General features: G+C 65.3%; 95 protein-coding genes and 1 other RNA gene (1 of these 96 only partly in view). 59 read left to right on the top strand and 37 right to left on the bottom strand.

What is annotated here, in order from left to right; genetic code table 11:
* Positions 1-1,438: 1,438 nt before the first annotated feature.
* The 4 genes from F8S13_15715 to rfbC all read right to left on the bottom strand — a co-directional run bounded on the left by F8S13_15715 (position 1,439) and on the right by rfbC (position 6,258).
* On the bottom strand, positions 1,439-3,145 hold the full coding sequence (locus tag F8S13_15715) for an alpha-L-arabinofuranosidase (GenBank protein ID KAB8142428.1): 1,707 nt from the start codon (positions 3,143-3,145) through the stop codon (positions 1,439-1,441).
* A gap of 168 nt (positions 3,146-3,313) precedes the next feature.
* Positions 3,314-4,318: an NAD-dependent epimerase/dehydratase family protein gene (locus F8S13_15710; protein KAB8142427.1), complete on the bottom strand. Its 1,005-nt coding sequence runs from the start codon at positions 4,316-4,318 to the stop codon at positions 3,314-3,316.
* Positions 4,315-5,436 (bottom strand): DegT/DnrJ/EryC1/StrS family aminotransferase, encoded by a 1,122-nt coding sequence (locus F8S13_15705; GenBank protein KAB8142426.1) that lies wholly within the window; start codon positions 5,434-5,436, stop codon positions 4,315-4,317. Before F8S13_15705 ends, F8S13_15710 begins: the two co-directional genes overlap by 4 nt.
* Positions 5,437-5,727: 291 nt before the next feature.
* Complete coding sequence (gene rfbC, locus F8S13_15700; GenBank protein ID KAB8142425.1) at positions 5,728-6,258, bottom strand: dTDP-4-dehydrorhamnose 3,5-epimerase; 531 nt, start codon at positions 6,256-6,258, stop codon at positions 5,728-5,730.
* A gap of 216 nt (positions 6,259-6,474) precedes the next feature.
* Between rfbC and F8S13_15695 the strand changes: the two genes are divergently transcribed.
* The 13 genes from F8S13_15695 to F8S13_15635 all read left to right on the top strand — a co-directional run bounded on the left by F8S13_15695 (position 6,475) and on the right by F8S13_15635 (position 20,872).
* Complete coding sequence (locus F8S13_15695) at positions 6,475-7,482, top strand: glycosyltransferase (GenBank protein ID KAB8142424.1); 1,008 nt, start codon at positions 6,475-6,477, stop codon at positions 7,480-7,482.
* Between the two features lie 198 nt (positions 7,483-7,680).
* Positions 7,681-8,991, top strand: coding sequence for a hypothetical protein (locus tag F8S13_15690; protein KAB8142423.1), 1,311 nt, complete (start codon positions 7,681-7,683; stop codon positions 8,989-8,991).
* 288 nt (positions 8,992-9,279) lie between these two features.
* Positions 9,280-10,377, top strand: coding sequence for a glycosyltransferase family 4 protein (locus F8S13_15685; protein ID KAB8142422.1), 1,098 nt, complete (start codon positions 9,280-9,282; stop codon positions 10,375-10,377).
* Positions 10,378-10,391: 14 nt separating this feature from the next.
* Complete coding sequence (locus F8S13_15680; GenBank protein ID KAB8142421.1) at positions 10,392-11,525, top strand: glycosyltransferase family 4 protein; 1,134 nt, start codon at positions 10,392-10,394, stop codon at positions 11,523-11,525.
* Positions 11,522-12,709 carry a glycosyltransferase gene (locus F8S13_15675; protein ID KAB8142420.1) on the top strand — a complete coding sequence of 396 codons (1,188 nt, stop codon included), beginning with the start codon at positions 11,522-11,524 and terminating at the stop codon, positions 12,707-12,709. The genes F8S13_15680 and F8S13_15675 overlap by 4 nt, the downstream gene beginning before the upstream one ends.
* Before the next feature lie 293 nt (positions 12,710-13,002).
* Complete coding sequence (locus tag F8S13_15670) at positions 13,003-13,695, top strand: exopolysaccharide biosynthesis polyprenyl glycosylphosphotransferase (protein ID KAB8142438.1); 693 nt, start codon at positions 13,003-13,005, stop codon at positions 13,693-13,695.
* A 51-nt stretch (positions 13,696-13,746) separates the two neighbouring features.
* Positions 13,747-15,261, top strand: coding sequence for a WecB/TagA/CpsF family glycosyltransferase (locus tag F8S13_15665; protein KAB8142419.1), 1,515 nt, complete (start codon positions 13,747-13,749; stop codon positions 15,259-15,261).
* A gap of 41 nt (positions 15,262-15,302) precedes the next feature.
* Positions 15,303-16,985, top strand: a complete 1,683-nt coding sequence (locus F8S13_15660) for a nucleotidyl transferase (protein ID KAB8142418.1) — start codon at positions 15,303-15,305, stop codon at positions 16,983-16,985.
* Between the two features lie 37 nt (positions 16,986-17,022).
* Entirely contained in the window at positions 17,023-17,361 is a 339-nt protein-coding gene (locus F8S13_15655; protein KAB8142417.1) for an STAS domain-containing protein, read from the top strand.
* A 22-nt stretch (positions 17,362-17,383) separates the two neighbouring features.
* Complete coding sequence (locus F8S13_15650; GenBank protein ID KAB8142416.1) at positions 17,384-18,901, top strand: PP2C family protein-serine/threonine phosphatase; 1,518 nt, start codon at positions 17,384-17,386, stop codon at positions 18,899-18,901.
* Positions 18,902-18,904: 3 nt separating this feature from the next.
* Positions 18,905-19,333 (top strand): ATP-binding protein, encoded by a 429-nt coding sequence (locus tag F8S13_15645; protein KAB8142415.1) that lies wholly within the window; start codon positions 18,905-18,907, stop codon positions 19,331-19,333.
* A 21-nt stretch (positions 19,334-19,354) separates the two neighbouring features.
* Positions 19,355-19,744, top strand: coding sequence for a response regulator (locus F8S13_15640; protein KAB8142414.1), 390 nt, complete (start codon positions 19,355-19,357; stop codon positions 19,742-19,744).
* Positions 19,745-19,981: 237 nt separating this feature from the next.
* Positions 19,982-20,872 carry a methyltransferase domain-containing protein gene (locus tag F8S13_15635; GenBank protein ID KAB8142413.1) on the top strand — a complete coding sequence of 297 codons (891 nt, stop codon included), beginning with the start codon at positions 19,982-19,984 and terminating at the stop codon, positions 20,870-20,872.
* Positions 20,873-20,947: 75 nt separating this feature from the next.
* On the opposite strand, the gene F8S13_15630 is transcribed toward F8S13_15635, so the two are convergent.
* The 3 genes from F8S13_15630 to secG all read right to left on the bottom strand — a co-directional run bounded on the left by F8S13_15630 (position 20,948) and on the right by secG (position 24,930).
* Positions 20,948-22,426 (bottom strand): hypothetical protein, encoded by a 1,479-nt coding sequence (locus F8S13_15630; GenBank protein KAB8142412.1) that lies wholly within the window; start codon positions 22,424-22,426, stop codon positions 20,948-20,950.
* Between the two features lie 548 nt (positions 22,427-22,974).
* Positions 22,975-24,666 (bottom strand): peptide ABC transporter substrate-binding protein, encoded by a 1,692-nt coding sequence (locus F8S13_15625; GenBank protein ID KAB8142411.1) that lies wholly within the window; start codon positions 24,664-24,666, stop codon positions 22,975-22,977.
* Positions 24,667-24,672: 6 nt separating this feature from the next.
* Positions 24,673-24,930, bottom strand: a complete 258-nt coding sequence (gene secG / locus F8S13_15620) for a preprotein translocase subunit SecG (protein KAB8142410.1) — start codon at positions 24,928-24,930, stop codon at positions 24,673-24,675.
* A 110-nt stretch (positions 24,931-25,040) separates the two neighbouring features.
* Between secG and ffs the strand changes: the two genes are divergently transcribed.
* Positions 25,041-25,127: signal recognition particle sRNA small type (gene ffs / locus F8S13_15615), an RNA gene on the top strand.
* Positions 25,128-25,174: 47 nt separating this feature from the next.
* On the opposite strand, the gene F8S13_15610 is transcribed toward ffs, so the two are convergent.
* Both F8S13_15610 and F8S13_15605 read right to left on the bottom strand, forming a co-directional pair.
* Positions 25,175-25,969 (bottom strand): carbon-nitrogen family hydrolase, encoded by a 795-nt coding sequence (locus tag F8S13_15610; GenBank protein KAB8142409.1) that lies wholly within the window; start codon positions 25,967-25,969, stop codon positions 25,175-25,177.
* A complete protein-coding gene (locus F8S13_15605) occupies positions 25,969-26,433 on the bottom strand; it encodes an NUDIX domain-containing protein (GenBank protein ID KAB8142408.1) in 465 nt (154 codons plus the stop codon). Before F8S13_15605 ends, F8S13_15610 begins: the two co-directional genes overlap by 1 nt.
* A 326-nt stretch (positions 26,434-26,759) precedes the next feature.
* Here F8S13_15605 and F8S13_15600 point away from each other — a divergent pair, with 326 nt between their 5' ends.
* The 4 genes from F8S13_15600 to F8S13_15585 all read left to right on the top strand — a co-directional run bounded on the left by F8S13_15600 (position 26,760) and on the right by F8S13_15585 (position 29,032).
* Entirely contained in the window at positions 26,760-27,143 is a 384-nt protein-coding gene (locus F8S13_15600) for an STAS domain-containing protein (protein ID KAB8142407.1), read from the top strand.
* Positions 27,130-27,531, top strand: coding sequence for an anti-sigma regulatory factor (locus F8S13_15595; protein KAB8142406.1), 402 nt, complete (start codon positions 27,130-27,132; stop codon positions 27,529-27,531). The genes F8S13_15600 and F8S13_15595 overlap by 14 nt, the downstream gene beginning before the upstream one ends.
* Before the next feature lie 260 nt (positions 27,532-27,791).
* Positions 27,792-28,478 (top strand): sigma-70 family RNA polymerase sigma factor, encoded by a 687-nt coding sequence (locus tag F8S13_15590; protein KAB8142405.1) that lies wholly within the window; start codon positions 27,792-27,794, stop codon positions 28,476-28,478.
* Positions 28,479-28,480: 2 nt separating this feature from the next.
* Positions 28,481-29,032, top strand: a complete 552-nt coding sequence (locus F8S13_15585; GenBank protein KAB8142404.1) for a DUF3379 domain-containing protein — start codon at positions 28,481-28,483, stop codon at positions 29,030-29,032.
* Positions 29,033-29,087: 55 nt separating this feature from the next.
* Here the strand turns inward: F8S13_15585 and F8S13_15580 are convergent, their stop codons facing one another.
* The 6 genes from F8S13_15580 to F8S13_15555 form a co-directional block, all read right to left on the bottom strand.
* Positions 29,088-30,974, bottom strand: coding sequence for a protein kinase (locus F8S13_15580; GenBank protein ID KAB8142403.1), 1,887 nt, complete (start codon positions 30,972-30,974; stop codon positions 29,088-29,090).
* Between the two features lie 90 nt (positions 30,975-31,064).
* The gene (locus tag F8S13_15575) at positions 31,065-32,354 is read right to left on the bottom strand and encodes a phosphopyruvate hydratase (GenBank protein ID KAB8142402.1); all 1,290 of its coding nucleotides are present in this window, start codon (positions 32,352-32,354) and stop codon (positions 31,065-31,067) included.
* Positions 32,355-32,432: 78 nt separating this feature from the next.
* On the bottom strand, positions 32,433-33,503 hold the full coding sequence (locus F8S13_15570; protein KAB8142401.1) for a phosphotransacetylase family protein: 1,071 nt from the start codon (positions 33,501-33,503) through the stop codon (positions 32,433-32,435).
* A 185-nt stretch (positions 33,504-33,688) separates the two neighbouring features.
* Positions 33,689-35,782, bottom strand: coding sequence for an acetate--CoA ligase (locus F8S13_15565; protein ID KAB8142400.1), 2,094 nt, complete (start codon positions 35,780-35,782; stop codon positions 33,689-33,691).
* Between the two features lie 314 nt (positions 35,783-36,096).
* Positions 36,097-36,375 carry a hypothetical protein gene (locus tag F8S13_15560; protein KAB8142399.1) on the bottom strand — a complete coding sequence of 93 codons (279 nt, stop codon included), beginning with the start codon at positions 36,373-36,375 and terminating at the stop codon, positions 36,097-36,099.
* A gap of 73 nt (positions 36,376-36,448) precedes the next feature.
* Positions 36,449-37,420 (bottom strand): AAA family ATPase, encoded by a 972-nt coding sequence (locus F8S13_15555; GenBank protein ID KAB8142398.1) that lies wholly within the window; start codon positions 37,418-37,420, stop codon positions 36,449-36,451.
* Between the two features lie 456 nt (positions 37,421-37,876).
* On the opposite strand from F8S13_15555, the gene greA reads away from it, so the two are divergent.
* The 4 genes from greA to F8S13_15535 all read left to right on the top strand — a co-directional run bounded on the left by greA (position 37,877) and on the right by F8S13_15535 (position 40,749).
* Complete coding sequence (gene greA / locus F8S13_15550) at positions 37,877-38,350, top strand: transcription elongation factor GreA (protein KAB8142397.1); 474 nt, start codon at positions 37,877-37,879, stop codon at positions 38,348-38,350.
* Positions 38,351-38,519: 169 nt separating this feature from the next.
* Positions 38,520-39,989 (top strand): lysine--tRNA ligase, encoded by a 1,470-nt coding sequence (gene lysS / locus F8S13_15545; protein ID KAB8142396.1) that lies wholly within the window; start codon positions 38,520-38,522, stop codon positions 39,987-39,989.
* A 102-nt stretch (positions 39,990-40,091) separates the two neighbouring features.
* Complete coding sequence (locus F8S13_15540) at positions 40,092-40,307, top strand: hypothetical protein (protein KAB8142395.1); 216 nt, start codon at positions 40,092-40,094, stop codon at positions 40,305-40,307.
* A 25-nt stretch (positions 40,308-40,332) separates the two neighbouring features.
* Complete coding sequence (locus F8S13_15535; GenBank protein KAB8142394.1) at positions 40,333-40,749, top strand: death-on-curing protein; 417 nt, start codon at positions 40,333-40,335, stop codon at positions 40,747-40,749.
* Here the strand turns inward: F8S13_15535 and F8S13_15530 are convergent.
* Positions 40,746-41,933: a glycosyltransferase gene (locus tag F8S13_15530; GenBank protein ID KAB8142393.1), complete on the bottom strand. Its 1,188-nt coding sequence runs from the start codon at positions 41,931-41,933 to the stop codon at positions 40,746-40,748. The genes F8S13_15535 and F8S13_15530 overlap by 4 nt on opposite strands.
* 342 nt (positions 41,934-42,275) lie before the next feature.
* Between F8S13_15530 and F8S13_15525 the strand changes: the two genes are divergently transcribed.
* The 13 genes from F8S13_15525 to F8S13_15465 all read left to right on the top strand — a co-directional run bounded on the left by F8S13_15525 (position 42,276) and on the right by F8S13_15465 (position 56,431).
* Positions 42,276-42,755 carry a chemotaxis protein CheW gene (locus tag F8S13_15525; protein ID KAB8142392.1) on the top strand — a complete coding sequence of 160 codons (480 nt, stop codon included), beginning with the start codon at positions 42,276-42,278 and terminating at the stop codon, positions 42,753-42,755.
* Entirely contained in the window at positions 42,756-43,157 is a 402-nt protein-coding gene (locus F8S13_15520) for a hypothetical protein (GenBank protein KAB8142391.1), read from the top strand.
* A gap of 113 nt (positions 43,158-43,270) precedes the next feature.
* Entirely contained in the window at positions 43,271-44,785 is a 1,515-nt protein-coding gene (locus F8S13_15515; GenBank protein KAB8142437.1) for a methyl-accepting chemotaxis protein, read from the top strand.
* Between the two features lie 48 nt (positions 44,786-44,833).
* Complete coding sequence (locus F8S13_15510; GenBank protein ID KAB8142390.1) at positions 44,834-47,119, top strand: hybrid sensor histidine kinase/response regulator; 2,286 nt, start codon at positions 44,834-44,836, stop codon at positions 47,117-47,119.
* Positions 47,120-47,212: 93 nt separating this feature from the next.
* Entirely contained in the window at positions 47,213-47,575 is a 363-nt protein-coding gene (locus F8S13_15505; GenBank protein KAB8142389.1) for a response regulator, read from the top strand.
* Positions 47,575-48,726 (top strand): chemotaxis-specific protein-glutamate methyltransferase CheB, encoded by a 1,152-nt coding sequence (cheB, locus tag F8S13_15500; GenBank protein ID KAB8142388.1) that lies wholly within the window; start codon positions 47,575-47,577, stop codon positions 48,724-48,726. The genes F8S13_15505 and cheB overlap by 1 nt, the downstream gene beginning before the upstream one ends.
* A gap of 100 nt (positions 48,727-48,826) precedes the next feature.
* Positions 48,827-50,356 carry a tetratricopeptide repeat protein gene (locus tag F8S13_15495; GenBank protein ID KAB8142387.1) on the top strand — a complete coding sequence of 510 codons (1,530 nt, stop codon included), beginning with the start codon at positions 48,827-48,829 and terminating at the stop codon, positions 50,354-50,356.
* 64 nt (positions 50,357-50,420) lie between these two features.
* A complete protein-coding gene (locus F8S13_15490) occupies positions 50,421-51,476 on the top strand; it encodes a serine/threonine-protein phosphatase (GenBank protein KAB8142386.1) in 1,056 nt (351 codons plus the stop codon).
* 71 nt (positions 51,477-51,547) lie between these two features.
* Positions 51,548-53,110, top strand: coding sequence for a tetratricopeptide repeat protein (locus tag F8S13_15485; protein ID KAB8142385.1), 1,563 nt, complete (start codon positions 51,548-51,550; stop codon positions 53,108-53,110).
* 94 nt (positions 53,111-53,204) lie between these two features.
* Positions 53,205-53,654 carry an ATP-binding protein gene (locus tag F8S13_15480; protein ID KAB8142436.1) on the top strand — a complete coding sequence of 150 codons (450 nt, stop codon included), beginning with the start codon at positions 53,205-53,207 and terminating at the stop codon, positions 53,652-53,654.
* The gene (locus tag F8S13_15475) at positions 53,635-53,964 is read left to right on the top strand and encodes an STAS domain-containing protein (GenBank protein KAB8142384.1); all 330 of its coding nucleotides are present in this window, start codon (positions 53,635-53,637) and stop codon (positions 53,962-53,964) included. The genes F8S13_15480 and F8S13_15475 overlap by 20 nt, the downstream gene beginning before the upstream one ends.
* Positions 53,965-54,345: 381 nt before the next feature.
* Complete coding sequence (locus F8S13_15470) at positions 54,346-54,786, top strand: response regulator (protein ID KAB8142383.1); 441 nt, start codon at positions 54,346-54,348, stop codon at positions 54,784-54,786.
* Positions 54,787-54,898: 112 nt separating this feature from the next.
* Positions 54,899-56,431 carry a response regulator gene (locus F8S13_15465; GenBank protein KAB8142382.1) on the top strand — a complete coding sequence of 511 codons (1,533 nt, stop codon included), beginning with the start codon at positions 54,899-54,901 and terminating at the stop codon, positions 56,429-56,431.
* Between the two features lie 66 nt (positions 56,432-56,497).
* Here the strand turns inward: F8S13_15465 and F8S13_15460 are convergent, their stop codons facing one another.
* A complete protein-coding gene (locus F8S13_15460; protein KAB8142381.1) occupies positions 56,498-57,706 on the bottom strand; it encodes a YtxH domain-containing protein in 1,209 nt (402 codons plus the stop codon).
* Between the two features lie 435 nt (positions 57,707-58,141).
* Between F8S13_15460 and F8S13_15455 the strand changes: the two genes are divergently transcribed.
* Positions 58,142-59,944 carry a peptide ABC transporter substrate-binding protein gene (locus F8S13_15455; protein ID KAB8142380.1) on the top strand — a complete coding sequence of 601 codons (1,803 nt, stop codon included), beginning with the start codon at positions 58,142-58,144 and terminating at the stop codon, positions 59,942-59,944.
* 64 nt (positions 59,945-60,008) lie between these two features.
* Here the strand turns inward: F8S13_15455 and F8S13_15450 are convergent, their stop codons facing one another.
* The gene (locus F8S13_15450; protein KAB8142379.1) at positions 60,009-61,235 is read right to left on the bottom strand and encodes a molybdopterin molybdotransferase MoeA; all 1,227 of its coding nucleotides are present in this window, start codon (positions 61,233-61,235) and stop codon (positions 60,009-60,011) included.
* Between the two features lie 163 nt (positions 61,236-61,398).
* Between F8S13_15450 and F8S13_15445 the strand changes: the two genes are divergently transcribed.
* Positions 61,399-62,376 (top strand): PrsW family intramembrane metalloprotease, encoded by a 978-nt coding sequence (locus tag F8S13_15445; GenBank protein KAB8142378.1) that lies wholly within the window; start codon positions 61,399-61,401, stop codon positions 62,374-62,376.
* Positions 62,377-62,443: 67 nt separating this feature from the next.
* Here F8S13_15445 and F8S13_15440 read toward each other — a convergent pair whose 3' ends face one another.
* From F8S13_15440 to F8S13_15415, 6 genes are all read right to left on the bottom strand, one after another.
* Complete coding sequence (locus tag F8S13_15440; GenBank protein ID KAB8142377.1) at positions 62,444-63,958, bottom strand: hypothetical protein; 1,515 nt, start codon at positions 63,956-63,958, stop codon at positions 62,444-62,446.
* A gap of 116 nt (positions 63,959-64,074) precedes the next feature.
* The gene (locus F8S13_15435; protein ID KAB8142376.1) at positions 64,075-64,530 is read right to left on the bottom strand and encodes a hypothetical protein; all 456 of its coding nucleotides are present in this window, start codon (positions 64,528-64,530) and stop codon (positions 64,075-64,077) included.
* Positions 64,531-64,547: 17 nt separating this feature from the next.
* Positions 64,548-65,333 (bottom strand): formylglycine-generating enzyme family protein, encoded by a 786-nt coding sequence (locus tag F8S13_15430; GenBank protein ID KAB8142375.1) that lies wholly within the window; start codon positions 65,331-65,333, stop codon positions 64,548-64,550.
* Between the two features lie 38 nt (positions 65,334-65,371).
* Positions 65,372-68,446, bottom strand: coding sequence for an SMC family ATPase (locus F8S13_15425; GenBank protein KAB8142374.1), 3,075 nt, complete (start codon positions 68,444-68,446; stop codon positions 65,372-65,374).
* Positions 68,447-68,912: 466 nt separating this feature from the next.
* Positions 68,913-70,388: a CHAD domain-containing protein gene (locus F8S13_15420; protein KAB8142373.1), complete on the bottom strand. Its 1,476-nt coding sequence runs from the start codon at positions 70,386-70,388 to the stop codon at positions 68,913-68,915.
* Positions 70,389-70,420: 32 nt separating this feature from the next.
* Positions 70,421-71,041 (bottom strand): CYTH domain-containing protein, encoded by a 621-nt coding sequence (locus F8S13_15415; protein ID KAB8142372.1) that lies wholly within the window; start codon positions 71,039-71,041, stop codon positions 70,421-70,423.
* Between the two features lie 185 nt (positions 71,042-71,226).
* On the opposite strand from F8S13_15415, the gene tig reads away from it, so the two are divergent.
* From tig to F8S13_15385, 6 genes are all read left to right on the top strand, one after another.
* A complete protein-coding gene (gene tig, locus F8S13_15410; GenBank protein KAB8142371.1) occupies positions 71,227-72,561 on the top strand; it encodes a trigger factor in 1,335 nt (444 codons plus the stop codon).
* Positions 72,562-72,627: 66 nt separating this feature from the next.
* Positions 72,628-73,281, top strand: a complete 654-nt coding sequence (locus F8S13_15405; protein ID KAB8142370.1) for an ATP-dependent Clp protease proteolytic subunit — start codon at positions 72,628-72,630, stop codon at positions 73,279-73,281.
* A 75-nt stretch (positions 73,282-73,356) separates the two neighbouring features.
* Positions 73,357-74,682: an ATP-dependent Clp protease ATP-binding subunit ClpX gene (gene clpX, locus F8S13_15400; GenBank protein ID KAB8142369.1), complete on the top strand. Its 1,326-nt coding sequence runs from the start codon at positions 73,357-73,359 to the stop codon at positions 74,680-74,682.
* A gap of 63 nt (positions 74,683-74,745) precedes the next feature.
* Complete coding sequence (locus F8S13_15395; protein ID KAB8142368.1) at positions 74,746-75,483, top strand: response regulator transcription factor; 738 nt, start codon at positions 74,746-74,748, stop codon at positions 75,481-75,483.
* An 87-nt stretch (positions 75,484-75,570) separates the two neighbouring features.
* A complete protein-coding gene (locus F8S13_15390) occupies positions 75,571-76,200 on the top strand; it encodes a uracil phosphoribosyltransferase (GenBank protein ID KAB8142367.1) in 630 nt (209 codons plus the stop codon).
* Between the two features lie 70 nt (positions 76,201-76,270).
* Entirely contained in the window at positions 76,271-77,419 is a 1,149-nt protein-coding gene (locus tag F8S13_15385) for an undecaprenyl/decaprenyl-phosphate alpha-N-acetylglucosaminyl 1-phosphate transferase (GenBank protein ID KAB8142366.1), read from the top strand.
* A 77-nt stretch (positions 77,420-77,496) separates the two neighbouring features.
* On the opposite strand, the gene F8S13_15380 is transcribed toward F8S13_15385, so the two are convergent.
* Both F8S13_15380 and F8S13_15375 read right to left on the bottom strand, forming a co-directional pair.
* Positions 77,497-78,573 (bottom strand): diguanylate cyclase, encoded by a 1,077-nt coding sequence (locus F8S13_15380; GenBank protein ID KAB8142365.1) that lies wholly within the window; start codon positions 78,571-78,573, stop codon positions 77,497-77,499.
* An 85-nt stretch (positions 78,574-78,658) separates the two neighbouring features.
* The gene (locus F8S13_15375; protein KAB8142364.1) at positions 78,659-79,399 is read right to left on the bottom strand and encodes an FHA domain-containing protein; all 741 of its coding nucleotides are present in this window, start codon (positions 79,397-79,399) and stop codon (positions 78,659-78,661) included.
* 454 nt (positions 79,400-79,853) lie between these two features.
* On the opposite strand from F8S13_15375, the gene F8S13_15370 reads away from it, so the two are divergent.
* A complete protein-coding gene (locus F8S13_15370; GenBank protein ID KAB8142363.1) occupies positions 79,854-80,594 on the top strand; it encodes a gamma-glutamyl-gamma-aminobutyrate hydrolase family protein in 741 nt (246 codons plus the stop codon).
* Positions 80,595-80,618: 24 nt separating this feature from the next.
* Entirely contained in the window at positions 80,619-81,365 is a 747-nt protein-coding gene (locus tag F8S13_15365; GenBank protein ID KAB8142362.1) for a gamma-glutamyl-gamma-aminobutyrate hydrolase family protein, read from the top strand.
* Positions 81,366-81,412: 47 nt separating this feature from the next.
* Here the strand turns inward: F8S13_15365 and F8S13_15360 are convergent, their stop codons facing one another.
* The 3 genes from F8S13_15360 to F8S13_15350 all read right to left on the bottom strand — a co-directional run bounded on the left by F8S13_15360 (position 81,413) and on the right by F8S13_15350 (position 85,983).
* Positions 81,413-82,336 carry a thioredoxin family protein gene (locus F8S13_15360; protein ID KAB8142361.1) on the bottom strand — a complete coding sequence of 308 codons (924 nt, stop codon included), beginning with the start codon at positions 82,334-82,336 and terminating at the stop codon, positions 81,413-81,415.
* A gap of 109 nt (positions 82,337-82,445) precedes the next feature.
* Positions 82,446-84,926, bottom strand: a complete 2,481-nt coding sequence (gyrA, locus tag F8S13_15355; protein KAB8142360.1) for a DNA gyrase subunit A — start codon at positions 84,924-84,926, stop codon at positions 82,446-82,448.
* A gap of 337 nt (positions 84,927-85,263) precedes the next feature.
* Complete coding sequence (locus tag F8S13_15350; GenBank protein KAB8142359.1) at positions 85,264-85,983, bottom strand: metallophosphoesterase; 720 nt, start codon at positions 85,981-85,983, stop codon at positions 85,264-85,266.
* A gap of 126 nt (positions 85,984-86,109) precedes the next feature.
* On the opposite strand from F8S13_15350, the gene F8S13_15345 reads away from it, so the two are divergent.
* Together F8S13_15345 and F8S13_15340 are read left to right on the top strand one after the other, a co-directional pair.
* Entirely contained in the window at positions 86,110-86,817 is a 708-nt protein-coding gene (locus F8S13_15345; GenBank protein KAB8142358.1) for a Crp/Fnr family transcriptional regulator, read from the top strand.
* Between the two features lie 19 nt (positions 86,818-86,836).
* Entirely contained in the window at positions 86,837-87,511 is a 675-nt protein-coding gene (locus tag F8S13_15340; GenBank protein KAB8142357.1) for a DUF3307 domain-containing protein, read from the top strand.
* Positions 87,512-87,579: 68 nt separating this feature from the next.
* On the opposite strand, the gene trxB is transcribed toward F8S13_15340, so the two are convergent.
* Positions 87,580-88,563 (bottom strand): thioredoxin-disulfide reductase, encoded by a 984-nt coding sequence (gene trxB / locus F8S13_15335; GenBank protein KAB8142356.1) that lies wholly within the window; start codon positions 88,561-88,563, stop codon positions 87,580-87,582.
* 203 nt (positions 88,564-88,766) lie between these two features.
* Here trxB and F8S13_15330 point away from each other — a divergent pair, with 203 nt between their 5' ends.
* The 8 genes from F8S13_15330 to F8S13_15295 all read left to right on the top strand — a co-directional run bounded on the left by F8S13_15330 (position 88,767) and on the right by F8S13_15295 (position 98,184).
* A complete protein-coding gene (locus F8S13_15330; protein KAB8142355.1) occupies positions 88,767-90,743 on the top strand; it encodes a hypothetical protein in 1,977 nt (658 codons plus the stop codon).
* Between the two features lie 201 nt (positions 90,744-90,944).
* Entirely contained in the window at positions 90,945-91,919 is a 975-nt protein-coding gene (locus F8S13_15325) for an ROK family protein (GenBank protein KAB8142354.1), read from the top strand.
* Between the two features lie 351 nt (positions 91,920-92,270).
* Positions 92,271-94,151, top strand: coding sequence for a hypothetical protein (locus tag F8S13_15320; GenBank protein KAB8142353.1), 1,881 nt, complete (start codon positions 92,271-92,273; stop codon positions 94,149-94,151).
* 100 nt (positions 94,152-94,251) lie between these two features.
* On the top strand, positions 94,252-95,163 hold the full coding sequence (locus tag F8S13_15315; GenBank protein KAB8142352.1) for a HEAT repeat domain-containing protein: 912 nt from the start codon (positions 94,252-94,254) through the stop codon (positions 95,161-95,163).
* 103 nt (positions 95,164-95,266) lie between these two features.
* A complete protein-coding gene (locus F8S13_15310) occupies positions 95,267-96,058 on the top strand; it encodes a PIG-L family deacetylase (protein ID KAB8142351.1) in 792 nt (263 codons plus the stop codon).
* Positions 96,059-96,090: 32 nt separating this feature from the next.
* Positions 96,091-97,167 carry an aminoacyltransferase gene (locus F8S13_15305; protein KAB8142350.1) on the top strand — a complete coding sequence of 359 codons (1,077 nt, stop codon included), beginning with the start codon at positions 96,091-96,093 and terminating at the stop codon, positions 97,165-97,167.
* 13 nt (positions 97,168-97,180) lie between these two features.
* Complete coding sequence (locus F8S13_15300) at positions 97,181-97,447, top strand: DUF2203 domain-containing protein (protein KAB8142349.1); 267 nt, start codon at positions 97,181-97,183, stop codon at positions 97,445-97,447.
* 5 nt (positions 97,448-97,452) lie between these two features.
* Entirely contained in the window at positions 97,453-98,184 is a 732-nt protein-coding gene (locus tag F8S13_15295) for an HAD family hydrolase (protein KAB8142348.1), read from the top strand.
* Here F8S13_15295 and F8S13_15290 read toward each other — a convergent pair whose 3' ends face one another.
* Positions 98,185-98,865 carry a response regulator transcription factor gene (locus F8S13_15290; GenBank protein ID KAB8142347.1) on the bottom strand — a complete coding sequence of 227 codons (681 nt, stop codon included), beginning with the start codon at positions 98,863-98,865 and terminating at the stop codon, positions 98,185-98,187.
* Between the two features lie 191 nt (positions 98,866-99,056).
* Between F8S13_15290 and F8S13_15285 the strand changes: the two genes are divergently transcribed.
* Both F8S13_15285 and F8S13_15280 read left to right on the top strand, forming a co-directional pair.
* Positions 99,057-100,592 (top strand): UDP-N-acetylmuramoyl-L-alanyl-D-glutamate--2,6-diaminopimelate ligase, encoded by a 1,536-nt coding sequence (locus F8S13_15285; protein ID KAB8142346.1) that lies wholly within the window; start codon positions 99,057-99,059, stop codon positions 100,590-100,592.
* An 81-nt stretch (positions 100,593-100,673) separates the two neighbouring features.
* Positions 100,674-101,864 (top strand): aspartate aminotransferase family protein, encoded by a 1,191-nt coding sequence (locus F8S13_15280; protein KAB8142345.1) that lies wholly within the window; start codon positions 100,674-100,676, stop codon positions 101,862-101,864.
* Between the two features lie 65 nt (positions 101,865-101,929).
* Here F8S13_15280 and F8S13_15275 read toward each other — a convergent pair whose 3' ends face one another.
* From F8S13_15275 to F8S13_15255, 5 genes are all read right to left on the bottom strand, one after another.
* Positions 101,930-102,643, bottom strand: a complete 714-nt coding sequence (locus F8S13_15275; protein KAB8142344.1) for a rhomboid family intramembrane serine protease — start codon at positions 102,641-102,643, stop codon at positions 101,930-101,932.
* A 115-nt stretch (positions 102,644-102,758) separates the two neighbouring features.
* Complete coding sequence (locus tag F8S13_15270) at positions 102,759-104,027, bottom strand: 2-oxo acid dehydrogenase subunit E2 (GenBank protein KAB8142435.1); 1,269 nt, start codon at positions 104,025-104,027, stop codon at positions 102,759-102,761.
* An 89-nt stretch (positions 104,028-104,116) separates the two neighbouring features.
* On the bottom strand, positions 104,117-105,112 hold the full coding sequence (locus F8S13_15265) for a pyruvate dehydrogenase complex E1 component subunit beta (GenBank protein KAB8142343.1): 996 nt from the start codon (positions 105,110-105,112) through the stop codon (positions 104,117-104,119).
* 3 nt (positions 105,113-105,115) lie between these two features.
* Complete coding sequence (gene pdhA / locus F8S13_15260) at positions 105,116-106,246, bottom strand: pyruvate dehydrogenase (acetyl-transferring) E1 component subunit alpha (GenBank protein ID KAB8142342.1); 1,131 nt, start codon at positions 106,244-106,246, stop codon at positions 105,116-105,118.
* 299 nt (positions 106,247-106,545) lie between these two features.
* Positions 106,546-107,355 (bottom strand): hypothetical protein, encoded by an 810-nt coding sequence (locus tag F8S13_15255; GenBank protein KAB8142341.1) that lies wholly within the window; start codon positions 107,353-107,355, stop codon positions 106,546-106,548.
* 273 nt (positions 107,356-107,628) lie between these two features.
* On the opposite strand from F8S13_15255, the gene F8S13_15250 reads away from it, so the two are divergent.
* Positions 107,629-108,948, top strand: coding sequence for a zinc carboxypeptidase (locus F8S13_15250; GenBank protein KAB8142340.1), 1,320 nt, complete (start codon positions 107,629-107,631; stop codon positions 108,946-108,948).
* A gap of 62 nt (positions 108,949-109,010) precedes the next feature.
* Positions 109,011-110,186 (top strand): M20 family metallopeptidase, encoded by a 1,176-nt coding sequence (locus F8S13_15245; protein KAB8142339.1) that lies wholly within the window; start codon positions 109,011-109,013, stop codon positions 110,184-110,186.
* Between the two features lie 63 nt (positions 110,187-110,249).
* On the opposite strand, the gene F8S13_15240 is transcribed toward F8S13_15245, so the two are convergent.
* Positions 110,250-110,761: the end of a PAS domain-containing protein gene (locus tag F8S13_15240; GenBank protein ID KAB8142338.1), read on the bottom strand. The gene runs 1,330 nt beyond the window's last position; 512 of the gene's 1,842 nt are visible here — the last part of the coding sequence; the start codon falls outside the window, past its right edge; its stop codon occupies positions 110,250-110,252.

The following is a 110,761-nucleotide window of genomic DNA, read 5'->3' as shown; positions in this document are numbered from 1 at the left end:
CCTGACCTTCTGCCACTTCCCCCTGACCTTCTGCCACTTCCCCCTGACCTTCTGCCACTTCCCCCTGGCCTTCTGCCACTTCCCCCTGGCCTTCTATCAATCTACGCGACATTCTCTTCATCTACGCGTCGTTTTATGACACATGATGCCTATGGTTCAGCATGAAATGATGTCTCCACACAATGTCGCTTTTTCGGACGGGCACGAGACCTGCCCCCCACATGGTGTCACGTTTATAGCACTGGGCCTGTTCTTCATACATGATGGTGGTTCTGCTTAGTTGGTGGGTGGATGCCCTGCGCGGGCGGCGCACAGGGGCCAGCCCCCTCACATGGTGTCACTTTGTATGGTTTTCTGAGGCGTTGTTGACGAAACGGCGCGTTGCCGTTAATTCGGCCAGGGTATGCCTTCGTGGAATAGTGAGTCTTCGTGGATGGTGGTGCATGCCCTGTGCGGGCGGCACCAAGGGCTCCGCGCCCTTGGAACCCCGCCAGGGGCATCGCCCCTTGGAACCCCAATTTGAAGCGTTCCGATGCCGAATGCTGGCCGCTGATGTTCGTGCATATGGCCAGCAAAACATCAGCAGCACCTTCGCCGCATGGGCGGAGTGGGCGGGTAGGCTATGATCATGGTTTGGTGCATGATGCATGATCGGCTGGGATTGGCACGCATAATGATGCGTTTCGCCGCTTCCGAATGAGTCATCTAGAAAAGTGACACCATGTGAGGGCTCCCCCCCTCACATGATGTCACTTTTGCAACGTTCCCAGGTCTGTTTGGCAACCATGTGGGATCGATGGCTGTGAATCATCACATTGCCGTCATCGCCCCTCGACCCGATGCCCGCAATGATCCACAAGGGGTGTAGGGGCGGGTCTGGTGCCCGCCCCATCGCGATACGCCGCGTTCATCGTACCCTCATCCGATGCATGCGGCGTGTCCCGATGCGCTCCGCGCCGTGGTTCATCGCATACATCGCACGGTATTCGATGAACGCGATGCCCACGGCGTGGGCGGGCACCAGACCCTCCCCCCACATGGTGTCACGTGTAGAGCGCTGGGCCTGTTCTTCATACATGATGGTGGTTCTGCTTAGTTGGTGGGTGGATGCCCTGCGCGCTCGGCGCACAGGGGCCAGCCCCTGTGAACCCCGCCAGAGGGCGTGGCCCCCTTGGTACCCCCAATGTTCGGCGTTCCGATGCCATCCCTTGGCAGCTGATGTTCGTGCATATGGCCAGTGTGCACGAGCAGCACCTTCGCCGCATGGGCCGGGTGGGTAGGAGGCATGGTGGCCATTGTCGACATCGCCCCCTACCCGATAATCCCAATAAAACACCAGAGACGATGGGTGGATTGTATGGCCACCCCATCGTCTCTGGTGTTCACCTCGCGCCTTCGCGTCTTCGTGGTATTCGTCGCTTGCGCTCCCTTGGCCGGGCTAGCTGGCGGGGGCCAGCCGCACCAGCGTGACGGAGAAGGGCGGAAAGGTCATGTCGAGCGAGCCGCTGGCCTGGCCCAGCGCCGCCGAGGGCGCGTCGGAGAGGTCGTCGGCGGGGTCGGCCACGCCGTTGAAGCTGGCCTCGGTGGCGCTTAGCGAACTGGCCTGCACCACATCGGCGCTGGCGGTGCGGGGCGATGGGTCGCCCTCCAGCTGCACGGGCGCGGCCAGCGCCTGGGCGGTGGGGTTCACCACCAGCACGGCGATAGTGCCATCTTCGGCGCGCGAGGCGTAGGCGTGCAGCCCGCCCTGGCCCTGGCCCTCGCCCGCGCTCACCGGCAGCAGCTCCTGGCCCATGCGGCTCCACAGCGGGAAGGCGTAGTAGGCGGGCTGGCGGGCCAGCGTGTCGGCGTGCAGCAGGCCGTAGTCGGTGCCGCTGTCGGCCTGGCCGTTCATCAGATCCCAGTGGTTGGCGATCGCCACACCGCTCTCGGCCAGCTGACCGATGGTGTCGACGGTGTAGAACAGGTTGACCGCGCGGCGCATCAGCTGGCCGCTGTCGCCATCCTGGAACGCCACGATGTTGTACTCGGTCACGGCCATCGGCGTGTCGCCCAGCTGCTCGCCCAGCGACTGCGCCAGCAGCGGCCAGGTGGAGAGCGGCTGGCGCGCCACGTCGGATGTGTCGGTGGGCGGCTGGTTGTAGCCGTAGTGGTGTACGATGTAGAAGTCGAGCTTGCTGCCCGCCGCCTTGATCACCTCGCTGCCCCAGTTCGACCAGTTGTCGAGCGACTCGTTGCCGACCGCGCCGACCTTGATGGTGGGGTCGATCGCCAGCATGGCGGCGCGCACCTCCAGGTAGCCCTCGTGGCGGCTCTTGCCGCTGCCGATGCCCTGCACATACTCGCTGCCGTCGCAGGTCCACACGTCCTCCCAGCCCGCGCTGGTGCAGTCCTTGCCCTGCTTGCCGCCGTACAGCTCGTTGCCGAACTCCCACAGCTTGATCTCGGCTGGATCGGGGTTGCCGCCCTCGCTGCGCAGCGTGGCCCAGTCGCCCACCGTCTTCCAGTCGCGGCCCCGCACATCCACACCGATCTTGCGCTTGTCGCCCACCTTGCCGTTCGCAAAGGCCACCAGGGCCGCCGCCTCCTGCGCGGTGCTGTTGGCCGAGACCGTCCACATGCCCTGTGCGCCGGTGGCCTTCAGGAAGGCCAACATGTCGCTGGGCCGCGCGGCGAAATCCCAGGCGCACTCGGGCTGCTGCTGCTCGCAGGCCAGCCAGTCGTAGTGGTTGCTCCAGCTGCCGCCGGGCAGGCGGATGACGCTCACGCCGCTGGCCTTGGTGCGGGCCTGCAGCCTAGGGTCGGCCAGGCGCTTGGGGCCGAGCCAGGCGGGCAGGTTGGTGCCCAGCAGGCGCGGGTCGATCGGCGTGGCCTTGCCGGTGGTGTCCACCACGATCGGCTCCGCCGGGACCGCCGCCACAGTGGGCTGGGGCTGCGCGGTAGGCCCATCCTGGGCGGCGGCGGTGGGCGAATCCTGGGCGGCGGTGGGCTGGGCGTCGAACAGGTGCGACGAGTCGCGCAGGAAGGGCGTGGCCGTGGGGCCGCTGGGCGCGACGGTGGGCGCGGGCGCGGCGGCGGGCGTGCCGCAGGCGCTCAGGGCCGCCAGGGCCAGCGCATATGAGAAAAGCTGGGGGTGTAGCCGCATTGCTGTGCTCCTTAACCGCTATGGTGTGAGGGGGTCGCGTGCTCAGCCAGATCAAAACGGTGAGCGCGTAGTAGGTCACAATGTATCGGGTGTATACCCAATAAGACAGCAAAAGGCGCGGCATAGTTTCACCCATGCCGCGCCCGCCATCCGCTCAAGCAGCAGCGCCTACCAGTAGTGCTCGCGGTGCTGGCGGTAGAAGGCCAGCGTCAGCGCCAGGCCCTCGCGCAGGGGCACGCGGGGCCGCCAGCCCAGCCGCCCCTGGATGAGGCGGTAGTCGCCGTAGTAGTCGCCGATGTCGATCGGCTTGCGGTCGGCGGGGTAGGGGATGATCGCGTAGCGCCCGCCGCCGTTGATCTCCACCGCCAGGGCGGCCAGATCGCGCAGGTTGATCGTCTCGTCGCTGCCCAAGTTGAAGATCTGGCCGTGGGCGCTGGGGTTGGCCGCCGACAGCAGCAGGGCGTCCACGCAGTCGTCGATGTAGGTGAAGTCGCGGATCTGCATGCCGTCGCCCCACACCTCGATCGGCTCGCCATCGATCAGGCGCTTGATCCAGATGCCCAGGAACGTCTGCCGCGCATCCTTCACCCGCATGCGTGGGCCATAGGTGTTGGTCAGCCGCAGGGCGCAGGCGCTGATGCCGTACACATTGTTGTAGAGGATGTGGTACCACTCGCCGGCCATCTTGTTGATGCCATTGACATCGGTCGGGTGCACCAGGTGGCGCTCATCCACCGGCAGGTAGTCGGGCTTGCCGTAGATCTGGCGGGTGCTGGCGTAGACCAGCTTGGCCGCCGGGTTGAAGCGGCGGCAGGCCTCCAGGATGGAGAGCTGAGCGCGGCAGTTGATGTCCAGGTCGGTGTAGGGGTCGCGCATCGAGTCCATATGGCTGGTCTGGCCCGCCAGGTTGAACACAAAATCCTTGCCCTGCACCAGATGGTTGATCGAGTACTGGTCGCGCACGTCGGCGATGTTCACCGTCACCCGCCCATCCAGCCCAGCGATGTTGAACTCGTTGCCGCCGTACTCGGGGATGAGCGAGTCCACCAGGGTGACGTGCGCGCCCAGGTCGACCAGGCGGTGGGCCAGGTTGCTGCCGATAAAGCCCAGCCCGCCGGTGATCAGCACCCGCGCGCCGGAGAAGCGCTCGCGGATCTCGTCTGCGATGCTCATGCGCCCACCCCCTGGCGCACGGCGGCGGCCACCTCCTCGGCCTCCTCGCGGGTCAGCTCGGGGAACATGGGGATGCTAAGAATCTGGCTAGCCAGCTGCTCGGTGTGTGGCAGCGCGCCGGGGGCGTAGCCCAGCTCGGCGTAGGCGGGCTGCAGGTGGGTGGGGAAGGGGTAGTGGATGTCGCAGCCCACGCCCGCGCCCAGCAGGTGCTGGCGCAGCGCGTCGCGGCCCGCTGTCTCCACCACATACAGGTGGTACACATGGCCCGCGTCATCGGCGGGCAGGCCCAGCGGCGCGCCAGCCAGCAGCTCGCGGTACCACGCGGCCCGCTCCTTGCGGGCGTGGTTGTCCTCCTCCAGGTGGCGCAGCTTCACGCGCAGGATGGCGGCCTGCAGCTCATCCAGCCGCGAGTTGCGCCCGCCCAGTTCGCCGGTGAGGTACTTGCTCGACCAGCCGTACATACGCAGGCGGCGCAGGCGCTCGGCCAGGGCCGCGTCGTCGGTCAGCACCGCGCCGCCGTCGCCCAGCGCGCCCAGGTTCTTCGAGGGGTAGAAGCTGAAGCAGGAGAGCACGCCCCACGCGCCCGCGCGGCGCACGTGGCCCGCCGCATCGTAGGCCCACGCCCCGTGGGCCTGGGCGGCGTCCTCCACCACGGCCAGCCCGTGCTGCTGCGCGAAGGCGCAGATCGCGGGCATGTCGGCCAGCCGCCCGTAGAGATGCACCGGCATCACCGCCTTGGTGCGCGGCGTGAGCGCCCCAGCCAGCGCGGCGGGGTCCATAGTGTGGGTCGCGGGGTCCACATCCACCAGCATCGGCGTGGCCCCCACCTGCAGGATGGCCGAGGCCTGGTACATGCAGGCGTTGGCCACCGTGATCACCTCGTCGCCGGGGCCGATGCCGAGGGCCGCCAGCGCCAGGTAGAGCGCCTCGGCACCGCTGGCCACGCCCACGCCGTGGCGCACGCCGCAGTAGGCCGCAAACTCGTGCTCGAAGGCATCCACCTCGTGGCCCAGCACGTACCAGCCGCTGTCGATCACGCGGGCCACCGCCGCATCTATCTCGCGGCGCATCCGGGCCTGCTGCCGCCGCAGATCGCCAATAGGGATATGTATATTCATATGCGGGCCTTTCTTCCTACCGCCGCCGGGCACCCCGACGCCGCAGCGGGCAGCAAGGTGCGGCGGTGCGACAGCCCTCTGTCGCACGCGCGATGGCAGCAGCTTGGTATCGTCATCATCGCACAGATACTACCATTTTTTCAGGCCGCACGAATCGCCAGAAAAGATGAAGTTTACACAAATGCTGCCCGTTTGAGCTTCCGCAGATCGCCAAGCTCAGGTATCATGAGCGTGGGCGGCGGGCAAAAGAAGGCATGGCGGCCATGCCTTCTCTCGCGCGGGCGGCGCGCCCTACTCGGCAAACGCGGGCCAGGCCAGGTCGCGGTCGTTCATCATCTCGATCGGCAGCGGCCACGTGATGCCGAAGGCCGCATCGTCGTAGCGCACCCCGCCCTCGGCGCTGGGCGCGTAGACCTGCGACACTAGGTACATCACATCGCTGTTGTCCTCCAGCGTCTGGAAGCCGTGGGCGAAGCCCTCGGGCACATACAGCGCGCGGTGGTTGTCGGCGGTCAGCTCCACGCCGACCCAGCGCTTGAAGGTGGGCGACTCGGGCCGCAGGTCGATGATCACATCGTAGATCGCCCCGCGCACGCAGCGCACCGTCTTCACCTGGGCGTAGGGGTCGCGCTGGAAGTGCATGCCGCGCAGCGTGCCGCGCAGGCGGTTGTACGAGAAGTTGATGTCGACCACATTCGGGTTCAGGCCCTGCTGCTCAAACTCGGCATGCGAGAACGCGTGGGCGAAGAAGCCGCGCTTATCCTCAAACTTCTTGAGGTCGATCACATAGGCATCTTTTAGCTCGGTTGGGGTAAACAGCATACGCCGATCTCACCTTTCTGATCGGCTGTGCAGGCCGCACAGCCTCGTATAGAACGATTAAGAGAACCACCAGCGTCTAAGTATACCCAAGTTCTCGCCCGTGGCTGCAGGTGTCAGTTTCGTTATCTGCGCTCGGCTCGCTGTTCAAAGAATGCTTATTTCCGCCCTGTATGGTAGCGGCGGCAGCATAGAACCAACTATGGGAGTATCCCACCGATGATCGAACTGAGCGTTGTCATCCCTACCCATAACCGCCTTGGGCAGCTCAAACGTGTGCTCGACGCCTTCGCGCGCCAGACATACCCGCTCGACGCTGTCGAGTTCATCGTGGTCTCCGACGCGTCTACCGACGGCACCAGTGCCTTTCTACAGGGCTACCAGGGGCCGCTCAGGCTGTGCCCGCTGCTCCAGGAGCACGGCGGCCCGGCCAAGGCCCGCAACAACGGCATCGCCCACGCCAGCGGCGCGCTCATCCTGTTCGTGGATGACGATGTGGTGCCCACGCCCACGCTGGTGGCCGAGCACATGCGCCTGCACCAGGCGTCCGGCGGCCCGCTGGTGGTGCTCGGCCCCATGCTCACCCCCGACGATTTCGCCATGGAGCCGTGGGTACGCTGGGAGCAGGCCATGCTCATGAAGCAGTACCGCGCCATGCAGGAGGGCAAGTGGAAGCCCACCGCCCGCCAGTTCTACACCGGCAACACCTCGCTGCGCCGCGAGCTGGTGGTGCGCGCGGGCGGCTTCGACGAGAGCTTCCGCCGCGCCGAGGATGTGGAGCTGGCCTACCGCCTGAACGAGCTGGGCGTGGAGTATGTGTTCAACCCCAGCGCGGTGGGGCTGCACTACGCCATCCGCAGCTTCCGCTCGTGGATGGAGATCCCCTACGCCTACGGTCGCAACGACGCGATCTTCGCCACCACCCGCGGCCAGACCTGGATCGTGCCGAAGGCCCGCGAGGAGTTCGGCGAGCGCAACCCGCTGCTGCGCCTGCTGGTGCGGCGCTGCCTCAACCGCCCGGCGGCCAGCGGCGCGGCCATCGCCCTGCTGCAGGCCGCCGCCAGCGCGGGCAACGCCCTGCGGCTGGGGCCGGTGGGGCGCTTCGCCTACAGCGGTATCTTCAGCCTGCGCTACTACCAGGGCCTGATCGACGGCCTGGGCAGCGAGGCCGCGCTCTTCGCGCCAGCGCCGCCCGCCGCCGACACCTCGCCCCTCACAACGAAGTGAATCTCACCCGCCGATGGTCTGTTCGCCCAGCGACCGCACGCGCCAACGCCGCGAAGGCCGATGTCGCGAAACAGGATGCGTCACTCCCAGCCTCAGCCTACTTGCCATGACCATCCATCATAGGTAGCTGCTCATCACCGGACATCACACCGCACACACAAGGAAGATGTACAACTATTTATGACCACCAAGCATTCCATGGCCACACGATCGAGCGCCCGGGGTCGCCATCTGAGCTGGGGGATCCTCGCATGGGTGCTGGCCGCAGCCATCGGCGCTGCCGCCGCCGCCGAGCTGCGCGGCGGCCACCTGGCCCGCGCCCAGAGCCAGCAGCGCAGCCTGTTCATGCCGTTTATCGCCTCACTCGGCCCGCTCTCGGGGCTGCCGACGCCCGGCTTCACCGAGGGCTTCAGCATCGCCACCAGCGCGCCCCGGCGGTGGAAGCCCGACGACTGGGACATCACCGTGCACCGCCGTGAGCCGACCGACCAGTACGAGCACGCCATCCAGGCCAGCCACGGCCCCGACTGCGGCGCGCCGCCCGCAACCCACAGCATCCAGAGCTTCAGCGACGCGGCCTACCTGTGCAAGAATCACCTGATGACTTCGATCTACGCATCCGACTACGGCATGGTCTATCTCACCCCAAATCGCATGGTCGATTTCTCCAAGGGCGAGGCGGTCATCCGCTTCGAGATGTCGACCGAGCGCACCTCGCTGCGCGACTGGGTGGATGTGTGGATCACGCCCTACGACGAGAACCTGCAGCTGGCGCTGGAGGACTGGCTGCCCGATGGCAACGGCGAGCCGCGCAACGCGATCGAGATCCGCATGGACTCGGCGCAGGACAATGGGGTCACCAAGACCACATTTATCGGCAAGCGCATCGAGAACTTCAACAGCACCACCTTCGGCACCAACGGCTGGACCGGCTACGAGCAGTTCCTCACGCCCGACGCCAAGCGCCGCGACCTGTTCGAGCTGCGGATCACCCGCAGCCACATCAAGTTTGGCATGCCCGACTATAACTTCTGGTGGATCGACGAGGCTATCGACCCGCTGGCCTGGGACAAGGGCGTGGTGCAGTTCGGCCACCACTCGTACAACCCGCTGAAGGGCTGCGAGAGTACCTGCACGCCCAACTCGTGGCACTGGGACAACTTCACGATCGCGCCGGTGGTGCCGTTCACCATGATCCACGCCGACCGCAGCATCGTCTCGCCCGCCAACGCGGCCACCCCGGTGCGATTTGCCAAGCCCGCGCCCGCCGACGCCCGCCTGCGCTTCACCGGCCTGAGCGACATCCAGGTGAGCTTCGATGGCGGCGCAACCTGGGCCGATGCCCAAAAGCAGCAGCAGGAAAAGTACCTGGCCGATCACTTCCAGTCGTACTGGACCCCCATCCCCGCCGGAGCATCCAGCGTGCTGTTCCGCAGCAAAGACCCGAGCCAGACCAGCTGGAAGACCTGGATGGTGCGCGACCCCTCGATCTGGGCGCGCTCGTCGTAGCCCAGCAGCCCCGGCCTGCTGCCCCCAGCGGGCGGCGGGCCGGGGATTACGATCCAGCATCCGAGATAGCCAGCCAGAACTGACCGAGGCGCTTGCGCGACGCGCTATAATTGGCATGATGCAGCATATTCTTGGCTGCCCATTCCCAAGCGCACCCAGTACCCGAAAAATGACGTTTATCTCATCTCGCTTCACAGCAGATTCAACAGGCTGACATATGCGGCTGGTATACATCGGGGGCGCAGCGCAACTTGGCATGTGCGCAATCAGATGAATAGAATAGGCGCTATGACCAGTTACACCATCGGATTCATCATCGAGCAGGCGTTAGGCCATATCACGCACACCAAGAATCTCCAGGCCCATGTGCCTAGCGATCCCGAGATCCGCGCCCTCTGGGGCCTCATCCCCTTCGAGGTCTCGGGGCTGGGCGCGCGCATCCCGGTGTACAAGAGCAACTGGACGGTGCGGGCCGGCGTGCGCGCGCGCCAGCAGATCAGCGCCATGGCCCACCAGGCCCCGCTCGACGCGCTGTTCTTCCACACCCAGGTGCCCGCCGTGCTCTCGGCCTACTGGGTGCGCCGCATCCCCAGCGTCCTATCGCTCGATGCCACACCCATCCAGTACGATCAGCTGGGCGAATCCTACGGCCACCAGCGCGGCAGTAGCGCGGTGGAGCAGTGGAAGTGGCGGCTCAACCGCGACTGCTTCCGCGCCGCCCGCCACCTGGTGACATGGAGCGCGTGGGCCAAGCAGGGGCTGGTGGATGACTACGAGGTGCCCGCCGAGAAGATCACGGTCATCCCGCCGGGTGTCACCACCGCCGCGTGGCAGCGGCCCGAGCCGCGCGCGCCGCACCCCGGCCCGGTCAAGATCTTATTTGTGGGCGGCGACCTGCGGCGCAAGGGCGGCATGCTGCTGGTCGAGTCGTTCCGGGCGCTGCGTCACCTGGGCGTCGAGCTGCACCTGGTGACCAAGGACGACCTGCCCGCCGAGGAAGGCCTGTTCATCTACCACGGTATGCAGCCTAACAGCCCCGAGCTGCAGCGGCTCTACCACCAGAGCGACATCTTCTGCCTGCCCACCAGCGGCGACTGCCTGCCCATGGTGCTGTCCGAGGCGGGCGCCGCCGGGCTGCCCAGCATCTCCACCACCGTCGCAGGCATCCCCGAAATCATCGCCCAGAACGAGACGGGGCTGCTGATCAGCCCAGGCGACCAGCAGGGGCTCACCGACGCGCTGGCCACCCTGGTGAAGGACGAGGCCATGCGGCTGCGGCTGGGCCAGCAGGCCGTGGCCCGTGTGGCCCACAACTACGACGCCGAGCACAACGCCCACCGCCTGCTCGACCTTTTAAAACGCGAGGCCGCAGCGGCCAAGAGATAACGGAGTATCGCAGGATGGCGAAAGTTCTACTCACCATCTCCGGCAACATCGCCCCCGATACCGCCGAGCGCATCGCCAGGGGCGAGCGCCCGCGCGCCGACTACTATATGCTCGGCCAGGCTATGGACGCCGACCTGATCGACTATGCCGAGGCGCGGCGACGCCACCCGCGCATCGGGCCGCTGCTCGAGCGCGTGGGCGGGCCAGATCTGTTGCTGGCCTGGGCCTGCTTCGCGGCCCGCGCGCGCTACCAGGCGATCTTCACCGACGGCGAGCAGGTGGGCATTCCGCTGGCGCTGCTGCTCAAGCTGGCCGCGCCCTTCGGCAAGCGCCCCAGGCACCTGATGATCGTGCACATTCTGTCGGTCAAGAAGAAGATGCTGTTCTTCGACCTGTTTGGCATCCAGAGCCACATCGACCGCTTCCTGGTCTACGCCACGCGCCAGAAGGAGTTTATCGAGCAGCGCTGGAAGGTCGCGCCCGAGCGCGTGGTCTTCACGCCGTTTATGGTGGACAGCCAGTTCTTCGCGCTGGGCCAGGTCGAGCCGCACCCCACCGTGCCGCCCACGATCTGCGCCGTGGGGCTGGAGGCCCGCGACTACCGCACCCTGCTGCAGGCCGTGGATGGCCTGCCCGCCCGCGTGGTGATCGCCGCCGCCAGCCCCTGGTCCAAGCGCAGCGATGAGACCGAGGGTGCCGCCATCCCCCAGAACGTGAGCGTGCAGCGCTTCTCGCAGTACGATCTGCGACAGCTCTACGCCGACAGCCAGTTTCTGGTGATGCCCCTGCACGATGTCGAGTTCCAGGCCGGCGTCACCGCCATCCTGGAGGCCATGGCGATGAGCCGCGCCGTGGTGTGTACCCGAACACCCGGCCAGACTGACGTTGTTATTGATGAGCAGACGGGCATCTACGTGCCACCATCCGATCCGGCGGCGCTGCGTAGCGCGATCGAGCGGCTGCTGGCCAGCCCTGGGCAGGCCATGGCCATGGGCGCGGCTGGCCGCGATCGGATCGAGCAAGCCATGAATCTCGACAGCTACGCATCCCGCCTAGCCCAGATCGTCGACCAGACGCTCGACCCTGTGGGAGCGGTACCATCGCGCGACGCCACGCCCGCCAGCGCTGGCAGTGAGAGAGAGCCATGACCACCCTACTGCTGATCCTGCTGCTGATCGCCGAGGCCGCCTGCGCCCTGATCGTCGACTACCTGCTGATGCTGACCATCGCCGCGTGCTTCGCCGCGCGCACCACCGCGCTGGCCCGCGTGCAGGGGCAGCGCCGCTTCCTCATCCTGGTGCCCGCCCACAACGAGGAGCAGCTGCTGCCCAGTACCCTGGAGAACCTGCGCGCGCTCGACTACCCCAAGGATCGCTACGCCGTGCACGTGGTGGCCGACAACTGCAGCGACGCCACCGCCCAGGTGGCCCGCGACGGCGGCGCAGTGGTGCACGAGCGCTTCGACGACACCCTGGTGGGCAAGGGCTACGCGCTCCAGTGGCTGCTCCAGCGGCTCTGGGATGCGGGCGAGCCGCACGACGCCATCGTGATCATGGATGCCGACTCCATCCTGTCGGCCAACTTCCTAGCCGTGATGAACGCGCGGCTGGCGCGCGGCCAGCAGGCCATCCAGGCCTACTACGCCGTGCGCGACCCCGAGCAGTCGTGGAGCGCCAGCCTGCGCTCGGTGGCGCTGGCCGCGCTGCACTACCTGCGCCCCCAGGGCCGCATGGTGCTGGGCGGCTCCACTGGCTTGAAGGGCAACGGTATGGTCTTCGCGGCGGATGTGGCGCGGCAGCACCCCTGGCCCGCCTCGCTCACCGAGGACATCGAGTACCACATGGCGCTCATCCTGAGCGGCCAGCGCGTGGCCTTCGCCCCCGACGCGGTGGTGTGGGCCGAGATGCCCAGCACGCTGGCCGCATCGCGCAGCCAGAACGCCCGCTGGGAGGCGGGCCGCGTCGAGATGGTGCGCCGCTACGTGCCCCAGCTGCTGCGCGAGTCGCTGCGCCGCCGCAGCTTCATGCTCTTCGACGCGGCGGTCGAGCAGCTCATCCCGCCGTTCTCGCTGGTAGGGGCGGCGGCAGTGGCATGCCTGATCGCCGCCGCGCTGCTGCAGAGCGCGCTGGCCATCGGCGTCGCTGCGGCGCTGGTGCTGGGCATCGCCATCTATGTGTTCGCCGGGCTGCTGCTGGCGCGCATGCCGCTGCGCGTGTACCAGGCGCTGCTCTACGCCCCGTTCTTCATCATCTGGAAGGTCTATGTCTACATCCGGGTGCTGGTGGGGGCCGAGCGGCGTGGCTGGGTGCGCACCGCGCGCAACGACCCATAACATATTGCAACCAGGATGCATCGGCTTTGATCTTCTCTTGCCCGCAACGATGCGGTATGCTCTGCATAAGAACGCCTAACCTCATCATGAACAAATCTTCATATGTATCAGAAGCGTAAAAAGGCGTTTTTTCATCTTGATTCGGTACAACAAGAGATACACTTGCGAGAGATTCGGAAGAGTGGAGGAGCACCGAGGTGACGCACCAGCACGAGCAGATCGAACCCGTCGACAGCCCCAGCCCAGCGCTGCCTGCTATCTCGGCACCGCACGCCGACCCCAAGACCGAGCGCATGATCGAGATGTTTGCCCAGCGCCGCTTCCAGAGCGTGCGCGCCAACCAGCGGCTGCGCGTGGCCATGGTCATGCGCGTGCTGCGGCTCAAGCTGGTGGGTCGGCTCAAGCGCATGCTGGATGTGGCGGTCGCGTGCGTGGCGCTGGTGTTCGCGCTGCCGATCATGGCCATCACCGCGCTGGCGATCAAGATCGACTCGCCTGGCCCCATCCTGTTCCGCCAGACCCGCGTGGGCAAGTGGGGCGAGACCTTCCCGTGCTACAAGTTCCGCTCGATGTATATCGACGCCGAGCAGCGCAAGGCCGAGCTGGCCGCAAAAAACGAGGCCGATGGCCCCGTGTTCAAGATGAAAAACGACCCACGCATCACCAGGGTCGGGCGGATCATCCGCAAGATCAGCGTGGACGAGCTGCCCCAGCTCTTCAACGTGCTCAAGGGCGAGATGAGCCTGGTGGGGCCACGGCCAGCGCTGCCCAAAGAGGTGGCACAGTACACCTTCGATCAGCTCCAGCGCCTGAATGCGGTGCCGGGCATCACCGGCCTGCAGCAGGTCTCGGGGCGCAGCGATGTCGATTTTAAACGCTGGGTCGAGCTCGACCTGCAGTATATTGCCGAGCAGAGCATCTGGAAAGATTTAGAGATTCTGGTAAAAACCATCCCAGCAGTACTTTTGAGCAAGGGCGCGTACTAGCAAACCGCCCGCTCCACAGTCCCGGCGATGGGCAGAAGGAAATAGCCAGCTATGCGTAAAGTTCTGATACTTCTCGGGGTTCCCGTTGACGATCTGACCATGCCCGAGGCGCTTGATCGGATTGAGTCATTCATCGCGACAAGCCGCGCTACTGGCAAAACCCACCAGATAGCCACGGTCAATGCCGATTTTGTCGTCAACTCTCTACGCGATCCCGAGCTGCGCCGCATCCTGCAAGAATCCGACATGGCCACCGCCGATGGCATGCCGCTGGTCTGGGGCAGCCGCCTGCTGGGCGTCTCGCTGGAAGGTCGCGTCACCGGGGCCGATCTGGTGCCCGCCCTCTGCGAGCGGGCCGCCCAGCGCGGCCTCTCGGTCTACTTCCTGGGCGCGCGCCCCGGCGTGGCCGCCCGCGCCGCCGAGATCCTGTGCGAGCGCTACCCTGGGCTGCGCGTGGCCGGCATCCACTCGCCAGCCAACCGCCCGCTGCTGGAGATGGACCCCGAGATCATCGATCAGGTGCGCGAGGCCAAGCCCGACATCCTCTTCGTGGCCTTTGGCAACCCCAAGCAGGAAAAGTGGATCAGCATGCACGCCCGCGCGCTGAAGGTGCCGGTGAGCGTCGGCATCGGCGGCACGCTCGACATGATCGTGGGCGTCACCCGCCGCGCCCCGCTGTGGATGCAGCGCTTCGGGCTGGAATGGGCCTACCGCCTGCTGCAGGAGCCGCAGCGCCTCTGGAAGCGCTACGCGCTGGACATGGTCTACTTCAGCTACTTCTACTTCTGGCAGCTGCTGGCCATGCGCCGCACCACGCCCAAGATGAGTATCCTGCCCGCATCCGACACAGTGCTGGTGGGCAACACGGCCGTGATCAGCGTCAAAGGGCGGCTCGATCGCGGCAACCAGGCGATCTTCATCCAGCAGGCCGAGCAGGCCCTAGCCACCACGCCATGGCTCGTGCTCAACCTGGCCCAGACCGAGTTTCTCGACAGCTCGGCGCTGGGCACCTTCGTCACGCTCTCCAACCGCGCGCGCTCCTACGGCGGCGGCCTCATCCTGGCCGATGTCTCGGCACCGATCATGCAGCTGCTCTCGCTGGTCAAGCTCGACCGCTTCTTCGAGATCCAGTCCAACATCGAGGGGGCGATCCAATCGCACCACGAGTCGACCGTCGCCCCGATCGAAAAAGTGCAGGTTCAATCCGACTGGCAGGTGCTGGCCAGCCCGCGCATGCTGGATGCCTCCACCACGCCGGGCATGATCGACGCCGCCCGCAAGCTGCTGGAGTCCAACCCGCGCCTAGTGCTCGACCTCAGCCAGACCAGCTTTATCGCCAGCGCCGGGCTGGCTGGTATGATCCAGCTGAACAAGATCGCGCAGGAGCACGGCGGGGCGCTGCGCGTGGCTGGAGCCACGGGCGATACGCTCCGCACCATCCAGCTGGTCAAGCTCGACCTTGTGCTGGCAATCTTCAGCGACCTGAGCACGGCCACCAGCGCACCAGCAAAGCCAACGATGGCGATGGCAAGCTCGTCCAACCCCCACGCCTCGGTAAGTAAGTGATCTCCCGCGCGTCGGCGCGGCGATATCTCGATGGAAGTGCTATGCGCATCATTCTTCTGGCAACCGATGAGCTGGAGCAGCTCGCGCCGCTGACAGGCAGCACGCCTGCCCCGCTCATCCCGATCGTCAACCGCCCCGTCATCGGCATCGCGCTCGAGCTGCTGGCCCGCGCTGGCAACAAGCACGCGCTGGTGAGCCTCTACAACCGCAGCGGCAGCATCGCCTCGTTCGTCAACACCGGGCGGCGCTGGGGCATGCATATCGACTTCCTGAGCCAGCGCGAGCCGCTGGGCAGCGCAGGCTCGCTCCAGTGGGCCGGGCACCTGCTCGACGAAACCTTCGCGGTGATCCCCAGCAGCAGCATCCTCGATATCGACATCCAGGCCGCGCTCGCATTCCACCGTGCGCACGGCGGCCTGGCAACCGCCATCGTCTCGCCGCGCCCGCCCGCCCAGCCCGGGCAGCAGGCCATCGACCCGCAGCAGTTCGCCCTGCCCAGCCGCAATACCGAGCACCCGCCGCTCTATCTCACCGGCGCGTATCTGTTTGAGCCAAGCGTGCTGGGGCTGCTGCCCGCCAGCACCCGCGGCGAGATCGACGCCCAGCTGCTGCCTGCCATCCGCCGCGCCGGTGCCCAGATCCACGCCCTGCCCAGCGATGCCTACTGGAACCCGCTCAGCACCTTCCAGGAGTACCGCGAGGCCCAGCGGGTCTTCCTGCTCAACGCCTACCACGCCGCCGACCCAGCATCGTTGGGCGACACACCCCGGCTGCGCCACCCCTCGGTCGATGGTCGCCAGATCGCCCCCGGCATCTGGGTCGGCCTGAACGACGCCATCCACCCCACCGCCCAGCTGGCCCCGCCGATCTGCATCGGCGACAACTGCTGGCTGGGTCGCGAGGTCGAGATCGGGCCAGAGGTGGTGATCGGGGCCAACGCCGTGATCGACGAGGAGGCCACTGTCGAGCGCACCACGATCTTCGAGCGCACCTATGTCGGTCGGCTGCTCAAGCTCAGCGGCGTGGTGGCCAACCGCTCGACCCTGATCGACACCGAGACCGCCCACTCCACCGAGATCGTCGACAGCTTCCTGCTCTCCGAGATCGGCGTCGAGGGGCCAGATGGCTTCTTCCGCCGCCTGGGCAACATCGCGCTGGCAGCGCTGCTGCTGCTGCTCTCGCTGCCCATCCAGTTCGCCCTGGCCGTACTCGCCCTGCTGTTCCACGGGCGCGCCATCCAGCGCGAGCGGCGCGTGGGCAGCCAGCCGCCCACCCTGCGCAACCGCCAGGAGACTGGGCCGTACCCGTTCGATATGTTCACCCTGGCCCACACCCGCGCCGACGGCAGCACCAGCGCGTTCGGGCGCTGGCTGCGCACCACCCAGCTGGCCTACCTGCCGGCCCTGGCCAACGTGCTGCGCGCCGACTGCGAGCTGGTGGGCGTCAAGCCGCTGCGCCCCGACGAGGCCGAGCGCATCCACGAGTCGTGGCAGCAGAAGCACTACGATCGCCCCGCAGGGCTGTTAGGCGCATGGTATGTGCAGACAACCCCAGAAAGCGATCTCGACAGCGTTCTTGTTGCGGATGCGTACTATGTCTCTACGTGCACGTGGCATGGTGATATACTTCTTATGCTACACTCAGCCATGGCCTGGATGCGCCGACAGTTCCAACGCCAACATACGCCCAAGAGCACGCTGCTCTCCGACACCATACAGCACTAGTGCAAAAACGACCTATTGTAATAAGGAGCAAGACTGAATGGAGATCAAAACACGCTCCGCTGGGGATGTGACCATTTTTGAACTGGCGGGACGCTTTGATAACTACTCCACCCCCGCAATCGCAGAACAGCTTGACCGCCTGGTTCAAGTAGCTTCTCCTAAAATCATTGTCGATCTCAGCGGTGTGACCTTTGTCGACTCTACTGGCCTCGCGACCCTGGTGCAGGGCATGAAGCGCAGCCGCCAGCAGAGCGGCGACCTGCTGCTCTGCGGTCTCCAGCGGTCGGTGTTCATGATCTTCGAGCTGACCCGGCTCGACAAAGCCTTCTACATCTTTGTCGACGAGGCGCATGCCCTACAGCATTTCACAGCCTGAGCGCGTGGCAAGTAGCGAACCTATGCTGACAACCCTGATCAAAACACAGCGCGCTCAGTTTGCCGTACTGGCTCAATCCTGGTTAGAATCAGGCGCGGTCGCCTTCGAGGTGTGGGAAAATGAGACCATGCTGGCCCGCTGGCCCACCAGCGTCTGCCCCGATGAGCCATATCTGATGGCCCAGATCTGGGGCAACGATGACATCCTGGGCGAGCTGCGCATCTATGGGGTCGTAGGCCAAGCCCACGAGACACGCCTCACCTCCGACGCCGCGCTGATCGCCCAGCTCCACCAGCTCGAAGGCGAGCTGCGCTCGATGACCGCCGACCTCGTGGCCAGCCAAGATCAGCTTGTCGCGCTCTACCAGCTCAGCCAGTCGCTGCGCAGCCATGTCAACATCCCGCAGACCCTCCAGCGCGTGGTGGCCGAGACGGTGCGTCTCGCCAGGGTCAAGGCAGGGTTCGCTGTGATGATCCTGCCCAGCGGCGAGCCGCACATCGTGCAGTCGCCGCCCAACAGCATCGACGAAGCGTTCATCTGGCAGATCTTCTGGCAGGCCCAGGCCAGCGAGCAGGATGTGATGCTGGGCAACGAGAGCAACCAGAGCGAGCTGCCGCCCGGGGTGTCCAACCTCTTCTTCACCCCCATCCAGGTGCGCAACGCCCTGAACGCGGGCATCGGCCTGTTCAACAAGATCGGTGCCAGCTTCACCGCCCCCGACGTCAAGCTCATCCACGCGATCGCCCAGCAGTCGGGCGCACATATCGAAAACGTGCTGCTCTACCAAGAGTCGGTCGAGCAGGCCAAGCTGCAGATCGAGGTCGAGCTGGCCCAGCGGGTGCAGCTGCAGCTGCTGCCCCAGCAGCTGCCCAACATCCCGGGGCTCGATATCTACGCCCACTCGCGGCCCGCATCCCAGGTCGGCGGCGACTTCTACGACTTTGTGCACCCGCCCAACCGGCCCTTCATCTTCACCGTCGGCGATGTCACGGGCAAGGGGCTTTCGGCGGCGCTGCTGATGACGATGACCCGCACCGCCATCCACAGCAAAGCCAGCTTTATGCCCAACCCCACCCCCGAGATCGTGATGCGCAACTCCAACGAGGATCTGTACGAGGATTTCACCAAGGTGGGCATGTTCGCCACCGCCTTCATCGGCCAGTACGCCCCCGAGAAGCGCCAGATGCTCTACGCCAACGCCGGGCACTCGCCGGTGATCTACCGCCCTGCCAACCGCCCCGCCGAGCTGCTGCAGGCCGATAGCACGCCGATCGGCGTGCTGAATGTGTCGCTCTGCCGCAACCACATCATCTCGATGATGCCTGGCGACCTGCTTATCATTGCCACAGATGGGTTTACCGATGTACGAAACCAACAGGAAGAGATGTTTGGGTATGATCGGCTGCTCGACCTGGTTAACCGCCAGGCCCATGGCTCGGCCCGCGAGATCGCCACGAGGCTCTTCGACACCATCAGCCAGTTTGGCAGCGGGCACCTACAAGATGATGATCAGACACTTGTCATTATCAAAGGAGTATAGCAGGTGACCCTCGACTATGCAGAGGTTGTGCGGCTTGATCTGCCGGCCACCTACAAATACCTCAATATCTTGAGTGGCTGCATCGCCGAGATCATGAGCCACGTCGATAATATCGAAGATCATGAGGCTTTGGTATATAATTTGCAGCTTGCCGCCCATGAGGTATGCACCAATATCGTTGGCCACGCATATGTCAATACGCAAGGAGGCAGAATCCAGGTGGAGCTGGCGCTGCTCCAGCAGCCGCGGCAGCTCATCATCGAGCTCTCCGACTGTGGCCAGCACTTTGACCCATCGCTTGTGCCCATGCCTACCCTGGATGCCCCCCAGATCCACGGCTATGGCCTGTTCATCATCCAGAACCTAATGGACGAGGTAGCCTACACACCTCGCCCCGAAGGCAACCACTGGCGGCTTGTGAAATACCTATAGCGGTAAAGGCGTGAGGAATATATGGCAACTATTCTTGTTGTAGACGACCACTCCCCCAATCAGCGGCTGCTCAGCTTCATCCTCGAGCAGAACCACTTCTCGGTCGTCACCGCGCTCAATGGCGTGCAGGCGCTTGAGCGGCTCGAAGAAAGCCCGGTCGACCTGGTGGTAACCGACCTGAGCATGCCCAAAATGGATGGGCTAACCCTGATGAAGCATGTGCGCACCGACGAGCGCTACAAGCAGCTGCCGATTGTGGTGCTCACCGCCAGCGGCTACGAGCGCGACCTGGTGCGCGCCAGCAACTCGGGCGCGAACGCATGCCTCACCAAGCCGATCGACTCGCAGGAGCTGGTCTCGCTGGTGAGCCAGCTGGTGGCGCAAAACCAGGGGCCGACCACCAACTCCTAGCGGCCGCCGTAGCGCCAAGAGCATTCAGACCAGCACCAGGGAGCAAGATGAAAGGCAGCGCTCCCTTTTTCATTGCGCCGCCGCTCCCCTTGCGATCCACGGTCGATATGCTACTATAGCGCCAGCATCTTTAGGCATGCCCTGCTGTCGCAATGGTAGACCCTCAACGGGTATGCAGATAGCACCCAACGCGTGTTCTTTTCGCTGAAGCCCTCACTGTAAAACACCGAGCACCATATGGAACAAACTTCAACACCCGCGCGCCCCGGCTACTACCACCTGACCGAGGACGACCACGCCAAGCTCGATGTCCTGCTGCGTAACGAGGCCGACATGGCCTACCGCCGCCGCGCCCGCTCGCTGCTCGACCACCTCGACCTGCACGACGGCGACAAGGTGCTGGACTGCGGCTGCGGTATGGGCGTGTATATGATGATGATGACCAGGCTGCGCAACGTCGAGATCTACGGCGTGGATGGCGACATCGGTCGCCTCGAATGGGCCGAGAACGAGCACGTGGATGCCCGCCTCACCCGCGTCGATATCCACCAGCTGCCCTTCGCCGACAACAGCTTCGACAAGATCCTGATGAGCGAGGTGCTGGAGCACATGGCCGACGACCGCAAGGCCATCGCCGAGGTCTACCGCGTGCTCAAGCCCGGCGGCACCCTGGCGCTCAGCGTGCCCCACGCCAACTACCCGGTGCTGTGGGATCCGATCAACAAGACACTGGAGGCGCTGGGCCTTGAGCCGATCCGCGAACCAGGGATCATCACCGGCCTGTGGAGCAACCACTTCCGGCTGTACCTGCCCCAGGATCTGCGCAGCGTGATCAGCGGTGCGGGCTTCGAGATCGATATTCTTGAGGAGCAGACCCACTACTGCTTCCCGCTCATCCACCTGATCGTCTACAGCATCGGCAAGCCCCTGATCGAGAATAACCTGCTGCCCCAGAACCTGCGTAACGCCGCCGACCGCTTCCGTGGCGAGAAAAACAGCGGCAGCCTGCTGAACCCGATCAACCTTGGCGTGTCGGTATTGCGCCACTTCGACGAGCCAAACAACCACCTGCGCGGCGACGAGCAGACATTCGTCAACCTAGTGCTCAAGGCCCACAAGCCGCTGTAGCATCACGCCCCTCAAACGCACGAAAAAGGCTGTGGCACATGGCCACAGCCTTTCGTATTGCGCTGGCGCGAACAGCTACTTGCGGTCAGCCGCCGGTGTCCACTTCACAGACGCATACCACAGCGCTTTCATCGAGTCGCCAGTCACATCGCTCAGCTCCACATAGGCATCCTGGCCCTTCGCAAAGGTGTAGCGGCCAAGCGAGACCCACTCGCCACCGTGCGCAGCCTGGTCGACCGCCACCTCCTCTACGCCATCGCGGTGCTTGATCAGGTAGCGGGCGCTGCTGGTGCGCGCGGCCTTCACCTCGCACTTGGGGATGTAGACCCGCACCTCGTATGCGGCCTCGGCGGCCAGCTTGGGCTGCCAGCGAGCGGTGTTCTCGCCCTCATCCGGGTTGGTTGTGGTGTAGGTCCAGTGCAGGGTATCCGGCCCACAGCTCGCGGGGCTGTCATACCAGACCTTCGCCCGCACCTTCTGGAACGACTTTGAGTCGACCTGCACCACTACTTCCGACGCCTTCGGCGCTGGCTCTTTTGTCGGTGCGGCGGTCGGCGTTGCCTCAACCGGCGCGGTCGTCGGGGCCTCGGTCGGCGCGGCGGTCGGCACGGGCGTGGCCTCAGTCAGCACGGGCGTCGGCGTCGCCTCAATCGGGGCCTCGGTCGGCACGGGCGTCGGCGTCGCCTCAATCGGGGCCTCAGTCGGCACGGGCGTCGGCGTCGCCTCAACCGGCGCGGTCGTCGGGGCCTCGGTCGGCGCGGCGGTCGGCGTCGACTCAATCGGGGCCTCGGTCGGCGCGAATGTCGGCGGCGTCTCAACCGGCGCAGTCGTTGGGACTTCAGTCGGTGCAGCTGTCGGGGCCTCAGTCGGCACGGGCGTCGGCGTCGCCTCGGCCTCCAGCGGATCGGTGCCCAGCCACAGGAACGTCACCTCGACCACGGCGCGGTCGCCCTTGATCTTCAGATCATCCCACCACACCCCATCGCCGATATCAATCGCCGTTGGGAAGCGCACGCGGCCCTTCTCGGCATAGCCTTTGTTATATTTATCAAAATACGCAGCGTGATCTTGTGGGTATCCCCAAGGGAGATCGCTAAATCGCTCACGCTCTTTATTCCAGTAGTCATCGTGCACATTCCACGGGCCTACATCATACACCGGCGCAACCGAGCTGCGCCCGTTGTAGGTCACGCGCACCATGTACTCGCTCCCCCCGCGCGACGAAAGCGATCGCCACGATGGCAGCGACACATAGTGATCGCGCTTCGTGATGCGGTGCCCGTTGGCCGTGCGACCGCCGACCATACCCATGCGGGTCGCGTGAACCTTGAAGGTGGGGGCCACCGGCGGCACATCTAGCGCCATCAGATCCACCGAGCCAGTCGGCTTCACCGCGATGTCGCGAACGGCCAGCGGGGCAAGGTTGCCAAACATGCGCACGCGGTACTGCACATAGCGCCCAGCCTGGGCAAAATGCACCAGCTCGCCGCTCACGTGGTCGATCTCCCACTCGCCCCAGCGCTGGCCGTCGGGGCTCACACGCAGGTCGAACATGGCCACGCCATCGCTTGGGCTTACCAAGGTGTAGCTGAGTTGCACAGATTGAAGTAGGGAAGAGAAGGCAAGAGGGGAAGATGTATAGATGCCAAAGCGAGAATAGCCAGAGTCATCAATCGGTGGCGGTGGTGCATCGGCATTCAGCCGCAGCTCGCCATCCTGGCTCACTGCCACATTCAGTACTTCCTGGGTATCTGCTGCGCCCTCTAGGGTCCGCTGCCTGGCATCTGCCACACTCAGGGGCATCAGCGTGCTCACAAAGCACACCACTGCAGCCAAGGCAAGCGCACGAACAAGGTGCTCAGGTCTACTCATAAAGTTCCTTCGTCTACGGCTGAGGTCTACAGGGAACATTCAGCCTTCAGGACGAGGGGATTATATCATACTTTTATCAGTTTGCCATCACTTTCTGATAATGTGCTGAGAGAGCACCTAGTAATGTTGATTGGGATGCTGAATATCCGACACAAGGCTCAAAAAAAGCATATCGCTAGGCGATCCATCCACGGATGCCTAGCGATATGCTTTTTAAGCGGGGATATTCGTTAGGGTCGCTGGCGCAAATCGCCGCCGATCTCGCGACCGCTCTGCAAGAACCAGCCGACAACGTTGCGGAAGCGATCCTCGCGGCCTAGCAACAGCGGCATCACGGGCGTGTTGGCATTTTCGGCATCGAAGGCCAGCCCGCCCAGGTCGCTGATCGAGGTGTAGACAAACAGTGGTTGGTAGAGTGTGATCCCTGGCGCCAGCTCCAGCCAGCGCTGCTCAAACGCGGCGTAGGCGCTGCGGCGCTCCTCCGGCTCCGCCTGCTCGCGCCCGAGGGTCAACTGCTCATCGATATCACTATCCTGCAGGCCCGCATAGTTGAAGCCGCTCTCGGCCCCGCTCGAGTGCCAGAGCGCATACAGCGCATCGGGGTCGGGCCCCTGGCGCTGCCAGCCGTGCAGGGCCACATCGAAGGAGTGGCTCTGCAGGCGCTGCTCAAGCTCGCTCGGCTCCACCTGCTCGATCTTGGCCTGCACCCCAAGCGCCGCCCACTGTCGGGCAACCTCGCGGGCGGCGGCGGTATGGTCTGACGTCGTATCGGTCAGGATCGTAAAGCTAAGCGCCTTGCCCTGGCGCGTACGCACGCCATCCGCCCCAGGGGCGTAGCCCGCCGCATCAAGCGCATCGGCAGAGGACTGGGCATTAAACACAGGCAAGTCAAGGCCATGGCTCGCCAGCGCCCAGCCCGGCAGGATCGGCGACTCTAGGCGCTGCCCAAGATCATTGAGCGACACCTTGATGATCGCATCCTTATCAAGCCCCAGCGACAGCGCCTGCCGCAGCTTCACATCATCAAAAGGGGCCTGCCGCATATTAAACGTCAGGGTGGTGAAGCTCGCCAGCGGGATGGTGTGTCGCGTCGCGCTGCGCGGCGCGTTTGCGCGGCTCTGCTCGCTGGTGCTGCTCACCCCAAAGCCCACCGCCTGATTCCGGCTCAGCGCTGTCAGGGCATCCTGCGCCGACTGGTTGAAGCGCAGATCGATGCTATCGATATACGGCGTACCGCGAAAATAATCTGGGTTCACCTTCAGCAGCGCGCGCTCCGCCGAGATCGGCTCGGCCAACATATAGGGGCCGGTGCCGATCAGCCGCGTGTTATAGTCGGTGGTCGACCAGTCCTCGGCGGGAACGTCGGAAAGCAGATGCGCGGGCAGAATCGGGAAGGTGGCGTAGCTCAAGAACGATGCGAGCGGCACCGGCAGCGTGGCCCGGAAACGCTGATCATCGACCCGTTCGAGCAGCACATTCCGCCAGATCCTCGCCGTCGTGGGGTCGCCCACGAAGCCTGGCGACTGCACCGAACGAAGGGTAAACAGCGCATCGTCAGCGCTCAGCGGCGCACCATCGTGCCAGCGCACATCCATCCGCAGGGTGAAGGTGTAGACCGTACCGCTCTCATCGATCTCGGGCCAAGACTCGAGCAGATCAGGCTCGGCAAAGCCATTGATGCCGATGCGGATCAGACCATTGTACAGCAGTGCTTGGAGATCGGCGGCGGTGGTGTCGGTCGCGGGGTTGCTGAGAAGTGGGTTAACCTGGGTTGGCTGCGATGCCTCATACTCGGTGAACACACCGCCCGCCAGGGGCTGGGCGATGGCGGCGGTAGTTAGGGCCAAATAGCTCATCAGCCCCAACACTAGCGCCGCGCTCACCACCGCAATGAGGATCTGCCATCGGATCCTACGTGCCATATGCGTTTACAGCAGACCTGGGATGCCAAAGGCAGCAGCCGAGGTAAAGATCGACAGCGGCAGGCTCGCAAACAGCGCAAGGATCAGAAACACCACCGCCAGCACAACCGTCGTCTGATAGATCGTCTTCTCTAGGCCACGCTTGGTGCGATAGATCGAGCTAGTGTCGCGGCTCTGCAGGCCCGCATTTCGGCCCTGAAGAATGACCAGGGCAATCAGCACCACAGCAACAATGATTATGGCAATATAGAGTGCGGTTTCCAAAGTGTACGCCTCCTCAATAACCCCGCTTAAACTGGCAAGCGATTATACCATTCGGGGTCTGGCAGCGCAAGATCATTTGACGCCAGAAGCGGATTGGCTGTATAATGCGCCGCGAGGGGTGGCAGATACTTGCGGAACCCCGCCAGGACCGAGAGGTAGCAACGGTACGTGAGTTCCTCTGGGTACCCCTCACTTCACAACAAACAAACGCGGGTGGCCTAGCCACCCGTTTTTTGTTGCCCAGCTAGCCGCCCGCCCCATAGACATCGGGCCGCCGATCGCTCAGCACGCTCATGCGCGAGCGCACCGCCGCCACCACATCCAGATCCAGCTGCGCCACAAACAGCCCTGGCTCATCACCAGCCTCCACCAGCACCTCGCCCCACGGGTCCACCACCATCGAGTGCCCGCAGAAGTGGCTCGCCCGATCATGCCCAACGCGATTACACGCCACCATAAAGCACTGGTTCTCGATCGCCCGCGCCTGCACCAGGGTTCGCCAGTGGCCCAGCCGTGGGTAGGGCCACTCCGATGGCATCACCACCAGCCCAGCGCCGCGCACCGCATAGGAGCGGAACAGCTCGGGAAAGCGCAGATCATAGCAGATCGCAAGGCCAGCCTTGCCCCAGCGCGTATCAAGCACTGGAGCAGCATCGCCAGGCACCAGAAACTGATCCTCCTGCATCAGGCCAAACAGGTGCAGCTTGCTATAGCTGCAGCGCAGCGACCCATCCGGCTCATAGAACACAGCCGTGTTGGCCACCCCCCTAGCCTGGCGCGCAAGCACCGAGCCGACAATCGCCAGCCCATAGGTGCGAGCCGCCTCGGCCATCGCCGCGCTCGCGCCGCCGCCCAGCTCGCACGCCAGCGAGTCCGCCCGCTCCAGCATATACCCTGTCGACCACAGCTCAGGGAGCACCAGCAGATCGACCTGCTGCCCGCGCGCGTCGGCGGCCAGTGCCTGCAGCGCCATCGTATTCTGCTCTGGCTCACCCAGCACAATGTCCATCTGCGCCAAGCCCACCGTCAGTACCGCCATCACACGCTCCTATCGCCTATCGTATCGTCAGTCCCGGCACAAGCCGCAATAGCCTGCCGCCCCAGCTGGCGGATATCCTCAGCGATCTCCTCGCCGCCCAACGCATCCCAGGAGTACCAGCGGGCATCGGCTGCCTCACGCGGCGAATAATCTAGTTCGCCTGCGGTAATACGTGCAAAGTAAACTAAATCCACATGCTGATGGTCAGGCGCAATATCTTCTAGTAGAATACACTGGGGTTGGGGCAGCACTTCAACCTTTCCCAACCAAGCCCCTTTGGCGATCAGCTCTGCATCAAAACCGGTTTCCTCGCGCACCTCACGTAGGGCTGCAACATGGGGAAGCTCATGTGGTTCGATATGACCGCCTGGCGGCACCCATATGTGCAACTTCCGGTGAAACAAAAGGAGCGTACATGCATTGTGAACAATAAACGTTGTGGCCGTAAAATCGCGTGTTATCATGCGTAATTCATGCGCTCAACATATGGTAATCTATGAAGGTCGTAGCATTATAGCATCCAGATACAGCCACATGCTGTGTCTGCTACCGTTCTGATCACAATTATTCATATTGGCTTATTTAGCAAATTGCCAGAAATAGTGTATACTTGTTCGTGGAGGTAGAAGGTCCGTCATGGGTCTCTCATGCCCCTGCCTCGGAGCAGAAGAAGCTGAAGGCGTAATCGCTTACAGCGTGTGCCCATGTTGGGAGCCTTCCTGCCTGCCGAGCTGCAACCATTGGAATAGTAGACATTAATCTCTCGCAGCTTGTCGAGGAGGTCACAGTCTTGGAAAGCCTCCGGATCCCGATCCTCAAAATTGAAAATGTCTTGATTGCATCGATTCAGGTCGCTCTTCATGATGCGTCCGCCGTGCAGTTCAAAGACGATCTTCTCCAGCGCATCTATGAGACAAAAGCGCGTGGGCTGATTGTCGACTTGACCGCCGTCGATGTCGTCGACAGTTTCATTGGCCGCCTCATCAGCGACATCGCCGCTATGGCCGGCCTCATGGGTACGCGTGTGGTGATCACTGGATTACAACCAGCAGTGGCAATCACACTTGTTGAGCTTGGGCTTGAGCTTCGGGGCGTCCTAACCGCTCTGAACCTCGAAAAAGGTCTTGCTATCCTTCGTCGACAGGTTGAGGAGAGTGGTGATGGCGCAGGGTAAAGTTGCGGTAATCCGCAGCGACCTCGATATCGTCATCGCCCGAACCCTCGCCCGCGACACCGCCAAGGCCCTGGGCTTCGGCGCGATCGATCAGGCGCGGATTGCAACCGCGGTGAGCGAGCTTGCGCGTAATATCTTCCTGTACGCAGGTACGGGGAACGTTACAGTGCGCGAGATCGAACGCACTGGGCGCAAGGGTATCGAGATTGTCTGCGAAGACCAAGGTCCAGGTATCGCTAACATCGATCTCGTGATGCAAGACGGCTATAGTACCTCACGTGGTATGGGTATGGGTCTTCCGGGCGCGAAGCGCCTGATGGATGAGTTCGACATCCGCTCATCAGAAGGCCAGGGCACCACCATCACGTGTCGGAAATGGCGTACCTAGCGGTATCGAGCACACCAAGCATTTGCAGAAAGCCGTGGCAAGACAGCGCCTACGGCTTTTTCTGCTACCGCGCCCAAATCGAAGCGAGCACGTACTTTTAGCCCCCTCCTACGCCTCGCAAGCCAACCCATCAGCCGCATTTCGATCTCTTTTGCAAATCTGCACCGATCTGCTGCAACTTTCTTTCTCGCCACTACGTCATGGATAACAGTATCACTGGCAGGCGAGTTCTTGGAACAAGCTGCAGGAGGAATGAAACGGTGGCCGAGCCATCTGCTGATATTATCGGACGCGCGCAGGCAGGGGATCGAGAGGCATTTGCCCAGATCATCCTGAGCCAGCAGCACTATGTCTACAGCATCGCGATGAGCGTGCTCAAAAATCCCGAAGACGCTGCTGACCTGACGCAAGAAGCCTTCATCCGCCTCTGTCGCGCTCTTCCCCAGTACAATGGCGAGAGCCGATTCACCACCTGGCTCTACCGCCTAGTGGTAAACTTGGGGCGCGATGAGCTGCGTCGCCGGGGGCGGCAGGTGCAGATCGTACCAAATGCCGCCGAAGAGGATGAGCTAGACCCCATGCGGCAGGTGGCCGACGACGACCGCTGGTCGAACCCCGCCGATGCGCTTGACTCGCAGGAGCTGCGGAATCAGGTGCGCGCCGCCCTGGGCCAACTCGAAGAGCACTACCGCCTAGTGCTCACCCTCTACTACTTTGATGATATGAAGTACTCGGATATTGCCGAGGTGCTTGATATGCCTCTGAACACTGTCAAGAGCCATATTCGGCGCGGGAAAGAGCGGCTGGCAACGCTGCTTGAAGCCCAGGAGCAAGGTGCCCAACCGCCGCGCGTGCGCGAGGTCGCTGCGCCGCCCAAGGTCGAGCGGAACCGCCAGGTATCGCTGTTCAGCCCATTTGCCACTCTGGGCATGGCAAAGGCGAGGTAGCTATGGTCACATGTTCTCACATCCGCAAAGAGCTGCTGCTCGACGCCACCAGCGCCGACCTAGAGGTTCAAGAACATATTCGCTCGTGCCCAGCATGTGCGGCCTACGCGCGCAAGCACGAGCAGCTCGATAACGCCACCCGCTGCGAGCTGCGCTGGGAGGTGCCCTCAGATCTCACCGCCAACCTGCTGACGATGACACTGTCGCAGGCGGCCTTTGCCGCTGCGCTCAGCCCGCAGCCGAAGCGCTGGCATGTGATCTGTGCCTACATCGCCACCACCGCATCCATCCTGCTCTCGCTGCTGATCGGCTGGCAGGTATTCGAGCTTGTGGCCGCGCAGGTCGATGTGCAGGCCCAGATCACCCAGGCAATGGCGCTCCCCGGCCAGTGGGTCGCGCAGCTGACCCAGAGTATGCCACAAAGCCGCTACGTGGTAGACTTCGCCATGCGCGCCCACACCCAGCTGCTCTGGCTGCTGATGGCCGCATTTGTCTGGGCGATCCTTGACAAGTGGAACCCGCAGCAGGCGATCCAGCAGCGCCAGAGCGCCTAGGGCCGCAAGCGGTAGAAAATACAGAAAACGCGCCGAGCCAAGCTCGAGCGCGTTTTTATTGTTCCCAGCGGAGGTAGAACTGGCCCTCGCTGCCAGCCATCAGCTGGTGCGGGTCGGAGCCGTCGGCGCGCATAGCCCAGAGCTGAAAGCGCCCCCCGGCGGCGCGCGACACATAGGCAACCCAGTTGCCATCGGGCGAGAGCGCCGCGTTGGTGTGCGGGCCAGCCGAGCGTGTGAGCTGGGTGCGGTGGCCGCCATCGGCATCCGCGCGGTAGATCTGGCGGCTGTTCAGATCACCGGGCGTGCTGGCGGTAAACAGCAGCGTGGCACCATCATGCGACCACGATGGGAAGTCCTCTTCAACAGTCGGCGTATTGGTGAGGTTGCGGGCCGCGCCGTCGGCCCGCAGGACAAAGATGTCCTGCGGCGCACCGGGCCGGGCGGGGGCGGCGTAGGTTAGGCCCTGCGATGACCAGGCGATCCAGCCAAGGTTGCTGGGGCCGGGGTAGCGATGCTCGCCGGTATCGAGATCGACGATCACCAGCCGGTACGCGCCATTGCGCGCGGCGGCCTCGGTATATGCCAGCTGGCGGCCATCGGGTGAGAAGACCGGGTAGCGGGCAAATTTACCGCTATCGCTGATCTGGCCAATGCGCTCGCCGCTGAGCAAGCGCATGTAGACGACATTGCCTTCCACCGTGGCGAAGCGCAGCTTATCGGGCGCGAGCGCGGCTGCGGTGCTGCGCCCGCCGCCTAGCAGCTTGGCGTACGAGCGCGAGGATGCCTCGACCCAGTAGATATCGCACGAGAAGACATCCTCGGCATACTGGCCATAGAGCAGCGTGCCGGTGGCCCCTGGCAGCAGCGGGATGCCCAGGCTGGCGGTAGGGCTTGCGACGCTAGGCAGCATCGCGCCGCCCGCAGAGCGCTGGCCGCCCCAGGCCGCGATCAGCGCACCCGCCCCGCCCACGACCCCCACGATCACCACCACGATCAGCACCAGCATCGCCGGCATCGAAGAGGCGGGCTGCGGTGGCGGCTGGGTGCTGGGCAGCAGCGGCACGGTGGGGCGCGGCGTGAGGCGCACGGTGGCCGCGGGGTAGTAGGGTGCGCTCGCGACCGCCACAAGATCGCGGCGCAGGTGGTCGATCGACTGGTAGCGCTCCTCGGGCTTGAGCGCGGTGGCGCGCGCAACCACGCGCGCCAGGGCCGGGGACACATCGGGGCGGATCTCGGGCAGGCCGGGCAGGAAGAGACCCGCAGGCGGCTGGCCGCTGGCCAGGTGGTGCAGGGTGGCACCGAGGCTGTAGATGTCGCTGCGGGTATCGGTCTGGCCGTGGCCGTACTGCTCGGGGGCGGCGTAGCCAGGCGTTCCCACGATCATGGTGTCTGCCGACTGCTCGGGCTTGAACAGGCGCGCGATGCCAAAGTCGATCAGCTTGAGCTGAAGCGACGTTGGGTCGGCGGGCATCTCCTCCACCGCGCGATGCGATTCGATAATCACGTTGCCCGGCTTCAGATCGCGAAAGATGATCGGCGGCTGATGCTGATGCAGGTACTGGAACACATCGCAGAGACACAGGCCACACGCCACCGTGAGCTCATCGGGGAAGGGCGCGCCGTGGGCCAGCACCAGCTCGCGCAGTGTGGGGCCAGGCACGTACTCCATCACCAGGAAGGCGCGATCTTCGTGCTGGAAGTAATCCCAGACCTTGGTGAGGCCAGCGTGATCCAGCTGGGCGAGCATGCGCGCCTCTTGGGCAAACAGCTTGAGCGCCATAGGGCGGTCGTGCTCTTCGAGCTTCTCCGCCGAAAGCTCTTTAATGGCCACGAAGCGCTGAAGCCGCTGGTCGTGCGCGAGGTACACGCGGGCGAAGCCACCTGTGCCCAGGAGGCGCTCGATGCGGTAGCGATCTTGTAGCAGCGTGGCGGGTGCAAGCATGGGTACGATATACAACGAAAAGACGAAGGACGATTATAGCAAAAGAATCGTCCTTCGTCTTCGCGTCGATAAGCCGTGAGGCTCGGCGAGCTAGCCGCGCTTCACGTTGAAGGCGCTCCAGCCGGCGTAGACCGCATCATCGCCCAGCTCCTCCTCGATGCGGAGCAGCTGGTTGTACTTGGCCACGCGGTCGGTGCGTGCGGGCGCGCCGGTCTTGATCTGGCCAGCGTTGGTGGCCACCACCAGATCGGCGATGGTCACGTCCTCGCTCTCGCCCGAGCGGTGCGAGACGATCGCGGTGAAGCCCGCGCGCTGGGCCATCTGGATGGCGGCCATGGTCTCGGTGAGCGAGCCGATCTGGTTCAGCTTGACCAGGATGGCGTTGGCAGCCTGCTCGTCGATGGCGCGCTTGAGGAACTTCACATTGGTGACCAGAAGGTCGTCGCCGACCAGCTGCACGCGGTCGCCGATGCGGGCGCGGAGCTTCTTCCAGCCCTCCCAGTCGCCCTCGGCCAGCGCATCCTCGATCGAGATGATCGGGTAGCGGGCGACCAGGTCGGCCCAGTACTCCACCATCTCATCGCTGGTGAGCTTGCGGTTCTCGCGGGCCAGGTTGTAGAGGCCGTCCTCGTAGATCTCGCTGGTGGCGGGGTCCATGGCCAGCATCACCTGCTCGCCGGGCTTGTAGCCAGCCTTCTCGATCGCCTCAAGGATCACCTTGAGCGGGGCCTCGTTGTCGGGCAGGCTGGGGGCGAAGCCGCCCTCGTCGCCGACGGTGGTGCCCAGGCCGCGCTCGTGCAGCACGTCGTGCAGAGCGTGGTAGATCTCGGTGCCCCAGCGCAGCGCCTCGCTGAAGGTGGGAGCGCCGACCGGCATCACCATAAACTCCTGGAAGTCGGTCGAGTTGAAGGCGTGCTTGCCGCCGTTCATGATGTTCATCATGGGCACGGGCAGCACGTGGCCGTGGATGCCGCCGAGGTAGCGGTAGAGCGGCGTGCCGAGGGCGGCAGCGGCGGCCTTGGCGGCGGCCAGCGAGACAGCCAGGATGGCGTTCGCGCCGAGCTTCGACTTGGTCTCGGTGCCATCCAGGGCCAGCATGGCGCGGTCGAGCGCCACCTGGTCGGCGGCATCCATGCCCACCAGCTCGTCGGCGACAACGCTGTTCACGTTCTCGACCGCCTTCAGCACGCCCTTGCCGCGGTAGTGGCTCTTGTCGCCGTCGCGCAGCTCGAGGGCCTCGTTCGCGCCGGTCGAAGCGCCGGAGGGAACGATGGCGCGGCCAATGTCGCCGCTCTCGACGTGCACATCCACCTCGACGGTCGGGTTGCCACGCGAGTCAAGCACCTGGCGCGCGCGGATGTCTTCAATAATCGTAGCCATGAGATCCATTACTCCTTATGCAAGGGCCGGGCGAAACAAGCGCCCCGCATATTGGCGGGGCGCAACCGGCCCATGTGACTAGCTAACGGTCATGCCGAGGGATTCATACAGCCGCCCAAAGTTGAAGTACTCGGTGAGCAGCTTGTTGTAGCGCTGGACTTTCGCCGCCTGCTTGAAGCGGATGCTGCCGAACACCGCCTCGGCGCGCTCGACCGCGGTGAGCGTGTCGTCGGGCAGCAGGATGATCGGCACCCCGCGCTCCTCGGCGCGGTCGATCACGGTGGGCGCGGGGCGGATGTTGCCCGTCAGCACCAGCGCGGTGGTGGATGTCTCCAGCGCGGCCAGCTGCAGGTCGCTGCGGTCGCCGCCGGTGAACACCGCCTTGTTGGGGCGGCGGCGGAAGTGCGAGAGCGCGGCCTCCGCGCCCATCGCGCCAATCGAAAGATGCTCGATGATCTTGCTCTGCAGCTCGGGGTTGCCGATGTACTGGCCGCCCAGGTGTTCGAGCAGATCTTCCACGGTGATGCCGGCCAGAGTCGCATCCTGCACCAGCGTGCCGAACACCGGGATGCCCTTCTTCTCAAGGTAGGGCACCACGCGGCTCTGCACGAAGTCGAGCTGCGGCTCGGCCACCTGGTTGAGCAGCACACCCAGCAGGCGGTCGCCCAGGTAGCGCTGCACCGCGAGGATGGAGTCGATCGCGAGCGTGGTGCGGTAGCGGCTGACCAGCAGCACCGGTGCCTGCAGCATATCGGAAACATGGTCGGCGGAGAGATCGACCAGGGTGCCCTCGGCCCAGTGGTTTGCGCCCTCAAGCACGACAAAGTCGCGATCGCGAGAGACCTGCACATAGGCGTCGCGCAGCTTCTTGGAAAGATCGGGGCCTTGGCCGCGCAGGATCTGGTCGACTGCGCTCTGGGTGATCAGCACCGGCGCGAGCCGGTCGAGCGGATCGGGCAGGCCAAAGTGATCGTGGACAAAGGATGTATCCTCTTCAAGGATGGCATCTTCTGTGCGAGTGACGGAGACACTGACCGGCTTCATGTAGCCGATGTTAAACCCATCGCGGCGTGCCCGGTCAAGCAAACCGATACAAGTCGCGCTCTTGCCGACAAACGTCTCTGTTGAAGCAACGTAGAGGGTAGCCATCTCGCATCTCCCTTGATTCAGAATTCAGAACACCCTTGTACCTGCTTGCCTGAGCATCATTGGGACTATGCCGCCGCGGGCGCCTACTGGGGCGCGGGGGCCGCAGCCCCCACGCCTCTATTGTAGTGCATGCAAGCACAACGTGCCTGATCTGCTCCTTCTATCTCCTCGCTTCTCGTGCGAACCTAGCTCTGCAGGATGATGCGAGCGTCCAGCACCGTCGCACCCGACCCCTGGTTGTGAACGACGAGCGGATTGATGTCCATCTCGACGATCTCGGGGAAGTCGGTCACGAGCTGCGAGACGCGGAGCACCGTCTCCTCGGCGGCGGCAAGATCGGCGGGCATGTCGCCGCGCACGCCCTTGAGCAGGGCGAACGAGCGCAGCTCGCGGATCATCTCGCTGCTCTCCTCGCGCGAGATGGGGGCCAGCCGGGCCGCGGTGTCCTTCAGAACTTCGACATAGATGCCGCCAAGGCCCACCAGGACCAGCGGGCCAAACTGCGGGTCGCGGTTCACGCCCACCAGCATCTCGCGGCCCTTGGGCACCATCTCCTGCACCAGCACGCCCCAGATCGTCGCGTCGCGGCTGAACTTGCGCGCGCGGTACTCGATCAGCTCGTAGGCATCGCGTGCCTCGCTGGGGCTGCTCACGCCCACCTTCACGCCGCCGATGTCCGACTTGTGAAGGATGTCGGGCGACGAGATCTTCATCACCACCGGGAAGCCGATCTCGCTGGCGATCTGGGCGGCCTCTTCGGGCGAGCGGGCCAGCCGCGACTGCGGCAGCCGCATGCCGTAGGCCTCCATCACCTCGCGGGCCTCAATCTCGCCCAGCTCCACGCGGCCCGACTCGCGCACCTTCTTGAACAGGGCGCGCACGCGGTCCTTGTCCACCTCGAAGCTGGCGTAGGAGCCAGCGGCGCGGTTGCTCCACTTGCGCTGGTCGGCCATAGCGCGCAGCGCCGAGACGGCGCGCTCGGGGAAGGCGTAGTTAGGAATCTTGTGCTTGTTCAGCAGCTCGAGCGCCGGCCCAAGGCTGACCGCGCCCATGTAGCTGGTGACGACCGGCTTGGGCTGGCCCGCGCTGAGCCGCGCGATGACCTTGGCGGTCTCCTCGGCCTCGCTGCCTGCCTGGGGCGTGAACAGCACCAGCACCGCATCCACATTCGGGTCGGCCAGCGCGGCGCGCAGGGCGATCTCGTAGCGGTCGGCGCGCGCGTCGCCGATCACGTCGATCGGGTTGAACACGCTGGCCATATCGGGCAGCGACTTGCGCAGGCGCTCGATCGTTTCGGGGGTGAAGCTGGTCAGCTTCAGGCCCGAGCGCTCGATCGCGTCGGTGGCGATGATGCCAGGGCCACCCGCGTTGGTGACGATCGCCACGCGGTCGCCAGCGGTGAGCGGCTGGTAGGCGAAGGCCAGCGCGAAGTCGAACAGCTCCTCCATCGAGCGGGCGCGGAGGATGCCGCTCTGGGTGAAGGCCGCCTCGTAGGCGCGCTCGGAGCCAGCCAGCGAGCCGGTGTGCGACGAGATCGCGCGCGTGCCGGCCTCGGTAGTGCCGCTCTTGATCGCGATCACCGGGGTCTCCTTGGTGACACGGCGGGCGGTCTCGATGAAGGCCGGGCCGTTGTTGATGCCCTCAAGGTACGCGAGGATCACCTTGTTGTCGGCCTCGTTGCCCCACTCCTCTAGGAGCGAGACCTCGTCGACATCGCCCTTGTTGCCAAGGCTGACGAAGCGCGAGAAGCCGATGCCCTCCTGCTTGCTCCAGTCCAGAATGGCGGAGCAGATGGCGCCGGACTGCGACATAAACGCGATCTCACCGGCGATCGGCATCATAGGTGCAAACGATGCGTTGATTGGAGTTGTTGTGTCGATAATCCCCAGGCAGTTGGGGCCAACCATACGCATGTTATACTTCTGAACGATCTCGATGAGCTTGCGCTCAAGCTCTTTGCCCTGGCCACCGACCTCTTTGAACCCGGCGGTGATAACCACTAGGCCCTTCACGCCCTTCTGGCCGCACAGCTCGGCGGCAGCCAGCACATGCTGCGGTGGGATGACGATAACCGCCAGGTCGACGGCTTCGGGAACTGCGTCGATCGATGCGAACGCAGGTAGCCCGGCAACTTCTGCAGCTGTCGGGTGGATAGGATATATGCGCCCCTTATAGCCATTGTCGAGGACATTCCTCAACACGCGATTGCCCAGCTTTGTTTGGTCGGGCGACGCTCCAATGATGGCAACGGACTGAGGGGCGAAAATCGCCTCAAGCATGCCCTTCTCCTCATTTGGTCACAACACGCGTAATAATACCGGAATGTGCTACCACGGGCAAGTTCTGCAACATGGCAAACCCTTGCTGATGAGGCATTCCGACCACTATCCATAATATCTGTCTTTTTTTCACAATTGCGTGGCGTTGCGACAACAGAAAATTAGCAAGCGGGAACTTAACACGCGGAATATTGTGCGGCGAAAAGCATGGCAGTGAGGCGCAGGCGCGCTGGGCCTGCATGAGCTTCGAGTTTTGGACCAGAGCGAAAGCGGGGCTGCTGCCGCAGCCTCGCTTGAACCGCTTTCTTGGCCAGCTACTGCCCCCAGATATTCTTCCAGATGTCCTGGAAGGTGGTCTGCACGCTGGCTACCGTCTGCTGTAGTGGGTCGGGGGCCAGACGCGCATCGAGGCGCGTCTTGGTCTCGGCCAGCAGCTCGTCGAGCAGCTTGTGGGAGTAGTAGTTATTCATCAGCACCAGTTGCTCGGTATAGCGTTGCAGCAGCTCCTCGCGGTTGGGGCCCGCCGAGGCATCTTTCAGCAGCTGGTCGAGCAGCTGGTACGAGTCGCTGCGGAGATCATCGCCCTGAGACATCACCATCCTCCTTTGGCGGCCAAGCGGGGCCGCTACTGGTGTGACGCAGCGCCGTGTGCGGTTGTTGCAGGCCCTAGCGGCGCGGCTCGCGCATCAGGCGCTGCGAGGTCCAGCGGCAGTTATTGCAGTAGGCCACGTCGTAGCCCGCCAGGGTGGCGCGGCGGATGGGCGCGCCGCAGTTCGGGCAGCTCTGGCCTGCGGATGTGGGCGCGAAGGCCACCGGGCGCTGGGGCTGCTCGGCAGCTGGGGGCTGCGGCTGCGGCTGCGGCGTGGGCGCAGGCTGGGGTGCGGCGACGCGCGGCTCGAAGGGGAACAGCTCGCAGACCCGCTCGACCAGCTGGGCGTAGTCGGCTGCGCCGCGCGAGCGTGGGTCGTACTCGTAGATCGTCTGGCCGTAGCGCGGTGCCTCGGAGAGCTTGATATTCACGCGGATGGCCGGGCCAACCAGCTCGCCGTAGCGCGAGCGCAGATCGTCGAGCAGCTCGGTGGACTGCTTGAGGCGCGGGTCGTACATGGTGGGCACGATCAGCTTGATGCTGCCGTTGCCGCCCTTGACGCGGGCCACCTGCTGGAACAGCAGGTCGATGCTCTTCAGCGAGAAGTGCTCGACGGTGGTGGGCGCAATCACCGCGCGGGCTGCGATGAAGGCGTTCACATTCAGCAGCGTCAGCGAGCCGCCCGAGTCGATGCAGATAAAGTCGTAGGCGTTCACCACGGGGCGCAGCGCCTTCTCAAGCGTGCGGCTCCAGTCGGCGCGCTGCGCGATCACCGGCTGCGCGCCCAGCAGGGTGTGGTCGGATGGCAGCAGGTCGAGGTTGGGCCGAACCGTGGTGATGCACGACTCGATAGGAACGCCATCGATCAGCACCTCGTAGAGCGTGCGGCGTGGCGTGAGCCCCAGGGCCATGGCCAAGTTGCCCTGGGCGTCGACATCCACGAGCAGAACACGAGCGCCCTTCAGCGCCAGGCCCGCACCAACGTTGACCACGGTTGTGGTCTTCCCGATACCACCTTTAAGGTTGGAAATTGCAATGACGTGGCCCATGGGTGTTGCCTTAATGTGTTGAGGGCATCGGTGCGCGCAGCACCCCGTGTAGTGTAGCGCAGCAGCGCACGGGTGTCAATTGAAAACCATTGACAGAAAAGCCCGCCGTCGCCGCGCGCCCGCGTGCCAGGCTAGCGCGCTTGGCCGCACTAGAGTCACATGTAGGGCCAGCCGCGCGGCATGCCGCACGGGTGCCAGTTGTCTGCTCACATCAACCATAGTAGCAACGCTGAACAAACTATCACAAACACCCTTTACAAAACAAAATCCATCCTCTATAATTGTGGTGCGCCAGCGGTACGTGTACCGAAGTCTGGCGCAAACCATATTTTGGGGCAGGACTGAGGGGTGACGCTCTCAGTTCTTTTTTAAGCTCAATCGCAGGATTTCCTTCGTGCTCAAAAGGACTATTGCAGCTATTCTGCAGGTTTGAGCCGTGTCGAAAAGGCAAAAGCGATGACCGACAAACCAGCATACCTAACCCGAGATGGCCGCGCAAAGCTCGAAGTCGAGCTGGAAGAGCTGATGACCACCGGACGTAAGCAGGTGGCCGAGCGTATCGGTGCCGCAAAGGAGCTGGGGGACATCTCCGAAAGCGGCGAGTACGAAGACGCCAAGAACAGCCAGGCCCACCTCGAAGCTCGCATCCGCGAGATCAAGAGCATCCTCTCGCGCGCCCAGATCATCGAGGAGGAGACATCCTCCAACAGCGAGATCCGGGTAGGATCGCGGGTGACGGTGCGCATCGAGGGCGAGGACGACGAAGAGACCTACACGATCGTCGGCAGCACCGAGGCCAGCCCCCGCGACGGCAAGATCTCGAACGAGTCGCCGATTGGGGCGGCGCTGCTGGGTAAACGCGTGCGCCAGAAAGTGCAGGTGCAGACCCCATCCGGCGTGCTTAAACTGACAATCGTCAAGATCCAGTAGATAGATTCAGCAATCTACCGGTAGCAGCCAGGCGGGGCACCCGCTGGCTGCTGCCTTTTTTTCAGGCTTGTACGGCGCAGCGGGCGGCTATGCACCCCCAACAGCTGCGATCGACAAGCCTTTTCTGTGGTAAGCTGAAAGCCACATTTATGCCGAAAGATTAGTGTGTATGGAACTCAACGAACTTCAGCGCCAGCGCCTCGCCAAGCTCGAGCGGCTGCGCGAACAGGGCATCGACCCCTTCCCGGCGCGCGCCGAGCGGGCCGACACCATCGGCGACGTGCTGGCCCACTTCGACGAGCGCATGGGCCGCGACGACACAGTGACGGTGGCGGGCCGCCTAGTGGGCGCGCGCCGCGTGATGGGCAAGCTGGCCTTCGCCCACATCGAGGACGAGAGCGGCAAGATCCAGCTGTGGATCAGCAAGGCCGACCTGGGCGACGAGTGGTTCGCCCGCTTCCGCGACGACCTCGACACCTTCGATATCATCCAGGTGAGCGGGCAGCTGCGCCACACCAAGACGGGCGAGGCCTCGGTGTTTGTCACCAGCATGCGCGTGCTGGCCAAGTCGCTCAACCCGCCGCCCGAGAAGTGGCACGGCCTGCAGGATGCCGAGGCCCGCCACCGCGAGCGCTACCTTGACCTGATCGTCAACCCCGAGGTGCGCGAGACCTTCCGCACCAGGGCCAAGATCATCTCCGAGATGCGCCGCTTCCTCGACGAGCGCGGCTTTATCGAGGTCGAGACACCTATGCTGCAGCCGATCTACGGCGGCGCGGCAGCCAAGCCCTTTGTGACCCACCACAACCAGCTGGATCAAGACCTGTACATGCGCATCGCCACCGAGCTGTACCTGAAGCGCCTGATCGTGGGCGGCATGGGGCGCGTGTACGAGATCGGCAAGAACTTCCGCAACGAGGGCGTAGACCGCACCCACAACCCCGAGTTCACGGCCATGGAATGCTACCAGGCCTACGCCGACTATAATGACGTGATGCAGCTGGTGGAGGACATGGTGCGCACCATCGTACAGGCGGTGCGCGGCAGCACCACGCTGGTCTACCAGGGCCAGGAGCTGGACTTCGGCCCGGCCTGGGCCAGGGTCTCCATCCCCGAGGCCATTCTTGAGACCACCGGGGTAGACATCATGAAGATCGACACGCTGCCCGAGCTGCAGGCCGAGATCAAGACGCGCGGGCTGCGCGTGGATCCCAAGCCCAGCTGGGGCAAGCAGGTGGATGAGCTGTTCTCGGAATATGTGCAGCCCCGGCTCACCCAGCCTACCTTTGTGGTGGACCACCCGGTGGCGCTCTCGCCGCTGGCCAAGCGCCGGCCCGACAACCCCGTGCTCACCGAGCGCTTCGAGCCGTTCGTGGCCGGGATGGAGCTGGGCAACGCCTTCACCGAGCTGAACGACCCGATCGACCAGGAGCAGCGCTTCCTCGACCAGGGCCGCGCCTACGAGGCCGGCGACGACGAGGCCCAGCAGATGGATGTGGACTTCATCAACGCGCTGATGTACGGCATGCCGCCCACCGGCGGCCTGGGTATCGGCATCGACCGCCTAGTGATGCTGCTAACCGACCAGCCGACCATCCGCGAGGTGATCGCGTTCCCGCACCTGCGGCAGCGCAGCTAGCACCCCAGCCACACTCTGGCAGGCCACGGCGGCATATGCCATACCGCCGTGGCCTGCTTTTTGTATCGCACGTGTGTATTGGAAGACGATAGGGAGGATCTCATGCCGCGCTCATTCACCATCGAACGCGAGAATCTGCCCGAGACGGTGCAGACATGGCTCAAGGCTGTGAACCTTGGCGAGTCGGATGTGGTCGAGCTCATCTTCACCGAGGGCGAGGTGCTGCTGCGCAAGCCGATCAGCCCCGAGCTGCGCGAGTGGGCGCGCGGCGTGGCCGATCGCTACGACAAGGCGTTTAACCAGCTGATCGGCCTCTAGCGGCCAACTGTTCTCTGGGGGAGCTATGCGCTATCTTTCAAAGCACGATCTGATGGATCTGCACGCATATGTGATGCTGCGCTACGGCGGCAGGCTTGGGGTCAAAAGCCAGGACAAGATCACCACAGCGCTGCTCGCGCCCCAGCAGGTGATGTTCGGGGCCGAGATGTACCACGATCTGCCGTCCAAGGCGGCGGCGCTGGCCTTCTCGCTGCTGAAGAGCAGGCCGTTCGTCAGCGGCAACGAGGCCACCGCGCTGATCGCCGTGCTGCGCTTCCTAGCGCTGAACGGCGCAGACCTGAACGAGGAGACCCAGGCCGACGATCTAGCCGAGATCATCCGCAGCGTGGGCCAGTCGGAGACCAGCAAGAACGGCCTGGAAAGCTGGCTGCGCCAGCGCATACGGCCCGAGCAGCAAGAGGCCGAGCCGCCCAGCAGCTAGCGCTCGCGCGGGTGGCTCTCCGCCGAGAGGCGCTGGAGCATGTCGGCGATCTGGGCGAGCTGCTGGGAAGCCTGGTGCTGCCAAGCCTCGCTCTGCGCGGTGCTGCGCTCCAGCGCGCTCTCCAGCCGCTCGATCCGGCCAAGCAGCGAGCTCTGCAGCGCCTCGATCTGGTCGACGTGGTCGATCGCCGTCTCCACCTGCTCCAGGCGGCTGGTCACCACGCGCCGCCAGTCTTCTAGCTCGATCTCCTGCTTGCGCTGGCGGTAGAGGTTCTCATCCAGCACGCGGCGCATGCCGCCGATGCGGTCGGAAAGCAGGCCGATCAGGAAGGTGATCAGCGACAGCATCACCAGCACGCCGCCCACCAGCAGCGACTGATCGTTCGAGCCGGTGACGATATTGAGCCGCCGCCCGATGAAGATATAGGCCGCCCACAGCAGCAAAAGAAGGCCGGGGATCAGCAGCGCGGTGGCGATATACGAGAAGGTCTTCAGCGGCTCGTAGGTGGCGTAGGTGCGCACGATCGTGGCGGCCTGGCGCTTGACAAAGTTCCAGTTGCCGCGATGCAGCCTGGACGGGCGCGTAGGGTTGGTGCGGATCGGCACGGTGACGATGGCCAGACCTTTTTTGCCCGCCTGGATGATGTTCTCTACCGTGTATGAGAAATCGGTAGTGACGAACATGCGCAGCGCCGCCTCGCGCGAGAGCGCGCGGAAGCCGCTGACGGTGTCGGGCACATCGGTGCCCGAGGCCCAGCGCACCACGCTGCTGCCGATATGCTGCAGCGCCTTCTTGATCGGCGAGAAGTGCTCGATCGTCTGCACCTGGCGGTCGCCGATCACATACTCGGCCTCGCCGCTGATAATCGGCGCGACCAGCAGCGGGATCTGGCTGCCGGGGTACTGGTGGTCGGCGTCGGTGTTCACGATGATGTCGGCGCCCAGGCGCAGCGCGGCGTTGATGCCGGTCTGGAAGGCGGCGGCCAAGCCCTTGTTACCCACGTGGCGCACCACGTAGTCGGCACCATGCTGGCGGGCGATGTCTGCGGTGCCATCGGTGCTGCCATCATCGATAACCAGCACCTCGACGCTATCCACGCCTGCGATGCTGCGCGGGATATGGTCAAGCACCTCGGCGATGGTCACGCTCTCGTTGTAGGCCGGGATCTGTATAATCAGTTTCATTGTCACGGCTGGCACGCAGCGGCGGTGGACGCCGCAGACACGCTCGATAGATCTTCCATACAATATAGTTGGCGCATTGTAGCGCCGAGCCAGCGCTTTGTAAAGCACCTGGGGCGCAGGGCGCAGGCCCGCCCACGGCAGGGCAGAACGCAGCGCGTGACCACCGACACAGCATCGTAGCGAGCATATCTATCTATTGTAGCAAGAGTACTGCTAGGGGTTGTACCTTCAGTACCAATCGTATACTTGACCGCTATCCGCTACCCGTAGTATTCTGCCGATGCACATAGCACACCAATGCTAGCACTGCGCCATACGCAGCATCGAGAAAGATAGAATTCGGTGTCAACCCCTGCCCTTGAGCAACTCAGCACCGCCGAGCCACGCGCCCAGATCGGCCTGATCATCCTGGAGCTTGCCGCAGAGCGCTACGCCATCCCCTCGCAGCTGGTGCGCGAGGTGGTGCGCTTCCGCCCATGGACAATCGTCCCCGGCGCGCCGCCCACCCTGCCCGGCATCATCTCGCAGCGCGGCATGATTCTGCCTATCGCCGATCTGCGTCCGCTCCTCGGGCTTCCCGACGCCGAGCTGAGCCGCACCGCCCGCTTTGTGGTGCTGCAGCACCAAGAGATCGACATGGCGCTGCTGGCCGAGTCGGTGGTCGATCTGGCCGAGCTGGTGGAAGATCGCTTCGAGCCGCCGCCAGCGGCGCTCGAGTCGCGCAGGGGGCGCTTTATCCAAGGCATCACCGAGTTCGAGGGCAGCCCGCTGGCGCTGCTCGATATGGACACCATCACCAGCGCGCTGCGCGAGGGCAACTAGGTGGCCGACCCGACACTGCTGCTTGTGCAAACCGCGCATCACAAGTATGCTATCCGCAACGATGACGTCTACGCCATCCGCACGGTCAACACCAAGATCGCCCCCACAGCGCAGGAGCGCTACATCGAGCTTGGGCCGCTGTTCGACCCAGCAGATATCAGCGACACATCGCGGCGGCACGCCATGCTGGTGCCCCTGCGGCGCAAGCTGCTGCTGTTCCTGGTCGACAGAATTGACCAGTTCGAGGCCCAACCAACCGTATCGGCGCTGCCCAAGCTGATCGCCGATCACCTGCACCAGCCCCTCGCGATCGGCGTGGTGCCGCTCGACGACCATATGATTGTACTGCTTGACCTGCGGGCGATCGCCCGAAGTGTGCTTTCATCGCCCACCCTGGGCTGAGGATGAGTAATAACACTATGGCAGATTCGGACACACCAAAAACAAATCAGAGCAGCCGCCGAATCGACACGGTGGCAGCACTTCAGGGCAACGAGGCCGAGCGCTCGGCGCTGATGGAGAGCTTCGGGTGGATCCTTGAGCTGGTCTCGTTCATCGGCGGCGGCATCCTGATCATCGTCAACCTGCTGATGCAGCTCGACTCTAAGATTAACTGGTACATCGGCGGGGCGATCGTGCTCACCACCATCCTCTGGCTGGGCGTGCGCTTCTTGGTGGCGCAGAAGAAGCACCAGGCCAGCTTCTACTTCTTCCTGTATGGCACCCTGGCCTATATCTCGCTGCTAGTCTACGTGTTCGGCGGCGTCACGCGCATGATGCCGCTGGCCTACGTCATCCCTGTGCTGGTGGCGGGGCTGTTTGGGCGCTCGCGCGACGGGGTGTGGATCTTCCTGGCCTCATCGGGCTGCTACGCCGCGCTCACACTCGCCGAGATCTTGCTCCACCCCAGCCTGCACCCCGAGACCAGCGGGCCAGTGATGCTGCAGCCCAGCAGCCTCTACATCATGGCGATCATCGAGTTCCTAGTGATCGGCGCGATGATGGCCTACCTCTCCTACCTCTGGTCGCGCAGCACCAAGCTCTTCCTGGTGCAGCTGGGCGAGCAGTCCGAGGCGCTGTTCGGCTCGAACGACAAGCTGCTGCAGAAGAACATCCAGCAGATCGAGGTGGGCAACGAGCTGTCTGCCGCCGCCGCCGAACTGCTGGCCGCCTCGCACCAGCAGGCCAGCGGCGCGACCGAGCAGGCCAGCGCGGTGTCGCAGATCAGCACCACGATCGAGGAGCTGGGCGCAACCGCCCGGCAGGTGGCGATCGCCGCCGAGCAGGTGGCCCAGGCCGCCCAGCAGACGCTCGAAAACCTGAGCGAGGGCCAGTCGGCGGTCGACTCGGGCATCCAGGCCATCGAGCGCATCCGCTCGCGCATGAGCGACATCACCCAGCGCGTGCTGGGGCTGGGCGAGCGCTCGCAGCAGATCGGCGAGATTATCGACCTGATCAACGACCTGTCGGATGAGACCCACCTGCTGGCGCTCAATGCCGCGATCGAGGCGGCGGGCGCAGGCGAGCACGGGCGGCGCTTCGCCGTGGTGGCCGCCGAGGTGAAGAGCCTGGCCAACCGTGCCCTGGCCGCCGCCAAAGAGGTGAAGGGCGTGATCGCCGAGATCCAGCAGGCCACCAACGCCGCCGTGCTGGCCGCCGAAGAGGGCGTGAAGGAGGTCGAGCGCGGGGCCGAGCAGTCGCATAATGCCGGCCACGTGATGGACGCAATCGTGATGGTGGCCGAGCGCACCGCCCAGAGCGCCAGCGAGATCAGCCTGGCCACCGCCCAGCAGCAGAGCGCCAGTGAGCAGATCGTCGAGACCATGCGCGAGGTGGCCGAGGTGGCCCGCCAGACCGCCGCAGGCGCGCGCCAGATGGCCGAGTCGGCCCAGATGCTCAGCGCCATCGCCGAGCGGCTGCACGGCATCACCGGCAACTCGTTCGACCCGCACAACCAGCTTTTTGGCGAAAACGGTCTAGCCTCAACTGGCTATGCCAACCTGTCTCTAGGCGACAACCAGCGCTACTAGCAGCCGGGAAGATGCGGACACCAGCGCACAGCTAGATCATCAAACACTATGGATCTCTCCGTCTTCCACAACCAGTTCCGCGACGAAACCGCCGATAACGTCCGGATTGTCCATACGGGCATCATGGCGTTGGACGAGCAGAACCTCTCGGCGGATGATCGCCAGGAGCAGATCAACGCGATCTTTCGCGCCATGCACACGATCAAAGGCTCGGCGCGGTTGCTCGGCTTCGAGGTTGTCGGAAAGATAGCCCATATCTGCGAGAACTACCTGGGCGAGGTGCGCGAGGGCAAGCGCGAGCTGACCCGCGAGCTTGCCGACAGCCTCATCCGCGCTGGCGATGCGATCATCGACCTCGTAAACGAGGCCGTGGATGGCACGGCCGCCAGCACCGATGTGGCCGCCCTGCTGGCCACGCTCAGCAGCGAGGGCAAAGAGGCCACGCCCGAGCAAGCCACGCCAGCCGCGCCAGCCGAGCAGGCCGCGCAGCCCATCGCCGCTGCGGCGCAGCCTGCACCAGCGCCAGCGCCACAGGCCCCCGCCGCCGAGCCGCCCACACCAGCCGAGGACAGCCCGCGCCGACAGCGGCCAACCGCCCGGCAGACCGTGCGCGTGCGGGTCGACCGGCTCGACCGGCTGCTCAACCTGGCCGGCGAGCTAGCCGTAGGCCAGCAGACCCAGGCCATCCAGCTCACCGCGCTCGACGACCTGCGCGACCAGGTCTCGCAGCAGCAGCGCGCGCTGATCTCGCTTGAGCGCGAGCTGCGCCAGATGCGCTTCTCGGCCCACGAGCGCATGATGATCGACCGCTACATCAACACCGTGCTCAACACTGGCGAGCAGATCGGCCACATGCTGAAGCATCAGACCGAGCGATTCGGCCAGCACGTGAGCGAGACCAAACAGCTTGTCGAAGATCTGGAGCAGCAGGTGATGGCGGTGCGCTTATTGCCCGCATCCACCGCGTTTGGCAACCTGCCGCGCGCCGTGCGCGACCTCGCCCGCGAGACCAGCAAAGAGATCGCCCTGGTGCTAGAGGGCGAGACCACCGAGCTTGACCGCAAGGTCATCGAGGCCCTGGGCGACCCGCTGGTGCACCTGATCCGCAACGCCGCCGACCACGGTATCGAATCGCCCGACGAGCGCGAGCGCAAGGGCAAGCCGCGCCAGGGCACAATCACCGTCAGCGCCCGCGCCGTCGGCTCGCACGCCTCGATCGCGATCAGCGACGACGGCAGCGGCATCGACCACGAGCGCATCCGGCAGAGCGCGGTGCGCAAGCGCCTGATCACCCCCGAGCTCGCCGAGCGGCTGAGCGATCAGGAGGCCCTTGAGCTCATCTTCACCCCTGGGTTCAGCACCGCCCAGATCATCACCGACATCTCGGGCCGGGGCGTGGGCATGGATGTGGTGCGCACCAACGTGATCGAGCTGGGCGGCCAGGTGCAGATCGAGTCGACCTTCGGCCAGGGCACCACTATCACCCTTGTGCTGCCGCTGACGCTTGTGACCACCCGCGTGCTGCTGGTGGATGTGGGTGGCCAGATGTTCGCCCTGCCCGCCGCAGCCTGCCATGGGACCATGTGGATCTACCCCGACAATGTGCGCACCATCGAAGGCCGCGCCATTATCCAGTACGAGGGCGTCTACGCGCCGATCCTGCGCCTAGCCGATCTGCTCGATGTCGAGGGGGCCATGGCCTTCCCCGCATCGCACCGCACGCCCGCTGTGATCATCGGCACGGCCCAGCGCCCGCTGGCCCTGCTGGTCGACCGCCTGCTCGACGAGCGCGAGGCCGTGATCAAGCCCATGGGGCCGCTGATGGAGCAGCAGCGGCGCTACAGCGGCGCCATCCAGTTCGGCGACGGGCGGCTGCTGCTGCTGCTGAACCCCACGGTGCTGGCCCAGGTGGCGCGCGGCATGGCCCTGGTCACCCGCGTGGCCGAGCACAACGCCGCCACGCGCAGCTACCGGCTGCTGGTGGCCGACGACTCGTTCACCACCCGCGAGCTGATCAGCAGCATCCTCCAGTCGGCAGGCTACGAGGTGTCCACCGCGGTGGATGGACTCGATGCCCTTGACAAACTTCGTAGCGGTCCCTACGATCTGGTAGTAAGCGATGTCGAAATGCCGCGCGTCGATGGATTCCAGCTCACCAGCCGCATCCGCCAGGAGCTAGGCATGGGCGATCTGCCCGTGATCATCGTCACCAGCCTCGCATCGGAAAACTACCGACGGCGGGGGCTAGAGGTAGGCGCACAGGCCTACATTGTCAAAAGCCAGTTTGATCAAAGCAACTTGCTCGAGACGATCCGGCAACTTCTTGGAAACTAGTTCGCAGTACTCTGAGCATTGGAGCAACACTCCAAACTGTGCCGAACGTTGCTCTGCACGCTTCATTATTTACACAACACTTGGGGGCGCACGATGGCAGACAGAATTCTAGTGGTCGATGATAGCAAGCTCGTCACCGACATCGTAAAAATGCGTCTGCAGATGTATGGCTACGAGGTCGATCTGGCCCACAGCGGCGAAGAGGCGCTGGAAAAGATCGCGACCGCCGTACCAGATCTGATGGTGCTCGATGTCCAGATGCCAGGGATCGATGGGTACGAGGTATGCAGGCGGCTACGCGACGACCCAGCCCTCGACGACCTGCGCATTATCATGCTCACATCCAGCGACGACAAGCACGCGGCATTCGAAGCCGGGGTCGACGACTACCTGAACAAAGATGTCGATCTGCTGAACCTGCCCAATCGGGTCAAACTCATCCTTGAGATGCAATAATGGCAGGGCAGATTCGCGTTGTCATCGTCGATGATTCTCCGCTGATGCAGCGGGTGCTGACCGGCTTGCTGGAGCAAGACCCGGCTATTCAGGTTGTTGGGACGGCCTGGAACGGGCAGATCGCCATCGAACTGGTCGAGCGCCTGCGGCCCGATGTGGTGACGATGGATGTGCGCATGCCGGTGATGGATGGCCTGGCCACCACCCAGCACCTGATGGCCTACTGCCCCACCCCCATCCTCGTGCTTACCGCGCTGGCCCAGCACGACGTAGACATCACCTTCAAAATGCTGGGGGCCGGCGCGCTTGATATTGTCGAGAAACCCGCAGGCAACGATCCGATGGCGCTCGGCAAGCAGGCCCACGACCTCATCCGCCGCGTCAAACTGCTGGCGCGAGTGAAGGTGGTGCGGCATCTGCGCGGGCGCCGCAAGACCGAAGAGCTCAACCAAGCTATGGCAGCAAAAACACCCGCCCCCACCACTGCGCCTCCCATCCGCGCGAGCTACGCCCGCGTGGCCCCCGCGCCCACCCCCATCCAGGCGGCCCCAACGCCCAAGCTGGCCTTTCACGCCACCTTCCCGCTGATCATGATCGGGGCCAGCACTGGCGGGCCGCGAGCCGTAAACCAGATCCTCAGCGCACTGCCAGCCGATTTGCACGCGGCGGTGGTGGTGGTGCAGCACATCGCCGAGGGATTCAGCGGCGGCATGGCCGAGTGGCTGGCCCTGCACTGCCGACTACCAGTGGTGCTGGCCCAGGAGGAAATGGAGCTGAAACCCGGCGTGGTGCTGATCGCCCCCGACCGCCGTGACCTGCTACTGCAGCAGGATGGCCGCATCCACCTGAGCCGCAACTCGGTGCTGCTGCAGTGCCCCTCGGTCGATGTGGCCATGCAGGCCGCCGCCGCTGTCTACGGCCAGCGCTGCATCGGCGTGCTGCTCACGGGAATGGGCCGCGATGGCGCCTACGGCATGATGACGATCCGCCGCGCGGGCGGCCACACCATCGCCCAGGATGAGGCCACCAGCGCGATCTTTGGCATGCCCAAGGCCGCAATCGACCTTGGCGCAGCGGCGGAGATCCTGCCGATCGCCCAGATCGCCGCTAGGCTCGTACAGCTTGTCAAAGAAGCAAACGACCCGAGATAGTATTCAACGGGATTATCTGCCGGTTGTAGTACTATCTCCCAACAAATGGTACAATCAGGTACTTTACACCTGTACCAATACCCTCTACACTGAGAAAAACATGGCGCGCCCGATCAAAAAATCTGTATCGATCCATGCGCGAGCAGCGCAGCTTCAAGCAGTGGCCCGATACCCGCTTGCACCCGATGAGTTCGAGCGGCTTCGCGATCTGCTTGCGATATTTTGTGGGGTGTATCTCGATACGGCGCGTCAGCGGGTGCTTGAGCAGGCAGTCGCGCAGCGGCTTCAGACCACTGGCAGCAGCTACACCGCCTACGAGCGCAATCTGCGGGCCGAGCGCGACGAGCTGCGCAGGCTGGCCGAGCTGGTGCTCAACCACGAGACCTACTTCTTTCGCAACCAGCCCCACATCCGGGCACTTCAAGAGGTACTCATCCCTGAGCTCCACCGCAAGAAGCCCAAGGGCGAGCCGATCCGGATCTGGAGCGCGGGCTGCTCGACGGGCGAAGAGGCATACTCGCTGGCCATCACCGCGCTGCAAGCGCTGCCATTTCACAATCGCCCAGTCGAGATCTGGGCAACCGACCTGAGCGATGTCGCGCTGGAGATCGCCCGCGAGGGGCTGTATGCCGGTCGGTCGATCTCGCAGGTCGAGCCAGCACTTTTACAACGCTATTTCGAGCCGAGCGGCGACGCACTGAAGGTCAACAGCCGGGTGCAATCTATGGTGCAGTTCGAGCGGCTGAACCTGCTGGAGCCACTTCCCGACCGCGTGGGCACGATCGATATCGTGTTTTGCCAGAACGTGATCATCTACTTCCAGCTGGCCACGTCACGGGCGTTCCTCAACCAGCTCTACAGCAAGCTCCCCGAGGGAGGCATGCTCTGCCTCGGGTTTTCCGAGACGCTGTGGAACATGTTCGAGGCGTTCCATACGCGAGAAGTTCTGGGGGCCTACGTTTACTACAAAGATACTCGCCCCGCCCAGCGGGCGGCCGCCGCACCAAAGCCGCAGCCCGCGCCTGAGGCGCAGCGGCCAGCGCCACAGGCGCGGCCCCGGCTGCCCCGGCCAGCCGCGCCCAAGCCCAAGGCCGCGCCCAGGCCCACCGTGGCCCAGGCGCCCAGCGACCTTGAGGCCCTCAGGCAAGGGCGGGCCTATATCGAGGAGGGCAAGACCGAGCAGGCTCTGGATATCTTGCGGCAGATCCCGCCGCACGCACCCTACGCCGCCGAGGCCATCACCCTGATCGCACGCGCCCACGCCGACCGAGGGCAGATCGACCAGGCGCTCGCCGAGGCGCAGCGCGTGATCGAGATCGCGCCGATGAGCGACGAAGCAGCCCTGCTGCTTGGTATACTATATAGCCGACAGGGTATGTGGGATGAGGCCATCACCCAGCTTGAACGCGCGCGATACCTCAACTCGGCAGCCCCGCTCGTCTCTTTCTATCTCGCCGAGGCATACCAGCGCCGAAATCGGAAGGAACATGCGCTCCGCGAGTATCGCAACACGCTCTGGAAGCTCAGGCCCTACCCACCCGACCTTCTGGTGGATGGGGTGGCAGTCCAATGGCTGCACGACACCTGCCAACGGCAGATTGCACAGCTTTCGCGGCAGATCAGCGAGTAGTACAAAGGGCGGCAGGCCCTTTTGCTATCTCTTATAGTAGCACATGCCAATAAGCACGAAACAAATGGGACAGCGCAGCGCGGCACGGGCAAGCCTGCTGGGGCATATCGGCAGCGGCCCGATGCGGCGGCAGCGCCCCCAGCCCGAGCAGCCAGCCCCCGCCGAGGCGCAGCGCCAAGCCGAGATCGAGCAGGAGCTGCTGCTGGCGCGCGACATCCAGCAGGGCCTGCTGCTTGAGGCGGTGCCGCAGCTGCCCGGCTGGGAGATCAGCGCTGTGTCGCTGCCCGCGCGCGACCTGGGCGGCGACCTCTACGACTTCCTGAGCTTCGACGGCCATATCCACGGCATCATGATCGGCGATGTCTCGGGGAAGGGCCTGCCCGCCGCGCTGCGTATGGCTGTCGCCCGCACGGTGTTCCGCCACGAGGCACGCAAGGGTATGAAGCCCGGCGTCACGCTGGCCGAGGTGAACCGCGGGGTGCTGGCCGACATCCCCCAAGGGATGGTGACTATGCTCTACACCCTGCTCGACCTGGAGACAGGATCGCTGCGGATCGCCAACGCCGGGCACAACTTCCCGATCGTGATCGACGGGACGCTCCGCGAGGTCGAGCTGACCGGGCTGCCGCTGGGGGTTGATGCCGAGAGCGACTACCGCGAGGAGGCCTACCAGCTGCACCACGGCGACACCGTCTTCTTCTTCACCGATGGGGTGGTGGAGGCGATGAACCACAGCGGCGAGATGTATGGCGACGACCGACTGCAGCGCGTGCTAGCCGAGACCGCCGGCCAGCGCCCCCGCGCGATTGTCGCGCGGCTGCTGCAGGAGCTGCGGCAGTGGAGCGAAAACATGCAGGCCGACGATATCACCCTGGTGGTGGTGCGACGGCGCTGCGCGCGGCTCGGCGAGGAGCTGCGGCTGGTGATCAAGGATGTGCTCGGGCACGAGCGGGGGGGCGAGTTTATCGCCCAGCTGCCCTGGCCCAGCGATGATACGCCTGCGAAGGGGTGGGCGGAGATCATACCAGATCTGGTGCGGCGCACCCAGGCCCAGTTTGGGCGGGGGCTCGCGCGGGAGCTACATGGCCAGATGCGCCTGGTGCTGGAGGAGTACAAGTAGGGCACCGGGCGCGCCTTCAGTGTAACGATTTTAACTGCAATTGTTTCTTATTGCCCGGTCTGGAGTGTGCGATGACGGCTAACGAACCACTCATTTTCATGCCGCTCGACCTAGATACCTTCTCAGGGAGCGAGCGCTTTATGGCTGGGACGCGCCTTGGCGCGGCGTTCAGCCAAGGTATTCGCGCCTACCTGCGAGCGTCATACGCCGATGCCATTGAGCATTTCAAAGCCGCATTGATCGCTGCCTATGTCGAGGGCGAGGAGCAGGCGCAGATATTTGACCGCGAGCGCGCGATCATCTATCTCTACATCGGTAACGCGCTGGCCTTTCAGGATGACTGGGCGGCGTCGCTGCGCGAGTACCTTGAGTCGGTGCAGACCGACCCGCAGCTGGCCGAGGCGCACTACAACCTGGGCGTGGCCTTCGCTGCGCGCGGCCAGCTCGACCGCGCGGTGTCCGCCTTTAAAGAGGCGCTCGACCACAACCCCGCGCTCTACGAAGCCCACTTCTCGCTCGGGCGTTGCTACCAGCGGCTCGACGACGCGGGCCGCGCCTACATCCACTACCAGCAGGCCTGCGAGGCCCGCCCCCAGGCCGCCGAGCCGCGCTACTACATGGGGCTGATGCACCAGAGCCATGGCGCGCACGAGATGGCCCAGCGCTGCTTCACCGAGGCGCTGCGGGTCGAGCCAACCTTTATCTCGCCCGAGGTGCAGGATGAGGTGCTGGTGCACCGCTCCGAGGCCGAGGTGGCGCAGTGGTACTACCGCCTGAGCGACGACCTCAAGGCCCAGGGCTACGAAGAGGAGGCCGAGCGGATCTACCGCGCCCTGCTGCAGTGGCGGCCCCAGGAGCAGCGCGCGCGCTATATGCTGGGCAACCTGCTGGCGCGGGCGCGCAAGCTCGACCTGGCGATGGATGAGTATCGGCACATCCCACCCCAGAACAAATTCTATGTCGACGCCCAGATGCGCATGAGCGCTATCGCCAAACTGGAGAAGAACCCGCGCCAGGCCTACCAGATCCTATTCGAGTGCGCCAAGCTGCACCCCGGGAATGGCAAGCTGTTCCTGAGCATGGGCAAGCTGCTCTACGACATGGGCAAGAGCACAGCGGCGGTGCGAGCGTTCGAGCGCGCCGTACAGCTGCTGCCGCGCGACGCGCAGTCGCACTACCTGCTTGGCTTTATGTACACCAACCTCGGCAACGAGAACTGGGCGATCGCGGCGTGGCGCAAGGCGGTGGAGCTCGCCCCCGACGCCCACTCGCTGCGCTACGACCTGGGGTACATGTACCTGCGGCGCGGGCGACACGACCTAGCCGCCCGCGAGTTCGCCAACGTGCTGCACTTCTGGCCCGAAGACATCGAGACCAACTTCATGCTGGGCCTCTGCTACAAAGAGCTGCTTGAGCCAGCGCGCGCCATCCCACTGTTCGAAAAAGTGCTGCGGCGCAACCCGCGGCACGCCCAGGCGCTCTACTACCTAGGGGCGGCCTACCTGCAGATCGGCAATATCTCGCTTGGCAAAGCGTACCTGCGGCGCTATGATCACCTTACCGGCAGCGACCGTTCACTGGTGGCCACTCGAACGCCACGCCTGCGGGCGCATGGCATCTCGGCAGTAGGCTAGCACCATAGCCACCTGTGCTGCCGGTAGCGACGGCGGCATGAGCAACAGCAAACCCAGCGCTACCTGCTGTGTGCTTTGGAGAGTCTCGATGTCGATGCAACGAATATTTGTCAATATCCCATCCAATCCGATCTTTGAACGTGTGGTGCGGGCGAGTGCGGCGGAGCTAGGCGAGGCGGTGGGGCTGGCCCCCGAGCGAATAGAAGATCTGAAGCTGGCGGTGAGCGAGGCGGTCAACAACGCTATCGACCATGGCAACCAGCATCAGTCGCACAAGCTGGTCGAGGTGATGTTTTCGCTCGACAACGAGAAGCTCGAAGTGCGGATCAGCGATGAGGGCGAGGGCGTCGAGCGGATCGATTTTTCGCGGCGGGTGATCGAAGAGGGCAACCTCGACAGCGGCATGCACCGGGGCTTCGGGATGTACCTGATCTCGACCCTGGTCGACGACTACGAGGTCAACTCGTCGCACGGCGGCACCACCATGACTCTGCGTCTCTACTTGTACAGCAAGGACGGCAACCATGACGGAAGAAGTGATTAGGCGCGAAGAATTTAACGACGTTGTCGTGCTCCATATCTGCACCACCAGCATCGATGCGATCTCGGCGGCGGCGATCGAGGCGGCTTGCACCGACATGCGCCCTATCACCGTGCTGGACTTCGATAATGTGGCCTTCATCAACTCGGCGGGCATCTCGGCGCTGCTGAAGTTCGTGGTCTCGGCGCGCAAGTCGGGGTACAAGCTGTTTGCGATGCATGTCAGCCCGCACCATCAGAAGATCTTCAAGATGGTTGAGATGTCGCGATTCATGCCCACTATCGAAGAGCGCGATCTTTCCGCCTACCGCTGATCGCATCGCCACATCCCGCCTTCTCTCTGCAGCTCTAGGGCCGAGGCGTTCTCCAAAAAGCATGCGATGGGAACACACGGGCAACGCAGGCAGCAGTGGGTTCGACACCTGAGGTCATTTGTTCCTTGGAGTTTTGGAGCCTTGGTGGTAAAAACGTTCTGCCGAACGAGAACGCATAGGCCCTATCTGCTGCGCGCCACCGCTACCAGCAGCATATCGCCCAGAAGCCCCAGGCAGCCAGCTGCCTGGGGCTTTTTTTGACTGAATGACAATGTCCTCACAAAAACCCTGATATTTTCGGGTTTATGTTCGCCATATTGTTAATATATGGTAAGATGTGGGTATACTCTATCTCACAACTTAGCCATACTGGAGGCTTCCATGACGCCCCTGAATAGTCCAGTAGAAGTAGAGCGGCACGTGCTGATCGTCGAGGATGACCCAGCGACCCGAAGGCTCTACAAATTTCTTCTGAGCAACGCAGGCTATTCGGTACTAGAGGCCGTCGATGGGGTTGCCGCGCTTGAGCAGCTTTCGCTCCATCGCTGTAGCTTGGTCATCAGTGACATGAACATGCCCCGTATGGATGGTCTAGAGCTAACCAAAACCATTCGGCGCGACCACCCAGAACTCTATGTCATCATCATCACCGCGTTTGGGACGCCCGATGTTGAAAAGCAGGCCCTGCGTGTGGGCGCAAACGACTATCTGACCAAACCTTTTGAGTTCGAGGAACTAGAGCGGCGCATCCGGCTTGTCTTTGAAGGCAGCACGGCAGCCAGCCAGCCAGCCCCCTCCAGCACAATTGGAAACGCATCGTAGCATCAACGTGCAAGGCCATGGTCCGCCCCCTCAGCTTCAGCGCCCGCAGCTGCCGACCCGCTGCGCCTGCCTACTCCGGCTCTGAACAAGCCTTCGATAAGGACATATGGTTATGACCACGACCCCGCAGTTTAGTGGCCTGCAGCTGCCAACGCCGCATGTGCTGGTGGTGGATGATGATACAGGCGTCCGCGACGTGTGCGTGCGAGCGCTCCGGCTCCATGGGTATCGGGTTGGATCTGCGGAAAATGGGCGCGTGGCGCTGCAGAAGCTCTGCGACGATTCGTACGACTTGGTGCTGACCGACCTGCAGATGCCCGAGATGGGCGGCATCCGGCTGCTGCAGGAGCTGCGCAAGATCTCGACCGACACCGACGTGATCGTCTTCACCGCCTATGGCACCTTCGAGTCGGCGCGCGAGGCGCTGCGGCTCGGCGCGGTGGACTACCTCACCAAGCCGCTTGAGCTGGAAGATCTGGACCGCACCGTGCGCCGCACCCTTGAGTGGCGCAAGATCCGGCAGGAGAAGCAGCGGCTGTCGGAGATCGTGGCGCTCTACGAGATCAGCCAGACCTTCACCACCACGCTGGACACGACCACCGCCGTGCGCGAGATCGTCAACCTGCTCTGGCGGCGCTTCCTGCCGCACTCGCTGTCGCTGTCGCTCTACCACCCCGACGACCACGCGCTTGAGCTGCTGGCCCAGCGCGGCTGCGCGACCGCCGCCACGCCAGGCACCACCGTGGCGCTCTACTCGTGCGACCCAGCCCAGCTCACCCAGGCCCACAACTACCTGGCGGGCGGCGAGGAGATCCCAGGCCCGGGCTACGAGGAGTCGGTCGTGCTGCAGACCCGCACCGGCCCAGTGGGGCTGCTGCGCCTAACCCGCAACGGCGACCAGCCGCTGTTTGGCAGCGCCGAACGGACCATGCTGGCGGTGGTGGCATCGCAGATCGCAGCAGCGCTTGAGAATAGCCGACTCTACCAGCAGCTGAAAGAGCAGCACATCCAGACAATCGCCGCGCTGGCCGCCTCGATCGAGGCCCGCGACCCCCACACCAGCGGGCACTCTGAGCAAGTGATGCGCTACGCCGTGCGGCTGGCCGAGTACTCGGGCATGGCGCACGAGAAGATCGAGCGGCTGCGCTACGGGGCGCTGCTGCACGATATCGGCAAGATCGGCATACGCGACTATGTGCTGCTGAAGCCGGGGCCGCTGACCAGCGAGGAGCAGACGATCATGCAGCAGCACCCGGTGATCGGGGCCGAGATCCTGCGGCAGATCCGGGCGCTGGGCGATGTCATACCGATCATCGAAGATCACCACGAGCGGATCGACGGCCACGGCTACCCCTACGGCAAGCGCGGCGAGGAGCTGAGCGAGGAGGCGCGCATCCTCGCTATCGCCGATGCCTACGATGCGATGACCTCGAACCGCGCCTACCGCAAGGCCATGCCCCCGCAGGAGGCGCTCACGCGGCTGCTGCGCGGGCGCGGCACCAGCTGGGACACGCGCCTGGTCGATCTGTTTGTGGCGATGATCGAGCAAGAGGGCGACACGCTGCTGCTTGAGGATCGCGCGCCGCAGCTGGTGGTGGATGGCCCGCTCGGCAGGCCAATGCTAGCCAGGGAAAATGGCGCGTAGCACGCCGCCAAAACGCAAAAAAGCGCCCCCGAGCCGCAGTTGGCTCGGGGGCGCGGTGTTTCTTGGCTAGGCGGCGCTGGGGGCCAGCGAGCGCGAGATGTTCTGCCAGAGCCCGGCGATATTGCGGCGGGTCTCGTCGCCGGAGCGCGGGGCGAACAGCAGGGCCAGGATGCCACCCACAAGAGTGGCCCAGATCAGCAGGCGGCCCACGCGCAGGCCACGCCGCACGCGGCGGCGACCAGCGTGCACGCCCTCGCTGAGCGCGTGCTGCCCGGCGGACACCTGGTCGCGAACCGCACCGACGGGGGCCAGCGCGGCGGTGCGGGCGCTCGTCGCCACGCTGCCAGCCGACTCGCGCAGGCTTTCGGCCGCGCTGCTGAGGTGGGCCGGGGCCGCCGAGAGCTGCTGCTGCACCACATCGGCGGCAGCCTGGGCGCGCTTGCGGGCGCGGTGCGAGGCCTTGGCCGCCCGATCTTGGATGACGGGCACCGCCGCAGTGAGCTTGCCCTGCAGGTCGCTGGCGTGAGCCTGGGCGGCCTCGCCCAGCGTGTGGGCGCGCTCGCCGAGGATGCTGGCCTGCTCGCTGGCCAGCCCCAGCGCGTGGGCGCGCTGGACCGAGAGCTTGTCGTAGGCGGTGGGCGGTTGCCACGGCCACCGGCGGGGCCGCGCCTGCCGACGCGCCTCGGCCACCAGATGATCGCGCTGGGCCTGGATGACAGGCACCGCCGCGCTGAGCTTGCCCTGCAGATCGCTGGCGTGAGCCTGGGCGGCCTCGCTCAGCGTATGGGCGCGCTCGGTGGCCAGGCTCAGGGCGCGGTCGCGCTGGACCGAGAGCTTGTCGTAGGCGGTAGGCGGCTGCCACGGCCACCGGCGGGGCCGCGCCTGCCGACGCGCCTCGGCCATCAGCTGGTCGCGGCGGGCCTGGGCTGCCTCGCTGAGGGCGCTGGCGCGCTCGGTGGCCAGGCTCAGGGCGCGGTCGCGCCGAACCGAGAGCTTGTCGTAGGCGGTGGGCGGCTGCCACGGCCACCGGCGGGGCCGCGCCTGCCGACGCGCCTCGGCCAGGGCCAGATCGCGCTGCTCGGATGCGGCCTGGGCAAGCTGGGCGCTGCGCTCCATGGCCTGCTCGACCAAATCGGCGCGGCGCTCATCGAGCATGTCGCGGATGGTCTTGGGCTGCCAGGGCCAGCGACGTGGGCGCGACTGGCGCTTGACCTCTTCCATAAGCTCGGCTGCGCGTTTCTGGCTCTCGCGCACGATAGTTGATTGTTTTGCCACCATCATCCTCCTCGTGTCTGACAGAGCGCGATGCCCTGCCCTCTCCTACAACCAAAATGGCATGCTAGCGAGATGTAGTGCAAGAAGTATTCCACCGCAGGGGTACGGCGCTGGTTGGCCGGGCGCGGCGGATGGGGAATAGGTGCGCCCGCCAGAAGTGTAGCACGAATCGCACCGATTCGCTCATCCAGCGCCGTGGCCGAGCGATGCCGCTGGCCATGATCCGCCCACAGCGAAAGACCGTAGCGGCCAAGGCTGGGCCATTTTTTCAACCAACGCAGCAGCGTAGCAGCAACAGGCCGCGAGGTTGGACAAATAGTGGTGGGCTTGGTAGACTTGGGATCGCAGCATAAACGACGACCATACCTCTTGTAGCAGCAACATCAGCGCAAACGTCACGTTGCTAGGCCGCTGGTGTTCCCAGAGATGAGCCATATGAATCGACAAACCCATTTCCTTCGCCGCCTGTGCCTCGTGGTGCTTGGGCCAGCGCTGCTGGCCGCCTGCCAGGTAGAGGGCGGCATCTCCCAGAGCGCAACCACCGCCGCCAGCGATGTGCAGCCGGTGGGCACCAGCGCGACCCAGGCGCAGGCGGTGGCGGCGCGCAAGGCCACCTGGACGGTGGGCATGACCGACCAGCCCGACCTGCTGACGCCCTACCAGGCCTCCTCGACCGAGCAGCGGCGGGCCGCGCCGGTGAGCGAGCTGCTCTTCCCCTCGCCCGTGCTGATCTATCAGGGCAGCTACACCACCACTGGCGTGCTGGAGCAGGTGCCCACGCTGGAAGATGGCGGGGCCGAGATCCGCAAGGCCGATGTGTACCTGGATGCGAGCGGCGCGATCACCACCACGGCCACCCAGGTGATCACGCAGGTCGATCAGCTGGTGATCACCTACCGCTGGAATCCCAAGCTGGCCTGGTCGGATGGCCAGCCGGTGACGGCGGATGACTCGGTGTTCGCCTACGAGCACGCCAAGGCGACCGCCAGCAACCCCGACCTGCTGACGCAGATCGCGCAGACGGCCTCGTACACCGCGCTGGATGCCCATACCACCCAGGCGGTGCTGAGGCCGGATATCACCGGGGCCGACTATGTGTTCAGCTATTGGACGCCGCTGCCCAAGCACCTGCTGGATGGCGCGGGCGAGGACGCGTGGCGGCGCTACGAGCAGCAGCCGGTGGGCTATGGGCCGTACCAGATCGAGCAGCGCGAGCCAAGCGCCATCCGCATGGTGCAGAACCCGCACTACTTCGGCAGCGCGCCAGCCAACCCCAAGCTCGACATCCTGTTCGCGCCCAGCATCGACCTGCTGCGGGCGAATATCGCCAACGGCAACCTAGATGTGATCGCATCGGAGCGCGCGCTTGAGGCCGATATAAAGGCGCTGGACGCCGACGCCGCCGAGCACGGCGGCAGCACCAGCTACGCCGCGACGCCCACGTGGGAGCATATCGACTTCAACCTAGATGTGCCGACGCTGCAGGAGATCCGCGTGCGGCGGGCGATCGCGCTGGGCACCAACCGCAAGCAGATGGTGGAGGATCTGCTGGGCGGCCACAGCGAGGTGCTGAACAGCTGGGTGCTGCCGTTCCAGCCCGAGGCCGCGCCCGCCGACCAGCTGACGCGCTACGACTATGACCCCGAGCAGGCCAAGCAGCTGCTAGCCGACTCCGGCTACACCGACGAGGACGGCGATGGCCTCCGCTCGTCAGAGGACGGTATCACGCTGACCCTGACCCTGCTGACCACCTCGGACAGTCCGCTGCGCCAGGGCATCGCCAAGCGCTTCCAGGCCGATATGCGGGCGATCGGTATGGATGTGCAGATCAGCGAGCAGAGCGCCACCGACCTGTTTGACCCCGGCGGGCCGCTCTACCAGCGGCAGTTTGAGCTGGCGCTGTATGGATGGAAGGCCGACCTGCACGCCAGCGGCCTGGCGCTGTGGGGCTGCAACGCGGTGCCCAAGCAGGAGAACAACTTCCAGGGCGAGAACTTCGCCGGGTGGTGCTTCCGCGACGCCGATATGGCGATCCGGCGCGGCTCGACCACTATCCAGGCCGAGGAGCGCGCCGCGCTCTATTTGAAGCAGCAGCAGATGTGGACCCAGGAGCTGCCCGCGCTGCCGCTGTTCCAGCGCGTGGCGGTGGTGGCCAATGCCAAGGGCGTACAGGGGCCGCAGGCCGACACCTTTGCGCCGCTGACCTGGAACGTGGCCAGCTGGAAGCGCGACCAGTAGCAGCCAGCACGACAGCGCAGCGAGGGCCGCCCCTAATGGGCGGCCCTCGCTGTGTCACGTGGCATCAGGCCAGCGGGCCGGTGAGCAGGGCCAGCAGCTGCTGGCCGGGCGCGTAGCCGCCATCGCGTGGCGGCACCACCAGCAGGGCGTTCGCGCCGCGCATGGAGAGCAGCCGGCTGGAGCCTTGCCCGCCGGTGGAGCGGGCCACCAGCCTGCCCTGCTCGAAGCTGACAACCGCGCGCTGGTACTCGGGGCGGTCGGGCGAGGCCTGGATGTGTTCGGCCAGCAGCACGCTGACGTGCGGGCGCCCGGGGACGGGGTCGCCCTGCATGCGGCGCAGCATGGGCCGCACGAACACCTCGAACGACACCAGCGACGAGACCGGGTAGCCCGGCAGGCCAAACACCGGCTGGCCGCCGACGGTGGCAAACATGGTGGGCTTGCCCGGCTTGAAGGCCACGCGGCCAAAGTGGACCGTGCCCAGCTCGGCCAGCAGCGGCTTGATCAGATCGTGGGTGCCCATGGAGACGCCGCCGCTGGTGAGCAGCACATCGGCCTGGGCCAGACCAGCGAGGATGGCGGCGCGCTGCGTCGCGCGGTCGTCGCGAGCGATGCCCAGCGAGATCGGCTCGGCACCGGCGGCGCGCACGGCGGCCATCAGGGTGTAGCGGTTGCTGTCGCGGATGCCCCCGGGCGGCGGGGCCGTATCTGGCTCGTAGACCTCATCGCCGGTGGCCAGCACGGCCACGCGCGGGCGGCGGTAGGCCAGCACGCGCGTGCGCCCCAGCGTGGCCAGCAGGCCCACCTCGGCAGGGCCGATCGCCGCACCGCGCGGCAGCACCAGGGCGGCCTGGGCGATATCCTGTCCCACTGGGTGCACGCTCTGGCCGGGCTGCGGGGCGTGCTGGATGGACACCACGCCGCCCTCCTCGCTGGTCTGCTCGACCATCACCACGGCATCCGCACCAGCGGGCAGCGGCGCGCCGGTCATGATCCGCGCGGCCTCGCCGGGGCCAATGCTTGCGCCCTGCGTCCCCCCGGCGGTAATCTCGGCCAGCACGCGGCGCGGGGCCAGCCCGTCGGCGGCGCGCAGGGCGTAGCCATCCACCGCCGACTTGGGCATGTCGGGCACGGGTGCGGCTGCCACCACATCCTCGGCCAGGATGCGGCCATCGGCGGCCAGCGCGGCCACCTCCTCGGCGGCAGGCGACGGCGTGTGCTGCTGGATGATCTGCCGGGCCTGCTCGATGGCGACCATAGGGTAGGGCGACTCGCGCTGCATAGGGTGCATGGCATCTCCTTCAGTGGGCCGCGCTTTTGCCAGTAGGCGACAAGCAGGCCCGAAAGCTTGATGAGCATTCGTTCATAATAGTGACTATTGTAGCGTAATGCTATAATAGTCAGGTATTATCTCTGTTCTGGGTGGACGCACCCAGCTATACACATATACCTCTATGGTAGGCGCAATTTCTGCTGCTGTTATCCCCACCATCATCTACAGCCTGATCATCTGGTGGCTCGATCGCTACGAGAAAGAGCCGATCATGCTGATCTTGGCCGCCTTTTTCTGGGGGGCCATCCCCGCGATCGTGCTGGCCGTGCTCTTCGAGCTGGTCTTCTCCATCCCGATCGAGCAGTCGCCGCTGGGGCCAAACGCCGCTAACTGGGGGCTGGCCCCCGCCATCGAAGAGGGGCTGAAGGCGATCGCGCTGGCCGGGCTATTTCTGCTGGCCCGCAGCGAGTTCGACGGCCCGCTGGATGGGATCGTGTACGGCGCGCTGATCGGCTTCGGCTTCTCGATGACCGAGAACACGCTCTACTTTCTTAGCTACGGCGATGTGGGCAACCTGTTCTGGGTGCGCAGCGTGCTGTTCGGCATCAACCACGGCTTCTTCACCAGCATTGTTGGGCTGGCCTTCGGCGCGGTGCGCTACGAGCGAAGCCCCAGGCTGCGGATTCTGACGATCCTCGGCGGGCTGCTGCTGGCCATCCTGTTCCACGCGGCGCACAACTTCCTGACGACCGCATTCCTGGCGGCGGGCATGTTCTTCTCGTGGCTGGTGCAGTCGTGCGGGGTGCTGGTGGTGCTGGCGGTGGCGGTGCTCTCGTGGCGCAAAGAGCTGCGCTGGCTGCAGAATGAGCTATGCGACGAGGTGCAGGTGGGCACGATCGATCTGGAGGACTACCGCGCGGTCACATCGTCGGTGCGGCGGCTGCGGCGCGAGATCCAGGCGCTATCGAGCGGCGGCGTGGTGCGGTTCCGCCACATGCGGCATCTGCACTACAGCATCACCGAGCTGGCCTTCTGCAAGTCGAAGCAGCGCATGGCCGACCGCTACCAGGACTGCGACTCGATCGAGCGGCTGCGGCGCGAGATCCCGGCCATCCGGCAGCACCTTGAGCGCACCAGCGGGGTGTGGGCCTGGTTCTAGCGGCTGGCCAGGTGGTGAGCAGAGGATCAAGCATGAAGGGGCGCACTTAGCGCCCCTTCGCTATGCCCTAGAGGCCGGGGAACTGCGCGATCAGGGTGTCGAGCGTGGCCGCGTCGGGGGCCTGCAGCACCAGCACCTGCGTGCCAGCGCGGCTCAGGTAGATCTGCCGCCCGCTCAGCTGCCAGCGCTGCCGCCCCTGCGCGGCGCTCAGCTGGGTGGCGCTGCCCTGGCCTAGCTCCTGCACAAAGTCGGCGTAGGTGCTGGCGAACTCGGCAGCCTCCTGTGGGCTATCCCAGGCGGTGCGGATGGCCAGGGCGAGCTGACCCGCGCCGCCCTGCAGCACCTGGTAGCGGTCGCCGCCCCAGCCCTCGCCGGCGGGCACGGCCTCATCGATCGGCAGCAGGTGCTCAAGGTAGATGCGCAGAGTCAGCTCGCCGAGCGTGTCCTCGTGCATCACCTTCCAGCCGAGCACACGGCCTAGATCGGGCAGCGTCACCGCCACCGGCTCATCGCCCTGGTAGTACTTCTCGGGGTGCAGCACCTGCTCGGTCGAGCGCGGCGGGTTGCGGAAGGCGCGCTCGACATCGGCCTGGCCGCCGTTGGCGTAGAGCGTGGCGGCGAAGGTCGCGCCCTCCTGGTAGGGGAAGTACATGGCCGATTCGACCAAGGGGCCGCTGTAGCTGATGCTCGACATCACGCTGTAGAGATCAAGATCCTGATAGGCCTCAAGCTGGTACTGGGTCACATCCATCGCGTCGAGATAGTTCTGGGCGTAGAGCGACATGCTGTAGGTGGCGTCGCCCTCGATCAGGGCGCGGGTGGCCTGATCGTAGTCGGAGTTGCCCTTGGTGCGCGCGAACATCGCGCTCAGGTCATAGTGCTGATCCTGCAGGCTATGCGTAAACTCGTGGGCGTAGGTCACGCGGTCGTGGACGCCCATCTGGGGCCGATTGGTCACAACCACCAGCTTCTTGGTCTGCTGGTCGTAGAAGCCCAGCACGCTCTTAGTCATGGTCTCGATCTGCGATTTGCGCATGTCCTCGGTCGAGGACTGCCCGCCCATGTCGAGCGCCTGCAGCACCGCTCGGTCGGCGGCCTCGGCATCAGCCGAGTAGCTGGTCTCGTAGCTTTTGGTGAAGTAGTCGCGCAGCTCGGCCTGGTTCATGAACGATCGGGGAACATTGGCCAGCGGCGGCAGCTGGCGCAGCTTGGTGACCTGGCCGTTGATCGTATTCATGGTCTGCAGGTTCTGCACTTCGTTCTTGAGGTTGGTGTTTTCCTGCTGCAGCGTGCTGAGCTGAGCCTTCAGCTCGTCGCGCTCTTTGGCGGCGCTGCTCAGCGTGGCGTTTTTCTCGCGTAGCGTGCGGGCCTCGGTGAAGACCTTGTTATAGTCTTGCTTGTAGCGCTCAAGCTCGGCGCTGGTACCGGCGCTGGCGGTGGGGGCGGCGTTCGTGGCCGCGGTGGCAGCTGGCTGGCTGGCGAGTCGCTGGCGCATATCGAGGTTCTGAGCGAACAGGATGCCTTCGACCACCATCGAGAGGATCAGCACAAGCGCCACCACAAGGGTGACCATTCGATCCATGGGTAACTCCGCTGCTGGGTAGATGTTGCACGACTAGTATACCAGAGCGGCTGGAAATTATAAAATGGCAATTCGCGCAGTTCCCAACGAAATAACATCTATGGCCAGCGCCTGTACTAGCGCGGGGCATACGAGCATAGCTCGGCGAGGTTGGAGGCCTGGGGGATGCGATGGTGCTCGCAGATGATGTCGATATTCCCCTTACGCCAGTAGCCCAGCGGGCAGCACACCACCACCTTGCCGCTGCTGGCAAACAGCCCTAGCTCCAGCAGGGTAATCGGGGCCAGCGACCCCGGCGCAAAGTACATGAGGATGCGGTCGGCGCGAGCCAGCGCGTCGAGCTCCCACTCGACCTGGGCCACAAACTGAGGGTTGGATCGATCCTGCTGCCACGAGGCATCCCAGTCGTCGCGGCGCGGGTTGAGGATGAGAATCTCGTGCGCATCCAGAAGCTGCTCCACATCACGCTGCCACGTGGCCGCCTGGCCCATATCAATCGACCCAGCCAGGAAAACGCTCGGCAGGCCAAACGGCTTTGGCAGCGGCGTCGGCGGCTTGAGAATCTGCGCCATACCATGCTCCTTCTACCCTAGCTTGAACGTACCAGTCGGAAACCGAGAAAGGGATTGTGCACATCGGTGCCCAGCCGGAATCGGCAGGCGCAGCGGGCGTAGCCATGCGGGTTGGCGTAGCAGCCGCCGCGCAGGATGCGCCTGCCCTCGGCGCTGCGGCGCTCGCGGTCGTCGTGGCGCGAGTAGGGGTAGAGCCGATCGAGCGACGCGGTCCACTCCCAGACATTGCCGCACATGTCGAGGCAGCCGTAGGGGCTAGCGCCCTGGGGGTAGGCGCCCACCCGCGTAGTGGTAGCCAGGCCCGCCTCCTGGGTGTTGGCTAGGCGGGCATCCCAGGTATCGCCCCAGGGAAAGGTGCGCCCATCGGTGCCGCGCGCGGCGTGCTCCCACTCGGCCTCGCTGGGCAGGCGGAAGTGCGCGGCGCGCTGAAACGGCCAGCCCCAGCGGCGCAGGCCAAACACCGCACCCGAGAGCCACTGGCAGAACCCGTCGGCCTCGGCCCAGCTCACGTCGGCCACGGGGTGGTCGAGCAGGGCATCGGGCGGCTGGGGGCCGCGCCAGTGCAGGGGCGCGCGCGCGCCGCTGGCGTGCACATAGGCGGCGTACAGCGCGTTGGTCACGGGCACATCGGCGATCTCGAAGGCGTGGAGCGAGAGCGGGAACTGCGGCGACTCCTCGCGGTAGGACTCGCGCGTGCCGCCGTAGATCTTGGCCAGCCCGCTCAGGTCGCGCATCGGCGTGCCCATCAAAAAGGGCGCAGGCGGGATGGTGATAAAGCGCGGGAGCAGCGATTCGAGGCTCACATCGGTTCCCTTGTGCGGCGCCGCTGGGGCGGCCCGCGCTATGCGATGGCCCAGGTGCTGCCCTCGGGCTTCTTGGTGATCTCGATCTGCACTGGGAAGAGGTCTTTGAGCTCTTGGATATGCGTGACCACGAGGATCTGCCCGAAGTCCTGCTGCACCGAGGTGATCGCCTCGACCAGGCGCTCGCGGCCCTTGGCGTCCTGCGATCCGAAGCCCTCGTCGATCACCAGCGTCTCCAGCCGCGCGCCCGCACGCCGCGCCAGCAGCTTGGCCAGCGCGATGCGGATGGCGAAGTCCACGCGGAAGCTCTCGCCGCCGGAGTAGGCGTCGTAGACGCGGGTGCCCAGGCCATCGGCGATCTTGATCTCCAGCGTCTCGGTCACGTCGCCCTTCTTGGTCGCGCCCTGGGTCTCAAAGGTCAGGTGCATCTGGTTATCGGTCATGCGGCCCAGCAGCTTGTTGGCCTCCTCCTGAATCTCGGGCACGGCGGTCTCGATCAGCAGCGCCTGCACGCCCTTTTTGCCAAACGACAGCGTCAGATCGTCGTAGAGGGCCTTGCGCGCGGCCAGCTCCTTGCGGCGCTGCTGCTGCGAGAACAGCTCGACGGCAGCATTTTCCACCGTGGCCAGCTTGCCGCGTTTCTCGCCCAGGTCGCGCTGGGCCACGCCCAGCACGCGCCGCAGGTCGTCGGCGCGCAGCTGGGCGGCGTCGCGCTCGCGGGTGGCGGGGCCGAGGTCGAGCAGGCTAGCCTGGATCTCGGCCAGACGGGCGTCGGCATCGGCCAGATCCTCATCGCGGCGGGCCAGCGACTGCTCGTCGCGCCCGAGCGCGGCACGGTCGTCGGCCAGGCGCTCCTCGGCGCGCTCAAGCCTGCGCCGCTCCTCCTCCCAGCGCACCAGGGCGCGGGCCTGCTCGCCAGCGGCGCGGTGGGCGTCGGAGGAATAGCCGAGATCTTTGGCCTGCTGCTTGATGCGCTCCATGGCCAGCCGATCCTCGTGGGCAAAATCGCCCATGCCCAGCGTGGTCTGCAGCTCGCCCACCAGCGTCTCCTGGTCGTGCAGGGCGGGAAGCGACTCTTCGATGGCCTGGATGTCGCGCTGGATAGACTCGACCTTGGCGATAATGCCGCGCTGCTCCTCGATCCGGCGCTCGACGCGCTGGCTCTGCTCCTCGGCCTGGGCCAGCTGGCGCTTGACCGTCTCCACATCGCCCAGGGCGCTGATCATGGCGTCGACCTTGGCCAGCTCGGCGCGGGTGCCGTGCTCGTAGTCGCCCTTCAGCAGCTGGAGCTGCACGTCTTCTAGGGCGCGCTGGTCCTCGGCCATGCGGGCGCGGGCCTGGTCGGCGGCGGCGAGGTCGGCCTCGCCGCGGGCGATCTGGCCCGCTAGGCGCTGCATCTCGCTGGCCGCGCCCTCGCGCCGTGCGATCTGTTCGCCCAGCTGGGCCAGGCTGGCCTCGATCTGCTTGGCCTCGTTGTTCTTGGTGCTGAACAGGGCGCGCAGGTCAGCCCGCTCGCGGTCGTACTGCTGCTCGATCCGCTCGACGCCGCTGTGTCCCAGCTCGCTGCCGCAGAGCGGGCACTCGTGGGCGTCGCCCTGCTCCTTCAGCAGCGCCAACTTGCGGTTAATCTCGTCGCCCTGGGCCTTGATATGCGCGCACTCGGCCCGCAAAGCCCCGGCCCGATCCACGCCGCCGCGCTCGTCGGCGCGCAGCTGCTCAAGGGCATCGAGATCGGCCTGCAGCGCCTCCTGACGCCTGCGGGCGCGCTCCAGCTCGGGGCGGGCCTGCTCCAGGCGGCGAATCTGATCCTCGGCTTCTTTCTGCTGGCGCTTCAGATCGTCGCGCACCTTGGTTAGGCTAGACTTCTTCAGATCAAGCTGGTGGGCCAGATTGCCGCGCTCCACCTGCAATCGACTCGATTCCTGCAGCTTCTCGCTCAGCTCGGCGCGGCGGGTGCGGGCCTTACCCAGCTCCTCCTGAAGCGCAGGAAAGCCGCTGCTCTGCCGCTGGAGATCGGCCAGCTGAGCCTCAAGGTGGGGGCGGCGGGCGGCGGCATCGCGCAGCCGCTTCAGCTCGCCCTCGGCCACGCGTAGGTCGGCCTTGATCTGGCCTTCAGCCGTATCCACCGCCTTCTCGTGGGCGCGGTAGCGCTCCAGCAGCTGGTCGTAGGGGTCGCGCAGGTCGTCGTAGCGGCGCTGCTCGGCCTGGGCGGCCTCGAGCTGCGCCACGCCCGCCGTGATCTCGGCGCGGCGGGCCACCACCTGCTCGCTCTCGTTCACCGCGCGTCGCAGGCGCTCCACCGCCACGGCCAGATCGTCGCGCTCGCGGCGGATGTCGGCCTGGCGCTTGCGCAGATCTTGGCTGCGCTGGCGCAGCTGCTCAAGCGACTGGACGCGGGCGGACAGCTCGGCCAGCTGCTGCTCGGCCTCGGCCAGCTGCTCGGACACGCTGGCCACGTGGCGCTCGGCGCTCTCCACCTCTTTGGCGCGGAACTCCTGCTCGCTGGCCTGGCGCTCCAGCTCGGCGATCTGGCCCTCCACCACCTTCATCTGGCCATCGAGCGACTTGGCGCGCTCCTTCGAGCCGCCCTCCAGCTGCTCGTACACATCCAGCCCCAGAATCTCGGCCAGCACCTGCTTGCGCTTGGATGGCTCCTTGCGGGTGAACTCGTCGGCGCGGCCCTGGCGCAGGAACGCCGAGTTGGCGAAGGTCTCGTAGCCCATGTGCAGGGTGCTGGTGATGGTCTGCTGGGTCTCGCGTAGGGAGGCCGCCGTCAGCGACTTCCAGGCGTCGCCGCTGCGCACCTGGAAATCGAGCCAGCTCTGGCCGGTGCGCTTGGCCTTGCTGCGCTTGCGGATGATGCGGTAGTCCTGCCCATCGAGCGCGAAGGTCAGCTCGACCTCCATCTCGGTCGCCCCCAGCGCGATCAGGTCGTCGTCGCTCTTCAGACGCGACTCGCCCCACAGCGCCCAGGTCAGCGCATCCAGCAGGGCCGACTTGCCCGCGCCGTTCTCGCCGGACAGGCAGGCGATGCCCAGGCCGTCGAACTCAAGCGGGGGCACATCCTCGCGGTAGCACATGAAATTGCGCAGGGCTAGTTTGCGTGGGATCACGGGGCCTCTTTATCTCATCAGGGCGCGCAATCGGCGCGTGGTGATAGCACAGGTTTTCGGGTCAGGCCATAGTATACACGGCGGGGGATGGGGCCGCAAGGGCGCGGGGATGCGGCACCTGGGCTTATGTGCACGGTAGCCCGAGGATTCTTTTACCACCAAGACACCAAAGCTCCCAGGACGGAAAAGGAACGAATACCACGAAGACGCGAAGGCTCGAAGGCGGGCCAGGGGAGAAACATTGCGGAAGGCAATTGCATCACCCCGGAACCCGATTGCATCACCCCGGAACCCGATTGCATCACCCCGGAACCCGATTGCGTCACGTCGGCCTCGCCCATCCGGCGAAGGCGCACCGATATGACTGCTGGCCATAATCTCCACCGAAGCGGGAAGGCTGGAGCCAATGCTGGCAGGCCGATTTTTCCTATCTTTTTGGCCTTCGCGCCGGTGCGAGCGGCCAGCGCTAGATCGCCGCGATCAGCGCCAGCAGCCGCTTGCGGTAGGCCGCAGCGCCCACACCCGCCCAGGTGGCGGGCAGCCGCACCAGCAGCGCCGCGCGCTCAGCCTCGCGCCGGGCCAGGTAGCCCGCAGGGCCAGGCTCGCCCGCCATGCCAAGCTGCGCGATCGCCGCGCGGGCCACCGCCGCATCCTGAAGCCCGCCCAGCAGCTCCTGCAGGTCGGCCAGCGGCGCGAGGCAGGGCTGGGTGTCCGGCCCGCGCTCGTCGGTGAAGAACTCCAGGGTGTAGCGCAGCCGCTTGCCTGCGATGCGCATCTGGTGCAGGGTAGCCTCGGGCGCGGCGGGCAGCAGCGGCTCGTAGGAGCGCAGCGCCTCGTAGCGCCGCCAGATCAGCGATCCGGCCATGTCGCGGGTGCGCAGCGGCCCGCCGTGCTCGGCCTGCAGCGCCACGCTAGCGCCGGGCGCGGTGAGGAAGCGGGCGAAGTCGCGGACGAGGCGGCGGTAGCGCTTCGACTCGAGGTAGGCCAGCAGCGCAGCGCGGGCCAGCGCCAGCTCGCGCTCGACCACAGCGATCAGCGGCTGTAGGGCGTCCTGCTGCGGCGTCGCAAGTGCGGCCCTGTCAGCGCGCAGGTGCTCTAGCAGCACATCGCGGTCGCGCACGTGGCCCAGCGCAGCCGCCAGATCGCGCAGCCGCCGCCGCGTGTCGCGCACCAGCGCCGCGTCGAACACCGGCGCGACCACCTGCAGCGAGGCGCGCAGGCGGCGGGTGGCCACGCGCATCTGGTGCACGTCCTCGGGGTCGTCGCCGCGCCGCACATCCTGGGCGCGGGCCAGCAGCTTCTCGAAGTGGCGACGCAGCGAGGCCCGCGCGGCCTCGGCCAGCGGCTGCTCGCCGAAGGGCAGGGCGGGCACGGGCGAAGGGGCGAGGGCAGGAGCAGCAGCGGGCAGCGCAAGCTCCAGATCGGCGGGGGCCAGCCGCAGCTCCAGCGGACCGATCTGCTGCTGCCAGCGGCGGGCGTAGGGCGCGGCGGATGCAACTGCCTGCGGGGCCTGCGCGCCCGCCACCAGCAGGGCCAGCCCGCGCCCGCCTGCGTCCGCCGCCACCGCCACGCCAGCGCGGCGCAGCTCGCCCGCCAGCCCAGCGATGGTGCCAAGCTGAAGCGCCGCCTGGCGATCGCGCTTGCCCAGCGCCGCGTAGGCTGGCTCGCGCTCGGGGCGCGGGCGGGCGATGTGGAAGGCGGCAGCGCTGGCCACCACGCGCTGCTGGGCAGCGGTCAGCCCGGGCAGCGGCGCGGCCAGCGCGGCGTCGCGGGCGGCGCGGGCCGCCGCGCCTTCGCCGCCCGCCCCTGCGGCGAAAGCGCAGACATGCGGCAGCAGGCCGCGTAGCGCTGGGTCGAGCGCCGCCAGATCAAACAGCGCGAGCGCTAGGGCAGATGGCCCATCGTTGGGAAGCGATTCTTCAGCATAGGCACGCGCAACCATAGCAACCTCACCTTTTTCAAACCTGCGCACGTCTACCTTTTTAGCCAGCGCTCGCGCAGCAGCATGGCGCGCGCCAGCTTGCTCTGCGGCTCGGGGGTAAGCGGAAAGCGCTCGCGCAGCAGCGCCACCAGCTGGTCGAACGCGTCGCGATCCGCGCTGGGCAGCAGCTCCACCTCCAGCTCGCGCAGCGAGTCGCGCAGGTCGCCCGCCAGCAGCGTGCTAGCATCCAGGCTCAGCTCGGCCAGCTCGCGGCCACCCAGCGCGGCGTAGATATGCTCACGCTCGGTGTGGATCTCCACCGTGGGCAGCAGCGGGGCAGCGCCGATGGTGGCCAGCACGCGGTCGCGCAGCTCGCCCGCAGGCCAGGCGGCGGGGTCATCGCCATGCACATCCAGCTCCCACTCCTCGCGCGTATACAGCCCATCGGCAACGCGCGCAGGCCCCTTGAGCGTGGCAATCTGGCGCGGGCCGATGTGGCGGATGCGCAGGCCATAGGGCGCGGCGCGCAGGCGAGCATCCGCCGTATCGTAGTAGATATTGCGCTGGATCTCCAGCTGCGGCTCGCGGCGCAGCGCGAACGGCCCCAGCTGGCCCAGGCCGCGCAGCGCAGCAAACACCTGCTCGGGGGCGCGAAACTTCGCCTCGATCTCCATAGGTACCTCTGGCTGAGCGCGGTAGAAACCTTACATCAAGAAGATGACATGCGGATCGTAGCTGCTCGCGGCCATTCCGTCAATAGCGCGCCCTAGCGCCGTGTTTGCGCCCCCCACCCTTCGTGCTATAATGTGGGCAGTACTGGACCATAGCGGGCCAGATTGTCTGACATGGAGTATTTCTGGTGAAAGTTACTACCGAAAAGCTGCCGAAGAGTCTACTGGCACTTGATATTGAACTTGATGCCGCGCAGGTAGAAAAGGGCCTGGACAAGGCCGCACGCCGAATCTCGCAGCGTGTGCAGATCCCCGGCTTCCGCAAGGGCAAAGCCCCCCGTTTCATTGTTGAGAACTACTATGGCCGCGCCGCCCTGCTTGAGGAGGCGTCCGAAGATCTGATCAACACCAGCTTCCGGCAGGCGCTTGAGAGCGAAAAAATTGACCCCGTTGGCCAGGCGAATCTTGAAAATGTTCACCTGCACGAGGAGCCGTTTGGCTTCCGCGTCACGGTGCCTGTCCAGCCCGAAATCACTATTCCTGATTACCACACCATCCATGCCGACTTCGAGCCAAAAGAAGTCACCGATGAAGATGTCCAGCGCGCGCTGGATGCCCGCCGCGAGCGCCACGTGGTGCTGAAGACGCTGGAGGAGGCTCGGCCCGCTCAGCAGGGCGACCAGCTGACCGTGCGGATGGAGACCTTCATCGACGGCGAACCGCTGGAGGACCCCGAGGAGCTGAAGGACTCGTCGCTAGTGCTTGAGGCCGACCGCCTGGTGGATGGCCTCTACGACGGCCTGGTGGGCATCGCCCAGGATGAGACCCGCGAGATCGTGGTGAAGATGCCCGAGGACCACGCCAACGAGCAGGTGGCGGGCAAGGATGTCACCTTCAAGGTCACCGTGAAGGAGATCCAGGAGCGCGTGCTGCCCGACTGGGAAGAGCTGCCCACCCTGGAGGAGGTCGAGGGCACCATCGACGAGCTGCGCGAGAAGACCCGCGCCGAGCTTGCCGAGGCCAGCACCCGCTCCGCCGAGAACGCCGCGGTCGACTCCTTCGTCGAGCAGATCATCGCCGGCACCGAGTGGGACTTGCCCGAGGCCCTGATCGAGCGCGAGGCCGACTCGCTGCTGCACGAGCAGGAGAACGAGTGGTCGCGCTATGGCATCACGCTCGACCAGATGCTGCAGTACCGCGGCCAGACCCACGACGAGGCGGTCGCTGATCTGAAGCCCCAGGGCGAGCAGCGGCTGAAGTCCTCGATGGTGCTCAGCGAGGTCATCAAGGGCGAGGGCATCACCGTCGACGAGGCCGAGATCGAGGCCGAGATCGAGCGCATGCTCAACGACTACGACGAAGGCCAGCGCGACAATGTGCGCAACCTGCTCTCAACCCAGCTTCGATCCACCGTTGCCACCGGCGTGCTCAACCAGAAGCTGCGCGCCCGGCTCTTTACCCTCGCCACTGGCAAGGAACTCGCGGCCCCCGCAGCCGAGACAGATTCGCCTGAGGAGAAGTAAGCACGCCGCCGCCCGCCGGGCAAGCCTGGCGGGCGGCGGTGTCCCTAACGAGGATGGAGTACCAACATGGATTGGACATCGATGTACCGCATGGACTGGAGCTCGAAGCGGCCCGAGTCGCTGATCCCGATGGTGGTCGAGAGCACCAATCGCGGCGAGCGCGCCTTTGATATCTACTCCCGGCTGCTCAAAGAGCGGATCATTCTGCTTGGCACTCCGATCGAAGACCAGATCGCCAACCTGATCGTCGCCCAGCTGCTCTACCTGGAGCACGACGACCCCGAGCGCGACATCTCGCTGTACATCAACAGCCCTGGCGGCTCGATCACCGCCGGCCTGGCGATCTACGACACCATGCGCGCCATCCGCCCGGATGTCTCCACGGTCTGCGTCGGCATGGCCGGCAGCATGGCCACCCCCATCCTGGCAGGCGGCACCAAGGGCAAGCGCTTCAGCCTGCCGCACTCGACCATCCACATGCACCCGGCGGGCGGCGGCGCGCGCGGCTACGCCCCGGATGTAGAGATCATGGCCCGCGAGCTGCTGCGCATGCAGCAGGTCATCCGCGAGCTGCTGTCGAAGGACACCGGCCAGCCCGTCGAGCGGATCGCCCACGACTTCGACCGCGACCTGTTCATGACGCCCGAGCAGGCCAAAGAGTATGGCATCATCGACGAGATCCTCACCCGCGAGGATCTGAGCACGCTGACCGAAAAGTAGCACGCCTAAGGAAGGCGGCATGCCCTGCCACACGCAGGGCTGCCGCCTTCTGCATACCGCTTAGCTGGAGAACCTATGTCCCGCAATCGCAGTAGCAACAATGGCCGCGGGGCCTTTCTTTGCTCGTTCTGTGGCCGGGGGCAGGATGAGGTGCAGCGCCTCATCGCTGGCCCCGGTACTATATGCATCTGCAACGAGTGTGTGGCCTTGTGCGGGGCGATCATCGATGAGGACGCAGGCCAGGCCCAGGCCGCAGCCACGCAGAGCCAGCCGCCCCAGGCCGCACGCCCGGCGTTCCACGGCCCCGCGCGGCTGCCGACCCCGCGCCGCATCCGCGAGCGGCTCGACCAGTACGTGGTCGGCCAGGATCGCGCCAAGGTCGTCCTCTCGGTGGCGGTCTACAACCACTACAAGCGGCTGCGGGCTGGCTACAACGTGGATGATGTGGAGCTAGGCAAGAGCAACGTGCTGCTGATCGGCCCCACCGGCAGCGGCAAGACGCTGCTGGCCCAGACCCTGGCCCGCATGCTGGATGTGCCCTTCGCAATCGCCGACGCCACCGCGCTCACCGAGGCTGGCTACGTGGGCGAGGATGTCGAGAACATCCTGCTGCGGCTCATCCAGGCCGCCGACGGCGACATCGAGCGCGCCCAGACCGGCATCATCTACGTCGACGAGATCGACAAGATCGCACGCAAAGGCGACAACCCCTCGATCACCCGCGACGTGTCGGGCGAGGGTGTGCAGCAGGCCCTGCTGAAGATCTTCGAGGGCTACCAGGCCCACGTGCCGCCCATCCCAGGGCGCAAGCACCCCCAGCAGGAGTACATCGCCTTCGACACCACCAACGTGCTGTTCATCTGCGGCGGCGCGTTCGAGGGCCTCGACCAGATCATCGGCCAGCGCACCAACGGCCAGCGCACCCTGGGCTTCGGGGCAGCCCCCGAGCAGCCCAAGGACACCGCGCTGTTCAGCAAGTGCACCCCCGACGACATGCTGCGCTACGGCTTCATCCCCGAGTTCATCGGGCGCATCCCCGTGATCGCATCGCTTGAGCCGCTGGACAAGGTCGCGATGATGCGCATCCTCACCGAGCCGCGCAACGCCATCGTGAAGCAGTACCAGAAGATGTTCGCGCTGGACAATGTGGAGCTAGAGTTCACCACCGATGGCATGGAGGCCATCGCCGAGCGGGCGCTGGCCGTCAAAACCGGCGCGCGCGCCCTGCGCTCGATCGTGGAGGAGGTGCTGCTCGACGTGATGTACGAGATCCCATCGCAGGAGCACATCCACCGCTGCATCATCAACGGCGAGGTTGTCGCCGGAAGGGGCCACCCGATTATGGTGCCGCGCCCCAGCGAGCGCAGCGATTTCCGACGCAGGCTGGATGAAGCCGTCTAGCAGCCCCTGGCGGCGCTGGTGCAGGCAAGCCCTGCCAAGCGCCGCTTGGCGCGCCAAGAGCCTATGCGACTGATCCGAAAAACCTCTGAGCGCCGCAACGAGGAGGCCCCGGCCTCTCGGCGTGTGCTGGTAGCCGACGACGACCCCTCGATCGCGACCCTGGTGCAGGTCACGCTCAAAGACCCGCGCTACGAGGTGGTGCCCGCCCGCAACGGACTAGAGGCGCTGAAGCTGTTCGAGAAGGGCGGCTTCGACATCGTCATCCTGGATGTGATGATGCCCTATGTCGATGGCTTTGAGGCCTGCCAGCGCATCCGCGAGCGCTCCGATGTGCCGATCGTGATGCTTACCTCGCGCGACGGCACCGAGGACATCGTCCACGGCTTCGAGCTGGGGGCCGACGAGTACATCACCAAGCCCTTCAAGACCGCCGAGCTGATCGCCCGCGTCGAGGCCATCCTGCGCCGCGTGGAGGGCTACAAGCACCGCAGCGCGCCCTCGGTGGTGCGCGTGGGCGAGCTAGAGATCGACGAGCCGCGCCACCGCGTGGTGGTGCGCGGCCAGGATGTGAACCTCACTCCTATGGAGTTCGAGCTGCTCTACTTCCTGGCGGCAAACGCAACCCAGGTCTTCGACCGCGAGACGCTGTTTCGCGAGGTGTGGGGCTACGACTACGTGGGCGAGACCAATCTGGTCGATGTCTGCGTGCGCCGCCTGCGCGAGAAGATCGAGTCCGAGCCTTCGAAACCGCGCATTATCATCACAGTTCGCGGCGTAGGATATAAATTATCGGCTAGCTGAGTTGACCGAGGACCTAAGATGGAAGGCCGAGTCGCACATGGTCTGCGGCCTTCGGTCTTTCGCTTTCGGTCTGGAGTGAACACTGCAATGACGGAAAACCTGTTTGTCTCGAAGCACCCGCTGGTGCAGCACAAGCTCACCCTGCTGCGGCGGGCGCAGACCGAGCCGAAGAAGTTTCGCGAGCTGGTGCAAGAGCTGACGCGATTTCTTCTGTACGAGGCGACCCTCGGCATCGGCCTCGAGTCGATCGAGATCGAGACGCCGCTGGCCACCACCGAGGGCAAGCGCAACGCCTCGCGCATCGGCTTCTTCCCCATCCTCCGCGCTGGCCTGGGCATGGTCGAGCCGGCCATCGAGATGATCCCCACCGCCCACGTGTGGCACCTCGGCCTCTACCGCGACCACGAGACGCTTGAGCCGGTCACCTACTACAACAAGCTGCCCCCGCATCTGGATGTCGACCAGTGCATCATCCTCGACCCCATGCTGGCCACCGGCGGCTCGGCGGTGGCGGCGGTGGAGATCCTGAAGCGCTGGGGGGCCACCAACATCCGCTTCCTGGGCCTGATCGCCGCGCCCGAGGGCGTGAAGGTGCTGGCCGACGCCCACCCGGATGTGCCCATCCACCTGGCCGCGCTCGACTCGCACCTGAATGAGAAGGGCTATATCGTGCCTGGCCTGGGCGACGCGGGCGACCGCCAGTTCGGCACAAGCTAGTACAGGCGGCGGGAGCACGCGCGGCCCTCCACGTCGAGCGCCGCGCGCCGCCCTGCTGCGGAGAACTGCCATGAATGGCTCCCATGCCCTCGCCTTGGTCGCTATCTTCTTCCTCTCCCTGATCACCACCGCAATGGCCATACCGCCCGTCATCCGCCTCTGCCAGCGGCGTGGCTGGGTTGCCGCGCCCGGCGGGCGCAGGCTGCACGCGCGCCCCACGCCCACCATCGGCGGGATCGCCATGTTCGAGGGCTTCGCCGTGGCCATGCTCGCCACCTTCGCCCTGGACATGGCGGGCGTGATCGAGCGCTCGTCGTTCGAGACCGAGCGTATCTTCCTGGCGCTGCTGGGCAGCGCGCTGCTGTTCGGCGTGATGTGGGTGGACGACGTGGTGGAGCTGGCCCCCAAGCCCAAGCTGGCCGCCCAGATCGCCGCCGCCCTGATCGCTGTCGGCCCGTTTCTCTGGGACCACTCGCGCGCGCCCGACGCGGCAGGCGCGCTCACCGAGGCGCACGGCGTGGTGCTGACCGCATTCAACGCGCCCTTTGTGGGCCAGGTCAGCCTGTGGAACATCAGCCCGTGGCTGGCGATCGGCGCGACCGTGTTCTGGATCATCGGCATGAGCAACACGGTCAACCTGGTGGATGGGCTGGATGGCCTGGCCGCCGGGGTCTCGCTGATCGCCGCGCTGGTGCTGAGCATCAAGGCCATCGTGCTGGGCCAGCTGACGGTGGCGCTGCTGCCGCTGGCGATCGCCGGTGCATGCCTTGGCTTCCTGGTCTTCAACTTCCCGCCCGCCCGCATCTTCATGGGCGACACTGGGGCACACCTGCTGGGCTTCGCGCTGGCGGTGAGCGCGATCATGGGCGGGGCCAAGCTGGCCACCGCGCTGCTGGTGCTGGGCGTGCCCATCCTGGATGTGGCCTGGCTGATCGTCTCGCGCACGCTGGGGGGGCAGGGCGTGGCCCACGCGGGCCGCGACCACCTGCACTACCGGCTGCTGGATCTGGGCTACACGCCGCGCCAGATCGTGCTGTTCTACTACACGCTCAGCGCCAGCTTTGGCATGCTGGGCATCGCTGTCACGCCGCTGGTGGTGAAGCTGATCGCGCTGCTCTTCCTAGCCGCGATCGTCGGCTTTGTGCTGCTCTATATCTCGCGCCGCACCAATCTGGCCGCCAAAGAGGCCGCTGGCGCGCAGCAGCCCAAGAAGCCCTAGTCCTAGCACCCTGACAAGACACACAAAGGGCTACGCCAAGTATCGGCGTAGCCCTTTGTGTTACCCTATGGCAGCAGCTAGAGCATGGTGATCTGGTTCTTGCCGCGATCTTTCGCGTCGATCAGGGCGTTGCGGGCCTGCTCCAGCAGGGTGTCGGGGGGGGTGTGCTCGTCGATACTGACCACGCCGATCGAGATCGTGCCAGGGTAGGCGCTGGTGGTGCCAGCGTCCTCCACTGCCAGGCGCAGGCGGTCGGCGATCTCGCGCGACTCCTCGCGGCCCGTGTCGGGCAGCAGCACCACGAACTCGTCGCCCATCATCCAGCGGGCCACGAAGTCGCCGGGGCGGATGTTGGCCGACAGCGTGCGGGCGATGCTGCGGATCCACTCGTTTCCGGCACTGTAGCCGTAGCGGGTGTTGTAATCCTTCAGGTTGTCGCCATCGATCAGCAGCACGCCCAGCGGCGTGTGGCTGTGGGCGCAGCGCTCGATCTGGCGCGCCAGCATCTGCTCCATCGAGCGGGCGTTGGGAAGGCCCGTCACCGGGTCGTGGAAGGCCTGCTGCTCGGTGGCGCGCAGCTGCGCGCCCAGCTCGGCCAGGGTGCCCAGGCGGGCCACCAGCAGGCTGGCCAGTCGCGAGGTGGCGGGCGGCAGCGAGCCCATGGGCTGGGCGCTGTAGACGCGGTTGTGCTCGCCTGCGTTGCCGTGGATCTGGGCCTCGCACACCGCGATCAGGGTCTCGGCGTCGGCGGCGTGCTCGGGGTAGCAGCCCACCGCCAGCGTGGCCGTGAACCCTAGCGAGGCCGCCGACAGCCGCGCCTGCTCGGCGATCTGCAGCGCATCGGCGCGGGCAGCGCCCGGCAGCAGCAGCGCCAGCGAGTCGTAGGCGGTGCGGTAGAGCCGCGCGCCAGGCGTGGCCGATGCGACCTGCGACAGCAGCCGCACCAGCGCGCCCAGCGTGGCGGGCGGTGGCGCGTCGCGAACCTCGGGCGGCAGGCCATCTATCACACATACAATCAGCGTCAGCGTCATCGCTTGCCGCATCTGCTCGCCCAGGTCGGCGCAGAGCCGGATCAGGGTGGGCAGGCCAGTCTGGTGATCGGCGGTCAAGACGGTGGCCGCTGCTAATGCAGAGTGTGTGTTATCGATAGCCATGATCTCTAATCGACGTAGTGCCACAAAAGAGGCCCTTTGTGCCGCACGAGTATGCAGACGCGATTTCCATATTGATAAACGCAGGCTAAAAACAGAATTGCAATGCTAAGCTGCCTAATTGTAGCGTATCCTGATCGCGGATGGGCATTGCCTGACGTGGTTTAAGCCTATTGCCATTCAAAAACGTGCCATTCGTACTATCGAGGTCTTCAAGCATCACCTGACCCTGCTGAATAAAGATTCGGGCATGCCGACGCCCAACGCCCGAATCGATCGCGCCATGGGCCGCAAGATCGACATCCGGGGTGAAGTTGCTCACTGCGTCGGCGCGGCCCAGCACCGCCTGGCCTGCGGCGGGTAGCGGCAGCGCCGCGCCGCTCTTCAGCACTAGCCGCGCGGGCGCAAGCGCGGTGCGCCCGGCGGGGGCCGCAGGCGTGGGCGGGGTGTAGGCGGGCGTGGGCGCGGCGGCCACGGGCGCGGGGTAGGCCACCTGGGGCGCTACCCCTACGCCGACGCTGGGCGCGGGCGTGCCAGCCTGCAGCGGCGCACCGCAGTTGTCGCAGAAGGCCTCGCCAGGCAGCGCGCTGGCCCCACACTGCGCGCACTGCACCGCGCCACCCAGGCTGGATGGGGCGGCAGCGGGGCGGGGCGGCGGGGCCGCCACAGGTGGGGCCGCCACCGGCGGAGCCACCACCGGCGGGGCGGGGGGAATATAGGCCGGGGCCGACACGGCGGGCGCGGGCACCGGGATGAGCGCAGCACCGCACTGATCGCAGAAGCGGGCGGCGGCGGGGTTATCGACCCCACATTTTGGGCAGTATGGCACGATCGGTACTCCTTTCAGCGTTTTGTGGAAGGGACGTTCTGCGACGGCGGAGTGTTGCAACCGATGTGCTTGGCGCATCGTAGCATACCTCCAAGCCTATAGGCAACCGTAAAAGTACGCAGGTCTGTAATTTTCACCAAAAAAAGACCTTTATACCAGCATCCCTAACACAGAGGACTGCTTCTTTTATACCATGTCTTACGATAACATCAATATTTTACTTTGCAAAAAATTCACATCTTAAAGTTTTCTAGCTCTCTTCCCAGCGAAAAAAACGCACCACACAGCAGCTATGCTATAATTTCCCCGCACAAAAGAATACCCCGCGCCACCGCCCGCATGGCGCGCGCCGTCGCTGGCTCTCGCCTCACCAAAGGCAGGCCAGCCTTTCTTTTTCACCCAGGGAGCGCTGCCACCCAGCACTCGACCAATGCACGCCAGAAGGAGGCGACGCATGAAACCCGTGATCGGCATCCCGTGCAGCACCATCCGCCCGAAGGAGTGGTACCCCAGATTCCACGGCCACCAGGAAACCTACATCGACGCGATCGTGCGCGCTGGCGGCGTGCCGGTGCTCATCCCCCAGATCGAGACCGCCGATGTGCTTGAGCAGATCTACAGCATGCTCGACGGCCTGCTGCTGGCGGGCGGCGCGGACATCGACCCGGCGCGCTACGGCGAGCAAGCCATCCCCGAGATGGGCCATATCGAGCTGCGCCGCGACCATGTGGAGATCACCCTAACCCAGCGCGCGGTGGCCGATGGCAAGCCGGTGCTGGGCATCTGCCGGGGCATCCAGGTGCTGAATGTGGCGCTCGGCGGCTCGCTCTACCAGGACATCCCCGCGCAGCTGGGCGGCAGCGCGCACGATCTCTCGGCGGCCAAGGAAAACTGGCAGTATCCCGCCCACCAGCTGGAGCTGGCCGAAGGCTCGCAGCTGGCCGAGCTGCTGGGCGCGCGGTCGCTGGTGATCAACTCGCTGCACCACCAGTCGGTGAAGGATGTTGCGCCGGGGCTGCGCGCCACCGGCTGGGCCGAGGATGGCGTGATCGAGGTGGTGGAGGGCGAGGGCCAGGTGTTCCTGATGGGCATCCAGTGCCACCCCGAGGCCCTGCAGGCCGAGGCCGACCCGCGCTGGCAGGCAGTGTTCCGCCGCTTTGTCGAGAGCTGCGTGGCCGTCGAGATCTCGCACTAGTTCGCAGAAGAAAGAGCGCCTGCTATGCCAACACATCCGATCATCGGCGTGCCCGCATCCACATCGCCCGAGCCCTGGTACTCGCCATCCTACACGCTGCCATCCAGCTATCTGCGCGCCATCGAGGCGGCGGGCGCCGTGCCGCTGCTCATCCAGCCCACAGCGGCCCAGGCCACCCTGGCCACGCTGCTGGCCCAGTGCGACGGCCTGCTGCTGGCGGGCGGCGAGGACATCCACCCCCACCACTACCGCGCCGCCCCCCACCCTGCGCTCGATCTGACCAACGCCGCCCGCGACGAGGCCGAGCTGCAGATCACCCGCCACGCGCTCCAGCGCGGCATGCCGATCTTCGGCATCTGCCGGGGCCAGCAGCTGCTGAACGTGGCCATGGGCGGCACGCTCTACCAAGACCTGCCCAGCGAGCGCCCGTCGTTCATCGACCACGCGTTTGGCGATGCCCGCCGCGACTTCCGCGCGCTCTCGCACGGCATCACGCTATCCGAGGACTCGTGGCTGGCCGAGGTGCTGGGCGTCAGCGAGCTGGCGGTCAACAGCCTGCACCACCAGGCCATCCGCGACCTTGCGCCGGGGCTGCGTGCGGTGGCCCACGCGGTGGATGGCGTGGTGGAGGCCGTAGAGGGCGAGGGCGATGCCTTTGTAGCGGCGGTGCAGTGCCACCCCGAGCTGCTGTGGGAGGACACCGACTCGCGCTGGTCGGCGGTGTTCGCGGCGTTCGTGGCACATTGCCGCAACCAGGAGCGTGCGCGCTAGGGGAAAAGGCGCTGGGGCACACATGTCGCCCCAGCGCCACACAAAGCCTAGAGCTTCTCCAGCGCCGGGGTCAGCTCCTCCACCGTGATCCCGCCCTCATAGCGCGCCTTGATCACCCCATCCTTGCCGATCAGGAACAGCCACGGCTCGGTCTGCAGCCCCCAGGCCATCATCCCATCCGAGAACCCCGCAGCCGCCTCCTCCGCCGTCATGTTGCGGTTGGCCTTCATGGCCGCGCTCGCCGCATCGGCAAGCGCCTTGAACGACGTGTCGAAGGGGTAGCGGTACACCTCCACATGGATGAAGTTAATCTTGTCGCCAAGCTTCTGCTGCAGCTCGCCCAGCACCTTCACGTTCGGCCCGCACATGGCGGTGCGGCAGTAGGCCGGGGTGGCAAACAGCACTGCGGTGGGCTTGCCCGAGGCCAGCGCCGCATCCAGGCTGATCTGGTAGAGCGCCGGATTCTGGCTGCCGCCCGAGGAGAGATGGTCGAGCGGCGTGTCGGCCACGGTGGGCGTCTTGACCGAGATGGCGCGGTCGCCCGCGTTCGGCACCGCGTTCTTCTCCAGCACATTCACGCGGAAGCGGCTGCTGGTCGGCTGGCTCTGGCCGCTCAGCTGCGTGTCCACCACCACATCCCACTCGCCCGCGCGGTCGAACGTGGGGTAGGCCACATAGATCCCGGCTGGCAGCCCCTCGCCGTAGTAGGCGGCATCCTGCTCGATCTTCACCGAGGCCGAGGTGTCGGCGCGATCGTAGAGCCGCAGGTGCACCTTGGCCTGCGGGTCGTTCACTGGCGAGTTCTGGCGGATGAGGCCGAGCGCCAGGCGGTTCGGCCCGACCACCAGCTCAGAGACCGCAGGCACCGCCACGATCGAGGCTTCGCTGCTAGGCGTGGCCGCAGGCTGGCCGCAGGCGGCGAGCAGCGTGGCACATGTCAAAAAAAAGGCGCGCAGATGACGCATAAACATACCTTTCATGGCTAGGGAGATGGCCCATTGTACCACTGGCCGAGGCCGCACGGCGGCAACAAAAAGCGGCGGGCGCGTGTGCGCCCGCCGCTCTCGCCCGCCGATCTGACTAGATCAGGCCATCGCCATCCATCGAGATCAGCACGTTCTGGCTCGGCACCTCGTCCTCGCCAGCGGCCTCGACCGAGAGCGAGGCCACGCGGTCACTGCCGCGCAGGTTCACGATGGTGACGCCCTGCGTCAGCCGACCCAGCGTCGAGATGCCATCCACCGTGGTGCGCATCACGATCCCGCTGGCCGAGATAAACGTCAGCAGCGAGTCGTCCGTCACCACGCGGGCGGCGGCCACCTCGTCGCCGGGGCGCAGCTTGATCGTGATCACGCCGCCGGTGGCGCGGCCCTTGGCCGGGTACTCATCCAGCAGGGTGCGCTTGCCGAAGCCGTTGGCCGTAACCACCAGCAGGGCCGCGCCGGGCTGCACCAGGCCCATGTCCACACAGCGGTCGCCATCGGACAGGTTGACGCCGATCACGCCGCTGGCCGGGCGTCCCATCGGGCGCACCTGCTCCTGGGTGAATCGGATGGTCTGGCCCTTCACCGTGGTGATCAGGATGTCCTCGTTGCCCTGCGACATGGCCACCCAGCCCAGCAGGTCGCCATCCTCTAGGCCGATCGCGATCAGGCCGTTCGAGCGCACCTGGCTGTACTCCTTCAGCAGCGTGCGCTTGATCTTGCCCTTGACGGTGGCCATCACCAGATACTCGCCATCATCAAAGTTCGAGACGGCCAGCATGGATGTGACCTGCTCGCCCGGCTCTAGCGAGATCAGGTTGACCAGCGGCAGGCCCTTGGCGGTGCGCCCGGCGTCGGGCACCTCGTGGGCCTTCAGCTGGTAGACCTTGCCACGGTCGGTGAAGAACAGCAGGTCGTCCATGGTGCTGCAGCCCAGGATATGGCGCACCACATCCTGCTCGCGCGTCTCCATGCCCTTGATGCCGCGCCCGCCGCGCCGCTGGGTGCGGTAGGTGTCGGCCAGGATCCGCTTGATGTAGCCGCGCTCGGTCACGGTGACCAGCACCTTCACATCAGGGATGAGGTCCTCGTCGCTGACATCGCCGGTGGCGTCGGGGATGATCCGGGTGCGGCGGGCGTCGCCGTACTTGTCCCTCAGGTACTTCAGGTCGTCCTTGATCATCACCAGAATGCGCTGCGGGTGGGCCAGGATGTCCTCAAACTCGGCGATCTGCTTGAGTATCTCGCGGTACTCGTCCTCGATCTTCTTGCGCTCCAGCGCGGCTAGGCGGCCAAGCGGCAGATCGAGGATGGCGTTCACCTGGATCTCGGAGAGCTTGAAGTTGCTCATCAGGTTGTTGCGGGCCGAGTCGCGGGTGCGCGAGTTGCGGATGGTCGAGATCACCTCGTCGAGGTTGTCGAGCGCGATCTTCAGGCCCTCCAACACGTGGGCGCGGGCGCGGGCGCGCTCCAGCTCGTACTCGGTGCGGCGGCGCAGCACATTCTGGCGGTGGTCTACATACTCTTGGAGCATGCGCTTCAGCGAGAGCACGCGCGGCTGCAGGCCATTTTCGACCAGGGCCAGCATGTTCACGCCGAATGTCGTCTGCATCTGGGTGTGCTTGTAGAGCGCGTTCAGCACCTTCTTGGGCTGGGCATCCTGCTTGAGGATGATCACGAAGCGCATGCCGGTGCGGTCGGACTCGTCGCGCACATCGCGGATGCCCTCGATTTTGCGCTCTTTGGCCAGCTCGGCGATGCGCTCGCCCAGGCGGGCCTTGTTCACCTGGTAGGGCAGCTCGGTGACGACGATGTTGTACGCGCCACGCGCCGCCTCCTCGATATGGGCCTTGGCGCGCAGGGTGATGTGGCCCTTGCCCGTCGAGTAGGCGTTCATGATGCCCTCGGTGCCCAGGATGAGGCCGGCGGTGGGGAAATCGGGGCCGGGGATGACCTTCACCAGCTCCTCGATCGTCACCTCGGGGTTGTCGATCAGCATCATCAGCGCATCGCAGACCTCGCCCAGGTTGTGGGGCGGGATGTTGGTGGCCATACCCACGGCGATGCCCGCCGCGCCGTTCAGCAGCAGGTTGGGCAGCCGCGCGGGCAGCACCCGCGGCTCGCGGAAGGTGCCGTCGAAGTTGTCGCCGAAGTCGACCGTGTTTTTGTCGAGGTCGAACAGCATCTCCTCGGCGATCGCCGACATGCGGGCCTCGGTATAGCGCATGGCGGCGGGCATATCGCCATCCACGCTGCCGAAGTTGCCCTGGCCGTCCACGAACATGTAGCGCATGTTCCATGGCTGGGCCAGGCGGGCCAGCGCGTCGTAGACCGATGCGTCGCCGTGGGGGTGCATCTTACCCATCACATCGCCGACGATACGGGCGCACTTCTTATATGGCTGGTTATGTCGCACGCCCATATCCCACATGCCGTAGAGGATGCGCCGCTGCACGGGCTTGAGGCCGTCGCGCACATCGGGCAGGGCACGCGAGATAATTACGCTCATCGCGTAGTCTAGGTAGGCCGTCCGCATCTCTTCGGTGATGTTGCGAGGCCGAACGATCCCGATCTCCATTGTTCCTCCAAACGTGATCAGCGGCGGCTGGTATGCCGCCGCCTGACCGGGGTATTTACTCGTATTCTGATAGAACTAGGTGTATTATACCGCATAATGATGCGGTTGTCCATCATTTTAGAACAAATGTACACACCCAAAAAAGAGCCATATCGCTAGGCGTTGTCGCATTTCCGCGATCCCGCCCGGGCGATCGGTGGGGTGAAAAGAGGCCACGCCTACGGTGGGCCGCAGCAGGCTCACGCGGGATGGTGGCTGGGCAAGAAAAATGGCAGGAGCGCCCCGGCCTGCCAACAAAATAGCGAGAAAATGCGATTGATTGTCGTAGGCGCAGGGGTTACGATTCACGCGAGAGACCACGCACGCCAACCGGGCGAAACCCAAGATAGTCGCACGATGTCAGCTGGTAGAACACCCCTTCATCGCTGCAGCCCTGTTTTGCCTGGCCCCAGTCATAGGGGCGATGAAGATGCCCGTAAATACATGCGGAGGCCCCGCTGGCATTGATCCGCTGGGCAAACTCGGTGGGCTTGTGCTCGTTGTAGGGCGGGTAGTGGATCATCACGATGATCGGCTTCTGGCCCTGGGCCAGCGCCCGCGCCTGCTCCAGCGCGCGATCCAGCAGGCGCAGCTCGCGCTCGTAGATCGACTGGTCGGTCTTCGGGCTGAAGCCCGGCGTGCCCGGCGTCACCCAGCCGCGCGTGCCGCATACCACCGCCTCGCCGATGTCCACCGCCTCGCCGCCGATCAGCGCGATCGAGGGCGGCGCGTGCCGACGCACCGCGCCAACGCTGCGGGGGCACCAGTAGTCGTGGTTGCCCCGGATCATGACTTTCTTCCCAGGCAGCGCGTCAACCCACGCAAGATCGAGCAGCGCCTCGTTTATTTTCATTGCCCATGAGATATCGCCAGCGATCAGCACGGTATCCTCCGGCTGGATAGTCGCGCGCCAAGCTGCGGCGATCCGCTCGGGGTGATTTTTCCAGCGATCGCCAAAGATATCCATTGGCTTTGGTTTCGCTATCGAAAGATGAAGATCAGATATTGTCCAGATCATAGTTCCTATGATACCAGAGCACACCTGCATTGCCAAACAGCCAAAGAATCTCGTTCATCGTGATCGCGATCATAGTTCTTTTGGCCGATGCGCGCTACACTACATCCGTAATGACCACTCTAGTTGATGGAAAGCGAGGCTCTTGAGATGCACAGTATCGATCGTCTAGCGTGTATCCCGTGCTTCTCAAACCTTGATACGGCACATCTGCAGGTGCTGGCCCGCAGCCTCGGGGCGCAGTCCTTCGAGCGCGGCGAGTCCATCTTTCACCAGGGCAGCCCGGGAAATGTGCTCTACATCATTGTGACGGGGCAGGTGCGGATCTACACGATCAGCGAGGCCGGGCAGGAGCTATCGGTCACGATCTTTCGGGCTGGCGATTTCTTCGGCGAGCTGGCGCTGCTGGATGGACAGCCGCGCTCGGCCAGCGCCGTGGCCATGGGCCGCACCTCGGCGCTGCTGCTGCACCGCTCGGCGTTCCTGCACGCGGTGCACGACTACCCGCCGATCGCCGTGGCCATCCTGGAGGCCATGGCGCAGCGCCTGCGCCAGAGCACCAGCCACGCCGATCTGCTGGGCACCAGCTCGGCCATCCAGCGGGTGGCGCGCCAGATCTTGGCGCTGGCCGCGCGCTACGGCCAGCGCGAGGGCGATGTGACCCATATCGACCTGCGGCTCACCCAGGATGATCTGGCCAGCCTAGTGGGCACCACCCGCGAGACCGCCAACCGCGCGCTGGCGAACCTGCGCGACCAGGGCCTGATCCAGATGGCGCGCGCCCGCGTCAGCGTGCTCGACACACACGGGCTTGAGCAAAAAGCAAAACTTCCCTAACCATAAAGGAGTCCACGCAATGTTCTACTACTTTTTTCTCGCACACCTGATAGCCGATTTTGCCCTGCAGCCCTACTGGCTGGTGGTGCGCAAGCGCCGCTGGGATGGCCTGCTCATCCACGGCGGGGTGGTTCTGCTGTGCATGCTGGCCCTGGGCCTGATCGACAGAGCCTTCCTGGCGCTCTGGCCCACCATGCTGGGCATCACCGCGGTGCACATCTTTGCCGACTGGTGGAAGGTGCACCGCGCCGACCGGCTGTTCCGGCCTGCCATCGTCCCCTTCCTGCTCGACCAGGGCATCCACGCCGCCACGATCGCGGTGGCGCTGGCGCTCACAGGGCCGCAGGGCTGGGCGATCGATCTGTCGTGGCTGAATCTGCCGGTGGCGCTGGCGGTGGTGGCCTATGTGATCGCGGGGCTGGCGGTGCCTATCGGCGTCATGACCTGGCTCGACCCCTCATTCGCACACGGGGCGCTGGCCCCGGCGGCGCGGGCGCGCAGCTTCGCGGTGGGGGCGCTGGGTGTCTCGCTGGTGCTGTTCGCGGGGGCGCTGGCGCTGCCGCTGGGGCTGTGCGGCCTAGTGGTAGCCACACGGCGGCAGGTCTCGCCGCACCCGCTGGATGCGCCGCTGGGCGCGGCGGTGGTGCTGACCGCAGGGGCCGCGCTGGGCGCGCTGAGCCTGTGGCTGCGCTAGCTGACACACGCAAACACCCCGCAGGAAGCTATTCCTGCGGGGTGTTTGGCTTTTCAGAAGAGGGTAGCCTACCAGCCGCTCAGCGCGGGCGAGACCACCTCCTCATGCTTCTTCTGCGACTTGCTGGCCGCGTGCTCCTGCTCGGCCAGGAACCACGTGGCCTCCATGGCGGCCTTGCAGCCATCGCCAGCGGCGGTGATAGCCTGGCGGTAGACGTGGTCCACCACATCGCCAGCCGCGAAGATGCCAGGCACATTGGTGCGGGTGTGGTCGTCGGCCTTGATGTAGCCGTTCTCGTCGAGGTCGATCAGGCCCTCGAACACGCGCGTGTTCGGAACGTGCCCGATGTAGGGAAACACGCCCTCGGCCTCGATCGTGGTCTCCTCGCCGGTCTTCAGGTTCTTCACGCGCACACCGCTCACGGTGTTGTCGCCCAGCACCTCGGCCACCTCGGAATCCCACACGAAGCGCACCTTGGGATTCGAGAAGGCGCGCTCCTGCAGCACCGGATCGGCGCGCAACTGGTCGCGGCGATGCACGATCACCAGCTCGCTCACATAGCGAGTCAGGAACAGGCCTTCGTCGAGCGCGCTGTTGCCGCCGCCCACCACCACCACGCGCTTGTTGCGGAAGAAGAAGCCATCGCATGTGGCGCAGTACGACACGCCCCGGTTGGCTAGGTTCTGCTCGCCGGGCACGCCCAGCTTGCGCGGCGAGGCCCCGGTGGAGAGGATGAGCGTATCGGCAGTCACCTGCTCGCCGCTGTCCAGCGTCAGCACAAAAGGCCGCTGGGTCGTATCGATCTTCTCTACCAGCGCATCAAGAAATTTTGTCCCAAAGCGGGCAGCCTGCTCTTCCATCTTCTGGGCAAGGTCAAACCCGCCGATAGGCTCGGGGAAACCTGGGTAGTTCTCTACCTCATTCGTGGTGGCGATCAGCCCGCCCGGCTGAAGGCCGCGAATGACAAGTGGCTCAAGGTTGGCGCGCGCCGTGTAGAGCGCCGCTGTCAGGCCCGCCGGGCCAGAGCCGATCACCACAACTTTGCTGTGCATACGTCTTGCTCCTTTGTGACGCAGTGTCTGCGCCAACACAGATCCAATAATAGCATGATCTGTTTCTTTATGCTGTATGCTAGATTACATACCCCCTAGGGGTATATGTAGACCTTCTCTTACACGGTAACAGATTATTAAGCACCTCATACTACACTGCCACATAGAACGCGTTATTGGGCACCCTTCACAAGGAGCAAACAATGCCGCATTTCCCCCACCCCACTACCCTAACATCTACCTTCATCCTGTCCATCTGCCTTCTTCCCATCACAGCAGCACCTCCCGCTATCGCCGCGCCGCGCCCCCACCAGCTTGCCGCCACACCCAGCAGCCTGCTGATCAACGAGTTCATGCCCGCGCCGACGGCAGGCAGCGAGTGGGCCGAGCTCTTCAACCCCACCGCCAGCGACATCGATATCTCGGGCTATAAGATCGACGATGACACGATCGGCGGCACCCAGACAACGATCCCGGCTGGATCAATTGTTCCTGCCAACGGACTTCTCGTCATCTCGCTGTCATCGGCTATTTTAAATAACACAGGCACCGACGCCATCCAGCTACTCGCGGGAGGCAGCGTGGTAGATGCCCAAACCTACAGCAGCGCCCAATCGGGAAAGAGCTTGGCGCGCACCCCCGATGGCACAAACACATGGCAATGGGCAGGCCCCACTATGGGCGGCTGGAACAGCGGCGCGGCACCAACCGCACCGCCCATCGACACAGCGTCCCCAACGAGCACGCCAGCCCCATCCGAGACACCAACCAGCACGCCCACATCACCTGCAATACCCACAGCAGCCCCCAGCGTAACCATAGATCCGAGCGTAGAGCCCTCGGCAACAATTCTCATCCCCACACTCGATACGCCATCGCCCACGGGCATCGCCGAACCCACAACCGCTGGCGTATCTACTACACCTTCACCCACCCCTCCACATACAGCTACCACGGTTCCATCGCCGACTCGCACGCCTACCAACACACCGATCCCATCCCCAACCGCCACGCCCACCAACACCCCAACTAGCACTCGGACCCATACCCCGACCCGCACGCCATCACCCACGCGCACCCCTACCAATACCCGCACCCCTACCAATACCCGCACGCCATCACCCACGCGCACGTCGTCGCCTACCGCCACGCCCACCAACACCCGCACCCCGTCGCCCACGGTGGAGGCCACGCATACCCGCACGCCATCGCCCACCCGCACGCCATCGCCGACCGCCACACCCACCGTTACCCGCACCCCGTCGCCCACCAACACCTCAACCAGCACCCGTACGCCATCGCCAACCGAGGAGGCGACCAGCACCCGCACGCCATCGCCCACCCGTACGCCATCGCCGACCACCACACCCAGCACCACCCGCACCCCGTCGCCGACTATGGTTCAACCGCCAGAGTATGTGCGCCAGGCCATCGCCATCGAGCGCTTTATGGCCAACCCTAGCCCCAACACGCCTGAATGGGTTGATCTGCATAACAGCGCCGATCAGGCGATAGATCTTGCTGGCTGGAAAATCGACGATCAGAAAGATGGAGCACCATATATCATTCCCGAGGGAACCATGCTCGCCGCTGGCACCAGTCAGCGTATTTTCCTCCACAGCGCCATGCTCAACAACGATGGCGATACCATACGCATCATCGCACCCGATGGGGCTGAAATAGCGAGCGCCACGTTTACCACTACTGCACATGGGGTTCCGCTATGCCCTCAGCAGCAGGCGGCTGCCCCATGCGAAGCATCCACCGTCACACCCACCGCCACACCCACCGCAACACCCGCAGCGGCCCAAGCCCAACGGCTTATAGCCAGCGCCAGCCAAGTGGGGCTAGCCCCAACCGAGCACCCCCTGGCCGAGCACCCGCTGACAAGGAGAAGCAGCCAGGCACAGCCATACGGCTTGGTCGGACGCAGCTCGCGCTATGTTGGCGTCGTTCGCACACCCGGGCCAAGCCTCACGCCCACCGCCGTAGGCACACCCATACCGGTGGGAGCCAGCCCTATCGCGAGCGCCCAATCCGATAAACAATGGCAGCTATATGATCTTTTCCTGGCGCTGCTGTTTGGCATTGTCGCGGCGTGTGTAGCCTTTTTGTTCTACAGCAGCCAGAAGAACCTCCCCAGTTCCCCAGCGACCATCGAGGGTAATCCAGAACGCTAGTAGCCACGAAGCACGGCCAGACGACCATGCCACACTAGTTGGGAAGCGTGGCATGGTCGTCTTTATTAGCCATCTGAAAATAATAAAATCATAAGAAAACCGATCATATAGTGATACGGCCAGCCTTCTTCGCTTACACATCGCAGGATTGTGTGCTAGAATAGACTCATTCCGTATGTATTTGCTGGAAAGGGGGTCCCCATGCACGATCCTCGAACTCGTGTCGAAGAACGCCTAGCGCAGCACACCTGGGGCGCACTTAGCTCGCAGGGTTGCGTGATGGGCCTCGACGTCGGGAGCTACGGGCTTCGCGCGGCCCTGGTCGATCTTCAACACCACACCTACACATGCCTCCAGCGAGATATCACCAGCAAAGAGCCGTCGGCAATGATGAGCGAGGTCATCGCACTCGGCCAGCAACTGCTGAGCGAAAAGCATGTGCCCGACGGCCACCTCGTGCGGATAGGCGTCGGCTTCAATGGCCCGGTGGATGCGCGCGCGGGCAAAATCATCCAGTCGCCGCGCGTGGCCGGATGGGAAGACTACCCGATCGCCGACCAGGTCGAGGAGGCCTTTGGGGCGGCGGCGCTGATTGATAACGACGCCAACCTCATCGCGCTGGCCGAGGCCACCTTCGGCGTGGGCCAGGGCAAGCGCGACCTGTTCTACTTGCACCTGAGCAGCGGCGTGGGCGGCGGCCTGGTGCTGAACGGCAAGCTCTACCATGGTGCCGCAACCATGGCCGGCGAGATCGGGCACGCGGTGGTGGGGCCATTCGACCCGCTGCGCCCCGACCACATGCCGCGCACCCTTGAGGAGCAGGTCTCGATCCGCGGCCTGATGGCGCGGGCCACCGAACTTGGACAGTCCACCAATCTGCTCAGCGACATTTTCACCGACAGCGTGATTGGCCGCCAGGTGGTAAGCGAGACCATCGATATTCTGGCGGTGCGGCTTTCGCAGATCGTCGCGCTGATCGACCCCGAGATGATCATCCTGGGCGGGATCGTCGCTCGCAGCGGCGGTCAGCCGTTTATCAACGGCATCCAGGAGCGCATGGCCGACTTCATGCGTTCGCTTGTGGAACGCCCCGTGCCCGTGGTGCATTCGGTACTGGGCTTTGAGAGCGTGGCTATCGGCGGCGTAGCGCTGGTGCTTGAGAGCCTCACCGAGTAGAATCGAGAAAACAGCGCGCCCGCCTATCCATGTTATTTGCCATAAGTTTGCGCTATGAGATTGAGCCATGCTATAATACTGCGCAGCACGCGGTGCGTGGCTGTCTTGCCGCGCCCTGCGTTTTGGTGTTGTGGATATAGATATTATTGTTAGGATACCCATGGACGCCAAAAACATTATCTATGGTGAGACTGGGGTCGACAGACTGGTGCAGATCCTTCGCGCCAGCGGGCAGCCACAGGACATTGCCAAATTGACCGAACGCTACCTGGAGATTCTGCGCGAGCTCGTGCTGGCAGATGATCAGCGAGCATCGGCTTCCTAAGCCTAAGCAGTGGAGTTTTTGACGCAATGAGTGAGCCTACTTTCACAGGCAGCGCTGATCAGCAGTCCCTCGCCGCGCAGGTATATAAGATTATGGTGGCGCAGGGCGCGCTGTTTGCTGAAGATGCGCCCATCCGCCAGACGCTGGCAAATCTGGCCGATTTTTTTGCAACCGTCCACAAGATGGACCGCAGCAAGGTCCAGAGCCAGCTTGACGCGGCGCTGACTGAGAACGCCGCGCTCTTCGCTCGCGAGGAGCGCGATGGCGATGTGGTCTTCACCACCTCCAAGCGCGGTGCATTTTCACCGCGTGTGGTGGACAACAGCCATATGTTCCGCAAACGGCTGTACGAGCCGGAGAACCCGCTGCCGATCGATGATATTAGCGTGGTGGTGACGACCACGCGCCCCGCGCTCACCACGGTTGAGCCGGTCTTTATCTCCGACTACTGGCAGCGCCAGGTGGGCATCCTACCGCCCGAGGAGGGAGAGGGTGCCGAGGCCGCGCCAGTGGTCGAGGCCGCACCGGTGGCCGAGGCCCAGCCCGAGGTGGCCGAGGCCGCGCCGGTGGCCGAGGCCCAGCCCGAGGTGGCCGAGGCCGCGCCGGTGGCCGAGGCCGCGCCGGTGGCCAGCGTGCCGCAGGCCAGCACGATGCTCACCCTGCCAAACGGCGTGCAGATCGACCTGCGCCGCCCCACCGCCGACCTGCTCGGCCAGTACGGCAACGCGCTGATGTCGCAGCTGCGCACCGCGCTGGAGAACGACCCGCTACGCCGGATCGTCTCGTTTGGCGGCGACGTGTTCCCTGAGGCGATGGTGGCCAACTTCGGCAAAAACGACCTGCGCCGCATCACCGACTACATCAAAAATGAGCGCCAGCAGCCGCTGCTCGACACCGAGATCATCGCCGACCTGTTCTACCATAACCCACGGCAGGCCGACTATGAGTCGTTCCGCTTTGCGCTGAACTATCGGCTCAGCAAAGAGAAGGACTTCGAGTTTGTGGGCGTCGAGGGCGCGCGCCTGTGGGCCACCAAGGGCCTGACCAACGCCATCGGCAGCAAGCGTGTGAAGGCCAGCGAGATGGGGCAGATGGCCGGCTACCTTGAGGAGGGCTTCGACGACAGCCTGCAGAACCAGGCCGCCGACAGCATCCGCAAGAGCGGCCAGCTGAGCCACATCCTCTCCTTCTTCGAGTGGGAGTACGGCCTGCTGCCGTTCACCCGCGCGATGGCGGCGCTGCTGCCTGCCGCGCTGCTGCCCGACCAGCGCACCGCCGTGCTGCGGATCGACTCGCCCCAGCGCTACGTCTCCACCCTGGTGGAGCTGCGCTACCCCACCGGCAACCGCGGCGGCTGGATCTCGGGCCTGGAGGAGTTCTTCCACGAGGCGCTGGTGCCCGGCGCGATGATCACCATCGCCCGCACCGACGAGCCGCAGGTCTTCACTATCAGCTACGAGGAGCAGGCCGAGCAGTCGGACCGGCTGCTGGTGCTGGATGACAAGAAGAACAAGTTCGCCTTCGCCAACGTCGCGTACTTTGTGGCGGTCGACGCAGACGTGCTGGTGAGCCAGCAGCGCTACGGTCGGCTGCGCAACCTCAAGTCGCTGCCGATGAACGAGCGCCGTAAGGGCGAAGAGGTGCTGAAGCATGTCTTCGAGACGGTTGGCGAGCCGGTGGGCACGCGTAGCGAGCCGCGCTATATGTCGACCATCGCCGACCTGCTGGTGGCGCTGAATGTGCTGCGCCCGGCCTCGGCCAGCTATCTTGAGCACCTGCTGAAGGACGGCGATCGCTTCGAGCCAGACGCTGCCACGCCCGGCGTGTGGTTCTACACCCCCGAGGTGATCGAGGCCGAGGATGACGACGTCGACGACGAGTACGACGACGAGTACGACGACGAGTAGCAGCTCGCCGCCGGTACGGTAGACGCAACAACATATGGCTGTTGAGAGGGGTGGTTATGGAACCGCCCCTCTCGACGTCTTGTGGTACACTTATACAGCTATGAGCGCAACAACAATACTACTGGCAGTGGCCAAGCTGACCCGGCCACTCACCATCCGCGACGTGCGCGGACTCTCGGGGATGACCTACCTTGACCGGCGCGATTTCCTTGAGATCTGGCAGTCGCTGCCCGCCGAGCGGCGCACCACGATCGCTCGCGAGCTGATCGAGCTAGCCGAGGAGCATGTCGAGCTGGCCTTCGGCGAACTGTGGAGCTGGCTACTGGATGACCGCGAGGCCGCCGTGCGCATCAGCGCCATCGAGGGCCTGTGGGAAGATACGTCGACCAAGATGCTGCGGCGCATGGTGGACATCTTCACGAGCGATGCGAGCACCGATGTGCGCGCCGCAGCGGCCATAGGCCTAAGCCGCTTCGCCTGCCTCGCCGCGCTTGGCGAGCTGGCCGAGGGCGAGGAGGCGCTGGAGCAGGCGCTGAGCGCGGCGGCGCTCGACACAGGCCTGCCCACCGAGCTGCGCCGCCGCGCGCTGGAGAGCGCCGGGTACTTCGCCGAGAACGAGCAGATCCAGAACCAGGTCGAGCGCGACTACGCCAGCGGCGAGCAGCTGCTGGCTGAGAGCGCGCTGGTGGCGATGGGGCGTTCCATGCTGCCGCGCTGGCTGCCCGTTATCGGCAAGGCGCTTGGCCACGAGTCGCCCGCCCTGCGCTACGAGGCCTGCCGCGCCGCTGGCGAGCTGGCCGACGAGGCTCAGCCGCTGCTGCCCAAGATCTTCCCGCTGGTGACCGATAGCGACAGCGAGATCGCGCTGGCGGCGATCTGGGCCCTGGGCCAGATCGGCGGCGAGCAGGCCGAGCGCGCGCTCAAGCAGGTGAGCCGCAGCAGCGACACCGCGCGCAGCCAGGCCGCCGCCGAGGCCCTTGAGGAGCTGAGCGGCGGGGATTCGCTGGTCTAACACGTGCTTTGGCGCGCGGCGGCGGCAGCACTGCCGCGCGGCCTGCGCTGGTTCCCGATCAATCCTATCGACGGTCTCGCCATCAAGCGAATGAGCGGAGTGTATGCAATACACCTACATTGATCAGATCCCAGACGTCTACAAGCACATCTACATCTCACCCCACCTCGACGACGCCGCGCTCTCGTGCGGGGGCGCGATCGCCCGCCACACATCCCAGGGCGATCGCGTGCTTGTTGTGACGATCGCCACCGCAGCCCCGGCGGCAGAAGGCCCATTCAGCGAGTTCGCCGCCGCCATGCACGGGCGCTGGCAGCTCAGCCCCGAGCATGTGGTGGCTTCGCGCCTGCAAGAGGACACCCTGGCGCTCGAACGGATCGGGGCCGACAGCTACTGGGCCGGTTTTTTGGATGCGATCTACCGCATCCCCGACACCTACTGCACCGCCGAGGCCCTGTTCGGACGCCCGGCCATCACCGACCCGCTGCGCCAGCAGCTGGCCGCCCTGCTGGATGAGCTGCACGCCCGCGCCTCGGGCGCGATGTTCTACGTGCCGCTGGCGGTCGGCGGCCATGTGGACCACCAGCTGACATATGATGCCACCGTGGCGGGCGGCTGGGCCAGCACCACCGCCTTCTACGAGGATGTGCCTTACGCCCTGAAGGCAGGTGCGCTGGAGCAGCGGCTGGGCGCGCTGCCGCGCAAGTTTGTGCCTAGCATCATCGACATTGACGCGACCCTGAGCCGCAAGATCGGCTCGATTGCATCCTACGCGAGCCAGATGGGCGAGCTTTTTGGGGGCGAGGACGCGATGCGAAAGCAGATCATCGACTACCACGAGCAGCTGCGCCCGGAGGTCGGCACCTACGGCGAGCGCGTTTGGGTGATGATCTGACGTCCCGCCTGGGGAAGAGATTTTTCGGACACATGACTGTACAAGACGGACGCCTGAGCTTCGCCCTGGTGGCCCCCGACGCGGAAACCTGGGAGGCATTTGTCGCGCAGCACCCGCAGGGTAGCCTGCTGCAGCGCCCTGGCTGGGGCGAGCTAAAATCACAGTTTGGCTGGGATGTCCAGCGGCTGGCGATCATGTCGCCGGATGGGCTGCGGGCGGGCGCTCAGCTGCTGTTTAAGCGGCGCTTTGGTCTGGCGGCGGCCTATGTGCCGCGCGGGCCGCTGCTGAGCGGCGACGCCGAGATCGACCGCGCGCTGCTGCGCGCTATGCGGGCACTGAGCACCCGCAGCCGTGCCATCTTCCTACGCCTAGAGCCAAACATGCTTGAGCAGGCCGCAGGCGCACAGCAGCTGCACTCGGCGCTGCTGCTTGCAGGCTTCCAGCCCACCCCGCCGCTCCAGCCCCGCAGCACCGTGCACCTCGACCTCGGGCCGACGCCCGAGAAGCTGCTCTCGGCCATGAGCAAGGGCCACCGCGCCGACATCCGCCGCGCCGCCCGCGAGGGCGTGACCGTGCGCGTGGGCGAAGGCGAGGCCGATCTGGACGCCTTCTACGCGATCATGCAGTCCACCAGTGCACGGGCGCAGTTTGGCATTCACAGCCGCGACTACTACGCCGCCGTGCTGCGCATCTTTGGGCGCAGCGCCGATGCCCTGCTGCTGCTGGCCGACTGGCGCGGCGAAACCGTGGCCACCGCGCTGATGTGCGCCGACGCCCACGCGGGCCTCTACCTCTACAGCGGCTCCACCCCCGACGGTCTCAAAAGCGGCGCGCAGCACGCCATCCAGTGGCAGGCCCTGCAGTGGGCACGCGAGCGCGGCTGCACCCGCTACGACTTCTGGGGCATCCCCGACGCCATCGGGCAGGCGCTGACTGTGGCCGACCCCGACGAGCGGTTGAGGCTGGAGGAGCAGGCCAAGGCCGACGCGCTCTACGGCGTCTACCGCTTCAAGAAGGGCTTCGGCGGCAGCGTGGTGCGCTTCCTGCCGGCCTACGATCAGGTGTATGTGCCGCCGCTCTACAGCCTCTGGCAGCGGCGCATTGTCTAGGGGAAACACGCCTATGGCCGAGAGCGAGATCGAGCAGCTGCGGCGGCTCAACCAGTACCTGCAGGATGAGCTGGAGCGCCAGCGCGGCATCAACGGCGAGATGCGCCGCGCCGTGGCCGAGCTGGCGCGGGCCTTCCAGGAGTCGCTGGCGCGCGCCAACGACGCCGCCGAGACCGGCGACATCGAGCGCGTGCGCCAGATCACCTACGAGAACCGCCAGGCCTGGCAGTCCTACCTGCAGCAGATCGTGCAGGCCGCCACCACCAAGCCGCAGGAGTAGGCGCGATGCTGCGCGCGGCGATCTTCGACATGGGCGGCACGCTGCTGGCCTACCCCGGCGTGGGCGACACCTGGCGCGCGCTTGAGGAGCCGGGCATCCGCGCGGTCTACCGCTACCTGCGGGCCGAGGGCCACGCCCTGCCGGTGGAAGAGGATGCGTTCTGCGATGCGATGTTCCTGCGCCTTGAGCGGGGCTGGCGGCAGGCGGTGGAGCAGGGGGTAAACATCCGCGCCGACACATGGATCGGCGAGGTGGCCATGGGCTACGCGCTTGCGCTGGGCGAGGCGGCGCTGGGCGAGGCGGCCCTGCGCTATGCCAGCCCGCTGCGGGGCGGCGTGCTAGCCCAGCCCGGCGCAGCGCAGGTGCTGGCGGCGCTGCGCGGGCGCGGCCTCAGGATCGGCCTGATCTCGAACACGATCTGGCCCGGCGCGCTGCACCGCGAGGATCTGGCGACATGCGGCCTTCTCCAGCATATCGACCACGCGATTTTCTCGGGCGATCTGGGCATCTGGAAGCCCAGCCCGCAGATCTTCCAGTCCATGCTCGCGGCCCTGGGCGTCGCGCCATCCGAGGCCTTCTTTGTGGGCGACAGCCCGCAGGAGGACATCGCAGGCGCGCAGGCTGTGGGCATGCCCGCCGTGTGGCTAGCCAACCGCGAGTTCCCCACGGGCGGCATTCGCCCCGACTTTACTATCACCAGCCTAACAGATCTGCTCCGGCTGCCTATCCTCGCCTAGCTACGCCTCAAACTTGTAGCCCAGATTCGTGACTGTGACGATGTAGTGCGGGTGATTGATATTCTCCTCAATTTTGGCGCGCAGCCGCCGAATGTAGACAGGCACCAGATTGCTATCGTTGTCGTAGCCATTGCCCCAGACCTTCTCCAAGATCATCGTGGTATTGAGCACGCGCCCGGGGTGGCGCATCAGGTAGTAGAGCAGGCGGAACTCGACCGGCGTGAGCTTGGTCGGGCGGCGCTCGCCCACCGTCACCTCGTGCGTGATCGGGTCCATGGTGATCGGGCCAATCGTCAGCTTCGATGAGGGTGAGAGCGGGTCGTGGTTGCGGCGGCGCAGCACCGCCTCGATCCGCGCCAGCAGCTCGGAAGGCTCGAACGGCTTGGAGATATAGTCATCGCCGCCGATCTGCAGCCCTAGCACGCGATCCTGCAGCTGCGAGCGGCCCGAGAGGAAGATGATCGGCACGTTCGATGTGATGCGGATCTGGCGGCACACGTCAAACCCATCGCTCTTCGGCATCGAGACATCGAGCAAGATCAGCTCGGGATCGTACTCGCGCACCGCCGAGAGGGCATCCTGGCCGTTGTAGACTTTGATGACCTGATACCCTGCCTCCTCAAGCACAAACGAGGTGAGCTTGACCGTCAGCAGGTCGTCATCGGCAATTAAGATAGACATCAAGCAGATCCTGAAGCGTTCTATGCAGCTACGACATGATCTTGTACTTTCGATTATACACTGCTCTTCCCCTACTTTCTGCTACAATATCGTCATTCGTGATGTCTCACGCATACAATGTGCAAACATCTCCTCCGCGCGGCGCTCCCACGCGCCGCACCAATGGCTGCGCATGAGCGCAGGGAACTGCAATGCCTGTACGATTCCTCGATCTGATCAACGATATTCCCGACGCCCGCGCTGCGGGCGGCAACCCCGAGATAGAGACGCTGGCCTACGACTCGCGGGCTGTGCGCCCCGGCGGCGTGTTTGTGGCGGTCAAGGGCTTCCACACCGACGGCCACGCCTACATCCCGCAGGCCCTGGCCGCTGGTGCTTCTGCCGTGATCTATGAGGACGAGGCCGCCGCGCCGCTGCTGGGCGGGGTGGCGAGCGCCCGCGTGCCAAATGCCCGCGTGGCCCTGGCCCCGCTGGCGGCGGCGCTCTACGGGCACCCAGGCCGCCAGATGCGCGTGGTGGGCATCACCGGCACCGACGGCAAGACCACCACCACCTTTCTTACCAGCGCGGCGCTGGAGGGCGGGCCGCACTCCACCGGCTTCATGGGCACGGTGGATTTCAAGATCGGCGCGCGGCAGTGGGCCAACGACACCCGCCAGAGCACCCCCGAGGCCCCCGAGGTGCAGGCCATGCTGCGCGACATGCTGGCCGCAGGCTGCGACTACGCGGTGCTTGAGTCGACCTCGCACGCGCTCTCGGCGCGCTGGAACCGCCTGGGCGGCTGCGCCTTCGACGTGGCCGTGCTCACGAATGTGACAACCGAGCACCTCGACTTCCACGGCAGCGTAGAGCAGTACCGCCGCGACAAGGCGCGGCTGTTCGAGATGCTGGGCGACGAGTCGCCCGCCGGGCCGGTGGACAAACGGCGCAAGCTGGCGATCGTGAACGCCGACGACCCCAACCACCGCATGTTCCTCGACGCCGCCCCAGCCAGCGCCGAGCGCCTGACCTACGGCGTGGCCAGCCGCGCCGACGTGCGTGCGCTGGATGTGCGATCCAGCCGCGAGGGGCTGGCCTTCCGCCTGGCCTCGCCCTGGGGCGAGCGCGACGTGCGTCTGAAGCTGACCGGCGACTTCAACGTGGCCAACACGCTGGCCGCGCTGACGGTGGCCTGCGCCGAGGGAGTGGCGCTGGATGACGCGATCGCGGCGCTGGCCCGCATCCCCGGCGTGCGCGGGCGCATGGAGCGGATCGAGCAGGGCCAGCCCTTCACGGTGCTGGTGGACTACGCCCACACACCGGGGGCCTTCGAGAAGCTGATGACGATCATCCGCCCGCTCACCAGCGGCAAGCTGATCGCAGTGTTCGGCAGCGCGGGCGAGCGCGACCGCGAGAAGCGGCCTATGCAGGGCGCGATCGCCGCCAGATTCTGCGACATGCTGGTGCTGACCGACGAAGACCCCCGGCTGGAAGATCGCGAGGCGATCATCCGCGAGATCGCCGCCGGTGCGGAGGGCGCTGGCAAGGCCGAGGGCAGCGGCTACCTGCGCATCCCCGACCGCGCCCAGGCCATCCGCGCCGCGTTCGCGCACGCCGCCCCAGGCGATATCGTGCTGCTGCTGGGCAAGGGTCACGAGGGCTGCATCATCTACGCCGACGGCAAGCTGCCGTGGGACGAGGCGGGCGAGGCCCGCGCCGCGCTGGCCGAGCTTGGGTTCCGATCCTGATCGCCAAAAACCGCAGCGCGGCAGGCCAGACGTGGTATACTTTCGCCCATTCTTTCCTACTGCCGCACTGAAGGAGCTGCAATGACCACGGAAGAGATCATCGCCCACGATGAGCAGTACATTCTTCAGACATACGCCCGCCCGGACTTCGTGATCGAGCGCGGCGAGGGTGTCTATCTCTACGACACCGAGGGCCGTCGCTACCTGGACTGCGTCGCGGGCATTGCGGTGAACGCGCTGGGCTACGGCGACCCCGATGTCGCCGAGGCCATCCGCAGCCAGGCCCAGGGCCTCATCCACGTCTCCAACCTCTACCACACCCGCCAGCAGTCCGACCTGGCCAAGGCGCTGGTCGAGCGCTCGTTCGCCGACCGCGTGTTCTTCTCCAACAGCGGCACCGAGGCGGTCGAGGGCGCGCTGAAGCTGGCCCGCAAGGTGCAGTACGAGCGCCACATCGAGGGCAAGACCACCATCGTGGCCTTCGACGGCAGCTTCCATGGCCGCACCATGGGCGCGGTGGCGGTGACATCGCGCGAGAAGTACCGCCTGCCGTTCGCGCCGGTGATGCCGGGCGTGCGCTTCGCCCGGTTTAACGATATTGACGCGACCGTGGCCGCCATTGGCGACGACGTGTGCGCCGTGGTGCTGGAGCCGATCCAGGGCGAGGGCGGCATCAACGCGGCCACGCCCGAGTTCCTGCGGGCCGTGCGCGAGCGCTGCGACGCGGTGGGCGCGCTGCTGATCTTCGACGAGATCCAGTGCGGCATGGGCCGCACCGGCTCGCTGTGGGCCTACGAAAACTACGGCATCACGCCCGACATCATGACGGTGGCCAAGCCGCTGGGCGGCGGCTTCCCGATCGGCGCGATCCTGATGACCCAGGCCGTGGCCGACGCCATCCATCCCGGCGACCACGGCACCACCTTCGGCGGCGGGCCGTTCGTCACCGCCGTTGCCAAGGTGGTGGTCGACAAGATCGCCGACCCGGCCTTCCTTGAGCACGTGCGCGAGGTGGGAAGCTACCTCGACGAGGCCCTGCACGACCTGCAGGAAGCCCACCCGCGCATCACCGAGATCCGCGGTCGCGGCCTCATCCGCGGCGTGAGGGTGAGTGTCTCGGCGGCGGCGGTGCGCGAGCTTGCCCACGCCGAGGGGCTGCTGCTGGTGACAGCGGGCGACGATGTGCTGCGCATCGTGCCGCCGCTCACGCTGGAGCGCGCGCACGTGGATGAGCTGATCGAGAAGCTGGGCCGCGCTATCGACAACGCCTAGCACAAGAAAGCGGGCGTGATCTGGGCAATCCAGATCACGCCCGCTTTTTTATGTCACACAGCTACTCAGAATCGGTAGGAGCGCTGCCGCAGCGGGGTGTGGAACGCGGGAGCGACATGGCGGCGCGGGCGCAGCGCCAGCGTGATCAGCAGGCCCGCCACGAAGCCGCAGATATGCGCCCAGTAGGCCACCCCGCCGCCGCTCATCTGGCCCAGCGACTGGATGGCCGGGCTCAGCTGGGTGACAAACCACAGGCCCAGCATCAGCCATGCGGGCACCCCAAAGCTGCCGGACAGCAGCGAGAGCGGAAAGAAGAAGATCTGCACTGTGGCGCGCGGGTACATGAGGATGTACGCGCCCATCACCGCGCTGATCGCACCCGATGCGCCCAGGTTGATCACCGGCGAGGTGGGCGCGGTCACATACTGCGCCACAAACGAGAGCGCGCCACAGGCTAGGTAGAACGCCAGATAGCCCAGGTGCCCGTAGGCATCCTCGATATTATCGCCAAACAGCCACAGGAACAGCAGGTTGCCCAGGATATGACCCCAGCCGCCGTGCAGGAACATGGCGGTGAACAGCGTGAGCGGGGCCAGCGGGTCGGCGCTGCCCACCAGAAACGCCGTCAGGCGGACGGGGATGAAGCTCCACTCGACCACAAACGGCGTGCCAAGCCAGATCTGCAGGCCAAAAGCCAGAAAGCACAGCGCGATCAGCGCGCGGTTGACCACCGGCGTGGTGCGCGTGGGGTTATCGTCGCGGACGGGCAGAAAAAACATATCGACCTCTCAGGGTAGATAGCAGCTCTGCCGCACGCTAGTGCAGTATCTATGCCACAGAAAAAGGCGGCGGGATGTGCTCCCGCCGCCTTCTTAAGCTACGAAACGCTCGGTGCTAGACCAGCAGCGTCATCGGCGTCTCAAGCAGCTTGCGCAGCTCCTGGAGGAACTGGGCCGCCGTCGCGCCGTCGGCCACGCGGTGATCAGCCGAGACCGTGACGTTCATGATCTGGCCAACCACAATCTCGCCGTCGCGCACCACCGGCACCTGGCGCACCGCGCCGATGGCCAGCGAGGCCGACTGGGGCACGCTGATGATCGAGGCAAACTCGACCACATCGAACATGCCCAGGTTGGTGGTCTGGAACGTCGCGCCCTCAAGATCGCTCTGCTTGGCCTTGCCATCGCGGGCGCGGCCAGCCATGCCGCGAACCTCGTCGCTGATCGCGCCGATGCTCTTCTTGTCGGTGTCGCGCACCACCACGGCCATCAGGCCGCCGTCGGTGGCCACCGCCACGCTCACGTTGATCGGCTCGTGGGTGACGATGCCGTACTGGCCATCGGCCATCTGGGTGAAGCTGCTGTTCAGCGCCGGGAACTTCTTCAGCGCCTTGCCAGCGGCCTTGACCACCAGGTCGTTGACCGAGATCTTGGCGGTGCCGGTGTCGTTGATCTGCTTGCGCAGCGCCATCGCGGCCCCCATGTCCACCTCGGCGGTCACGTAGATGTGCGGCACGCCGACCTTGGATGCCATCATGGCGTTGGCGATCGCCTTGCGCATGCGGCTGAGCGGCTCGGCCTCGCCGGCCACCTTGGGCACGACGGGGGCAGCCGGGGCGGCGGCAGGCGCGGCGGGCGCAGGCGCGGCAGCCGGGGCGGCAGCAGGCGCAGCAGCCGAGGCGGCTGGCTTCTGCTGGGCAAACGCCTCCACATTCTCCTTGATCACACGGCCGCCGGGGCCGGTGCCCTGGATCTGGCTCAGATCGATGCCCAGCTCGTCAGCCATGCGCTTGGCCAGCGGCGAGGCCTTGACCTTGCCGTTGCCATTGCTGCTGGCCTCGGCCACCGGCGCGGCGGGGGCGGCGGCGGCAGGTGCGGCGGACTCGGCGGGCGCAGGCGCGGCGGCGGGCGCAGCCGGGGCCGGGGCGGCGGCGGGCGCGCCCGGCTCGCTGCCGATCATGCCAATCACCTCGCCGATCGGCACAAGCTGGCCCTCCTTCACGCGGATCTCCTGAAGATAGCCGCTCTCGAAGGCCTCCAGCTCCATCGTCGCCTTATCGGTCTCGATCTCGGCGATGATATCGCCCTTCTCAATTTTATCGCCCAGCTTCTTCAGCCAGCGCCCGATCGAACCCTCGGACATTGTATCGCTGAGCCGCGGCATGGTCAGTTCTGCCACTGCGGTGCTCCTTTCAAAAAAGCCCGCTGGCGCGATTCCATTCCGCGCCAGCTTCTTCATTGGGCTTTGCTATTTTACTTCCCCTTCTTCGAGCCGCGCAACACCTTGTAGATGTTGGTGATGAGATCCTGCGCGTTCGGCTTAGTAGCGCGCGAAAGATGCTCGGCGTAGGGGAGCGGCACTTCCAGGCCAGCGACGCGGAGCACCGGGGCGTCAAGGTAGTCGAACGCCTCTTCCTGGATGACCGACGACACCTCGGCACCAATGCCGTAGGACCGCCAGTCCTCCTCGACCACGATGGCGCGGCCAGTCTTCTTGACCGACTCGATAATCGTCGGGCGGTCGAGCGGGCGCAGCGAGCGCAGGTCGACAACCTCGACGCTGATGCCCTCTTTCTCAAGCTGCTGGGCCACCTGCATGGCCAGCACGGTCATACGCGAGTAGGCCACAATCGTCACATCGGTGCCCTGGCGCTTGACCTCGGCCTTGCCGATCGGCACGGTGAAGTCGTCGTTCTCGGGAACCTCGCCCTTGGTGTCGTAGAGCGGCAGGCTCTCGATGAAGATCACCGGGTCGTCGTCGCGGATGGCAGCGCGCAGCAGGCCCTTGGCGTCGTAGGGGGTAGAAGGGGCCACGACCTTGAGGCCGGGGCAGTAGGCAAACCAGTTCTCGAAGCTCTGCGAGTGGGTCGCGGCCAGCTGGCCCATACCGCCCGAGGGCGTGCGGATCACCAGCGGCACCTTCGACTGCCCGCCGAACATGTAGTGGATCTTCGAGGCGTGGTTGACCACCTGATCGATCGCGACCAGGATGAAGTTGATCGTCATGATCTCGACCACGGGGCGGATGCCCAGCATGGCCGCGCCGGTGGCCAGGCCCACGAAGCCCAGCTCGGCGATCGGCGTGTCCACCACGCGCTTGGGGCCAAACTCGGAGAGCAGGCCCTCGGTGATGCGGTATGAGCCTTGGAACTTGCCGATCTCCTCGCCCATCAGGACTACGTTCGGGTCGCGGGCAAGCTCCTCGCCCAGGGTGTCGTTGAGCGCTTGTCGGTAGGTGATAACTGGCATGATCTAGTGCCCTCCGTTCAGGCGGGCCTCAAACAGCTCGCGCTCGGCGTCGCTGATTGTATTCGGCACCTCGGTCGCATACATGAACTTGTACATATCTTCCATCTTGGGCGCGGGGCTCTTGTCGGCAAAGTCGATCGCGTCCTGCACGTCCTTCTCGATCTGCTCGGCCTGCGCATCCAGCCAGGCCTGATCGACCACGCCCGCGTCCAGCAGCTGCTTCTCGTAGCGGCTGATCGGGTCGAACTTCAGGCGGTTGGCCTTGACCTCGGCCTGGTCGCGGTAGCGATCCGAGTCGATCACCGAGTGGCCGATGAAGCGGAAGCTGACCACATCCAGGATGGCCGGCTCGCCGTTCTTCTCGGCGCGCTCGCGCAGGCGGTGCACCGCGTCGCGCACGGCCAGCACATCGGTGCCATCCACGCGCTCGCCGTGGATGCGGAACGAGATGCCCTTCTTCCACAGGTCGGGCTCCGACGAGTGCTCCTCGACCGTGGTGCCCATGCCAAAGCCGTTGTTGACGATGAAGAACAGGATCGGCAGCTTGTAGAGCGCCGCCAGGTTCAGCGACTCGTACCACGCGCCGATGTTGGTGGTGCTGTCGCCCACCTGGGCCAGCACCACGCCCGGCTCTTCCTTGTAGCGCAGGGCGTAGGCCGCGCCAGTGGCCAGCGGCACCTGGCCGCCCACGATGCCGTAGCCGCCCATGAAGTGGCGGCTGGCGTCGAAGAGGTGCATCGAGCCGCCGCGCCCGCCCGAGACGCCCGTCTCGCGGCCAAACAGCTCGGCCATCACCGGGCCTGGCTCTGCGCCGCGCGCGATGATGTAGCCGTGCTCGCGGTAGTTGGTGAAGATATAGTCTTCCTGCTGCAGCGCGGTCATCAGGCCCACGATCGTGGCCTCTTCGCCAAGGTTCAGGTGGCAGTAGCCGCCGATCTTGGCCTTGGTGTACATCTCGCGTGTGCGCTCCTCAAAGCGGCGCAGCAGCAGCATCATGGTGTAGTGCTGCTTTAGCTCCTCGGGGTTTTCCTTGGCGATGTCGTAGGTGACGGGGGCGTAGCCCTCGTCGTTGAGTACGACACCATTGAGGGCACCGTTTTTTGCGGCGGCCTTGGCCTTCTTGGTATCGGTCATCCCTTTGAGACTCCTTACATCCTCCCTCGCTGTGCAGCTCCGCTATGCGGTATATAGCCCACGTAGAGGAAAGAGACTTTCAGAATGGTCTATTGCCATTTGCCGATGCGACAAGGCATGCGACAAAGGTCCGGCCATATATTGCAGGGGCGGCGGCATCGCATCCCCAGGTCGACACAATCAATACCGATAGAGCCACGGCGGCGTAGGCTGCCCTCGGCTCGTACCCTTCGCTCTATGCAGTTTCTCCGCCATCGCTGGCGAACAAGCGCCTGCACTACGCCTTATACGTTGCAAACCTACCGCTGGTTCTCGATCACCGCGACCAATTCTACCAGCGAGAGCCGCGACGGCGATCGCGGCGGCGACTTGGCGGTGCCGCACAGCAGCAGCCGCCGATTGGGGTGCAGGTACCAGTCGGCCCCCGCATCGATCACGCACAGCTCGGCGTAGACCCGCGAGAGGTCGACCGCCGAACGCGACTGCGCCGCGATGCCCATCCAGCCACGCGCGTCGCGGTAGGCGTAGAGCACCGCCCCGTAGCTGTAGGCCATGGTACTCGATCCGCCTGTCTCGCTCTCGACGGCGATGCCCATGCCCCAGGGTGTATCGAACTCGATCCGCTGGGCGAAGGCCTGCAGCGCCTGGGCCTGGCACTGCTCGTAGCGATACCAGGCATCCAGATTAGGCAGCATGGCCGCCACCACCTCCGCAGGGGAATCGGGGTAGATCTGGTTGTAGCCCGCGATCAGCGCGGTGACGTTCAGGCAGCTTGGGTCGCTGCTGGTCTGGCGCGCGTTGTCGATCTGGCAGACATGATAGACGATCTTTTTGATCGCGGTGTCGTTGGGGATGAAGGCGCGCCGAACAAGCTCTGCGGCGCAGAGCTCGGTGGAGGAACGCTGATGATGGTCAAATCGGCCACCGCCGGTGTCAACGTGTATAACGGAGGGGTTTGAGTCTGCGGGAAAACCGCCAAGGGTCTGACCCGATGGCACAAACTGTAGCTCGGCACCTTCGGCGTTGGCAAAGCGTTTGAGGAGCCAGATCGCAGTGATGCAATCCAGATCCGGGGCGAAATGCCCCACAAGTACGCTAGGCTGCTCCACAACCGACCAAAACTCTTTCCAGGTGCCTGCGGCGCGAGGCACGGTGCGCGGCACGCGCACCGATGGTGAAGCTGAAGAGTGCGCTGTGACCAAAAGCACAAATTATGTGAAAAGTATAACAGAAAGAAAAAGGTCATGCAAACCGGGTAGCAGGCTATAACGTTGTTTGTGCCATGTGAGCATATTGTTAGATTCCCAGCATACCACCGCGAAATTCGGTATAGTGTGTACCAAACACCAAAACATCTCATCCGCGCCAAGGAACCCGCCGCCATGCACGTCCTGCTTATCATCGCCCGCTGCCTCGCCCTGCTGACCATCTGCCTTGGCATGGCCACCCTGCCAAGCGATAAAGAGGAGCCGATCGGCCTGTACCGCGTGATGGGCGATATTCGCGAGATCCCCATGCCCCGAAGCACGGTGCTGGAGGGCGTGGGCAACGGCTTTGTCGAGATCACCGCCAACCCTGGGCAGGTGGGCGAGCTGCGCGCCCAGGGCTACGTGGTGGAGGCGCAGCCCCAGCCCAAGGTGGCGGTGGACAGCGGCTACCACACCTACGCGGCCATGGCCGACGACATCGCCGCGGTCGCCGCCGCCCACCCCGGCATCGTCAGCACCTTCAGCATCGGCACATCCTACCAGGGCCGCGCGCTGCTGGCCGCCAAGCTGAGCGACAACGTGGCCAGCGACGAGCAGGAGCCAGAGGTGCTGCTGGTGGGCCACTACCACGCGCGCGAGCACCTGACTGTCGAGATGATGCTGGCAAGCCTCCACATGCTGGTCGACGGCTATGGCACAGCCGATCACGCCAGCATCGACCAGCTGGTGAACACCCGCGAGATCTGGCTGGTGTTCGACATGAACCCCGACGGCGGCGAGTACGACATCACCGGCGACATCTACCGCAACTGGCGCAAAAACATGCAGCCCAGCGGATGCGGCTATAGCGACAGCGGCTATGGCTACGGCTCCGGCATCGACCTCAACCGCAACCACAGCTACCGCTGGGGCTACGACGACGGCGGCTCCTCGGGAGACCTATGCAGCGAGACCTACCGCGGCCCAAATGCGGCCAGCGCCGCCGAGGTGGCCGCGCTTGAGCAGTTCGTGTCCAGCCGCGTGGTGGGCGGCACCCAGCAGATCACCGCCGCGATCTCGTTCCACACCTACGGCGAGCTGGTGCTGTGGCCCTATGGCTACACCACCAGCACCACCCCCGAGGACATGCCCGCCGCCGACGCCGAGGCGCTGGCTGCGCTAGGCCAGGCCATGGCCGCCGCCAACGGCTACACCGCCGAGCAGGCCAGCGCGCTCTACCCCACCAACGGCGATTTTAGCGACTGGGCCTATGGCAGCCAGCACATCTTTGGCTACACCTTCGAGATGAGCGGCTATCATAATGGCACGTTCTACGGCTTCTACCCGCCCAGCGCCGCCATCAAAAGCGAGACCGCGCGCAATCGCGAGGCGGTGCTGCTGCTCATCCGGCACGCGGGGTGCCCCTACGGGCTTATCGGGCAGGCGGCCAGCTACTGCGCCACCGCCCCCTACGAGCCACAGCAGAGCACATGGCTGCCGATCATAGCGCACTAGAGTAGCAGCAGGAAGGCGTACAATAGCCAGGCGAATGCCATTCTGCTTATGGTGAGAAAGATATGACCACAACAAAAGCGGCGGCCCAGATCAGCGATAGCATCGCAGCGCGGTACGAGACCTATATCGAGGAGCTGCGCCAGCTGTGCGCGATCGAGTGCCCGACCACATCGAAGGCCGGGGTGGATGCGGCGGGCGCGTGGGTACGCAGCTGGGTGGCGCGACGCGGCTGGGAGCTGCGCCGCTTCCCGCAGGCCGAGGTGGGCGATGGCCTGACGGCCACGCTGCGAGGCGGCAGGCCCGGCGGGCTGCGCGTGCTGCTGGCCGCCCACCTCGACACGGTCTACCCGGTGGGCGTGGCGGCCGCGCGCCCCATGCGCCAGGAGGGCGACAAGATCCTCGGCCCCGGCGCAGCCGACAACAAGAGCGGCCTGCTCTCCAGCCTCTACGCCATGGCCGCGCTGGAGGACTGCGGGATGCTGGCCCCCTTCGAGAAGATCACGCTGATGTGCGGCGGCGACGAGGAGACCGAGATGCAGGCCTCGCTCGCCCTGATGCGCGAGCTTGCCCCCGAGCACGACATCGCCCTGGTGATGGAGGCAGGCCGCGAGAACGGCGACATCGTCGGGGCGCGCAAGGGCAACGGCCAGTTCGTGTTCGAGGTGCACGGGCGCTCGGCCCACGCGGGCGTAGAGCCGCACAAGGGGGCCAATGCCATTCTGGCCCTGGCCCAGAAGATCATCGCGCTCCAGCTGCTCAATGGCATGCGCCCCGGCGTCACCCTCAACGTGGGCGTGATCGCGGGCGGCACCGTGCCCAACAGCATCGCCGACTACGCCAAGGCCATCATCGACGTGCGGCTCAGCGACCCGGCGGACATGGGGCCGGTGGGCGACGCCATCGCCCAGATCGCCCAGGCCCAGCATGTGCCCGGCACCACCACCGTCGTCTCCGACGGCTGGCACTTCCCGCCCATGGCGCGCACCCCCGAGATCGCCGCCCTGGCCGAGATCGCAGGCCAGGCCGCCGCCGAGCTCGGCTTCCAAGTGCGCGACGCGGCCACTGGCGGCATCTCCTACGCCAATAGCTTCGCCACCCTGGGCCTGCCGGTGCTGGATGGCCTGGGGCCGGTGGGCGGGCAAGACCACAGCCCCAGCGAGTACATCCTGGCCAGCAGCATCGTGCCGCGCACCGCGCTGCTGGCCCTGCTGATGCTGCGTGCCGCCGAGCGCCGCTAGCACAGAGCACAAGGGGCGCGGCCTAGGCCGTGCCCCTTGTGCTCCAACTGCGTTATGTCACATCTAGAAGGTTGAGGAGATATTCGGGGTGTGAATAGAGAGCTGCGGCTCGGCTACAGTCGGCAGCGTAAAGTAAAATGTGGTGCCCACGCCGACCTCGCTCTCGAACCAGATCTTGCCGCCGTGGTGCTCGACGAGGTGCCGCGTGATGTGCAGCCCCAGCCCGGTGCCGTTGATCCCACGCTGCTTTGCCCCCTTGGCGCGAAAAAACTTATTGAACAGCATCAGCTGCTGATCCGGCTCGATCCCATAGCCATTATCGCTCACGCTAATGCGGATAAACTGATCGCTCAGCTCATCCCGCGCTGCGCTGATCCGAATCAGCCCACCGCCGGGGGTATATTTGCACGCATTGCTCAGCAGATTCGTCATGATCTGAATAATTCGCCGCCGATCGCCCCAGATAAACGGCAGATCCTGCGGCAGATCGTGCACAACGGTATGCTGATAGTTATTGATAATGCTATCGGTCGAGCGCAGCACCTGAGACACAACCTCATCCAGATTGACGTAGT

The organism is Chloroflexia bacterium SDU3-3 (assembly GCA_009268125.1).
Lineage (GTDB): Bacteria > Chloroflexota > Chloroflexia > Chloroflexales > Roseiflexaceae > SDU3-3.
This window is presented reverse-complemented; position numbering and strand designations above follow the sequence as displayed.

Bases quoted from the DNA above. Each gene is read 5' to 3' on its own strand.
- F8S13_15715 (KAB8142428.1), bottom strand. From the start codon at position 3,145: ATGCGGCTACACCCCCAGCTTTTCTCATATGCGCTGGCCCTGGCGGCC.
- F8S13_15710 (KAB8142427.1), bottom strand. From the start codon at position 4,318: ATGAGCATCGCAGACGAGATCCGCGAGCGCTTCTCCGGCGCGCGGGTG.
- F8S13_15705 (KAB8142426.1), bottom strand. From the start codon at position 5,436: ATGAATATACATATCCCTATTGGCGATCTGCGGCGGCAGCAGGCCCGG.
- rfbC (KAB8142425.1), bottom strand. From the start codon at position 6,258: ATGCTGTTTACCCCAACCGAGCTAAAAGATGCCTATGTGATCGACCTC.
- F8S13_15695 (KAB8142424.1), top strand. From the start codon at position 6,475: ATGATCGAACTGAGCGTTGTCATCCCTACCCATAACCGCCTTGGGCAG.
- F8S13_15690 (KAB8142423.1), top strand. From the start codon at position 7,681: ATGGCCACACGATCGAGCGCCCGGGGTCGCCATCTGAGCTGGGGGATC.
- F8S13_15685 (KAB8142422.1), top strand. From the start codon at position 9,280: ATGACCAGTTACACCATCGGATTCATCATCGAGCAGGCGTTAGGCCAT.
- F8S13_15680 (KAB8142421.1), top strand. From the start codon at position 10,392: ATGGCGAAAGTTCTACTCACCATCTCCGGCAACATCGCCCCCGATACC.
- F8S13_15675 (KAB8142420.1), top strand. From the start codon at position 11,522: ATGACCACCCTACTGCTGATCCTGCTGCTGATCGCCGAGGCCGCCTGC.
- F8S13_15670 (KAB8142438.1), top strand. From the start codon at position 13,003: ATGATCGAGATGTTTGCCCAGCGCCGCTTCCAGAGCGTGCGCGCCAAC.
- F8S13_15665 (KAB8142419.1), top strand. From the start codon at position 13,747: ATGCGTAAAGTTCTGATACTTCTCGGGGTTCCCGTTGACGATCTGACC.
- F8S13_15660 (KAB8142418.1), top strand. From the start codon at position 15,303: ATGCGCATCATTCTTCTGGCAACCGATGAGCTGGAGCAGCTCGCGCCG.
- F8S13_15655 (KAB8142417.1), top strand. From the start codon at position 17,023: ATGGAGATCAAAACACGCTCCGCTGGGGATGTGACCATTTTTGAACTG.
- F8S13_15650 (KAB8142416.1), top strand. From the start codon at position 17,384: ATGCTGACAACCCTGATCAAAACACAGCGCGCTCAGTTTGCCGTACTG.
- F8S13_15640 (KAB8142414.1), top strand. From the start codon at position 19,355: ATGGCAACTATTCTTGTTGTAGACGACCACTCCCCCAATCAGCGGCTG.
- F8S13_15635 (KAB8142413.1), top strand. From the start codon at position 19,982: ATGGAACAAACTTCAACACCCGCGCGCCCCGGCTACTACCACCTGACC.
- F8S13_15630 (KAB8142412.1), bottom strand. From the start codon at position 22,426: ATGTTCGACCTGCGTGTGAGCCCCGACGGCCAGCGCTGGGGCGAGTGG.
- F8S13_15625 (KAB8142411.1), bottom strand. From the start codon at position 24,666: ATGGCACGTAGGATCCGATGGCAGATCCTCATTGCGGTGGTGAGCGCG.
- F8S13_15610 (KAB8142409.1), bottom strand. From the start codon at position 25,969: ATGGCGGTACTGACGGTGGGCTTGGCGCAGATGGACATTGTGCTGGGT.
- F8S13_15605 (KAB8142408.1), bottom strand. From the start codon at position 26,433: ATGATAACACGCGATTTTACGGCCACAACGTTTATTGTTCACAATGCA.
- F8S13_15595 (KAB8142406.1), top strand. From the start codon at position 27,130: ATGGCGCAGGGTAAAGTTGCGGTAATCCGCAGCGACCTCGATATCGTC.
- F8S13_15585 (KAB8142404.1), top strand. From the start codon at position 28,481: ATGGTCACATGTTCTCACATCCGCAAAGAGCTGCTGCTCGACGCCACC.
- F8S13_15580 (KAB8142403.1), bottom strand. From the start codon at position 30,974: ATGCTTGCACCCGCCACGCTGCTACAAGATCGCTACCGCATCGAGCGC.
- F8S13_15575 (KAB8142402.1), bottom strand. From the start codon at position 32,354: ATGGCTACGATTATTGAAGACATCCGCGCGCGCCAGGTGCTTGACTCG.
- F8S13_15570 (KAB8142401.1), bottom strand. From the start codon at position 33,503: ATGGCTACCCTCTACGTTGCTTCAACAGAGACGTTTGTCGGCAAGAGC.
- F8S13_15565 (KAB8142400.1), bottom strand. From the start codon at position 35,782: ATGCTTGAGGCGATTTTCGCCCCTCAGTCCGTTGCCATCATTGGAGCG.
- F8S13_15560 (KAB8142399.1), bottom strand. From the start codon at position 36,375: ATGTCTCAGGGCGATGATCTCCGCAGCGACTCGTACCAGCTGCTCGAC.
- F8S13_15555 (KAB8142398.1), bottom strand. From the start codon at position 37,420: ATGGGCCACGTCATTGCAATTTCCAACCTTAAAGGTGGTATCGGGAAG.
- greA (KAB8142397.1), top strand. From the start codon at position 37,877: ATGACCGACAAACCAGCATACCTAACCCGAGATGGCCGCGCAAAGCTC.
- lysS (KAB8142396.1), top strand. From the start codon at position 38,520: ATGGAACTCAACGAACTTCAGCGCCAGCGCCTCGCCAAGCTCGAGCGG.
- F8S13_15540 (KAB8142395.1), top strand. From the start codon at position 40,092: ATGCCGCGCTCATTCACCATCGAACGCGAGAATCTGCCCGAGACGGTG.
- F8S13_15535 (KAB8142394.1), top strand. From the start codon at position 40,333: ATGCGCTATCTTTCAAAGCACGATCTGATGGATCTGCACGCATATGTG.
- F8S13_15530 (KAB8142393.1), bottom strand. From the start codon at position 41,933: ATGAAACTGATTATACAGATCCCGGCCTACAACGAGAGCGTGACCATC.
- F8S13_15515 (KAB8142437.1), top strand. From the start codon at position 43,271: ATGGAGAGCTTCGGGTGGATCCTTGAGCTGGTCTCGTTCATCGGCGGC.
- F8S13_15510 (KAB8142390.1), top strand. From the start codon at position 44,834: ATGGATCTCTCCGTCTTCCACAACCAGTTCCGCGACGAAACCGCCGAT.
- F8S13_15505 (KAB8142389.1), top strand. From the start codon at position 47,213: ATGGCAGACAGAATTCTAGTGGTCGATGATAGCAAGCTCGTCACCGAC.
- cheB (KAB8142388.1), top strand. From the start codon at position 47,575: ATGGCAGGGCAGATTCGCGTTGTCATCGTCGATGATTCTCCGCTGATG.
- F8S13_15495 (KAB8142387.1), top strand. From the start codon at position 48,827: ATGGCGCGCCCGATCAAAAAATCTGTATCGATCCATGCGCGAGCAGCG.
- F8S13_15490 (KAB8142386.1), top strand. From the start codon at position 50,421: ATGGGACAGCGCAGCGCGGCACGGGCAAGCCTGCTGGGGCATATCGGC.
- F8S13_15485 (KAB8142385.1), top strand. From the start codon at position 51,548: ATGACGGCTAACGAACCACTCATTTTCATGCCGCTCGACCTAGATACC.
- F8S13_15480 (KAB8142436.1), top strand. From the start codon at position 53,205: ATGCAACGAATATTTGTCAATATCCCATCCAATCCGATCTTTGAACGT.
- F8S13_15475 (KAB8142384.1), top strand. From the start codon at position 53,635: ATGACGGAAGAAGTGATTAGGCGCGAAGAATTTAACGACGTTGTCGTG.
- F8S13_15470 (KAB8142383.1), top strand. From the start codon at position 54,346: ATGACGCCCCTGAATAGTCCAGTAGAAGTAGAGCGGCACGTGCTGATC.
- F8S13_15465 (KAB8142382.1), top strand. From the start codon at position 54,899: ATGACCACGACCCCGCAGTTTAGTGGCCTGCAGCTGCCAACGCCGCAT.
- F8S13_15455 (KAB8142380.1), top strand. From the start codon at position 58,142: ATGAATCGACAAACCCATTTCCTTCGCCGCCTGTGCCTCGTGGTGCTT.
- F8S13_15450 (KAB8142379.1), bottom strand. From the start codon at position 61,235: ATGCACCCTATGCAGCGCGAGTCGCCCTACCCTATGGTCGCCATCGAG.
- F8S13_15445 (KAB8142378.1), top strand. From the start codon at position 61,399: ATGGTAGGCGCAATTTCTGCTGCTGTTATCCCCACCATCATCTACAGC.
- F8S13_15440 (KAB8142377.1), bottom strand. From the start codon at position 63,958: ATGGATCGAATGGTCACCCTTGTGGTGGCGCTTGTGCTGATCCTCTCG.
- F8S13_15435 (KAB8142376.1), bottom strand. From the start codon at position 64,530: ATGGCGCAGATTCTCAAGCCGCCGACGCCGCTGCCAAAGCCGTTTGGC.
- F8S13_15420 (KAB8142373.1), bottom strand. From the start codon at position 70,388: ATGGTTGCGCGTGCCTATGCTGAAGAATCGCTTCCCAACGATGGGCCA.
- F8S13_15415 (KAB8142372.1), bottom strand. From the start codon at position 71,041: ATGGAGATCGAGGCGAAGTTTCGCGCCCCCGAGCAGGTGTTTGCTGCG.
- F8S13_15405 (KAB8142370.1), top strand. From the start codon at position 72,628: ATGGATTGGACATCGATGTACCGCATGGACTGGAGCTCGAAGCGGCCC.
- clpX (KAB8142369.1), top strand. From the start codon at position 73,357: ATGTCCCGCAATCGCAGTAGCAACAATGGCCGCGGGGCCTTTCTTTGC.
- F8S13_15395 (KAB8142368.1), top strand. From the start codon at position 74,746: ATGCGACTGATCCGAAAAACCTCTGAGCGCCGCAACGAGGAGGCCCCG.
- F8S13_15390 (KAB8142367.1), top strand. From the start codon at position 75,571: ATGACGGAAAACCTGTTTGTCTCGAAGCACCCGCTGGTGCAGCACAAG.
- F8S13_15385 (KAB8142366.1), top strand. From the start codon at position 76,271: ATGAATGGCTCCCATGCCCTCGCCTTGGTCGCTATCTTCTTCCTCTCC.
- F8S13_15380 (KAB8142365.1), bottom strand. From the start codon at position 78,573: ATGGCTATCGATAACACACACTCTGCATTAGCAGCGGCCACCGTCTTG.
- F8S13_15370 (KAB8142363.1), top strand. From the start codon at position 79,854: ATGAAACCCGTGATCGGCATCCCGTGCAGCACCATCCGCCCGAAGGAG.
- F8S13_15365 (KAB8142362.1), top strand. From the start codon at position 80,619: ATGCCAACACATCCGATCATCGGCGTGCCCGCATCCACATCGCCCGAG.
- F8S13_15360 (KAB8142361.1), bottom strand. From the start codon at position 82,336: ATGTTTATGCGTCATCTGCGCGCCTTTTTTTTGACATGTGCCACGCTG.
- gyrA (KAB8142360.1), bottom strand. From the start codon at position 84,926: ATGGAGATCGGGATCGTTCGGCCTCGCAACATCACCGAAGAGATGCGG.
- F8S13_15350 (KAB8142359.1), bottom strand. From the start codon at position 85,983: ATGATCTGGACAATATCTGATCTTCATCTTTCGATAGCGAAACCAAAG.
- F8S13_15345 (KAB8142358.1), top strand. From the start codon at position 86,110: ATGGAAAGCGAGGCTCTTGAGATGCACAGTATCGATCGTCTAGCGTGT.
- F8S13_15340 (KAB8142357.1), top strand. From the start codon at position 86,837: ATGTTCTACTACTTTTTTCTCGCACACCTGATAGCCGATTTTGCCCTG.
- trxB (KAB8142356.1), bottom strand. From the start codon at position 88,563: ATGCACAGCAAAGTTGTGGTGATCGGCTCTGGCCCGGCGGGCCTGACA.
- F8S13_15330 (KAB8142355.1), top strand. From the start codon at position 88,767: ATGCCGCATTTCCCCCACCCCACTACCCTAACATCTACCTTCATCCTG.
- F8S13_15325 (KAB8142354.1), top strand. From the start codon at position 90,945: ATGCACGATCCTCGAACTCGTGTCGAAGAACGCCTAGCGCAGCACACC.
- F8S13_15320 (KAB8142353.1), top strand. From the start codon at position 92,271: ATGAGTGAGCCTACTTTCACAGGCAGCGCTGATCAGCAGTCCCTCGCC.
- F8S13_15315 (KAB8142352.1), top strand. From the start codon at position 94,252: ATGAGCGCAACAACAATACTACTGGCAGTGGCCAAGCTGACCCGGCCA.
- F8S13_15310 (KAB8142351.1), top strand. From the start codon at position 95,267: ATGCAATACACCTACATTGATCAGATCCCAGACGTCTACAAGCACATC.
- F8S13_15305 (KAB8142350.1), top strand. From the start codon at position 96,091: ATGACTGTACAAGACGGACGCCTGAGCTTCGCCCTGGTGGCCCCCGAC.
- F8S13_15300 (KAB8142349.1), top strand. From the start codon at position 97,181: ATGGCCGAGAGCGAGATCGAGCAGCTGCGGCGGCTCAACCAGTACCTG.
- F8S13_15295 (KAB8142348.1), top strand. From the start codon at position 97,453: ATGCTGCGCGCGGCGATCTTCGACATGGGCGGCACGCTGCTGGCCTAC.
- F8S13_15290 (KAB8142347.1), bottom strand. From the start codon at position 98,865: ATGTCTATCTTAATTGCCGATGACGACCTGCTGACGGTCAAGCTCACC.
- F8S13_15285 (KAB8142346.1), top strand. From the start codon at position 99,057: ATGCCTGTACGATTCCTCGATCTGATCAACGATATTCCCGACGCCCGC.
- F8S13_15280 (KAB8142345.1), top strand. From the start codon at position 100,674: ATGACCACGGAAGAGATCATCGCCCACGATGAGCAGTACATTCTTCAG.
- F8S13_15275 (KAB8142344.1), bottom strand. From the start codon at position 102,643: ATGTTTTTTCTGCCCGTCCGCGACGATAACCCCACGCGCACCACGCCG.
- F8S13_15270 (KAB8142435.1), bottom strand. From the start codon at position 104,027: ATGCCGCGGCTCAGCGATACAATGTCCGAGGGTTCGATCGGGCGCTGG.
- F8S13_15265 (KAB8142343.1), bottom strand. From the start codon at position 105,112: ATGCCAGTTATCACCTACCGACAAGCGCTCAACGACACCCTGGGCGAG.
- pdhA (KAB8142342.1), bottom strand. From the start codon at position 106,246: ATGACCGATACCAAGAAGGCCAAGGCCGCCGCAAAAAACGGTGCCCTC.
- F8S13_15250 (KAB8142340.1), top strand. From the start codon at position 107,629: ATGCACGTCCTGCTTATCATCGCCCGCTGCCTCGCCCTGCTGACCATC.
- F8S13_15245 (KAB8142339.1), top strand. From the start codon at position 109,011: ATGACCACAACAAAAGCGGCGGCCCAGATCAGCGATAGCATCGCAGCG.